Annotated in this window: 127 protein-coding genes; 78 read left to right on the top strand and 49 right to left on the bottom strand. The window is 72.9% G+C overall.

The window, feature by feature from the left end; translation table 11 throughout:
• Window positions 1–328 precede the first annotated feature (328 nt).
• Complete coding sequence (locus ACIOHG_RS31125) at window positions 329–685, bottom strand: hypothetical protein (protein WP_400955570.1); 357 nt, start codon at window positions 683–685, stop codon at window positions 329–331.
• 423 nt (window positions 686–1,108) lie between these two features.
• Here ACIOHG_RS31125 and ACIOHG_RS31120 point away from each other — a divergent pair, with 423 nt between their 5' ends.
• The gene (locus tag ACIOHG_RS31120) at window positions 1,109–2,074 is read left to right on the top strand and encodes a DUF6551 family protein (protein ID WP_400955569.1); all 966 of its coding nucleotides are present in this window, start codon (window positions 1,109–1,111) and stop codon (window positions 2,072–2,074) included.
• 268 nt (window positions 2,075–2,342) lie between these two features.
• Here the strand turns inward: ACIOHG_RS31120 and ACIOHG_RS31115 are convergent, their stop codons facing one another.
• A complete protein-coding gene (locus tag ACIOHG_RS31115; protein ID WP_400955577.1) occupies window positions 2,343–2,711 on the bottom strand; it encodes a hypothetical protein in 369 nt (122 codons plus the stop codon).
• 5 nt (window positions 2,712–2,716) lie between these two features.
• Window positions 2,717–2,974 carry a hypothetical protein gene (locus tag ACIOHG_RS31110; RefSeq protein ID WP_400955568.1) on the bottom strand — a complete coding sequence of 86 codons (258 nt, stop codon included), beginning with the start codon at window positions 2,972–2,974 and terminating at the stop codon, window positions 2,717–2,719.
• A 326-nt stretch (window positions 2,975–3,300) separates the two neighbouring features.
• Here ACIOHG_RS31110 and ACIOHG_RS31105 point away from each other — a divergent pair, with 326 nt between their 5' ends.
• Genes ACIOHG_RS31105 through ACIOHG_RS31070 form a run of 8 tightly spaced genes read left to right on the top strand, consistent with a single transcriptional unit; the run spans window position 3,301 to window position 7,146 of the window.
• Window positions 3,301–3,444, top strand: a complete 144-nt coding sequence (locus tag ACIOHG_RS31105; protein ID WP_400955566.1) for a hypothetical protein — start codon at window positions 3,301–3,303, stop codon at window positions 3,442–3,444.
• A gap of 25 nt (window positions 3,445–3,469) precedes the next feature.
• Complete coding sequence (locus ACIOHG_RS31100) at window positions 3,470–4,144, top strand: hypothetical protein (RefSeq protein ID WP_400955565.1); 675 nt, start codon at window positions 3,470–3,472, stop codon at window positions 4,142–4,144.
• A complete protein-coding gene (locus ACIOHG_RS31095; protein WP_400955564.1) occupies window positions 4,141–4,587 on the top strand; it encodes a hypothetical protein in 447 nt (148 codons plus the stop codon). Before ACIOHG_RS31100 ends, ACIOHG_RS31095 begins: the two co-directional genes overlap by 4 nt.
• Before the next feature lie 11 nt (window positions 4,588–4,598).
• Window positions 4,599–5,198 (top strand): hypothetical protein, encoded by a 600-nt coding sequence (locus ACIOHG_RS31090; RefSeq protein ID WP_400955563.1) that lies wholly within the window; start codon window positions 4,599–4,601, stop codon window positions 5,196–5,198.
• The gene (locus tag ACIOHG_RS31085; RefSeq protein ID WP_400955561.1) at window positions 5,195–5,845 is read left to right on the top strand and encodes a hypothetical protein; all 651 of its coding nucleotides are present in this window, start codon (window positions 5,195–5,197) and stop codon (window positions 5,843–5,845) included. Before ACIOHG_RS31090 ends, ACIOHG_RS31085 begins: the two co-directional genes overlap by 4 nt.
• Window positions 5,842–6,333, top strand: a complete 492-nt coding sequence (locus ACIOHG_RS31080; RefSeq protein WP_400955560.1) for an AAA family ATPase — start codon at window positions 5,842–5,844, stop codon at window positions 6,331–6,333. The genes ACIOHG_RS31085 and ACIOHG_RS31080 overlap by 4 nt, the downstream gene beginning before the upstream one ends.
• Window positions 6,334–6,355: 22 nt before the next feature.
• The gene (locus ACIOHG_RS31075; RefSeq protein WP_400955559.1) at window positions 6,356–6,979 is read left to right on the top strand and encodes a DUF4326 domain-containing protein; all 624 of its coding nucleotides are present in this window, start codon (window positions 6,356–6,358) and stop codon (window positions 6,977–6,979) included.
• On the top strand, window positions 6,976–7,146 hold the full coding sequence (locus tag ACIOHG_RS31070; RefSeq protein ID WP_400955558.1) for a hypothetical protein: 171 nt from the start codon (window positions 6,976–6,978) through the stop codon (window positions 7,144–7,146). The genes ACIOHG_RS31075 and ACIOHG_RS31070 overlap by 4 nt, the downstream gene beginning before the upstream one ends.
• A 17-nt stretch (window positions 7,147–7,163) precedes the next feature.
• On the opposite strand, the gene ACIOHG_RS31065 is transcribed toward ACIOHG_RS31070, so the two are convergent.
• Window positions 7,164–7,619, bottom strand: coding sequence for a hypothetical protein (locus ACIOHG_RS31065; protein ID WP_400955557.1), 456 nt, complete (start codon window positions 7,617–7,619; stop codon window positions 7,164–7,166).
• Window positions 7,620–7,994: 375 nt separating this feature from the next.
• Between ACIOHG_RS31065 and ACIOHG_RS31060 the strand changes: the two genes are divergently transcribed.
• The 3 genes from ACIOHG_RS31060 (at window position 7,995) to ACIOHG_RS31050 (ending at window position 10,402) form a co-directional block, all read left to right on the top strand.
• Window positions 7,995–8,366 (top strand): hypothetical protein, encoded by a 372-nt coding sequence (locus ACIOHG_RS31060; RefSeq protein ID WP_400955556.1) that lies wholly within the window; start codon window positions 7,995–7,997, stop codon window positions 8,364–8,366.
• 607 nt (window positions 8,367–8,973) lie between these two features.
• Window positions 8,974–9,627, top strand: a complete 654-nt coding sequence (locus ACIOHG_RS31055; RefSeq protein ID WP_400955555.1) for a hypothetical protein — start codon at window positions 8,974–8,976, stop codon at window positions 9,625–9,627.
• Window positions 9,628–9,907: 280 nt separating this feature from the next.
• Window positions 9,908–10,402: a hypothetical protein gene (locus tag ACIOHG_RS31050; protein WP_400955554.1), complete on the top strand. Its 495-nt coding sequence runs from the start codon at window positions 9,908–9,910 to the stop codon at window positions 10,400–10,402.
• A 298-nt stretch (window positions 10,403–10,700) separates the two neighbouring features.
• On the opposite strand, the gene ACIOHG_RS31045 is transcribed toward ACIOHG_RS31050, so the two are convergent.
• The 9 genes from ACIOHG_RS31045 to ACIOHG_RS31005 all read right to left on the bottom strand — a co-directional run bounded on the left by ACIOHG_RS31045 (window position 10,701) and on the right by ACIOHG_RS31005 (window position 14,715).
• Entirely contained in the window at window positions 10,701–11,369 is a 669-nt protein-coding gene (locus tag ACIOHG_RS31045) for a Crp/Fnr family transcriptional regulator (protein WP_400955552.1), read from the bottom strand.
• Window positions 11,370–11,529: 160 nt separating this feature from the next.
• Window positions 11,530–12,150 (bottom strand): hypothetical protein, encoded by a 621-nt coding sequence (locus tag ACIOHG_RS31040; protein ID WP_400955550.1) that lies wholly within the window; start codon window positions 12,148–12,150, stop codon window positions 11,530–11,532.
• Window positions 12,147–12,488 (bottom strand): hypothetical protein, encoded by a 342-nt coding sequence (locus ACIOHG_RS31035; RefSeq protein ID WP_400955549.1) that lies wholly within the window; start codon window positions 12,486–12,488, stop codon window positions 12,147–12,149. Before ACIOHG_RS31035 ends, ACIOHG_RS31040 begins: the two co-directional genes overlap by 4 nt.
• Window positions 12,485–12,733: a hypothetical protein gene (locus ACIOHG_RS31030; RefSeq protein ID WP_400955548.1), complete on the bottom strand. Its 249-nt coding sequence runs from the start codon at window positions 12,731–12,733 to the stop codon at window positions 12,485–12,487. Before ACIOHG_RS31030 ends, ACIOHG_RS31035 begins: the two co-directional genes overlap by 4 nt.
• Window positions 12,733–13,188, bottom strand: coding sequence for a hypothetical protein (locus ACIOHG_RS31025; RefSeq protein ID WP_400955546.1), 456 nt, complete (start codon window positions 13,186–13,188; stop codon window positions 12,733–12,735). The genes ACIOHG_RS31030 and ACIOHG_RS31025 overlap by 1 nt, the downstream gene beginning before the upstream one ends.
• A gap of 186 nt (window positions 13,189–13,374) precedes the next feature.
• Entirely contained in the window at window positions 13,375–13,569 is a 195-nt protein-coding gene (locus tag ACIOHG_RS31020) for a hypothetical protein (protein WP_400955545.1), read from the bottom strand.
• A gap of 66 nt (window positions 13,570–13,635) precedes the next feature.
• Complete coding sequence (locus ACIOHG_RS31015) at window positions 13,636–13,995, bottom strand: hypothetical protein (RefSeq protein ID WP_400955544.1); 360 nt, start codon at window positions 13,993–13,995, stop codon at window positions 13,636–13,638.
• 17 nt (window positions 13,996–14,012) lie between these two features.
• Window positions 14,013–14,339 carry a hypothetical protein gene (locus ACIOHG_RS31010; protein ID WP_400955543.1) on the bottom strand — a complete coding sequence of 109 codons (327 nt, stop codon included), beginning with the start codon at window positions 14,337–14,339 and terminating at the stop codon, window positions 14,013–14,015.
• A 163-nt stretch (window positions 14,340–14,502) separates the two neighbouring features.
• Entirely contained in the window at window positions 14,503–14,715 is a 213-nt protein-coding gene (locus ACIOHG_RS31005) for a hypothetical protein (protein ID WP_400955541.1), read from the bottom strand.
• A 126-nt stretch (window positions 14,716–14,841) separates the two neighbouring features.
• On the opposite strand from ACIOHG_RS31005, the gene ACIOHG_RS31000 reads away from it, so the two are divergent.
• Window positions 14,842–15,039 carry a ribbon-helix-helix protein, CopG family gene (locus tag ACIOHG_RS31000; protein ID WP_400955540.1) on the top strand — a complete coding sequence of 66 codons (198 nt, stop codon included), beginning with the start codon at window positions 14,842–14,844 and terminating at the stop codon, window positions 15,037–15,039.
• Window positions 15,040–15,143: 104 nt separating this feature from the next.
• Window positions 15,144–15,389 (top strand): hypothetical protein, encoded by a 246-nt coding sequence (locus ACIOHG_RS30995; protein WP_400955538.1) that lies wholly within the window; start codon window positions 15,144–15,146, stop codon window positions 15,387–15,389.
• A 289-nt stretch (window positions 15,390–15,678) separates the two neighbouring features.
• Here ACIOHG_RS30995 and ACIOHG_RS30990 read toward each other — a convergent pair whose 3' ends face one another.
• Complete coding sequence (locus tag ACIOHG_RS30990; RefSeq protein ID WP_400955536.1) at window positions 15,679–15,984, bottom strand: hypothetical protein; 306 nt, start codon at window positions 15,982–15,984, stop codon at window positions 15,679–15,681.
• On the bottom strand, window positions 15,981–16,298 hold the full coding sequence (locus tag ACIOHG_RS30985) for a hypothetical protein (protein ID WP_400955535.1): 318 nt from the start codon (window positions 16,296–16,298) through the stop codon (window positions 15,981–15,983). Before ACIOHG_RS30985 ends, ACIOHG_RS30990 begins: the two co-directional genes overlap by 4 nt.
• 161 nt (window positions 16,299–16,459) lie before the next feature.
• Here ACIOHG_RS30985 and ACIOHG_RS30980 point away from each other — a divergent pair, with 161 nt between their 5' ends.
• Entirely contained in the window at window positions 16,460–17,860 is a 1,401-nt protein-coding gene (locus ACIOHG_RS30980) for a competence protein CoiA (RefSeq protein ID WP_400955534.1), read from the top strand.
• Between the two features lie 112 nt (window positions 17,861–17,972).
• Here ACIOHG_RS30980 and ACIOHG_RS30975 read toward each other — a convergent pair whose 3' ends face one another.
• Window positions 17,973–18,440, bottom strand: a complete 468-nt coding sequence (locus ACIOHG_RS30975; protein WP_400955532.1) for a hypothetical protein — start codon at window positions 18,438–18,440, stop codon at window positions 17,973–17,975.
• A gap of 415 nt (window positions 18,441–18,855) precedes the next feature.
• Here ACIOHG_RS30975 and ACIOHG_RS30970 point away from each other — a divergent pair, with 415 nt between their 5' ends.
• Entirely contained in the window at window positions 18,856–20,235 is a 1,380-nt protein-coding gene (locus ACIOHG_RS30970) for a competence protein CoiA (RefSeq protein WP_400955531.1), read from the top strand.
• A 443-nt stretch (window positions 20,236–20,678) separates the two neighbouring features.
• On the opposite strand, the gene ACIOHG_RS30965 is transcribed toward ACIOHG_RS30970, so the two are convergent.
• The 6 genes from ACIOHG_RS30965 to ACIOHG_RS30940 all read right to left on the bottom strand — a co-directional run bounded on the left by ACIOHG_RS30965 (window position 20,679) and on the right by ACIOHG_RS30940 (window position 24,364).
• Window positions 20,679–21,032, bottom strand: a complete 354-nt coding sequence (locus tag ACIOHG_RS30965; RefSeq protein ID WP_400955529.1) for a hypothetical protein — start codon at window positions 21,030–21,032, stop codon at window positions 20,679–20,681.
• 13 nt (window positions 21,033–21,045) lie between these two features.
• Window positions 21,046–22,410, bottom strand: a complete 1,365-nt coding sequence (locus tag ACIOHG_RS30960) for a hypothetical protein (protein WP_400955527.1) — start codon at window positions 22,408–22,410, stop codon at window positions 21,046–21,048.
• A gap of 202 nt (window positions 22,411–22,612) precedes the next feature.
• Window positions 22,613–23,185, bottom strand: coding sequence for a hypothetical protein (locus ACIOHG_RS30955; RefSeq protein WP_400955525.1), 573 nt, complete (start codon window positions 23,183–23,185; stop codon window positions 22,613–22,615).
• A gap of 311 nt (window positions 23,186–23,496) precedes the next feature.
• Window positions 23,497–23,790, bottom strand: a complete 294-nt coding sequence (locus tag ACIOHG_RS30950) for a hypothetical protein (protein WP_400955524.1) — start codon at window positions 23,788–23,790, stop codon at window positions 23,497–23,499.
• Between the two features lie 29 nt (window positions 23,791–23,819).
• The gene (locus ACIOHG_RS30945) at window positions 23,820–24,152 is read right to left on the bottom strand and encodes a hypothetical protein (RefSeq protein WP_400955523.1); all 333 of its coding nucleotides are present in this window, start codon (window positions 24,150–24,152) and stop codon (window positions 23,820–23,822) included.
• Window positions 24,149–24,364 (bottom strand): hypothetical protein, encoded by a 216-nt coding sequence (locus ACIOHG_RS30940; RefSeq protein WP_400955522.1) that lies wholly within the window; start codon window positions 24,362–24,364, stop codon window positions 24,149–24,151. Before ACIOHG_RS30940 ends, ACIOHG_RS30945 begins: the two co-directional genes overlap by 4 nt.
• Window positions 24,365–24,565: 201 nt before the next feature.
• Here ACIOHG_RS30940 and ACIOHG_RS30935 point away from each other — a divergent pair, with 201 nt between their 5' ends.
• Window positions 24,566–25,534: a hypothetical protein gene (locus ACIOHG_RS30935; protein WP_400955520.1), complete on the top strand. Its 969-nt coding sequence runs from the start codon at window positions 24,566–24,568 to the stop codon at window positions 25,532–25,534.
• 159 nt (window positions 25,535–25,693) lie between these two features.
• Here the strand turns inward: ACIOHG_RS30935 and ACIOHG_RS30930 are convergent, their stop codons facing one another.
• From ACIOHG_RS30930 to ACIOHG_RS30905, 6 genes are all read right to left on the bottom strand, one after another.
• Entirely contained in the window at window positions 25,694–26,092 is a 399-nt protein-coding gene (locus ACIOHG_RS30930) for a type II toxin-antitoxin system VapC family toxin (protein ID WP_400955518.1), read from the bottom strand.
• Window positions 26,089–26,631, bottom strand: a complete 543-nt coding sequence (locus ACIOHG_RS30925) for a type II toxin-antitoxin system Phd/YefM family antitoxin (protein WP_400955517.1) — start codon at window positions 26,629–26,631, stop codon at window positions 26,089–26,091. The genes ACIOHG_RS30930 and ACIOHG_RS30925 overlap by 4 nt, the downstream gene beginning before the upstream one ends.
• Before the next feature lie 281 nt (window positions 26,632–26,912).
• Window positions 26,913–27,743 (bottom strand): DnaB-like helicase C-terminal domain-containing protein, encoded by an 831-nt coding sequence (locus tag ACIOHG_RS30920; protein ID WP_400955515.1) that lies wholly within the window; start codon window positions 27,741–27,743, stop codon window positions 26,913–26,915.
• 356 nt (window positions 27,744–28,099) lie between these two features.
• Window positions 28,100–28,684 carry a hypothetical protein gene (locus ACIOHG_RS30915; RefSeq protein WP_400955514.1) on the bottom strand — a complete coding sequence of 195 codons (585 nt, stop codon included), beginning with the start codon at window positions 28,682–28,684 and terminating at the stop codon, window positions 28,100–28,102.
• A 5-nt stretch (window positions 28,685–28,689) separates the two neighbouring features.
• Window positions 28,690–29,364 (bottom strand): hypothetical protein, encoded by a 675-nt coding sequence (locus tag ACIOHG_RS30910; RefSeq protein ID WP_400955512.1) that lies wholly within the window; start codon window positions 29,362–29,364, stop codon window positions 28,690–28,692.
• A complete protein-coding gene (locus tag ACIOHG_RS30905; protein WP_400955510.1) occupies window positions 29,361–30,452 on the bottom strand; it encodes a DUF6083 domain-containing protein in 1,092 nt (363 codons plus the stop codon). The genes ACIOHG_RS30910 and ACIOHG_RS30905 overlap by 4 nt, the downstream gene beginning before the upstream one ends.
• 295 nt (window positions 30,453–30,747) lie before the next feature.
• Between ACIOHG_RS30905 and ACIOHG_RS30900 the strand changes: the two genes are divergently transcribed.
• From ACIOHG_RS30900 to ACIOHG_RS30880, 5 genes are all read left to right on the top strand, one after another.
• Window positions 30,748–30,876, top strand: coding sequence for a hypothetical protein (locus ACIOHG_RS30900; protein ID WP_400955509.1), 129 nt, complete (start codon window positions 30,748–30,750; stop codon window positions 30,874–30,876).
• Window positions 30,877–31,213: 337 nt separating this feature from the next.
• Window positions 31,214–31,855: a hypothetical protein gene (locus ACIOHG_RS30895; RefSeq protein WP_400955507.1), complete on the top strand. Its 642-nt coding sequence runs from the start codon at window positions 31,214–31,216 to the stop codon at window positions 31,853–31,855.
• 173 nt (window positions 31,856–32,028) lie between these two features.
• On the top strand, window positions 32,029–32,439 hold the full coding sequence (locus ACIOHG_RS30890; RefSeq protein ID WP_400955505.1) for a hypothetical protein: 411 nt from the start codon (window positions 32,029–32,031) through the stop codon (window positions 32,437–32,439).
• Between the two features lie 819 nt (window positions 32,440–33,258).
• On the top strand, window positions 33,259–34,005 hold the full coding sequence (locus tag ACIOHG_RS30885; RefSeq protein ID WP_400955504.1) for a helix-turn-helix domain-containing protein: 747 nt from the start codon (window positions 33,259–33,261) through the stop codon (window positions 34,003–34,005).
• A gap of 20 nt (window positions 34,006–34,025) precedes the next feature.
• Complete coding sequence (locus ACIOHG_RS30880; RefSeq protein WP_400955502.1) at window positions 34,026–34,409, top strand: hypothetical protein; 384 nt, start codon at window positions 34,026–34,028, stop codon at window positions 34,407–34,409.
• 15 nt (window positions 34,410–34,424) lie between these two features.
• Here the strand turns inward: ACIOHG_RS30880 and ACIOHG_RS30875 are convergent, their stop codons facing one another.
• The 9 genes from ACIOHG_RS30875 to ACIOHG_RS30835 form a co-directional block, all read right to left on the bottom strand.
• Window positions 34,425–35,693, bottom strand: coding sequence for a tetratricopeptide repeat protein (locus ACIOHG_RS30875; protein ID WP_400955499.1), 1,269 nt, complete (start codon window positions 35,691–35,693; stop codon window positions 34,425–34,427).
• Between the two features lie 524 nt (window positions 35,694–36,217).
• Window positions 36,218–37,594: a replicative DNA helicase gene (locus ACIOHG_RS30870; protein WP_400955498.1), complete on the bottom strand. Its 1,377-nt coding sequence runs from the start codon at window positions 37,592–37,594 to the stop codon at window positions 36,218–36,220.
• Window positions 37,587–38,387: a DciA family protein gene (locus tag ACIOHG_RS30865; RefSeq protein ID WP_400955496.1), complete on the bottom strand. Its 801-nt coding sequence runs from the start codon at window positions 38,385–38,387 to the stop codon at window positions 37,587–37,589. The genes ACIOHG_RS30870 and ACIOHG_RS30865 overlap by 8 nt, the downstream gene beginning before the upstream one ends.
• A 137-nt stretch (window positions 38,388–38,524) precedes the next feature.
• Complete coding sequence (locus ACIOHG_RS30860) at window positions 38,525–40,888, bottom strand: hypothetical protein (protein ID WP_400955494.1); 2,364 nt, start codon at window positions 40,886–40,888, stop codon at window positions 38,525–38,527.
• A 143-nt stretch (window positions 40,889–41,031) separates the two neighbouring features.
• On the bottom strand, window positions 41,032–41,283 hold the full coding sequence (locus ACIOHG_RS30855; protein ID WP_400955492.1) for a hypothetical protein: 252 nt from the start codon (window positions 41,281–41,283) through the stop codon (window positions 41,032–41,034).
• Window positions 41,284–41,966: 683 nt separating this feature from the next.
• Complete coding sequence (locus tag ACIOHG_RS30850; protein ID WP_400955490.1) at window positions 41,967–42,863, bottom strand: FAD-dependent oxidoreductase; 897 nt, start codon at window positions 42,861–42,863, stop codon at window positions 41,967–41,969.
• Window positions 42,860–43,432 carry an isochorismatase family cysteine hydrolase gene (locus ACIOHG_RS30845; protein ID WP_400955576.1) on the bottom strand — a complete coding sequence of 191 codons (573 nt, stop codon included), beginning with the start codon at window positions 43,430–43,432 and terminating at the stop codon, window positions 42,860–42,862. The genes ACIOHG_RS30850 and ACIOHG_RS30845 overlap by 4 nt, the downstream gene beginning before the upstream one ends.
• 2 nt (window positions 43,433–43,434) lie before the next feature.
• Entirely contained in the window at window positions 43,435–44,583 is a 1,149-nt protein-coding gene (locus ACIOHG_RS30840) for an XRE family transcriptional regulator (RefSeq protein WP_400955489.1), read from the bottom strand.
• A 138-nt stretch (window positions 44,584–44,721) separates the two neighbouring features.
• Window positions 44,722–45,078 carry a GntR family transcriptional regulator gene (locus ACIOHG_RS30835; RefSeq protein ID WP_400955488.1) on the bottom strand — a complete coding sequence of 119 codons (357 nt, stop codon included), beginning with the start codon at window positions 45,076–45,078 and terminating at the stop codon, window positions 44,722–44,724.
• A gap of 274 nt (window positions 45,079–45,352) precedes the next feature.
• Here ACIOHG_RS30835 and ACIOHG_RS30830 point away from each other — a divergent pair, with 274 nt between their 5' ends.
• From ACIOHG_RS30830 to ACIOHG_RS30775, 12 genes are all read left to right on the top strand, one after another.
• Window positions 45,353–46,207 (top strand): hypothetical protein, encoded by an 855-nt coding sequence (locus tag ACIOHG_RS30830; RefSeq protein ID WP_400955486.1) that lies wholly within the window; start codon window positions 45,353–45,355, stop codon window positions 46,205–46,207.
• A gap of 179 nt (window positions 46,208–46,386) precedes the next feature.
• Entirely contained in the window at window positions 46,387–46,800 is a 414-nt protein-coding gene (locus tag ACIOHG_RS30825; RefSeq protein WP_400955485.1) for a hypothetical protein, read from the top strand.
• A gap of 5 nt (window positions 46,801–46,805) precedes the next feature.
• Window positions 46,806–46,949, top strand: a complete 144-nt coding sequence (locus tag ACIOHG_RS30820) for a hypothetical protein (protein ID WP_400955483.1) — start codon at window positions 46,806–46,808, stop codon at window positions 46,947–46,949.
• Between the two features lie 356 nt (window positions 46,950–47,305).
• A complete protein-coding gene (locus ACIOHG_RS30815; protein ID WP_400955481.1) occupies window positions 47,306–47,590 on the top strand; it encodes a hypothetical protein in 285 nt (94 codons plus the stop codon).
• Window positions 47,591–47,623: 33 nt separating this feature from the next.
• Window positions 47,624–47,872, top strand: a complete 249-nt coding sequence (locus tag ACIOHG_RS30810; protein ID WP_400955480.1) for a WhiB family transcriptional regulator — start codon at window positions 47,624–47,626, stop codon at window positions 47,870–47,872.
• Between the two features lie 112 nt (window positions 47,873–47,984).
• Window positions 47,985–48,236 carry a hypothetical protein gene (locus ACIOHG_RS30805; protein ID WP_400955479.1) on the top strand — a complete coding sequence of 84 codons (252 nt, stop codon included), beginning with the start codon at window positions 47,985–47,987 and terminating at the stop codon, window positions 48,234–48,236.
• On the top strand, window positions 48,236–48,481 hold the full coding sequence (locus tag ACIOHG_RS30800; protein WP_400955478.1) for a hypothetical protein: 246 nt from the start codon (window positions 48,236–48,238) through the stop codon (window positions 48,479–48,481). Before ACIOHG_RS30805 ends, ACIOHG_RS30800 begins: the two co-directional genes overlap by 1 nt.
• A 25-nt stretch (window positions 48,482–48,506) precedes the next feature.
• Window positions 48,507–49,121, top strand: coding sequence for a hypothetical protein (locus ACIOHG_RS30795; protein WP_400955477.1), 615 nt, complete (start codon window positions 48,507–48,509; stop codon window positions 49,119–49,121).
• 130 nt (window positions 49,122–49,251) lie between these two features.
• Window positions 49,252–50,865, top strand: a complete 1,614-nt coding sequence (locus ACIOHG_RS30790) for a hypothetical protein (protein WP_400955475.1) — start codon at window positions 49,252–49,254, stop codon at window positions 50,863–50,865.
• Between the two features lie 193 nt (window positions 50,866–51,058).
• On the top strand, window positions 51,059–51,214 hold the full coding sequence (locus ACIOHG_RS30785; RefSeq protein ID WP_400955474.1) for a hypothetical protein: 156 nt from the start codon (window positions 51,059–51,061) through the stop codon (window positions 51,212–51,214).
• 471 nt (window positions 51,215–51,685) lie between these two features.
• Window positions 51,686–52,159, top strand: coding sequence for a hypothetical protein (locus ACIOHG_RS30780; protein WP_400955472.1), 474 nt, complete (start codon window positions 51,686–51,688; stop codon window positions 52,157–52,159).
• Entirely contained in the window at window positions 52,156–52,464 is a 309-nt protein-coding gene (locus ACIOHG_RS30775) for a hypothetical protein (protein ID WP_400955470.1), read from the top strand. Before ACIOHG_RS30780 ends, ACIOHG_RS30775 begins: the two co-directional genes overlap by 4 nt.
• A 98-nt stretch (window positions 52,465–52,562) precedes the next feature.
• Here the strand turns inward: ACIOHG_RS30775 and ACIOHG_RS30770 are convergent, their stop codons facing one another.
• Window positions 52,563–52,973 carry a hypothetical protein gene (locus ACIOHG_RS30770; RefSeq protein ID WP_400955468.1) on the bottom strand — a complete coding sequence of 137 codons (411 nt, stop codon included), beginning with the start codon at window positions 52,971–52,973 and terminating at the stop codon, window positions 52,563–52,565.
• A gap of 51 nt (window positions 52,974–53,024) precedes the next feature.
• On the opposite strand from ACIOHG_RS30770, the gene ACIOHG_RS30765 reads away from it, so the two are divergent.
• From ACIOHG_RS30765 to ACIOHG_RS30755, 3 genes are all read left to right on the top strand, one after another.
• Window positions 53,025–54,545, top strand: coding sequence for a hypothetical protein (locus tag ACIOHG_RS30765; RefSeq protein WP_400955466.1), 1,521 nt, complete (start codon window positions 53,025–53,027; stop codon window positions 54,543–54,545).
• A 23-nt stretch (window positions 54,546–54,568) separates the two neighbouring features.
• Window positions 54,569–55,069, top strand: coding sequence for a conjugal transfer protein TraB (locus tag ACIOHG_RS30760; protein WP_400955465.1), 501 nt, complete (start codon window positions 54,569–54,571; stop codon window positions 55,067–55,069).
• Window positions 55,070–55,165: 96 nt separating this feature from the next.
• A complete protein-coding gene (locus tag ACIOHG_RS30755; RefSeq protein WP_400955464.1) occupies window positions 55,166–57,286 on the top strand; it encodes a chromosome segregation protein ParM in 2,121 nt (706 codons plus the stop codon).
• Window positions 57,287–57,348: 62 nt separating this feature from the next.
• Here the strand turns inward: ACIOHG_RS30755 and ACIOHG_RS30750 are convergent, their stop codons facing one another.
• Window positions 57,349–57,495: a hypothetical protein gene (locus ACIOHG_RS30750; RefSeq protein ID WP_400955463.1), complete on the bottom strand. Its 147-nt coding sequence runs from the start codon at window positions 57,493–57,495 to the stop codon at window positions 57,349–57,351.
• A gap of 190 nt (window positions 57,496–57,685) precedes the next feature.
• Here ACIOHG_RS30750 and ACIOHG_RS30745 point away from each other — a divergent pair, with 190 nt between their 5' ends.
• The 15 genes from ACIOHG_RS30745 to ACIOHG_RS30675 all read left to right on the top strand — a co-directional run bounded on the left by ACIOHG_RS30745 (window position 57,686) and on the right by ACIOHG_RS30675 (window position 66,602).
• Window positions 57,686–58,012 carry a hypothetical protein gene (locus ACIOHG_RS30745; protein WP_400955461.1) on the top strand — a complete coding sequence of 109 codons (327 nt, stop codon included), beginning with the start codon at window positions 57,686–57,688 and terminating at the stop codon, window positions 58,010–58,012.
• A gap of 129 nt (window positions 58,013–58,141) precedes the next feature.
• Window positions 58,142–58,444 carry a hypothetical protein gene (locus ACIOHG_RS30740; RefSeq protein ID WP_400955460.1) on the top strand — a complete coding sequence of 101 codons (303 nt, stop codon included), beginning with the start codon at window positions 58,142–58,144 and terminating at the stop codon, window positions 58,442–58,444.
• 98 nt (window positions 58,445–58,542) lie between these two features.
• Window positions 58,543–59,196 (top strand): hypothetical protein, encoded by a 654-nt coding sequence (locus ACIOHG_RS30735; protein ID WP_400955459.1) that lies wholly within the window; start codon window positions 58,543–58,545, stop codon window positions 59,194–59,196.
• A 29-nt stretch (window positions 59,197–59,225) separates the two neighbouring features.
• Window positions 59,226–59,420 carry a hypothetical protein gene (locus ACIOHG_RS30730; RefSeq protein ID WP_400955457.1) on the top strand — a complete coding sequence of 65 codons (195 nt, stop codon included), beginning with the start codon at window positions 59,226–59,228 and terminating at the stop codon, window positions 59,418–59,420.
• An 81-nt stretch (window positions 59,421–59,501) separates the two neighbouring features.
• Complete coding sequence (locus ACIOHG_RS30725; protein WP_400955456.1) at window positions 59,502–59,963, top strand: NUDIX domain-containing protein; 462 nt, start codon at window positions 59,502–59,504, stop codon at window positions 59,961–59,963.
• A 112-nt stretch (window positions 59,964–60,075) separates the two neighbouring features.
• The gene (locus ACIOHG_RS30720; RefSeq protein ID WP_400955455.1) at window positions 60,076–60,354 is read left to right on the top strand and encodes a hypothetical protein; all 279 of its coding nucleotides are present in this window, start codon (window positions 60,076–60,078) and stop codon (window positions 60,352–60,354) included.
• Window positions 60,355–60,358: 4 nt separating this feature from the next.
• Window positions 60,359–61,117 carry a DUF6919 domain-containing protein gene (locus tag ACIOHG_RS30715; protein ID WP_400955453.1) on the top strand — a complete coding sequence of 253 codons (759 nt, stop codon included), beginning with the start codon at window positions 60,359–60,361 and terminating at the stop codon, window positions 61,115–61,117.
• A gap of 109 nt (window positions 61,118–61,226) precedes the next feature.
• Window positions 61,227–62,009, top strand: a complete 783-nt coding sequence (locus ACIOHG_RS30710; RefSeq protein WP_400955451.1) for a hypothetical protein — start codon at window positions 61,227–61,229, stop codon at window positions 62,007–62,009.
• A 76-nt stretch (window positions 62,010–62,085) separates the two neighbouring features.
• Entirely contained in the window at window positions 62,086–62,760 is a 675-nt protein-coding gene (locus ACIOHG_RS30705) for a hypothetical protein (RefSeq protein WP_400955450.1), read from the top strand.
• 292 nt (window positions 62,761–63,052) lie between these two features.
• Window positions 63,053–63,430: an ATPase gene (locus ACIOHG_RS30700; protein ID WP_400955449.1), complete on the top strand. Its 378-nt coding sequence runs from the start codon at window positions 63,053–63,055 to the stop codon at window positions 63,428–63,430.
• A 17-nt stretch (window positions 63,431–63,447) separates the two neighbouring features.
• Window positions 63,448–63,891, top strand: a complete 444-nt coding sequence (locus ACIOHG_RS30695) for a hypothetical protein (RefSeq protein ID WP_400955448.1) — start codon at window positions 63,448–63,450, stop codon at window positions 63,889–63,891.
• A gap of 32 nt (window positions 63,892–63,923) precedes the next feature.
• Window positions 63,924–64,505 carry a Pycsar system effector family protein gene (locus tag ACIOHG_RS30690; RefSeq protein WP_400955447.1) on the top strand — a complete coding sequence of 194 codons (582 nt, stop codon included), beginning with the start codon at window positions 63,924–63,926 and terminating at the stop codon, window positions 64,503–64,505.
• Window positions 64,506–64,520: 15 nt separating this feature from the next.
• Window positions 64,521–65,012 carry an AAA family ATPase gene (locus ACIOHG_RS30685; RefSeq protein ID WP_400955445.1) on the top strand — a complete coding sequence of 164 codons (492 nt, stop codon included), beginning with the start codon at window positions 64,521–64,523 and terminating at the stop codon, window positions 65,010–65,012.
• A 159-nt stretch (window positions 65,013–65,171) separates the two neighbouring features.
• Entirely contained in the window at window positions 65,172–65,582 is a 411-nt protein-coding gene (locus ACIOHG_RS30680) for a hypothetical protein (protein WP_400955444.1), read from the top strand.
• Between the two features lie 486 nt (window positions 65,583–66,068).
• Complete coding sequence (locus ACIOHG_RS30675; RefSeq protein ID WP_400955443.1) at window positions 66,069–66,602, top strand: hypothetical protein; 534 nt, start codon at window positions 66,069–66,071, stop codon at window positions 66,600–66,602.
• Window positions 66,603–67,049: 447 nt separating this feature from the next.
• Here ACIOHG_RS30675 and ACIOHG_RS30670 read toward each other — a convergent pair whose 3' ends face one another.
• From ACIOHG_RS30670 to ACIOHG_RS30655, 4 genes are read right to left on the bottom strand one after another with little or no spacing between them, the layout of a single operon-like run.
• Window positions 67,050–67,469, bottom strand: a complete 420-nt coding sequence (locus tag ACIOHG_RS30670) for a hypothetical protein (RefSeq protein WP_400955442.1) — start codon at window positions 67,467–67,469, stop codon at window positions 67,050–67,052.
• Complete coding sequence (locus ACIOHG_RS30665; RefSeq protein ID WP_400955440.1) at window positions 67,466–69,685, bottom strand: integrase; 2,220 nt, start codon at window positions 69,683–69,685, stop codon at window positions 67,466–67,468. The genes ACIOHG_RS30670 and ACIOHG_RS30665 overlap by 4 nt, the downstream gene beginning before the upstream one ends.
• Window positions 69,682–71,415, bottom strand: a complete 1,734-nt coding sequence (locus tag ACIOHG_RS30660; RefSeq protein WP_400955439.1) for a hypothetical protein — start codon at window positions 71,413–71,415, stop codon at window positions 69,682–69,684. Before ACIOHG_RS30660 ends, ACIOHG_RS30665 begins: the two co-directional genes overlap by 4 nt.
• Window positions 71,412–73,004, bottom strand: a complete 1,593-nt coding sequence (locus tag ACIOHG_RS30655) for a site-specific integrase (RefSeq protein ID WP_400955437.1) — start codon at window positions 73,002–73,004, stop codon at window positions 71,412–71,414. Before ACIOHG_RS30655 ends, ACIOHG_RS30660 begins: the two co-directional genes overlap by 4 nt.
• A gap of 162 nt (window positions 73,005–73,166) precedes the next feature.
• Between ACIOHG_RS30655 and ACIOHG_RS30650 the strand changes: the two genes are divergently transcribed.
• The 5 genes from ACIOHG_RS30650 to ACIOHG_RS30630 all read left to right on the top strand — a co-directional run bounded on the left by ACIOHG_RS30650 (window position 73,167) and on the right by ACIOHG_RS30630 (window position 76,611).
• Window positions 73,167–73,379, top strand: coding sequence for a hypothetical protein (locus ACIOHG_RS30650; RefSeq protein ID WP_400955436.1), 213 nt, complete (start codon window positions 73,167–73,169; stop codon window positions 73,377–73,379).
• Window positions 73,380–73,904: 525 nt separating this feature from the next.
• Window positions 73,905–74,189, top strand: coding sequence for a hypothetical protein (locus ACIOHG_RS30645; RefSeq protein ID WP_400955435.1), 285 nt, complete (start codon window positions 73,905–73,907; stop codon window positions 74,187–74,189).
• A 188-nt stretch (window positions 74,190–74,377) separates the two neighbouring features.
• Complete coding sequence (locus ACIOHG_RS30640; RefSeq protein ID WP_400955434.1) at window positions 74,378–74,752, top strand: hypothetical protein; 375 nt, start codon at window positions 74,378–74,380, stop codon at window positions 74,750–74,752.
• An 86-nt stretch (window positions 74,753–74,838) separates the two neighbouring features.
• The gene (locus tag ACIOHG_RS30635) at window positions 74,839–75,390 is read left to right on the top strand and encodes a hypothetical protein (RefSeq protein ID WP_400955432.1); all 552 of its coding nucleotides are present in this window, start codon (window positions 74,839–74,841) and stop codon (window positions 75,388–75,390) included.
• A 210-nt stretch (window positions 75,391–75,600) separates the two neighbouring features.
• Window positions 75,601–76,611 carry a hypothetical protein gene (locus tag ACIOHG_RS30630; RefSeq protein ID WP_400955431.1) on the top strand — a complete coding sequence of 337 codons (1,011 nt, stop codon included), beginning with the start codon at window positions 75,601–75,603 and terminating at the stop codon, window positions 76,609–76,611.
• A 20-nt stretch (window positions 76,612–76,631) separates the two neighbouring features.
• Here the strand turns inward: ACIOHG_RS30630 and ACIOHG_RS30625 are convergent, their stop codons facing one another.
• Together ACIOHG_RS30625 and ACIOHG_RS30620 are read right to left on the bottom strand one after the other, a co-directional pair.
• The gene (locus tag ACIOHG_RS30625) at window positions 76,632–76,862 is read right to left on the bottom strand and encodes a hypothetical protein (protein ID WP_400955429.1); all 231 of its coding nucleotides are present in this window, start codon (window positions 76,860–76,862) and stop codon (window positions 76,632–76,634) included.
• Window positions 76,863–76,990: 128 nt separating this feature from the next.
• Window positions 76,991–77,932 (bottom strand): hypothetical protein, encoded by a 942-nt coding sequence (locus ACIOHG_RS30620; RefSeq protein WP_400955427.1) that lies wholly within the window; start codon window positions 77,930–77,932, stop codon window positions 76,991–76,993.
• Between the two features lie 187 nt (window positions 77,933–78,119).
• Here ACIOHG_RS30620 and ACIOHG_RS30615 point away from each other — a divergent pair, with 187 nt between their 5' ends.
• The 4 genes from ACIOHG_RS30615 (at window position 78,120) to ACIOHG_RS30600 (ending at window position 82,303) form a co-directional block, all read left to right on the top strand.
• Entirely contained in the window at window positions 78,120–79,892 is a 1,773-nt protein-coding gene (locus ACIOHG_RS30615) for a helix-turn-helix domain-containing protein (RefSeq protein ID WP_400955426.1), read from the top strand.
• A gap of 66 nt (window positions 79,893–79,958) precedes the next feature.
• Complete coding sequence (locus ACIOHG_RS30610; protein WP_400955424.1) at window positions 79,959–80,474, top strand: transcriptional regulator; 516 nt, start codon at window positions 79,959–79,961, stop codon at window positions 80,472–80,474.
• A gap of 192 nt (window positions 80,475–80,666) precedes the next feature.
• Entirely contained in the window at window positions 80,667–81,338 is a 672-nt protein-coding gene (locus ACIOHG_RS30605; protein WP_400955422.1) for a hypothetical protein, read from the top strand.
• A gap of 275 nt (window positions 81,339–81,613) precedes the next feature.
• Window positions 81,614–82,303: a hypothetical protein gene (locus tag ACIOHG_RS30600; RefSeq protein WP_400955421.1), complete on the top strand. Its 690-nt coding sequence runs from the start codon at window positions 81,614–81,616 to the stop codon at window positions 82,301–82,303.
• A 187-nt stretch (window positions 82,304–82,490) separates the two neighbouring features.
• On the opposite strand, the gene ACIOHG_RS30595 is transcribed toward ACIOHG_RS30600, so the two are convergent.
• The gene (locus tag ACIOHG_RS30595) at window positions 82,491–83,528 is read right to left on the bottom strand and encodes a hypothetical protein (protein ID WP_400955420.1); all 1,038 of its coding nucleotides are present in this window, start codon (window positions 83,526–83,528) and stop codon (window positions 82,491–82,493) included.
• A 1,039-nt stretch (window positions 83,529–84,567) separates the two neighbouring features.
• On the opposite strand from ACIOHG_RS30595, the gene ACIOHG_RS30590 reads away from it, so the two are divergent.
• A complete protein-coding gene (locus ACIOHG_RS30590; RefSeq protein ID WP_400955418.1) occupies window positions 84,568–86,358 on the top strand; it encodes a hypothetical protein in 1,791 nt (596 codons plus the stop codon).
• A 181-nt stretch (window positions 86,359–86,539) separates the two neighbouring features.
• Here ACIOHG_RS30590 and ACIOHG_RS30585 read toward each other — a convergent pair whose 3' ends face one another.
• Entirely contained in the window at window positions 86,540–86,968 is a 429-nt protein-coding gene (locus ACIOHG_RS30585; RefSeq protein WP_400955416.1) for a hypothetical protein, read from the bottom strand.
• A 145-nt stretch (window positions 86,969–87,113) separates the two neighbouring features.
• On the opposite strand from ACIOHG_RS30585, the gene ACIOHG_RS30580 reads away from it, so the two are divergent.
• The 5 genes from ACIOHG_RS30580 (at window position 87,114) to ACIOHG_RS30560 (ending at window position 98,225) form a co-directional block, all read left to right on the top strand.
• The gene (locus tag ACIOHG_RS30580; protein ID WP_400955415.1) at window positions 87,114–87,977 is read left to right on the top strand and encodes a hypothetical protein; all 864 of its coding nucleotides are present in this window, start codon (window positions 87,114–87,116) and stop codon (window positions 87,975–87,977) included.
• 348 nt (window positions 87,978–88,325) lie between these two features.
• A complete protein-coding gene (locus ACIOHG_RS30575) occupies window positions 88,326–89,924 on the top strand; it encodes a hypothetical protein (protein WP_400955413.1) in 1,599 nt (532 codons plus the stop codon).
• A gap of 498 nt (window positions 89,925–90,422) precedes the next feature.
• Window positions 90,423–96,095, top strand: coding sequence for an AAA family ATPase (locus ACIOHG_RS30570; RefSeq protein ID WP_400955411.1), 5,673 nt, complete (start codon window positions 90,423–90,425; stop codon window positions 96,093–96,095).
• Entirely contained in the window at window positions 96,092–97,561 is a 1,470-nt protein-coding gene (locus ACIOHG_RS30565) for a hypothetical protein (protein WP_400955410.1), read from the top strand. The genes ACIOHG_RS30570 and ACIOHG_RS30565 overlap by 4 nt, the downstream gene beginning before the upstream one ends.
• A gap of 367 nt (window positions 97,562–97,928) precedes the next feature.
• Complete coding sequence (locus ACIOHG_RS30560) at window positions 97,929–98,225, top strand: hypothetical protein (protein ID WP_400955408.1); 297 nt, start codon at window positions 97,929–97,931, stop codon at window positions 98,223–98,225.
• Between the two features lie 367 nt (window positions 98,226–98,592).
• On the opposite strand, the gene ACIOHG_RS30555 is transcribed toward ACIOHG_RS30560, so the two are convergent.
• On the bottom strand, window positions 98,593–99,216 hold the full coding sequence (locus tag ACIOHG_RS30555; protein ID WP_400955407.1) for a hypothetical protein: 624 nt from the start codon (window positions 99,214–99,216) through the stop codon (window positions 98,593–98,595).
• A 562-nt stretch (window positions 99,217–99,778) separates the two neighbouring features.
• Here ACIOHG_RS30555 and ACIOHG_RS30550 point away from each other — a divergent pair.
• The 5 genes from ACIOHG_RS30550 (at window position 99,779) to ACIOHG_RS30530 (ending at window position 103,648) form a co-directional block, all read left to right on the top strand.
• Window positions 99,779–100,126: a hypothetical protein gene (locus tag ACIOHG_RS30550; protein WP_400955405.1), complete on the top strand. Its 348-nt coding sequence runs from the start codon at window positions 99,779–99,781 to the stop codon at window positions 100,124–100,126.
• Window positions 100,123–100,665, top strand: coding sequence for a sigma-70 family RNA polymerase sigma factor (locus ACIOHG_RS30545; protein ID WP_400955403.1), 543 nt, complete (start codon window positions 100,123–100,125; stop codon window positions 100,663–100,665). The genes ACIOHG_RS30550 and ACIOHG_RS30545 overlap by 4 nt, the downstream gene beginning before the upstream one ends.
• Window positions 100,662–101,288 carry a hypothetical protein gene (locus ACIOHG_RS30540; RefSeq protein WP_400955401.1) on the top strand — a complete coding sequence of 209 codons (627 nt, stop codon included), beginning with the start codon at window positions 100,662–100,664 and terminating at the stop codon, window positions 101,286–101,288. Before ACIOHG_RS30545 ends, ACIOHG_RS30540 begins: the two co-directional genes overlap by 4 nt.
• A gap of 306 nt (window positions 101,289–101,594) precedes the next feature.
• The gene (locus tag ACIOHG_RS30535; protein ID WP_400955400.1) at window positions 101,595–102,269 is read left to right on the top strand and encodes a ribonuclease H; all 675 of its coding nucleotides are present in this window, start codon (window positions 101,595–101,597) and stop codon (window positions 102,267–102,269) included.
• Between the two features lie 170 nt (window positions 102,270–102,439).
• A complete protein-coding gene (locus tag ACIOHG_RS30530; RefSeq protein ID WP_400955399.1) occupies window positions 102,440–103,648 on the top strand; it encodes a helix-turn-helix domain-containing protein in 1,209 nt (402 codons plus the stop codon).
• A 293-nt stretch (window positions 103,649–103,941) separates the two neighbouring features.
• Here ACIOHG_RS30530 and ACIOHG_RS30525 read toward each other — a convergent pair whose 3' ends face one another.
• Window positions 103,942–104,454 carry a hypothetical protein gene (locus ACIOHG_RS30525; protein WP_400955397.1) on the bottom strand — a complete coding sequence of 171 codons (513 nt, stop codon included), beginning with the start codon at window positions 104,452–104,454 and terminating at the stop codon, window positions 103,942–103,944.
• Window positions 104,455–104,667: 213 nt separating this feature from the next.
• Here ACIOHG_RS30525 and ACIOHG_RS30520 point away from each other — a divergent pair, with 213 nt between their 5' ends.
• The 6 genes from ACIOHG_RS30520 to ACIOHG_RS30495 all read left to right on the top strand — a co-directional run bounded on the left by ACIOHG_RS30520 (window position 104,668) and on the right by ACIOHG_RS30495 (window position 109,914).
• Complete coding sequence (locus ACIOHG_RS30520; protein WP_400955396.1) at window positions 104,668–105,435, top strand: hypothetical protein; 768 nt, start codon at window positions 104,668–104,670, stop codon at window positions 105,433–105,435.
• A gap of 260 nt (window positions 105,436–105,695) precedes the next feature.
• Window positions 105,696–106,304 (top strand): 2'-5' RNA ligase family protein, encoded by a 609-nt coding sequence (locus ACIOHG_RS30515; protein ID WP_400955394.1) that lies wholly within the window; start codon window positions 105,696–105,698, stop codon window positions 106,302–106,304.
• A gap of 245 nt (window positions 106,305–106,549) precedes the next feature.
• Window positions 106,550–107,056 (top strand): hypothetical protein, encoded by a 507-nt coding sequence (locus tag ACIOHG_RS30510; protein ID WP_400955392.1) that lies wholly within the window; start codon window positions 106,550–106,552, stop codon window positions 107,054–107,056.
• 439 nt (window positions 107,057–107,495) lie between these two features.
• On the top strand, window positions 107,496–108,170 hold the full coding sequence (locus ACIOHG_RS30505; RefSeq protein ID WP_400955390.1) for a 2'-5' RNA ligase family protein: 675 nt from the start codon (window positions 107,496–107,498) through the stop codon (window positions 108,168–108,170).
• Window positions 108,161–109,018, top strand: a complete 858-nt coding sequence (locus ACIOHG_RS30500; RefSeq protein ID WP_400955388.1) for an endonuclease/exonuclease/phosphatase family protein — start codon at window positions 108,161–108,163, stop codon at window positions 109,016–109,018. Before ACIOHG_RS30505 ends, ACIOHG_RS30500 begins: the two co-directional genes overlap by 10 nt.
• Entirely contained in the window at window positions 109,003–109,914 is a 912-nt protein-coding gene (locus ACIOHG_RS30495) for a hypothetical protein (RefSeq protein WP_400955386.1), read from the top strand. The genes ACIOHG_RS30500 and ACIOHG_RS30495 overlap by 16 nt, the downstream gene beginning before the upstream one ends.
• The last annotated feature ends 307 nt before the right edge of the window (window positions 109,915–110,221 follow it).

The raw sequence follows: 110,221 nt of genomic DNA, 5'->3' as shown, positions 1-110,221 counted from the left end.
TCATCTCCGCACCGCCCTCTCCCTGTCGGCGTGTCCCGGTGTGGCCGGGCCTGTGCTGACGACGGTAGCCACTCGCGGGCGGAGTGCGGGGGCGTACCCGAGATCCCGGCTGCGGAGCTGCCGGCCCGGCGCGGAGCTGGGCTCGGGCGCCGGATTGTCGGTCGTAGCGGGCGGTCCGCCAGTGAAGACGGCCGGTCCTCGGGCCGGGTGGCGGTGTTGGTCGGTCGACCGGCGCGGCCCGGCCCGGTGGCCGGTACACCGAGGCTTCCGCGTCAGGGCGGGCGCGGAAGCCGTCGGCACCTCGGCCAGCACTCGAACTGCTGAGGGATCAGGAGGGTTCGTCGCGGGCCAGGGCCCGGTCGAAGGACTCCTTGCGGGTGGCATCGTCGATCTTGCTGTCCAGGACCAGCGACCTGCGGAGGGCTTCGGCACTCAGGGTGGCCGAGATGCCGAGCCGTTCGGCGGCTTCGTACTGGATGCTGCCGAGGGTCAAGTGGGCCCTGCTGGGGTCGAAGCGGATGAACCAGTCGAGCATCTTGGCGATGGGTCGGTTGACGGCGAGTTCGAGCGGGGTGATCGCCCTGGTGTTCTTGCCCTGCCGGTGGCGCTGCACGGTGGTCGTGAACTCGTCGAGGACGGCGTGGCGCAGGGTGGCGCTAGCGTGCCAGCCTCCGTCGCGAAGCATGTCGTAGCGGCCCCACATGCCGCTGCCCTCGTGCCGGCAGGCGGTGATCCGCCCCCGCCCCGAAGGCCGGTACGGAATGCCGGAGGCCAGGTACCTACCGGCGGCGGCCGAGGACAGCCGGAAGCAGCCCTCTTGAGCGACCCCGCACGCCGGTCGGGTAGACCAGCCCGTGCGGGGCCGGTCTCTCGTTCGGCCCGCTGCGGGCTCCGGGTGGCGGCCGGCCTGCTGCGGACTCCGGGACCGCCTCCGGGGGCCGTTCGCCGGTCGGCCCGCTCCGCACCTGCAGGCGTCCGCACCGGGTCGACCGGGGGCGGACCGACGTGGAACCGTGGCGCGGGAAATCTCCACGCGCGAGACATTTCCACACGCGAGAGATTTCTGTGGTTCGCTTTCCGTCGTAGCCCCAACGCGAAAGGTGCCCCCATGACATCCGCTGCCCCGTCCCGGGCCGGGACGCCCGAGGGCGTCGAGAAGTACTACGCGCAGATTCCGGTCGGGGAACTGCTGGTCGACCAGGCCATGGACTCCCAACGGCTCTTCGCGACCAACACCGGTGAGGACGCCGGGCCAGCCGCCCAGCGGAAGCGGGACGCCGCCTGGACGTCGCGGCTCCTCCGGATGTGGGATCCCTTCGCGCTGCTGCCCGCGATCGTCTCGCTGCGGCCCGACGGGAAGTACTACCTCCTGGACGGCCAGCACTCCACCGAGGTGGCCGTGAGGAAGGAGGGCGAGGACTTCCTGCGGGACTGCATGGTCTACAAGGGCTTGTCCGCCGAGCAGGAGGCGAAGCTCTTCCTGGCCGCGAACAGGGACCGGAAGGCGGTGAAGCCCTTCGACATCTTCCGGGTGTCGATCACCGCCGGCGACCCGCGCAACGTCCGAATCCTCAACGAGGTCGAGAGCCGCGACCTCGGCATCTCCGGCAGCACTTCGGCCAACAAGATCGGCGCGGTGCAGGCGCTCACCGCGCTCGCGACGATGGACGAGAAGCACGCCGCCCACGACGACCACAAGGGCCTGATCTACCCTCTCGTGCTCCCCGAGGGCCGCTCTCCCCTGATCCCGCAGGTGCTCCAGGTCGTCGAGGACGCCTGGGGCCGCACCCCGGCCACCTGGGAGGGCATGATGCTGCGGGCCGTCGGCATGGTTCTCGACCGCAACCCCGGGGCCCGGCTCGACCGGCTCAGCTCGAAGCTCGCCGGCCACGGCAAGAAGAAGCCGCTCACGGTCGCACAGTGGAAGGAGACCTCCATCGCCGGAACCGTCGGGGGCGGCGGCTCGTCCTCCCGTTCCATGCCGCTCGCGAAGATCATCGTCGCCGCGTACAACGACGGCCTGACCGACCCGGCGGACTTCCTGGCCACCCCCGGCCGTCCCGACCTGACCTGACCGCCACCACCTCCCGTCAGCGACGGCAGCAGCACGGTGAACGGCCGGGCACCACCATCCAGGTGGTGCCCGGCCGTCAACGATTCGGCCCAAGTCGGACAACGGCGACCGGTTGGTGGCGTGGTCCCCGAAGACCACCAGGCCGCCGGGAGCACTGGGCAGCGTCTCATCCGGCAGAGCAGCCGGGTGTCAGCCCGGATGCGTCGGCGTCGCCCAAGACAACGGCATGGTCACCACCAAGTTCTCCAAAGGCTGCAGAGCCGGGCCCCTACGGCGTGAGGGTGATGACGCGGACGGGTTCGCCCTTCCAGCGGTACGGGTCTGCGGTGGCGACTAGGGCGCCGTCGGGGCGCTGCGGGGTGGGTGCGGCGGCGTCGCGGGTGTGGGCGTGGGCCCAGGTGGTGTCGGCGGCGAGGGCGAGGGCGGCGGGGAGGTCGAGGGCGAGGAGGGTGATGCCGGGGAGGGCGGCGAGGTGTTCGGCGGTGCCGGGGTGTTGGCGGTCGGCTTCGATGAGGGCGCAGGTGGTGGCGTAGAGGTGCCAGCCGGGTTCGGTGTGGGCGCGGTGGATGAGGTGGGTGGCGAGGGGGTTGCCGCGGCTGACGGCGACCATGGCGGTGGCGTCGAGGACGATGTGCAGGTCGGTCACCGGTCGCCTGCCCGGTCGAGGCGGCGGTCGAGTTCGGCGTCGAGTTGAGTGGTGCGGGCGGCGTCGGGGTCGTAGCCGTTCCAGGCATTGAGCTGTCGGCGTGCCTGTTCGGCTCGTTCGGCGCGTTCGGTGGGTGTGAGCAGGGTGTCGGCGAGTCGTGCGAGGTAGGCGCGCAGGGAGAGGTGTTCGGCGGCGGCGATCTCGGCGAGGCGGTCGCGGGTTTCAGCGGGGATGCGGATGTTGGCGTCGGCCATGGCGGTACTCCTTCGGCGGGGTGGGTCGGTGCGGCGACGGGGTTGTGGAGCGGGTGGGCCGCCGGCTGGGGGATGGCCTTGCCTGGCTGCTTCCGTTCCGGTCAGGGTACGGGTGCGTACCCATTCTCTCAATGCGGGTACGTACCCGTACCCGTACCCGTACCCGCTAGAGTGTTCCTGCCGAGCGGTGACCGTCCGCCGGTCCGGAGCGGCAGCAAGGGAGCGCTGGGATGGAAGAACCGAAGCGGGTCCGACCCGGGACGACGGGAAGGGCAACCGCCCCGACACGGCCCACGCCCGGCGGAACCGGCACGATGGGCACCCCGGTGCAGCCCACCTGCGCCCGCTGCGGCACGACCGAGCTGACCTTCGTCCAAGCGGCCGCCACCCGGTGGCGCGTCGTGCTGGGGCGCCTACTGTGCGCCAGCTGCGCGAGCGGCTTCGCCGCCTGGATGCGCTGCACTTTCTGACCAACTCTCTTGGAGAGGAGGGGACATGACGTTGCTTCCCCCGCTGCGGCCACCGGCCGCAGCCGGCGAAGGGGCAGACCGGCCGACGCGGCTGAGCCCCGAGGAGATCTCCGCGCTCCGCGACCGGGCCCGCCGCGAGGCGGGGACGTTCGTGGACCCGAAGGTCGTCCACGCTCCCCGGCACTTCCACAACCGCGACTGGGCCGCCGCCGTCGTCGGGCGCCCCGACTTCGACGTCTACGGGCACTGGCCGACCATGTACCTGCTGTACATCGCGATGCAGGCCGAGCCCGAGCCGCCGGTGACCCGCGCCCAGCTCGCCGAGCGCGCCGAGGCCGAGGCCCGGGTGCGGTCGGCGGAGGAGATGCGCGTGCTGAACCAGCAGCGCGCCGCCGGGCGGCGCCGTGCCGAGGTGCAGGCCTGGGCCGACGCGGTCCGGGGCTGCCTGGTGAAGGTGGTCGTCCGGGAGAACCGCTACGGCCGGGTGCGCGGTGGTGCTCGTGAGCGCCTCCGGCACGCCGTGCCGGTCAGCGAGGCCGTTTCGGGGCGGCGCCGGCGGCACCTCGCGGGCCGCACGCTGTGCGAGACGCCCGGCCGGGCGAAGCCGCTCCGGCTGGCGAACGGCCTGGCCGACGGGCCGGTGACGTGCCAGCGCTGCCTGGCCTACGCCGCCCAGATCCGACCGGGGGGCGCATCGTGAGCGCGCCCCTCGACGCGGCGCGGGCGGCCGCTGCCAGCGCCCCTGGCCCGGCACCCGGCAGCTGGGCCGCGCACCTTCGCGTCGCGCTCACGGAGGTCGACCGGCTCTCGGAACTGCTGGCGGCCCGTCGGGCTCCGCTGTCCGACCCGTCCGGGGTGCGGCTCAAGGACGACGAGGCGTGGGCGAAGAAGGAAGCCCTGCGCGCCGCGGCGGAGACGGGCTGCACCGACTACGCGCCGTTCGTCGGCAGGGTGCTCTGCCCGGCCAGGGAGAAGTGCCCCGCCGGCCTGGTCTCGGTCTTCTCCCCGCTGGCCGACGGCAGGTTGCCCATGCACCGCGACTCGTTCAACGCCCCGTGCCCCGGGGCCCACAAGAAGCCGGTCACGCCGCCGCTGAAGCTGCGGCCGCCGACCTCCGACACCGAGAACCACAACCAGCCCTGAAAGGAGGAGAGATGACGTCTCCGACCACGCCGAACCGGTCGGTCTGGAAGTGCGCCGACTGCGACACCAACAACCTCTCCACGGACTCCCGGTGCATCGTCTGCGACAACAGCCGACCCGTCTCCCGGGTCCGCAGCAGCTTCCCCGCCCCGGCCGCCGCCGGGAGCGGCACGCCGTCGGCCGTCGACCCGATGGCCGCGGCGAGCGCGCTGTGGCGCCAGCTCACCGAGCACCAGCCCGCCGTCGCCGCGGCGCTCGCCATGCAGCTGCGCGGCCTGCCGGAGAGCTGGGCACAGCGCGAACTCGGCCTCGCCCGGCCGCACGCCGCGCTGGAGCTGGCGCCCGCAGGCGGCCTGCCGGTGGAGGTCGCGCCGTACTCCGCCGACTGGGAGAACTGCCCGGCCTGCGCCGAGTCCGGCGAGCTGTGCCGCTACCACGACGGCTGGGCCGCCGGCCACGAAGCGCTGCACCAACCGCTGCTGGAGGCCGTCCGCCTCGACCCGACCGTCACCGTCAAGGACGCCCTGGCCCGCCTGGCGGACGCCGAAGAGGCGGCCGAGAGCGGCGAACTGGCCTCCGCGGTGGAGCGGCTGACCGGTGGCGAAGGATGACGCCCGCCCTGCCCGATCTGGACGACGCGGTCGCCGGTGCGGCCCGGGACCTGCTCCTGACCCGCTACCCGGCCGCGCAGTTCGATGCGACCGGCAGGGTGTCCGTGACCGGCTTCGTGTACGCCCCGGGCGCGCCCGGCGACGGGAAGGCCCGGATCGGCCACCGCACCCCCTTCCCGAGCCCGCTCAACGGCATCAGCTTCGCCGACGCGGCCGCGGAAGAATACGTCCTGGTGTCCGCCTACGCCGACCTTCTGCGGGCGCGCGGCTGGTCGGTCCGCGAGCTGAAGACCACCCGGCCCGCGCTGCTGGCCTCCCCGCCCGCCTGCCCGGACTGCTCGGGCCCGACCCTCCCGATCACCGTGGAGGGCGAGGACATCTGGCGGTGCTCGTGCGGGCGCCGTACGTACGGCGGCGACCCGGACGACGACGTCGACCTGCCCTCGTACCGCGAGACGGACGAGCACGGCGTCGTGACGCTGTACCACGGGACCGGTGAGGTGGACATCGAGGCGACCGCCGAGTGGGCCGCGCAGGAGGACCCGGACGACGAGGACGAGTACGACGACGAGGACCCGCACGCCGGGTGCTTCGAGCCGCACCGTACGGCGGACGGCTACGCGGACTGCGACGGGAGGGCGCTGTGACGGGCCTGCCGCCGCTCGACCTCGCGTCCGGCCCGCTCCTGGTCGCCATCGGCCCCGGCGGGTCGGGCAAGTCGACCGCCGCCGGCCGGATCGGGGTGCCGGTCATCTCGCTCGACACCCTGCGGCAGGAGATCGGCGGGGACGCGGGCGACCAGTCCGTCACCCCCGCCGCCGTCGCACGGCAGGACGCCCTGCTGGAGGAGTACCTGAGCGCCGGAACCGCGGTGCTGCTGGACTCCACCAACGTGGAGGTCCACGTCCGGGCCGCCCTGGTGGAGCGGGCCCGCCGCTACGGCCGCCCGATCGTCGCCCTGCGGCTCCTGCCCGACCTGGACACCTGCCTGTCCCGGAACCGGCTGCGGCCGCCCAACCCGCGCGTGCCGGACGACGTGCTGCGCTGGCAGTACGACCTCGCGGCCGCCGCCACCCCGGACGCTCTGATCGCGGAGGGCTTCTCCGCGGTGCACGAGATCACCACCACTCTCTGACCCTTCAGGAAGGACAAGTCCCTTGGAATCGAAGCGAATTCAGCGCAAGCGCACCGCGGGATGGGGCAAGCCCGACGGGTGCGTGATCGTGGACCGCACCAGCAACCTGGGCAATCCGTTCACCGTCGCGCAGCTGACCGACATCGGCTACGACGAGCCCGCCGCCCGGGAGATGGTCGTCGCCGAGTTCGGGCGCTGGCTGCGCGGCAGCCGCGCGAACTGGGAGTCCGACCGCGGTGACCAGCAGCGGGAGAAGATCCTCGCCCGGCTGCCGGAGCTGCGCGGCATGGACCTGGCCTGCTTCTGCGCGCCCGGCGAGCTGTGCCACGGCGACACGCTGCTGGAGTGGGCCGCGCTCTCCCCGCTGGCCCTGGAGGTCCGGATCGCGTCGGCCCGGGCCCGGGTCGACCACGCCCGCGAGGCCCGGGGCGAGGACCCGATGTACGACGCGGACGAGCTGGCCGCCGTCCTCACCCGCGACGTGACGATCCACTGCCTGGTCGACGTCATCCCGGGCGACCTGCCCGGCGCCCGCTGGGCGGGGCTGCCGCAGCGCTGGACCAACACGGACTGGAACTACCACCTGCGCGTGCAGCGGCTGCACGCGCAGGTGGTGACGGCCCGCCTGGTGGAGATCCTGGCGTGAGCGGGCCGGGCGCCGAGCCGCCCCGGCTGGACCGGGCGGAGAAGCACGTCGCGGTCGCCCGTCGGGTCTACACCGCCCGGCGGCCCTCCTCGTTGGCGAAGGAGTTGCTGCTCGCGGTCGCCCACGGCGTATTCGTCGTGCCCGGCACGGCGGAGGGCGCGCGCTGAACGTGGCTGCCCGTCGTTCAGTTCCGGGCCTGTTCGGGGTCGTTGTTGACGGCTTCCTGGAAGACCTGGAGCAGGTCGGGGTGGTCGTGGTGGAAGGCGATCTGGAACTGATGGACGGCTCCGCCGCGCTTGACGGACTCCACGGGGACGGGAAGGCCGGTGGGCCAGCGGCCGGTGAGCTCGCCCTTGGTCAGGACGCGCCGGAAGAAGGCGGTGGAGCCGCGCAGGTTGTCGGTGCCGAGTTCGGCGCGCAGGTCGGCGGCGCTGTACACGCCGTCGAGGTCGGGGTCGGCGAGCAGCCCCAGGATTTTCCGGGCCCGGGGTGGGAGTTGGCGGTAGTAGTCGCGGGCGAGCGGGACGGTCCAGTGGGGCGGGGAGGCTTCCTCGACGGTGATGGCGTCGCGGTGACGGGCGAGGAACGGGGCGAGCAGTTCCAGATCCTCCGGTGTCGGGTCGATGATGCGGATTTCCATGGTGGGAGGCTAGCCCGCTTCTTGCAATAAACGCCAGTAAAGACGTTCTGTAAGCATGGCGGTGGGTGCGGCGCTACGCTGGCTCCACCGCCGCGGGTCTCCCTGCCGGCGGGTGGCGGCCCTCTCGGGGCCGAGGATCTCGGTGCTCCGGGCACGGCCTCACGGCGGCAGTGCCCCCGGTGCTCCGCCGTGCATCCATCCATCCCGCCGAAGGGGAAGGGACAGACATGACACCGCCGAACGGGAACGACCCCGCGTAGATCTCCCGGCATCAGGAGCAGTTCGCTGCGGCCGAGTTGATGCGCGAGCGGCTGCGGCAGGCCGGCCGCCGACAGCGAGCGGGTCCGCGACGCCGCCGTCCGGCAGGCGGGCCAGGTGCTGGCCGATAACCGCAAGCGGCGCGACGAGATCCTGCCCGCCGATGAGGCCGAGATCTGGAAGCTGGACGGCGAGGGCCTGGCGAACTACGCCGGCCTGTCGGCCGCAGAGCTGCGCCGGGCGCTGGAGGCCGCCGACACCGAGCACTCCACTGCGGGCCCCGTCGCGGGCTGGAGGGGCCAGGCGCTGGCCGACCTCCTGGACCCGTACGACTCGCACGTACCGGAGTCCGAGGAACTGCACCGCCGCTACCCTCACCTGCTCGGCATCCTGGCCGCGCTCGGGGCCTGCAGGCCAACGAGGAGGAGGACTTGGAGGGCGAGCTCTTCGGGCCGATCGGCGACCTCCCTGCCCCCGACCCGCAGGTGACCCTGCTGTATGACCTGTATCGGCGGCACGTCACCGCGATCGCACAGGGCCGGCCCCTGCCGCGGTAGAACGCCTTCGAGGGCTCTGCCAGTCCGGCCCGCCCTGCCTCGGGGACTCCCGTCGTCCGGCCGCCGGAGCACGACGGCCGGGACGGGCCCGGCCGAAAACCGATCTTCCCGTTCGGGCCCCGGGAGAGCCGCCGCTCTGGCAGTCTCACTCCGGGTTTCGACCGGCCGCGGCACCGAACCGTGCTCCTGGGTCGGTGAGGGCGCCAGTGGTCCGGCGGCTCTCCCTGTCCTGCGGGGTGCGCCGCACCGGCAGGCCGGTACGGCGCCAAGGGCCGGCCGAGGGCGGTTCGCAGGGGGAGACGGCCGGTCTCGGCACGAAAGCCGCGCATCCGAATTCCCCGGCGTTGTGCGGCATATGACGCACACGCGGATGCCGTCGGCCGGGCAGGCTCGGACAGTTTCTTCGCGCCGGACAGTCCTTCGCGCGCGATACCACATCCGCGCTGTCCTGGACCTACCAACGGTAGCTACACATGGCCCCGATCAGGGCCATGCTGAGCTGACCGCCAGTCACCGCAGTTGTGCGAACGGAGAGTTCAATGGCCAGCAGCACCGCAGCCACCCGCATCCCCCTGCTCGGATCCCGGTCTCGCCCGTCCCGTCCCGCTCCGGCCGGTGGCCGGGCGGTCGAACGGATCGCGCTCCTGGGCGTGCTGATCGGCCTCTTCGGCGAACTTCATCCGGCACTCGACCAGTGGGGCCAACGCTCGGTCGACGCCCGACTCAAGGACCTGCACGGCCGACACCTCGTCCACCTCGACGGCACGCCTGCCGACGGCCAGGACCCCGACCGCGCCGACGAGGCCACCACGACCGCCGACGCGCTGGGCCGACGCCATGCGGCGCTCCACGTCGCCGCCTACACCGCCGGGCAGTTCGCGGCCGCCGTCGTGGCGACCCGGGCGCTCGGCTACCGCGTCCCGGTCCGGGCGCTGCTGGCCGGGGCGGCTGTCAACGGGGCGACCCACCTGGTGATCGACCGCAGGGAGCCGCTGCTGCACCTTGCCCGGTGGACCGGCCACCTGGGGTACGTCGAGCACTGCACCGCCGCACGGGTGGGCGCGGACGGGGTGGTGCGGGCCGAGCCGTCGGGACCGGGCTCGGCGCTGTTCGAGCTCGACCAGTCGCTCCACAGGGCGATCGGGGTGGCCGCGGCGGTTGCGACCACGTGGTTGGCGACCCGCAGTTCCTGACACGGGGCCTGAGCCGGCCGCGGCAGCACGAGGGGCCGATTCCGTGAACTCCTCCACGGGTCGCGGGCGTTGCGTGCAGGCCGTCCGGACGGCCGCGCTGCTGCGGCTGTGCCGGTGACGGTGTTCCCGGGGCTACCGTCGGCACGGCAGCAGGAGCGTCCGTCCTGCCGCCGGTGGGGGACGTGCGTGGCCGCAGCGACCGGGTGCCCTGGTCGGCGTTGCCCGCCCCGGCGTCCGTGGCCACCTGCGGGCGCTGTGCCGGGGCCGGTAGCGTGGCGGCATGACCTCGACCCCGGCCCGTCCCACGACCAGCGGCGTTCCGGCCCCGTCCGGGCTGTCGGTGGAGGAGGTGGAGTCCCTGGTCGAGGCCGCGGTGGAGGCGCTGGTCACCGATCCCGCGGCGGAGACCGTCGTCGGCCTGATCGACGCGTTGGAAGCAGCGGGGGCTCTGTGGGAGGGCGTGCTGATGCTGCTCGGTCCGGCTGCGGGACGTCCGTCCGGGATCGGCGAGGCGCAGACGGTGGCCCGGCTGCGAAAGGCGGCGGAGACCCCGGACAAAGTCACGGCCCTCACCTACGCCCTGTGGGCCGAGTTCCGCGAGAGCGGGTCGGCGGCCGCGCGCGGGCTCTGGGAGGGCGCCGCGATCGAGATCCGCCGGGGGGCGGCCGCGCAGATGCTGGTCGTGCACTGCGACCGTGTCGGCGGTGAGGGCGGCACCCTGCCCCCGGCGGCGACGGTGCAGCTGCTGCGTGAGGTCGTCCCGATCACCTGGTGAGCCCCGTTCAACGGCTGCTCCGCTTCCGCGCCGGGGTGCTGCGCGGGGAGGCCGCCCGCTGCAGTGGCTTGCCGCCACGAGGCGGCGGGTCTTCCTCACGGCCCGCCGGCCGTGAAGGACGGTGGAAGCGGCCGGGATCGGACCGGCCCGAGCGGCCGAACGCCGGGGGGTGCTCCGCGGAGGCCCGCACGGGGCGTTCGGAGTCGAGCCGAGCGGGCGCCCCGGGAAGCGGCTCCGGGGGAGTCCCGAGCGCGGCGTCGGCGTATCGCCGACGCCGCGCTCGCTGCCGCGGTCAGCCTCAGCCGGCCAGGAGCCGCAGGGCGTCCAGGTCGTGGATCAGCACCGTACGGTGTTCGGTGCTCGCAGTGCCGGCAGCGCGCAGTTGGCGCAGGGCGCGCACCACCGACTCCCGGGTGGTGCCCGCCCAGGCGGCAAGGTCGCTCTGGGTGAACCGGAGCCGGACGGCGCCGCTGCCGGGGTCAGCCTGGCCGAGGACGGGCGCCAGTTCGAGCAGGCGGCGGGCGAGACGCTGGGTGGCAGTGGTGATGGTCGCCTCGACACGGGAGCGGTCGATCCGGCGCAGTCGGGTCCACGTCACACCGAGGAGGGCGAGCCCCGCAGCGGGATCGGCGGCGGCCAGGGCCTGCACGTCTCGAACGGGGACCGCGCGGGTGACGACGCCGCTCAGCGCAACCGCCGTCGACCAGTGCGGTTCACCGGTGACGGCGGCCAGGCCGAGAGGTTCGGGCGGCAGGCGCAGGCCCAGGACGACCTGGCCGTCCTCGCCCATGTACTCGGCGACAGCCCCGTCGAGCAGGAGGTGCAGGACGTCGTCGGTCTCGCCGGCGCTGGTGATCGCCTCCCCCTCGGTGAAGGTCCGCCGGCCACCGAGGCGAGCGGCCGTGACGAAGTGGAGCAGTTGCCGGGCGGCATCGGAGGTGGCGCCGGCCGAGGACTTGTTCTGCACGCAGGCTCCAGGAGTCGGGCGAGGTGGGAAGTGACGGGGGTTCAGGGCCATTCTGCTGTCGGGCGCTTGGCCGGGCGAGTGGCTGCGACCGCTGCGCGGACAGTCGCAGGCGGCGGGCCCGGGCCCCTGCGGATGCCCGGCGATCGATGATCGGCGGACCCTACGCCCGAAGGTACCTGTCGGCCGATTCCATGAGCAGTTCACGCAGCGCGGCCTCCTCCTGGTGCTGGAAGACCACGCTGCCGTCGAACCCGGCGTCCACGCGCAGGCGCTGGATCGCCACGCGGCGGCGGGCCAGGGCGATCCGCTCGACCAGCGGGGCGGGCTCGCCGCGGTCGGCGGCCTCCTGGTGCTCCCCGGTCAGAACGCCCAAGGCGAGCATCTCCTGCAGCAGGTCCTCCTGCCGGGCGTCGAACTGACGCCGCTGCTGCTCGCGCCAGATCGGGTATTCCTGGCGGACGTAGAGACGGGGATTGTCGGTCCAGGCCTCGGCGGCGGGGCCGATCGGGCCGAGGTGGCCGCCGTCGACGCGGTCGTGCTCCAGCAGATCGGCGGCGCTCTGCTCGGCGCTGAGCGTCGTCCACTCGGACAGGTGGGGGAGGGATGGGCCGTACTGGGCCTCGTGCAGAGCGCCGCGGTCGGACAGGGCGGCCTGGCGCAGGAGGAACTCGCGGCGGGTCCGCAGCCGGCCGTCGCGCTCGATGTTGAGCAAGGCCGTCGATTCGGTGTTGCTGTCGGGGGCGTGGCGATAGGCACCAGCCGGGGCGGGGATGGTGGTCATCGAGGTGTCTCCTGGTCGTCTCGGGCGGAGGCGGGCTGCCCGCACCACCGGCAGTCGCCGGTGCGGGCGGCGGTGCGGCCGCCGCAGCGGGGACAGGTGCCGGTGGCGGTGACCGGGCCGCGGCCGACGCGGCAGGCCGGGCAGCGGTCCTCCTCCGGCGGGGCGAACGGGTCGTCCAACGGGTCGAAGAGCTCGAACTTCCGGACCTGCCAGCCGAGGCGCTCGGCCTGGTCGTAGGCGGTGCCGTCGGGGGCGCCGGGCGGGATCGTGACGGCGAACGAGGCCAGGCAGCCGCTGATGTCGCATCGGATGCGGTGGACGTGGGTGTCCAGGCTCACGAGCGCCTCCACGCGGCGTGCACGGCGCGGATGCAGGCGGCGGGGCCGCCCGGAGTCTGCCGGTGCGGGGAGGCGGGGCCGTGCCCGCCGCACCGGGAGCCGGGCTCGGCGTCGTTCTCACCGCTGCCCGGGGCGTTGTCGTGCGCGCGGTCGTGGACGTTGCGCTCGGGGGCGCCGGGCCGGCGCGAGCGGGGTCCTCGTTCGATGCCGGGCCCGAGGCGGTCAGCGAGAAACGAGTCGGCCATCAGCTCCGGCCCATCGGGCGGGAGATGTGGTGGTGCTGGACATCGGCGCCGATCCCGTCACCGCGCAGGTACGCGGCGGCGGCCTCGGCCACGGCGACCGAATGGTGCCGGCCTTCCTTGCAGGCCACGGTGACGTGGACGATCCAGCGGCGGTGGTCGGCCCAGGCGGTGAGGACGCCGCGGGCGGAGGCGGCGATCTGCTCGACCTTCGGCATGATGCCGGGGGTGCTCAGCACGTGCTCGCGCACGGCGGGGTCGAGGCCGGTGAGTTCGCGCATCGCCGGGTCGTGGAGCCGGTCGCGGGCCTCGTCGGTGGCGATGTTGAAGACCAGGCCGCCGCTGCCAGCGGTCAGCAGCGCCAGCGCGTCCTCGTGCAGGATGCCGACGGAGTGGACGACCACCTGGACCAGGCCGTCGGACTGCGGGTTCGGGTGGGGCTCGGCGTGGGTGCTCATGTGTCCATCCTGGGGCGCGAGTTGGAGTGGCGGTAGGGGTGTCCTGTCGCCAGAAGTGCAGCTCACCCCCGCTGCCGCAGCCGGACAGGAGCGGCAGCCGCAGCGGGGCGGGCTCAACGGGGCCAGCGGCTGCGGCCGGTCGAGAGGACCGGCCGCCCCGCTCGGCGGACAGGTCGGTGCGGGCGGTCAGCCCGCGCGGTGGCCGCCAAAGTTCATGACGTTGCCGTTGAACTCGCCGCCGGTCACGTACTGGACGGACATGTTGCTGCCGTTGAACTGGGGGCCGTTGACGGTCTGCTCGCCGACCACGACCTGGCCGACCTCTCCGGCCTGGACGGCGGTGTCGACATGGGCGCCGCTGATGGCGTTAGTGGTGTCCACGGGGTTCCCCTACGGTGTCGGTGGTGCGGGCGGGGCGGGCGGGTGCCCGCCCCGGGGCGGGGGCGGTCAGCGCTCGGCGCGGTCGGCGGTGAACTCGGCGCGAGCGGCCTCCAGCGCGCGGGCGGCCCGGTCGTACTGCTCCCGGTAGTGCTGGGCCAGCTCCTCCACGGCGTCGGCGGCGGCCGGGTCGCCGTGTTCGTCCCAGGCGTGGACCAGGGCGTGGGCGGCGTCGGCCATATCGCCCAGGATCACCTTGCGCACGCTCAGCCAGCCGAAACGGCCCATCGGGTCGCCGACGGGGCAGCCGCCGACCTCGATGTCGGCCAGGCGCTGCTCGTGGGCGTGCAGATCGCTCTTGGCCTGGGCGGGGGTCGGGTAGTGGGCCGCGAACTCGTCGCCGTCGTCGCTCTGGTGGGTCTCGGGCACGGAGAACTCCTTCTCGGTCAGCGGGTGGCGGCCGGGCGGGCGGTCGCGAGGATCGCGGGCAGCACGGTGTGCAGCGTGCGGCCGGCGTCCGCCAGGAGGTGGCGGGCAAGGTCGGTGCCGGGCTGCTCCTGGGCGGAGGTGAGGAGAGCGAGGACGTCCTCCAGGCTCTCGGCCTCCTCCCGGCTGCCCTCGGACTCCAGGGCATCGATCACCTCGAAGAGGGTGGCGGTGAGCAGCTCGGCGGTGACGGTGTCGGGGTCGGTGCCCGCGAAGCGGGCCAGGGCAGGGCCGTGAGCGGCGGCCAGGGAGGCGAGGGTGACGTCCTCGACGGGATGCGGGGTCATGGGCGGTACCTCCGTTCGGGTTGCTGGGCGGTGGTCGGCGGGGCGGCCGACGGGTTCGGCGGTGAGGCGGCCGCCCCGTGCCCGGTCGGGTGTCACTGGTCCCGGTCGACATCGGGGGCGCCGGCCCCGGCGTGGTGTCGGGCCGCCCCGTTCCCGGGCCCTGTCAGCGGTCGCCGGGGCGTTCGGGGTGGACGGTGCACGGTCCGGTGATGCCGGGCCGTCCCGGGGTCTCGGGGTGGACGTGCGGGGTGCCGGAGAGGCTGCACGCCGTCTTCGGGTCCTCGTCGCAGTACTCGATGCAGGTGCAGTCGTCGATCCCGTCCAGGTTCTCGCGGGGCACCGTCCCCTCCCCGGACTCGGCCCTATCGGTCCCCATCAGCATGTCCACTCCCTGGTCAGCACCAATTTATGTATGACAAGAATGCGGCGGCCCATCTCTCTTGTCAACCCGGTCGAGCAGATGGATGCTAATTTCTGTAGGACAAAAATCCAGGGAGGGACCATGGCAGGCAGACCGGCCACCGGGCAGACGCCGCCGATCTCGTTCCGGCCGCCGGTTGCGCTCGTCAAGGAGCTGGACGAGCTGGCGAAGGCCGAGGGGCGCGACCGTACCGACGTGCTGATCGAGGCTGCGCACGACTGGATCCGGAAGAAGAGACGCGAGCAGGCCACAGCCAGGGAGCAGCCGGAGGCGACGTAGCGGGCTCCCGACGGGCTGTCCATGCCGGAGACGGCCCTGCAGCGCCTCGCGTTCGAGGGCCTCGGGCGACCCGCGCCATGGGACACCACAGCTAGGGTCGGCCCATGACTGTTGAGGAGCAGGTGGTCGAGGACTGGGACGACGGGGGCGAGGACTGGGACGACGACGGTGGGGGCGGGAGCCCGATCGGCGAGGAGGAGGAACTCGCGGACCTGGTGCTCCACGAGTTCGCCGAGTATCTGGGGCAGTCCGGTCTTGTCGGCCCGGAGGAGCTGGAGGCGATCCGGCCTGAGCTGAACCGGGTGGCACGGTCGGTCGCGCGGCAGGTCGAGAGCCATTTCGGCATGTGAGCGGCCCTGCCTCCGGTCGGACCCGGCCCACGGGTCCGGCCGGATTTCGCACTCACTCCAGCCGGTGCCCTTTGTTGTGCCGCACCGCGTCCGGCACCGGACGGCCGTCGGGGCCGGTCCGTGCGTGGGCCTTCGCCTGCCATGCCCGCGAGGTCCGGCGGTGGTCGGAGCACGTCCCGGTCCGGCCCGGGAGTGCGCGCGTCGGTCTGTCCGCGTTCGAGCGGACCGCCTCGCGCCGGACCGCGGGTGGGGCGGTCGGCGGCTTCTTCGGTCAGATGGTGACGGCGGGTCAGGGTCCGGCGATGACCCAGGTGATGAACACCGATCGCATCGAACCGTGCACCCGATAGACGATGCTGAGGCGGTCCCCGGTGTCGGCGGCCGGGTCGGTGCGGGCGGTGTAGTCGTCGACCTCGGGGTCGGCGCCGCCGGGTACCGGGATGCCCAGGCGCGGGTGGACGGCGAGGCGCTCGACCAGCTTCTCCACCGCGTCCAGCTCGCCGGGGCGCAGGGCCGCGAGGGCGTGTTCGGCGGCGTCGGAAAGGAAAACGTGCAGCGGCGCCGGGGCGGGCTGCTGTTCGGGTTGGTCGGTCACCGGTCGCCGCCGGCGGCGCGCAGGCGGGCGAACACGCCGTCGGCCGGGCTCCAGCGCTGGCCGCCGATCGGCGCGGCCAGGGAGTCCATGGCGGCCGGGCTGGTGCGCAGGAGCAGGCGGTGGCGGTAGGTGGCGGCGACCTCGGTGACGGCGGCGAGGTCGCCGATCGGGGAGGCGTCCAGGGCGGTGGCCAGGTCCCGCTCGAAGTTCTCGCGGTCGCCGGGCAGGCCGTACCTGCTGAGGGCGGCGCGCAGTTCGTGCAGGGTCGCCGGTCGGGACGCGGCCTGGTCCCGGTGGTCGGGCTCGGTGCTCACCGTTTTCCTCCTCGGTGGTGGTGGCGGTCGCCGCCAGGGCGGGCGCCTGCAGGGTCGACGGTAGCGGTCTCGGGAGGCTCGCGGAGGGTTCTGTCAGTGGGAGGCGGTATGCCGTCAGTGCATTGCGTGCACCATTGGCAACTTTCCGTGATCGAGGTGCTGTGTTCACCGCTCTCCACCCGACCTCCGGCCGTCTGGACGCCACGCTCCCCGACCTGGGGTGCGGCCTGGCGTGGGAGTCCGTCCACAAGGTACGGCCCCGGATCGCGCTCACGTGCCCGGACTGCGGGCACGGCGTCCACGCCCGCCGCTCCTCCCGCAAGCTCCCGCACTTCGCGCACGACAGCCGCCGGCCCGAGCACTGCGAGCTGGCCGAGGAGTCGATGGAGCACCACCTGCTCAAACTGGAGCTCGCCGGGGCGATCCGGGCGGCCGGCTGGCACGCCGAACTCGAAGTCGCCGCCCCGGACGGGTCCTGGCGCGCCGACGTGATGGCCCATTCCCCGGACGGCAGCCGCCGCATCGCCTGGGAGGCGCAGCTGTCGCCGATCACGGTCGACGACATCCGGGCCCGCACCGAGCGCTACGCCGCGGACGGGATCGGGGTGTGCTGGGTGACCAGTAGAAGGGCCGCAGCCTGGATGGGGCAGGTGCCCTCGGTCCGGGTCGACGCCGAGGACGGCCGGTGGCGGGTCGACGACGGGGTCGCGGGCTTCAACGCCGCCACCGGCCGGTGGCGGATGGTGCCGTCGCCGCTGGCCGACGTCGTGCGGTGGGTCAACACCGGCGGCCTGGCCGTCCACGGCGTCCTGCCCCGCTACCGCCGGGTCTACCGGCCGGTCGAGGAGGACTTCGCCCGCCGCCCGCTGGTGTGGGCCAGCAGCGCCTCCCGGGAGGCCGAGGCCGGGCACGAGGTGATGCGCCGGCGCCAGGACGCGCAGAAGCAGGCCCGGCTGGAGCGCGAAGCCGCCCTCGAACAGCAGCGCAAGGAGGAGGAGGCCGAGGCGAAGCGGCTGCGGGAGGAGGCCGAGGCCCGCCGCCGGGAGCGGCAGCGGCGGCGCCAGCGGCTGCTGAACGATCACAACCGGCTCCAGTGGGACCTCGACGACCTGCTGCGCCGGGGCCGGTGGGCGCTGGAGCGGCGGCGGGAGGAGCACGAGGCCGAGCAGTTGCGCCTGCGCAAGGAGGAGCAGCGGGCGGCGGACCTCGCCGCCGGCCGGGCCTGGTGGGCGGAGCTGTCGCAGGAGCAGCGGGCCGAGCTGGTGGCCGCGGTGGAGGCCGAGGCGTGGAAGGCGCTGGTGACCCGGGCGGAGATCGACGCCACCGTGATCGCCCCGCAGTACGCCTACGGCATGACCGCCCGGGTCGGCGGGCGCCGCCCCGGGGTGTTCGGGGTGCTGCGCCCCTGTCCGGCGCTGGTCGGCCGCTCGCCCGGACTGCTGGACGTCCGGGTCTTCGTCCGCAACGCCCGCGAGGTGCGGCTGCTGGTCGAGGCCGGTCTCGATCCGGCCTCGATCACGCACTTCGGACTACCGGAGTTCGAGCAGACCGCGCTGTGCTGAACCGCGGACGCGGGGTGAGGGCCGCGGTTGCGGGTCGCTGTTCCCGCCCGGAGGGCTCGTCCTGTTCGGCGTCCGGACGGCGGGGCCGCCCGCGAGGCGGGCGGCCGTGCCGTCACCGGGCTGCCGCCGCCGGGGCCGCCGTGCGGTCGTCCAGGACGATCGCGGGGGCGGCGGAGCGGTCGCCCTCGGCGGGCACCACGTGCCGCAGCGCCTGCATGATCGCCGCCGCCACCCTGCGGCCGATCGCCTTGTCCAGGTCGGATGCCATGGCGCCGAACTGCAGGTCCCGGCACTTGGACAGGAGGGCGGCCAACGTGCTGCCGGACAGCGGCACGGTGATCATCCCCTCGCCCTCGTCGGTGATGTCCTCGTCGGCGGGCGGGCGGAAAGCGGCGGCGTCGCGGTCCATCGGCTTGTTCGCGAACTTGTCCACGAAGTAGGCCCAGGTGTCGCGGTGGCAGCGCAGGGTCGCCACGCCGATGCCCGCGGCCTTCACCATGCCCATGCGGTGGTGATCCCAGCCCAAGGGATCGAAGTCCTCGTCGAGGCCCTTGCGGCGGAACAGGTCCATGATGCCCATGGTGTGCGTCCTCACGGTGGGGTCGGCCGTCCCGTTGCGGGAGCGGCAGTCGGCGACAGCGGGTAGTGCGTCGAGAGCTGATTGTGGCGGCCCGGACGGCGGCCCGTAGGTGTTCTGCGGGAACGGCCGGACCCGATCCGGCGGCTCTCGGACGGGCGGGACGGCGCCCGAGGGCGGGGCTGGGCCGGGCGGCGGCACGAACCACCCCGTGGGGAACCTCTCCGACGTCGCCGGGGCTCTGCGTGACGCCGTCTCCCCGCACGTCTGACGTTGAGTTTCAGCCGATCCGGCGCATCCTCGGCCCGGACGCCGTCTGCCTGCGGGATTCTGTGACGCCACGGTCACGACGAGCACCCGTACCGGTCATCGGCCGTCCGGCGCCGACAACGGACAGCGAACTTGAGGAAGGGGAGCAGTGGCGTTTCGTGCTGTGCACGCCGAGTGGGGCACCGTCTTCGCGCACCTGCCGGACCTCGGCTGCGGGCGGGCCTGGGAGGCGGTGTGGAAGGCCCGTCCGGCCGCGCCCCTGGCGTGCCCGGAGTGCCTCCACCCGGTGCATGCGAAGGTCTCCAGGGGAGGGCTGAGGTTCTTCGCCCATGCTCCCCGCCCGCCGCACTGCGAGATTGCCCTGCAGGGCGAGTCCGAGGCCCATCACCTTCTCAAGCTGGAACTCGCCGGCGCTGCCCGGGACGCCGGCGCCCACGCCGAGCTGGAGGTCCGCTCCGCCGACGGGTCCTGGCGCGCCGACGTGCTGGCCACCGACCCCGCGGGGACCTGGCGCATGGCGCTGGAGGCCCAGCTGTCCCCGATCACCGCCGACCACATCACCGCCCGCACCGAGCGGATGCTCGCCGACGGCGTGACCAGCTGCTGGTTCAGCGACCGCCCGCGGCCGCCGTGGCTCGGCGCCGTCCCCTCGCTGCGCCTGGCCGCCACGGATGCCGGCCTGATGGTCGCCGAGGGGCTGGTGAAGTTCGCCGGCGGCAGCTGGTTCGCCGCGCCGCCGGTGCCGGTCGCCGAGTTCCTGCGCTGGGCCTTCACTGGCAAGGTGGAGCAGCACACCCCCCTCTGCCCGCTCGGCTACCCACAGCGGCAGTTGGACCGGGTCTGGACCGCCCCGACGTACGTCGCCGCCGAGGACGCCCACCTGGTGGAGGTCCGCCGGCGCGAGCTGGAGCGCGAGCGGCTGCTGGCCGAGCAGCGGGCCAAGGAGGTGAGGCGGCGGGCCGAGATCGACGCGAGCAACGCCGTCTCCCGCGCCGAAGCGCTGGAGTTGGCGGCCGATGCCGAGGAGCAGGCTCGGCTAGCGCCCAGCGGCGCGGCCGAGGTCAGCCACCACGTGCTGGGGATGAACCGCGGCGTGCGCCGGGCGATCGCCTACCTGGCCGAGGAGTTCGGCATCGCGGCCGAGATCGGCTGGAGCAGCTTCGACCCGCGATGGGCGGGCGGAACCCCGCTCATTGCCGAGGACGGCACCCCGGTCGCGGTCGTCGACCCGGTGGCGTTCCTCGTCAAGGGCGAGGCGTTCCGGCTGCTGGCCGGGATGCTGCTGCTGTTCGCCACACCTGACGACATGAAGCGTTTCGACCGCACCACCCGAGGTGCCCGAAAGCCCCGCGTGCCCATCGACGGCTGGAAGATGAAGTACACCGAGCCGGAGCCTCGCGCCGTGCCGGTGGCGGATGGGGTGGCGGACACGAAGACCCGGACGCGCCGTCCCGCCGACCGGCCGTGCCCGCGCCCTGCCGACGCCGGCCAGGCCGCTTCTTTCAGATCATCGGATCGTTTGATCTGATGTGTCGTTGACTGATGCCCAGTGGGCGCGGACGGCAGGACCGCCTCCGTTATTGACTGGACTCGAACATATCTGTGCGTCGGAGGCAGGGGCAGGGCGGACGGCGGCACACGGGGAGTGCGCGGGGCGAGACGGGGAGGACTCTCTCTCCGACCGCGCGCCGATCAATGCACTTCTGCTTCCCGATTCCGCCGCGGTCGATCCTTGCCCTGCACAAACACGGGTCTGAGGGGCGGAGGAGTTCCTGCCGTGCAGCAGCGGCCCGGAAGGCATCGGAGCCTTCGCCCGTCCGGTGGCGCAGTTCCCGGCGGGCGGCCCGGTGATGAGGGGTGCGCTGCAGGCCGGTCGGCACCGGCGGAGAGGTCCGGGCGCGGGGCGGCATCGGCTCTACGGGATCGCGGCGCCGAGGGTGCGGGGCCGGTGCGTCGGCTGTGCGTCGCGGGTCAGCGGCGTGCGGTCGAGCGGGACGCGGGACGGTCCGGAGCGGCCGTCCGGGCGGCGGGCAGTGTCCAGCGGCGCGGGTCGGGCAGCGGGGCACTGCCGAAGAAGTGGTCGTGGACCTTGTCGAGGTAGGTGTAGAGCGCCGTTGTCGAGCGCATCGGCACACCGGTGAGCCGCTCCCACTGCACGAGGGTGAGCTCTTTGGTGTCGATGAGGGTGCGCAGGCCTTCGCGTACGGCGACGGTGTACGCCGAGTCGGGGTCGCTCAGGCCGCTCTTGAGCTCCGCGACCTGCCCGATCCACTGGCGGGAGAAGGCGTTGGTGACGAACTGGCGGACGAAGGGGTCCAGGGGCACGGGGCGGGTCCTGTCATGGGGCGGTTACGGGGACGGGGGACGTCGGCAGGACGTCCGGGGCCTGTGCGTAGCGCTCCAGCGCCAGCAGGACGGTGCGGCGCACGGAGGCGTGGTGCTCGTTCCAGGTCTCGGGGAGCCGGCCGGTGGAGTCCTGGTAGGGGTACAGGTGGGCGCGGGCGATGGCGTAGAGCTGCGGGTGCAGTCGCCGCAGGTGCGCGTCGGCGGCCTCGACGGCGGCGCCGACGGTTTCGCGGACGGGGTCGGCCTGCTCCAGCGCCATCACGGTGTCGCTCAGGGCCAGGCGCAGCCGCTCGCATTCGTGGGCGCGTTCGATCAGGCGGGCGTGGGCCTGGCGGCGGCCGGCCAGTTCGTCGGCCGCGCCGAGGGAGAGTCGGCCGGAGGCCATCGGCGGGAGTTCGGACAGGCGGCCGGTGGTCTGGCTGTGGGCTGTCGGGGCGGCCACGCTGCTGAGGAAGTCGAGTTGGGCCGCCCACTTCTCCAGCATCAGGGGGTGGGCGAGGGCGTCGGTGCGGCCCGCGGGCTGCAGGGCGTCGCGCAGGACGATCTCGCGCAGTTCCTCGACCGGGCAGTCCAGGAGGCGCTCCACCTGCGGGCCGACCGGGGCCTTCAGCCGGCCGGTGGCGACCATGCGGCGGACCCGCTCGTAGAACGTCCCGTTGGTGAGCAGCACGGGGTCGACGCCGGCGTCCGTGGCGTACTGGGTGACGAGGGCGCGGCGCTCGTCCTTGAGGAACCGGCCGAGCCAGGCACTGGCGATGCGCTGCGGATCGGCGCTGATGGAGATCGGCGCCGACACGGCGGGCAGGGCCGACTTCCTGGTCCGGTCGACGTGGTCGCGGGCTTCCTTGAGGCGGCGGCGTACGGCGTTGCGGCAGTGGATCATGTCGCGATCGGGGGTGCCGGTGAGGAGCTGGCCGGTCTCCGCGCGGATCTGCAGGTCGTGCGCCGTACGCAGCAGCACATCCAGGGTGGTGTCGATCCAGTCGGACCCGTAGAGGACCTCGGAGACGGCTTCGGCGGCAAGGCCGCGGGCCTCCATGATCACCACGTTCTCGTACGCGGCGGGCTGGACGGCGATCAGGTCGACGAGCGTATCGGGGTCCTCCCACTGCCAGTCGTCCAGGTCGCGGAACTTCCCGCGCAGGGCCGTGCCGCGGCGGCGGGCTTCGGTGGCCGAGAGCAGGGCCTGCCAGGTGGTGGCGGGCTGGGGGATCACCGCGAAGTGCACTTCGAGGTAGCGGTGGGTGCGGGCCTGGTGGACGACGGGAGAGGGCTTGTCCCGCAGGGTGACGCACTGCTCGCGGTGGCGGGCGCCGCAGGTCGGGCAGGGCACGGTCCGCACGGCTGCGGAGGTCACGCGCCACGTCGCGGCGGGAACGGGTTGGCGCACGCCTGGTCCTTCGGTGGGGCGCGGGGCTGCCGCGCCGCTGGCAGGGGTCGGCGGCATCATCGCCGCCCCGGAACCCGCAGGCCGGCCCGCCCCACCGCGGCACATCCGGATTCACCCGGACGGCCGCACGGTAGGAGTTCGCCGGAGCCGGCCGCCGGTCTCCGGCCGGTCAGACCAGGTGCAGGCGGGTGGGCGAGCAGGACCGGCAAGCGGGGTCGGGAACGCGCCGGGTGTCGAACAGCTGCTGCTTGGAGGTGTACAGCTCCTCCCAGAGGGCGGCGGAGTACTCCAGGAACCGGACGGGTTCGGGCGCCGACAGGCCGCCTTGGCCGAGGACGGGGTAGGGAAAGCGGTATCGGGCGGCGAGCGGCCGCGGGTCGGTTCCGCCGTCGCACGCGACCGCGGGGTTGAGCCAGAGCCTCATGACGCCGTCGGCGAATCCCTCCTGGTGCAGGAAACGGTCGCTGTCGGCGAGCCACCCCAGCTCCGCGACCAGGTGCTCCGGCTTCCGGCCGAGGTCGTCGGCGACTGCCGCGACATCGACCCGCACGGGGGCGTCCCCGTCCAGCAGCCCGCCCAGGTAGCCCAGCGTGATCCCCGGTTCGAAGTCGCTGTGCCGGGCCCGAAACCGCCGGTCCCCGCTGGTGCGCTCCGCGCGGATGCTGCTCCAGTAGAGGTACTGCGCGGCCAGGATGCCGGGGCCGTAGGACGTGCTCTCGCGGCACGTGCAGGTGGAGTTCACCGCCCCAGTGTGCCCGTCGGCCGTCGCCGGACCTGACATCCGCGGGTGCGACACCGCCGCGCCCGGGCACGGCGCGACGGGCCGCGGGCGCATGCCGCCGCGCTGTGCCCCCGGAGAAGGCCGGGGTGCTGAACGGAGTGATCCCGTCGGGCCAGGGTGTCCGTTCGGGGAGGCGGAGGGTGGAGCTCCGCGCATTGATCGTCCCCGCGCCCCCTGCCGTCAGGGGTCGACCGCGAACGGCTGGGCCGCCCGCGACAGCGCGGCGGGTACTCCGCCCCGGCGGTCCGGGGCGGAGCAGGAGGGCTGTCGGTTCAGCGTGCGGCGGCCGGCCGGACGTCGGGCAGTTCGGCCAGGGGGGAGCGCCGTCCGGGCGGGGTAGCGCAGACCTGCTCCCAGTCGATCCGCCGGCTGTTCAGCAGCCGCTGGAGGTCGGCCCACCGGTACAGCGGCACGACGGTGCGGCGGTGGTGGCTGGAGCGGGTGGTCTCGGCCGGGGTCAGGAGGCCGGCGCGGATCAGGTGGTCGATGTCGGAGGTGCGCAGGGCCATCAGGACGGGCAGGGCCTCGCGCTGGTGGAGGTGGCCGGCGGCCGAGGCGGCGAGCACGGTGCGGCGGGGCAGGCCGCGCTCCAGGGTCAGCCCGCAGTACAGGGGGCCGTGGTAGTCGCCCCGGACGGGCAGGCGGCCTCGGCGACGGTGCCGGGCGCGACCTGCTCGCCCGGGCGCAGGCGGTCGGCCAGGTACTGCTCGGCCCGGCGGGCGCCGACGTCCGGGATCGTTCCGACGGCGGCGAGGACCGCGTTGGCGCGGGCGGCCAGGTCGTCGGCCTGCTGCGCCGTCCAGCGTGCCGTGGACGGGTCCGGGCCGGGGATCAGGCCCTCGCGGAGTGCCCTGTCCCGCTGCCACTCCTCCATCCCCAGGTGGCGGGCGAGCTGGCGCGGCCCGTAGGTCTTGGTCTTCCTGGTCACTTCCTCTTCTCCTCCCAGCCGTCGAACGGCGGTTCGTTGGAAAGGCTCAGCTTCCAGAGGCGGCCCAGCGCCTCGGCGACGGTCTCGCCCTCGCCCTCGGCGAGGAGGGCGCCGTCACCGCCGCGGGCCTGCGCGACGTACGCGTCCGGCACCGATTCCTCGGTGTCCTCCCAGCCCTCCCGCCCCGCTCCACCGATGATCTTTTCGGCCAACCTAGGCGCGGCCGCTGACAGGACCCCGCCCCGGCGGACGGGCCAGCCGGCGACCCCGTCCGGCTCCGGGCGCTCCGGCAGCCGGAGCGGGGCTCGACCGGCCGGAGGGCCACCCGCCGCTCGGCAGGGCGCGGGACATGAAGAGGAGGAGAGGTCGGCGAACTTCTCGCACTCGCGGGGCGGGCCGGGCAGGATCGGGGGATGGCTGAAGACGACTTCCCTGCATCCGGGCCGGATGCCTGCGGCCCGGTGCCGGTTCTCCCGTTCGGGGCCCGGCGCGAGCGCACCGTGGACGAGCACATGTACCGCCCGTTGCCGGACCGGCCCGAGTGCTCGTTGCGGCTGCAGCTGTTCACGGCCGCGGGTGAGCGGACGGTGGCGGTGGTGACGCAGGTCTTCGCGGAGGGGATGGGCCTGACGACCGGCGTGGAGCAGTACGCCGCGGCGGTGTGGGAGCAGTGGTGTCCGCAAGAGGTGGTGCCGCCGCTGTGGGTGCAGCGCCAGCTGCTCGGGGACGGACCTGCCGGGGAGCAATCGGTGTTCGAGGACGAGCCGGTGTGGGAGCTGCCGGGCTTCGAGCTGGTGGAGTTCGGGGAGGTCGAGCCGTACCGGCTGGGTGCGCCGCGGTGGTGGCCGATCACCGCGGAGGAGGTGGAGCGTCTGGTCGGCGGGCCGGTGGACGCGGGACGCGGTGGGGGTTACGTCGCGCCCGTGCCGGAGCCCGAGCCGGAGCAGCGCTTCGAGGTGATGGAGGTCGCCCGGCTCGGTGTGCCGAGCCCGTTCCGCACTGCGGGGTGCATGCCGGCCGGGGCGGCGCGGCCGCCCGGGCGAGGGCGCCGTCTGGCGCGGGCGATCGGCGGCCGGGGTTGCTGCTGGTATCACGAGGGGGACTGGCGACCGGTCGCCGAGTTCGCGGTCGGGGTACTCGCCGAGGGGGTGGCAGCCGGTATCGGTGCCGAAGGTATGGCGGCCTTCGCGCTGCGGCGGGCCCGCGAGGACGGTCTGGACTCCTGGCAGCGCCAGGCGCTCGATTCCCTGTTCGGGCTGGACTCGGCGATCACCCCGGACGGCGCCGGGGGCTTCGTCAACGGCCAGCACCGCTCGCGGGCGATGCTCGACCAGGAGGTGCAGCGCACGGTCGTGCTGATGACCGTGGCGTCGGAGGGGTAGCGGCCGGGGCGGACGGGGGATGGGCATGCCATCGGGCCGGGCGGCCGCAAGCGGGGAAGGCTGGCGGCATCTGCGCGGGCGGAGCCGTTCACCGTTGCAGCTGGTAGGGCCTGCGGTCCCCGGCCGGTGGTCCGGCGTGGTGTCACGTCGGCCGCGTGGTCATGCCTGGGGGATGTGGTCGACCGGGCAGGAGATGCCGGGCACGCCGGCCATCTTGCTGTCGGTCGTCACCAGCGGGCAGTTCAGCGTCTCCGCGAGGGAGATGTAGATCGCGTCCCCGACGTAGGTGTTGTGCCGCAGCTCCCAGGCACGGAGCAGCAGCCCGGGGATCGGGATCCGCTGCACCTCAAGGGCGTCCAGGTCCTCGATCGCGGCCTGGGCGTCCTGCTCGGTCAGCAGCTTCTTCTGGAGCAGCCGGCCGATCACCCGGGAGACTTCGTGGTCCAGGTGGGCCGGGGCGTAGACGTCCTCCCCGATCAGGCGCCGGCGGACCCGGTCGGCCGTCGGTCCGGCCCCGATCAGGGCTTCGACCACCGCGCTCGCGTCCACGACGATCACTGGCTGCCGCCCTGCTGCTTCTCGGCCCAGGCTGCCAGCACGTCCGCCATCGTCAGGTCCGCCGGCAGCGCTTCCAGGCCTTCGGCCGCGAGGGAGGTGTGCGCCAGGAGGTCGCGCACCGGCATGTTCATCGCGATCGGGGACCAGTCGCCCCTGGCCGGGACGATGTGCTGGGGACGGAGGTCCCGGTGCGGGAGAGGGCCGGTGTTCGGTTCGGTGTCTTCGGCCCGGACGTCCTCGACAGCGGCGGTGATGTCGTCACTGGTCGGGCGCCGGTCGGCGGACCGGGCCCGATCGGCCAGCCGTTCCATCTCGGATGGCTCGATCGGCCGCGGGCCGATGTGCGCCCCGGACAGCAGGTGCAGCAGCGCGGCCGGGACGACCGCGGCGACGGGCTTGCCGTACCGGGTGATGGCCGTGATCCGGCCGGTGTGCTCGGCCAGCGTCACGATCTTGGAGAGTTCGGCGCGGGCGTCGGCCAGCGCCACGGTGGGAACGTTCGCCGGGAGATCGGGACGGCCCTGCGACTCTGTAGTCATGTAAAGACTTTACAACTTTGGTCGCCTGCGGCAAGCCGGACCGTCAGCTCCGATCCTGCGGATGGTCGACCCCGGCCGGGCCCCGGCCGCAGCAGGGCAGCGACCCGGCAGGCGCGGTCCCGGTGCAACAGCTGTTGGGCATCCTTGCCGTCGATGTACGCCGCCGTGCGCCCCACTGCACGTTCTCCTTGCCCGTCACCACGGCCCGGTGGGCGCAGGCCGACCCGCCGAGCCGGCCTGCGCGACGGCGGCCGGGAGGGGATCGCACGCGCCTCCGGGGCTCAGGAGTTGGGCAGGTCGACGAACCGGTGGTACTCGGGTTCGAAGCGCACGGTGGCCGTCTCGGCCGCGCTCCAGCCGTGCGCGGCGATCACGTCGACCAGCCCGGCGCGCCCGGGGGCCTTCCCGTACCGGTTCGGGTTGTGGAGCAGGAGCACCGCGTCGGCCGCCCGCCGGACGTGCGGGTCTGCGAAGTCGGCGGCGGTGGGCAGGTCGCTCTCGGCCATCTCCGTGCCGAAGCGCAGGTGCGCGGCGAGCAGGACCGGGATGTCGAGGTCGCGGGCAAGGCGCGCGAGGTCCCGGACGGCCTGCCCGCCGGTCGGCTCCCGGTGGGCCAGGAGGGAGAGGTCGTCGACGAGGACCAGGCCGAGTGGGCTGCGCCGGTGGAGTTCGCGAAGCCGGTCGCAGACCTCCCCAGAGGTCTCCGCGGTGGGCTGGCCGCTGTCGCCCTGGATCGGGTTCCAGGTGCAGATCTCGGCTTTCTCCAGGGCGCTCCCGGCCCGGCGGGTCCGGGCCCACCGTCCGGCGTTCACCGTGCGGGGGCGGTCGAGGTTGACGCCGGCGAGGGCGGCCAGCAGGTTGCGCCTGGATTGCTCCTCGCTGACCTGCGTGGTCACGAAAGCGGTGGCGGTGCCGGCGAGGGCGTTGTGCAGGGCGGTGGTGACCATGAAGGCGGTCGAGCCGGCCGAGGTGCGGCCGCCGAGGACGCTCAGGCGGCCGGACGGGAGGGGCCCGATGAGCTCGTCCAGGTCGCTCAGCCCGGTCAGGACGCCCAGGTGCGCTTCGTCGGGGGCGGGCGGGGTGGCGGCGGGCTCGGTGGCGGTGTGCAGCATGTGCTGCTCCTCGTGGGGTGCGGGCGGGCCGGGCGGGTGTCGTCGCGGAAACCTTGTCGCACTGGCGGGCGGCTGTCCGGGCTTTTCCCGAACGGGTGACAGCGGCAGGCGCACGCACCGGCGCGGTGGCCGGGGCGGAGGCGTACCGGGGCGGTGGCTGCCCGGACCCGACGCCCACCGGGAGCGCAGCCCCTGCCCTGCCGGTGGGCCTCCTTGCCGTCGTTGTACGGCCTCCTGCGTCCTGCTCCACGCTCCCCCTTCCCGTCACCGCCCGCGACGGCGGCCGGTGCGGTACGCCTTCTCGGCCGTGCAGTCCTCACGAGACGGCTGCCGGGCCCGGCCGCGCTGATGCGGTGTCAGGAGTCGGCGGCTGCGCCGCTGTCCTCCTCCTGGATGTCGGCGAGGTAGTTCATGAAGACGGTGCGGGCCCTGGGAACTCGCGTCAGGGTGCCGTTCAGGTCGGGGTGGCAGTCCGGGCAGGGCATGTACCCGGGGCTCCGGTCCGGTCCCCAGGTGGTCCAGCGGGCTGCGGGGTGCAGGCAGTGCCCGCACCACTTGGGCTGGTCGGCGGCCTCGGGCTCCCTCTTCCAGCAGTCCGGGCAGTGGGCTTGGCGGCCGTTGTCCGCGGTGATCCACCGCTGCCCCATGTCGCCGGTGGGGCGGCCGTCGTTGCAGTAGCCGCACCACTGGACCAGTGCCTCCGCGACGTGCAGGTCGGCTTGGCGGGTGCGGACGGCGAGGACGGAGGTGAGCGGCCCGGTGACGGTGCTGCCGTCGGCGCTGCCGAAGGCGAAGGCGGCCGCCTGCGGGGGCTGCTGCCCTCGGCGGCGCCCCCGGGGCCGCGGAACGGGCTCGGTGACCTTGTAGGTGCCGGCGCGGACGTCGTGCCAGCCGTCGGCCAGCAGGACCTGGGTGACGCCGGCGGTGGAGCGGAGGTTCATCGGGTTCAGGACTCCGGGTGCGGGGAGGAGGGCCGGCCGGTGGGGCGGAGGGTCTCGGACTCGCGCAGGGTGTAGCGCGGCGGGGCCTGGGTGACCTGGTCGTCGTCGGGCGGGAGTTCGGGCTCGCGCAGGGTGTACGGCGCCGGCACGTAGGTGCTCCTGGCCTTCGTGGGCAGCGGGGCGCCGGGGCGGGGGCGGCGATCGCGGGGGAAGCCGTTGCGCTGGCGCAGCTGCGCCCGGATGGCGCTGGCGGCGCCGTTGACGGCGGCCGGGGTGGAGCGGCGCCCGTCGGGAACGTCCTCGGCCCGCATGTTGATCTCGCTGCGGGCCGGCAGGCACAGGCGGCAGGTGCGGCTGCCGGTGAGCAGCAGGCCGTCCTCGCAGTCGGGGTCGGTGCAGTCGGAGGGCGCGACCAGGGCGATGGCGATCTCGTCGGCGCGGCGCCGGAGTTCGTCGCGGGTGAGGCGGGAGTAGCGCAGGAACCAGCGCTGCTCGACGCGGTCGGCGAGGCGCTCAGGGGTGCGCACGCCCTGCCGGAGCTGGTCGGTGATGATCTGTCGGACGTCGGCGGGCAGGCCTCCGTGGTAGTCGGTGAGGACGTTGACCAGGGGGCCGGGGTAGTGGCCCATGACCCACTGGACGGGGTCGCGGCCGGGGGAGGGGCTGTAGGGGGTGGTCACGGCTGCTGTCCTTCCTGCTTCTGCCAGGGCCGGAGTCGGGGCGGGGCGTCGTCGGGCTGGTGCTGCCAGCGCCGGTGGGTCTCGCTGCGGCGTTGCCGGGTGCGGGCGCAGGCGTAGCAGAGCCAGTCGGGCGGCACGTCGGGGACGACGGTGGTGTTGGTGCAGTTGTCGCCGGAGCAGACGGTGCGAACGGGTTCGCCGGGTTCGGCGCCGGGCTCGGGGGCGGGGGCGGGGCGCTGGTAGCCGGGCGGGCGGTGGCGCAGGACGAAGTTGCCGTGCCGGTCGGCGTTGAACTCGACGAACTCGCAGGGCACGGCGTCGGGGGCGTCGCTGTCGTGGTGCAGGGTGCAGCGCTGCTGCATCCAGCGCAGGGCGTCGCGGTAATGGAGGGGGGCGAGTTCCCACACCCACATCGCCCCGCGGGGCCGGGTGTTCTTGCGGCCGGGCGGGACGGGGACGGGGATCTGCTCCCAGCTTCCTTCGGCGAGGTCGAAGAGGGTGTCCTCGCAGCGGTCGCCGCTCTCGTCGTCCAGGGCGATGCAGCGGACCTCGTCGATGGGGCAGGGGGCGATCCGCAGGCGGCCGCCCCAGGCCAGGACGTGGCGGCCGGCGGGGGCGGGGGCGTCGGGGGCCGGGGCGGGTTCGGGTTCCTCGGCGGCATCCTCCGCGGTGTCGTCGGCCAGGGGCGCGGTGAAGGTCCCGGCGTCGATCATCCTGCGGGTGCGCAGGGCGAGGGCCTGCTGCAGCGGCACCAGCACCGGGTCGAGGCCGGTGTGCTGGACGCCGGGGCACACCGCGGGGTGCGCGATGCGGCAGAACTTGTCGATGCGGCCGTGGCTGCCGTGGCGGGCCGAGCCGCCTTCGACGGTCCAGCGGTAGCGGCCGGGGATGCGGCGGGCGGGGAACTCGCCGGGCAGCATGGGGATGCGGCCGCCGTCGGCGCGGTCGTACCACTCGACCGGGTTGCCGCAGTACTGGCAGGCCCCGGTGGCGTGCGAGCGCAGGGTCTTGGAGGGGCTCCACGGATCGAGGCGGGCGGCGGGGGTGAGCCGCGCGCCGATCGGGATGGTGTAGGGCGTCTGGGTCATCGTCAGCTTTCCCCTGGGGCTGTTGATGTGGGGGTCCATCATGCCGTATCCGACAGTGCGGCCGGGGCTCGTGCCTGCCGGGCTCGCGGGCGGACGGTGGCTGTGGCGGGGGCCGCCGCCGGGCGGCGGCCGAACCGGTACAAGGGGATTGTAGGGTCGGCCCCGACCTGATACAAGGGACTTGTACAAGGATCTAGTGGCGCCTGCTGCCTCCGACTTCCCGCAACGGCGCAGGGACCGGCCCAGCCGGTATCCGTCGAGCGGCCTCCCACCCGAACCGACCAGGAGACCCAGCATGGACAACGAACTGCCCGTGTACATCTGCGACGTCTGCGAGGACGACTTCTGCGGGCACTGCACCGGCTGCATGTGCCCGGACTGCACCGAGGACCGCGCCACCTCCCGCCCCGGCCGGGAGGGATGACGCGGCGGTCCGCACCGCTGAAGCGCGTGCTCGGCGTCTGCACCGGATCGCCACCGGGACGGTGCACGTCCTGCGCGAGCCCGGAAACGTCGGCGCCGGCCCGTCGCGCCGCACCCCCGACGCGCCGCTCGCCGCCCCGGCCAGGTCGCGATGGAGCCGTACGGGCCGACGGAGGGCCTCCGCCTCTCCCCGACCGACTACGGCCGCCTCCTGCTCGCCCCCCCGTTACCGCACCGAGCAGGAACGACCTGGCGGGTGCCCGGCCGCGGCAGCCGGGCACCCGCCCCCGACCCGCCCCGGCATCCGTCCGCGACGCCCAGCACCCGAAGGAGCCCCTGTGCCCGACAGCACTTCGCCCCGACCCGGCGCCGACAGCACCCCTGCGCAAGCCCCGCCCCGCAGCGCCCGGCCTTTCGCCGTCGCGGACCTGGACATGGACGTGGTCCGCGAGGAGTTCACCGCCCTCGCCCGGCGGATCGCCGACGGCAAGCTGGCCGAGCAGGAGCGGTCGGAGCTGATGAGGATCCTGCACGCCGAGGGCAAGGGCCTGACGCAGAGCCAGATCGCCGACCTGGCCGCCATCACCCAGCAGGCCGTCTCCCTCGCCGTCCGCAAGGTGCCCGCCGTCGACCTGGACGGCAGCGACGCGCCCTGGCTCGTCGGCCGCCTCCTGGGCATCGCCGACCGCCTGGTGGCCGCCGGCAGCACGCGGCCGGCCGCCTCCGAACTGCTTGCCTTCCGGCTCTCGTCCGGCCGGACGCCCTTCACCCCGCCCTCGATCGCCCAACTGTGCGCGCTGCTCGAACGCGACCTTCGCCGCCCCGGCGCCCCGAGCGCCGCCCGCACCGCGTACGCCGACGTCAAGGGCCTGCTCGCCGCGGTGGAACTGCCCGACTCCCTCGGCCGCGCCCCTGACGCGTGGAACAGGCTCTTTCGGGCCCGGGCCCGCCAGAGCCTCGCCCTGGCCGAGTCCGCCTGAACCCTGCTGCCCCGTCTCGACGAAGTTCGACCGGTGGCGATCTGTCTCATCGAAGTTCGCCTGCGGTGCAAGGCGTGGGCTGGAGCGTTCGCCGGCGGGCTCTCGGAGACCGCCCGCGCCAGCCATTAATGTCACATTGACGATAAATGGGCTCGGCGGCTACCGTGCCGGACATGACGACGAAGGTGGTCCTGACGCGCGACAGCGTGTGCACGGGGGATGACGTCCATGCACCGCACCAGCAGAACGTCACCTTCCACGGCGCCACGCTGGGCGAGTTCGTGGCCTGGGTGGCCGACTATCCCGTGCGCATGCGCGGCGCCCGTTGGGTGATGTTCCGCGGCTGGAACCGCGCCGAGGGTGCCCCGATCGCGGAGATCTCGCCGGAGTGGGAGAAGCCGCGCTTCATGGCCGGGACGGATCCCCTGGTTCCCCTGGAATCCCTTGCCTCCGCCGACGGCGATCTGAGCTTCTTCTTCCAGTACCACGCGGGCAGCGTTCCCCCGGCGGGGCCGCCAGCTCCACCGCGCGGCCTCGATCCGCTCGCAGGCAGGCTCGCCCCATGGCTCGCCGAGCGCCGTTGAGACGCTTCCTCCCGCCTGGTGGCGGAGGTCGGCCCCAAGGGCTGCTGCGCCCGGCCCGGATGCTGCAAGCTGTTCAAGCAGGCGCTCGTCGCCGCGACGGAGTGAGCTCCCGTCGGACGTGCACGAGGGCGGCCCCGGTGAATCCGGGGCCGCCCTCGTGTTGTGGTGGTGTGCCGCCGCCAGAAGACCTGGGCGCGGCCGAGGCGGTCGTGCGTGCAGTTGGACAGGATGTCGACATAGGCACGCAGACGCTGCGGTTCGGCGCAGCACATGGTGGCCGGCGAGAGCGTGCCCCCGGTGGTCGTGGGGTAGCGGCCCTGGTCGCCCTTCGGGTCGTGGCCGTACAGGTCCCGGACGAACGCGACGACCAGATTCTGGCGCTCGCCGCCGGAGAACAGGTCGTCGCCCTGGTCCTCCAGTTCCTGCAGCATCGCCGCGAGGTCGTGACCGCGGCGGCCGGGTCCGAGGAGGGCCTTGGGGGAGAGCTCGGCCAACTGCCGGGAGCGGAAGAACGCCGGCTGCGGGATGCCGTCGTTGATCGCTGCGGCGGCCGCCGCGTTGAACTCCCTGAGGGCCTGCTCGGGGGCGTCCGTGCAGTGGGTGCGGGACAGGCACAGCGCGTCGGGCCATTCGTGTTCGGCGTCCATGCTGCCGAACGGGCCCACATAGGGCATAGGAGATATTTTGTACCGTCAGCTTCTCGGCGGGGAGCGGGTTTCGCCGCCGGGGCCGCCTTCCGCCGCGGCGGCGGGTGGCGAGCCCCGACACCCGTTTCGTAAATACCTTTACGCATAGGCGTAAAAGTGTTTACATAGTGGGGTGATTACCGTAGACACCTCCCACGATGCCGCCCCCGTCCAGCCCCTGAACCGCGCCCTGCACGAACTCGCACTCGCCGACGGCCTGCCCCTCGCGGGCCGCGGCGACCAGGGGATGGCCCAGGCGGCGGAGCACATCCTCGCCACCCGCCCCGCGAGCCCGGTCCTGCGCGTGCGCCCGCACCCCGACGGCGACGGCTGCATCCGCCCGGCCCAGACCCACGCCGCCTACAGCCTGAGCTGGGCGATGCCCGCCGTGTGCCCCGGCCCCGCCGGCGGCGCGCCCGACTGCCCGACCTGCACCCGGGAAGTCCTCCAGCCCGACGAGCGCCTCCCGCCCCACCTGCGCTGGGAGGACGTCGCGCAGATCGGCAGCGTCCGCCCCGAGGCCGTCCGCGGCGCACTGTCGACGGGGCCGGCCACCGACCGGCTGGGCCTCGACTGGGCCCAGCTGGACTGGGCCGGCCTGGCCGCCCGGATCGCCGAGGTGCACGCGCTGCGCCCGCCCCGCCTGGACAAGGTGCAGCGGGTCGCGGTCGCCGGCGCCCGCGTCCACGCGCTCGAACAGGCCCTCGGCAGCGCCCGGGCCAGCCTCGGCCAGTTCGCCCGCAACGCCTGGGAGGGGCGCAGCGCGAAGCTGACCCGGGCCGAGCTGGCGGAGCGGGCGGGCGTCTCCCGCCCCACCCTCAACGCCTATCTCAAGGGCGCGGGCGGCGGCGAGGAACCCGATGGGGCGGACGAGCTGTAACCGCACAGAGCAAGCGTTCGATGCAGAGCACTCTGGGCACCGAGGACCAGGCCGGGACTGCGATCCCCGGCACCTACGCCGACCTCCGCCACGGCGCCCGCTTCAGTATCGCCGTCGACGACAGCGTCCCGTACGGCGAGCGGCTCGGACTGTCGGTCATCGGCCTGGAGGACGGCCGCTCCGCGATCGACGGCGACGGCGTCCTGCAACTGGGCAACCTGCCCGTCCTCGACGGCGAGTTCCTCGGCGGCTCCGACGGCCCGCCGGCTGCGACCGCGCCGATCACCATCCACGAACACGACACCGTCCACGACCACCACGTCCACCACCGCGGCCGCGGGGAGGACCCGGGCCGGTGCGCCGCCCGCGACGAACTGCCGCTGACCCGTCTCGGCGAAGTCTGACTATGGCCTCCGGCTTCAGAACGGTGGTTCGTTGGAGTAGGTGCCGACCCGGGGATCGGGATCCGGGGCGGTGGTCGGCCGGGCTTGGAGGAGGTGGACGGCCTCCTTGATGCGGCCGAGGCCGATGAGATGGTGGGCCAGGACAGCGTCGTTGTAACCGGGGTGCTGTTCGAGGACCGTGACGGCTTCCTCGGTGCGGCCTGCCTCGGCGAGCAGGTGCGAGAGGGACCAGGCCGCGTACCAGGTGCCGCCTTCAGGGTGTGCCAGGGCCTGCTCGATCACTTCGTCGAGCAGGCCGCAGTCGGCCATGAGCGGCAGCCGTATCCGGAAGAAGTCCCACTCCTCCTCACCGCCACGCCGCTCCTTGAGGGCGTCGAGGTGGGCCAGCGCCTCCTGAGCGCGGCCGTGCTCGGCATACAGGGCGCACAGCGCGTCGACGGCGCAGTCGTCCGCGCCGCCGGGGGCATCGGTCAGAGCGCGCAGCACCGCGATCGCCTCGTCGACGCGGCCGTGCCGGACCAGGAGCCGGGACAGCAGATGGGCAACACGCCAGATGCCGTGGGGCTTCTCGGCGAAGGTCCGGTAGACGGCGATCGCTCCCTCCGCGTCGCCGTGTTCCTCCAGCACCTCGGCCAGACTCTGCACGGCGTGCCCGTGGTACTCGGAGTCGGCGTACGCGCGCAGTTCCCCGATCCGTCCGTGCCTGGCCAGCAGGTCGGCCAGCGCGTCCCGGCCGTTGACCGACGTGGCCTCCCTGCGGCGCAGCAGGGCGATCGCCTCGTCGACGTGTCCCTGCCGTTCCCGGACGGTGGCGAGCAGGTCGAAGGCGTTGGACGGCTCCAGGCGGAGCCGGTGGCAGTCGGGGTCGTCGCAGGCCGGGACCGCGGCCTCGATCCGGGCTTCCAGCAGCGCCGCCACATCCTCGTCCCGGCCTGCGGCATCGCCGACGTCGACCAGGGCCTGGGCGATGAACCAGTCCCCTACGCCGGGCCTCAGCAGCGCGACCGCCTCGGCGGCCCGGCCGTGGCGGGCGAGCAGACGTGCGAAGAAGTTCAGGGCCAGCCGGTCGCCGGCCTGCGTGTGGGGGCGGGACGTCTCGATCGCCTCCTGCGCCCTGCCCCAGCCTTCCAGCAGTTCGGCCCGGGCCCGGGCGGCCGGCCACCAGCCCGTCGCGATGTACGGGGCAAGCACCTGAAGCGCCTGCTCGTACTGCCGTCGGCCGCCGAGCAGCCGCGCCCACTCCAGCGCGCAGTACCACTCCCCGCGCCCGGCCTGGAACTCCACTTCCCGCTCGTGGCCAAGCTCCAGAAGCCGGATCACCAGCGACGCGGGAATGCAGTGCGACAAGGTCCGGGCCCGGTGATCAAGATCAGCAGCGTCCATGGCCCCGCACCCTAGCCGCCACTCCCGACACACCGCAGATCCGCCCGCAGGCACTGTCCGACGAGGCGAATCCGGCCCGTCGAACTTCGCTGAGACTGATCAGACTTCGGCGAGACGGGTCAGCCGTCCCCCGGGACCGGATCCGCTTCCCGGCCGGCACCGGCCGCGGTGCCCCGGCCCGGGGCGAAGGCCGACCGGCTGTAGGGTCTCGCAGCTCGTGGCACAGGCCGTGCCCGCTGACCAGGGGCTCTGTCGCCGTCTCAGACCGATGGCACAGCTCCCAGTCTCACGAACGTGGCACTTCCTCACGGTCTCGACTGGCCCGCCGGGAGCGGCGGGGCTCTGAACTGCGGCTTCTCTGTTCGATGCCGCGTTCGATGCCAAGATCGTGAGACTGTGCCCCGAAACCTGAGACCCTACACCGGCTACTCGCGGGAAGGCAGAAGGTCCATGAACCGCGAGTAGTGGGGTTGGAAGGCCACCTCCAGCAGGCCGGTCGGCCCGTGCACCTGCTTGGCCACCGCGATCTCCCCGATGCCCGCGTTCGGGGACTCCTTCTCGTAGGCATCCTCACGGTGCAGCAGGAGCAGCAGGTCGGCGTCGTCCTCCAGCGTCCCGGAGTCGCGCAGGTCGACCGGTTGCGGGCGCCGGTCCGGGCGCTGGGCGGGGCCGCGGTTGAGCTTGGAGACCGCGAGCACCGGCACGCCCAGCTCCTTCGCCATCAGCTTCAGGTGCCGGCTGATCTCGTTGACCTCCTCGTAGCGGCTGGCGAACGGCCGCAGGCCGTAGTTGAGGAGCTGGACGGGGTCCACGACGATGAGCTTGACGCCGCGTCGGGCGACCAGGCGGCGCGCCCTGGAGCGGATGTCGACCAGGGTGGTGGCGGTGTCGTCGACGTACAGCGGCGCCTTGACGATCTTGGGCATCCGGCGGGCCAGCCGGGTCCAGTCGTCGTCGCTCATCATGCCGCTGCGCAGGTGGTGCAGCGGCACGGCGGCCGTGGCGGACAGCACGCGCCGCGACACCTCCTGCTTGGTCATCTGCCCGGCGAAGAGCACGGCGGGCACGTCCTGCTCGACGGTGCACGAGCGCAGGATGTCCAGGGCGAGGGTGCTGCTGCCGATCCCGGGCCGGGAGCCGATGACGATCAGGTTCCCGGCCTGCAGGCCGCCGGTGATCAGGTCCAGGTCGGCGAAGCCGGTGGGGATGCCGGTGAGGTGCTGGTAGCGGGCCGTGCCGTGGCCGACGGCCTCGATGTCGTCGAGGGTCTGCTCCATGAAGTCCGCCAGCTGCGGCACTTCTTCGTCCTGGCGGGGGCCGACCGCAGTGAACACGGCCCGCTCCGCGACGCCGGCGATCTCCTCGGCGGGCGCTTCGCTGGCCACGGCCTCCTCGATGGCCGCCGCGGCGGCGGCCAGGCGCCGGCGTACGGCCGCGCCCCGGATGCGCCGGGCCCGGGCCAGCGCCCCGGAGCGGTCGGGGGAACCGGTGGCCATCGCGTCCAGGGCGTCCTGCCCGCCGACGCGCTCCAGGTCGCCGAGGTCGGCGAGCTTCCGACCGACCTCCACCGCGCCCACCTCGCCGTCCTCGCCGGCGACTTCCAGCACCGCGAGGAAGACCAGGCCCAGCAGCGCGTCGGCGAAGTCGGCCGGGTCGATGATCCGGGCGACGTCCGCCACCAGGTCCCCGTCCAGGAGCACATCGCGCAGCAGGTCGCGCTCGTCACGCCCCGCGGGCCTCTCCGGCGCCAGGTCCGGCTCCGGCTCCGGAACTGATTCCGCGCCAGGTTCCGTCTCAGCCACAGGTGTCCGCCCCTCGTCCACGCGCCCGACCCTCACGCCGGCGGGCCAGGAACACCTCTATGGGCTCCGTCTCCGGCAGCTGCCAGTCAGCGTATCCGAGCGCCCCGTCCTCCCCGGACGCCTCCTCGGCCGCGGGGCAGCGCTCGCGCAGCGCGGGCGGGTCGAGCAGCTCCTCGCCCTCCAGCCAGGCCGCGGGCACCTTCCACTGCTGTGCGCGCCGCTCGCGCTCGCGGGCGGCGGCCCCGGTCTGCTCCCCGATGGCGTCGTACAGGTCGAGGCGAACCTCCCACCCGTTGGGCGCCCGCTGCTCCTCGGCCCGCCGGCGGCGTGCGGCCTCGCGCATGGCCCGGTCCACCGCCAGGACGTCGCCCGGCCGGGGCTCGGCGTTCACGACAGCGATGGACACGCAGCCCAGCAGCGGGTACTCGTGGTCCACGCGCCGCGCCAACTGCCCCTTGAGGAGGTCGAGCTGCTGGGCCCAGGCCCGATTCGGCGCGGCCACGGTGAGCGTGCCGGTCGCGGCGTCCAGGTGGACGGGCTGGGCGTTGCCGGCGATGTCCGGGCCGACGACGGCCTCCCACCGCGGGGAGCGCACGCCCTCCACCTGCAGCAGGTCGATCAGGAGCTCCGGCCCCGGGCGGCGCGGCTCGGACACCGGCTCGGACCGCCGGCGGGCCCGTCGGGGCTCGGGAACCGGTCGCCGGCCGGTCCGGTAGAAGCGCAGCAGCTCCCGGGCGGGATCGCGGCCCTGTTGGTACGGGGGGACCGGTCCGTCCGCCGGCGTGCTGTCCATGCCGGTCATCATCGCGCACCGACACCCCACCGCAGGCCGGCCCCGGCCGCCGCCGGGCGCGCACGCCCCGACCCCGGCAGGGAACCCCGCCGCCGCACCGGGCGCGCTGCCACTCGGGGCCGCACTCCCGTGCCGCGTCACGGCCGGGCCGCCACACGCACCGGCCCACCCGCCCGCAGGGCCCGGACCGCCTCCAGCCGCTCCGCCAGCACGTACCGGGCCACCCGCTCCCGGGCCCGCTGCACCGCGCGCTCGCACGCCGCCCTCTCGGCCCGGCTGCCCTGCACCGAGGCCCACCGGCGCTCCTCCGTCTCCCGGACCCGCTGCGCCTCGAACCGGGCGGCCCCGCACTGCGACAGCGCCTTCCGGGCCGCGGCCCGGATCGAGTCGAGCATGCCCAGGACCGTCACCCGGTTGCTCAACCGCCTGCCCTGCAGGTCGACGCCGACGGGGCACGCCGCCTCCACCGCCTGCTCCAGTTCCCGGGCGGCCCGGGCGCGGACCGCCGCGACGTCGCCCTCCGACGCCAGGTCCGCCTCGAACGCCACCGCGATGTCGCAGTAGTCCTCCCTCGCGGACACGACCTCGCTGTCGGCCTCGCACCGCTCGCACACCCCGGCCACCCCCGGCTCCGCGCACACCGCGCAGCCCGCGGCCCGCTCGGCCGCGGCCCGCTCCTCGGCCAGGCGCAGCCGACGGGCCTCCCACCGGTCGTGCTCCGCCAGCGCTTCGGCACGCCGGGCGGCAGCCGCCTCGGTGCGCGCCGCCAACTGACGGTCGATCACCGGCCGCCGGGCATCGAAGTCCAGCTCGGGCGTCATCCGCACGACCTCGCGCACCACGATGCGCCGCAGGACCCGCCGGGTGGCAAGGGACGCGGCACACCCCGCACACGGCCCGTCCGTCAGCAGGCACTGCCCGTCGTCGCAGCTGTCCAGCCCGCACCCGGGGCGCTGCGGCAGACCGACGCCCAGCAGCCAGCCGACCGCGTCCCGCACCGGCGACGCCCCGCCCTGAACCCGCAGACGCCGCACCAGGCGCTGCTGAAGCACCTCCACCGCCCGGGCCGGGTCCTGCGACCAGCCCTCCGCCACCCGCAGGTGCTCGCGCAGCGCCGACAGCACCACCGGCCGCGCGCCCGGCCGCACCCGCGACCACAGCAGGGCAGCGGGCTCCAGCGCCTGCGGCACCCGGCCGCAACCAACCTCCGCCCGCCCGGCCGCACGGCCCGTCTGCTGCTCGCCGAAGCCGTTCCGCTCGTGCCCGGTCTTTGGCTTCTCCCTGCGCAGCGGGCCCGGCCCAGGCCAGGCAGCCCCGGCCTGCGACGAGCTGGAGCACGCCGTGATCCCGTGCTCCTCGCGCGCGCCCGCGCGCCCCGGCCGACGGCGGGTCACCCCCGCGGCGCTCGCGCCGGAAAAACCACCAATTTCACGGTCACCATCACCACCTACAGCAACAACAGGAGCGTGGGGAGCGTGGAAGTCGGCACTCGGCGAACCCGCCGCATCCGACGCCTCGGTCGGCATTTCCGCAGGTCCGGAGCCTTCCGGAGCCTCCGACAGCCGATCCGTGCTTCCAAGATCTCCTTCGGTACTCACCGGAGGCAACGAAGAAGCCGCCGCAGCCTCCCGGACCGCCTCCGCGTCCGGGCATACCGGACCGGCCGCCGGCGCGGCGACCGGCGGCACCTCCACCACACGCAGCCGCGGCCGGGCCGCCGGACGCACGGCCGGGACCTTCTTGCCCGGGCGCACCGCCGCGTAGCTCTCGGCCACCGGCAGCAGCCTCACCCGGCCCGTCGGCACGCCGTTCTCGTCCCGCTCCACCTCGGCCGCGCCGTACCCCTCCAGCCGCGACAGCATCCGGTCGGCCGCCGCCGGGGTGACCGCCTTCGCCCCGCCGCGCATCAGCAGCCCGAGAGTGGCCGCACCTCGGCCCAACTCCGGGGCCTTCAACGTGCCGGAGCACAGCTTCAACCAGCCGTTTTCCCGGCACGACAGCACCAACAGCAGCAACGCCAGCCGATCGCTGGCCGCACCGTGCCGCTGCTCCCGCTCGCGCTGGGCGAGGAGGCCGGGCGGGGTCGGCGCCGCATTCTTCGGCGTCCGGCCCGGACCGAACAGCGCCTGGCACAGCCGCATCAGGGTCGTCAGCTCGGGCCGGGTCAGCGCGAGCGGGTGCCGGACGTCGCGGGCACGCCGCAGCCGCGCCACCGGCTCCAGGCTCAGGTCGAGCGCCACCGGCTCGCCGGCGTCGTTGGTGACCACCAGGGTCCGCAGCGCGCCCTTCGCGCGCAGCGGCGGCAGCACCCGGTGGCTGACCATGGAGACGCTCACGCCGAGCCACTTGGCGAGCTCGCCCGACCAGAGCACGGTCCGGCCGGTCTCCACCGCGCCCTTGGCGAAGACCACCACCGCCGCCAGGCGCGCGGCGTCCGGCAGGCCGGCCACCGACTCGTCCGCCAGCAGGGCGTGCACCGCAGCCTGCAGACGCAGCCGCATCGGCTCACCCAGCAGCAATGCCTCCGGAGCCACCGCCTGGTTCGGGACAGCACGAAGCCACCCGCGGCCGCGCGCCGGCCCGGGGCGGAGCCCTGGGGCGGGCCGGGGGGCGGGCCGGGGGGCCGCCGCGATGGCGGTCGCGTTCACCGGCCATCCCCCAGGGCGCGCAGCGACACGACGAAGGCCGGCCGGCCGGCCAGGACGGCCGAAAACGGGCGGGTTTCCCGGCACGCGGGCATGCCGGAGTGGAAAACGGCAGCGGCGTGCTGCATGATGACCGTGCTTCCTGTGCAGTGAAAACGCGACAGCGCCTCACTGGACCGGTGGCGGTTCTGGGAGAACCGAATGGAGTAGCGAGTCGACAGGCCGGGCCCCGGGAAGGGCACGGCGGTCACTCACTGAGGGACCCTTGGGGCTACACCGGCGGGAACCGGTGGAACTCCCGGGGCGGCGTCACCGCAAGGCCTCCCTGGGAGGAGGACGAGCGGATCATGGGCGCCGCCCAGAGCGGCCTAGGTCATGACCACCCCCGCGCGCAGCCGGCCGCGCGAGAGGGCCGACACCGACACCGAGCTCCTGACAACGCGGAGCACGGCGGAACCCGAACGGATCAAGCCCTTGATGCGGGCGATACACGAACGGGTGACCCCCACACGGCGGAACTCGCCGACGAGCAGGGAAAACTGAGACTCGTACGGGCCCGAAGCAGCCGGGCGCGGCAGCATGCCGCGCGACATCGGCCGGGCGCTGTTGCGCCTACGGGCCTCCCAACGGGTACGCTGAATCACAGCGCACACCTCCTCTCGTTAAAGACAGGTGTCGCAACTGAGCCAGTCGAGCCGCTCTCACACAGCTCCTGGCTCACCGGCCCCGGGCAACCGAGTCCGGCGGGACTTTCCACCCCGCCGCGGATGCCACGGGGCCGCTAACTTTTTTGCCGTCACCCCTCGACAGCGGCAGGGCTTCCACCCCCTGCCAAACAGCCTTTGGTCACGGTCTGCACCCGATCCTAAACCCACGGCACCCCCCACGCGCCACACACATGCACAGCGGGCGCCCGAGTGTCGTGCTTGACCGTTCATCGCACTACCTGCTGCCCGAACCGGGAGTACAGCTCCAGCGCGGCCCGTGCGCCGGCCCCGCTGGCGACCGAGACGCGCTGTGCGAGCCGCCCGCTCATGTCGCCCGCCGTCATGATCCGCGGGTGCTGGCGATCGGGCGGACAGAATCCGTCCGGCCCTGTCGTCAGGCCCGGGAGCGGAACAGGCAGGTTGCCGGCGTTCGTCACCACCGAATCGGCAGCCAGGGCTTCCCGGCCGCCGTCGGAACGGGCGACGGTGACCGCGAACGGGCCGCGGCCGGCGACGCCGACGGACTCCACGCTCACGAGCCGGACCCGAGGGTCGCCCTGGACTTCCTCAACCTTGTACGCCTCTGCGGCGGTGTGACAAACCGTCAGTTTTTGGACAGCTTCAGGATGGGTGCGCAGCCACGTACCCAGCGGGCGATCGCCGCCGACCACGACCACGTGCTGGCCGAGCTCGTCCGGAGCGGAGCTGGCCAGCTGGGGGAAGTCGGCGTCGCTGGTCACCCAGGGGACCTCGGCGGTCCGGGCGGCCCGTACGCCGGTGGCTGCGACCAGCACGGCGCCGGTGAGTGTGGTGCCGTCCCCGAGCGTGACGCGTACGCAGTGGTCGTCGGCCGCGATCTGCTCCGCTTCGGCCTGAACGTACGAGCAGAAGCCGTCGAGCCCCGCCAAGTGGCTACGCAGCGCCTGCGCGTAGGCCTCGCCCGTGCCGAACCCCGGGAGGTTGTCGAGGTGGGTGATGCGGGGCAGGTTGCCTCCGGCCAGCGCGGCCGGGTCGATCAGCAGCGAGTCGCGCTTGACTCCGGCTGCTGCTGCGGCGGCGTTGCAGCCGGCCGGTCCGGCGCCCACGATCAGCAGCCAGGCGTCGAGTGCGGTCCGGTCGGTCACTGGAGCTCTCCCTCGGTGAGCGTGCGGTGGACGTCCCCGGTGGTGATGAGCAGTCGCGGGGCGAGGTTGCGCTTGGCCAGGAGCAGCGCGGCGGCGTGGAATTTCTCGCCGCCCGAGGAGGCACAGGCGTCGGTCAGCAGCCATGGGGTGATGGAGTACTGGAACAGGTCGATCGCGCTGTCGTAGACGCAGCTGTCGGTGTCGATTCCGCAGACCAGCGCGTGCTGCCATCCCCGCGCGCGGAAGGTGTCGAGTACGCCGGACACCTTCAGGATGCTGGAGGTGGACTTCGACACCCGCAGGTCTGCCCGGGCGGCGAGCGGGACCAGTTCGGGGGCGAGGGCCTGTTCCTCGGCGCTGCGGAGCCTGAGCCAGCCGGTGATCGTCTCGTACTGGGAGCCCGGTGGGTTCTCGAAGGTGGCGATCACCGAGGCTCCGCCCGCGCGCTGCCAGGCGTCGAGCAACTCGGCGATAGGGGCGACCACGTGTTGGCTGGACTCTCGCAGGAATCCGGCCTGAACGTCGACGACCACCAGCACGGTCGACTGCAGCGGGGGAACAGGCAGCATGTTCACGACGCCTCCTTGAGAGCCGACCACGCGTCCCGCAGACGCTCGGGGAGGTCGCTGGTTCCGAGGACAGCTGCCCGCATCGCCCGGTGTGCCGCGGACTCCGTGGGTCGGGCAGAGGTCAGACGCGACGCCGCTCCGCGAAGCCACCTCCATCCGAACTGCTCGGGCATCTGGGGGTCGGCGCCCTCCTCGACCCGGTGGAGCAGCTCCGAAGAGAGCGACCACAGTGCCTGGGTGTCGAGCTCCATGGCCACGATGTCGTCGATGGACAGCGCCGTCTCTCCCGGATCCTGCCAGTAGGAGACCCCTGACCAGCCCGCGACCCCGCGCGAGGTGGCGCCGGTGAACTCGATCGCGTCCGAGTGTGTCCAACGCTCCCCGAACCGAAGGGGCTCCGTCCCGAGCGAAACAGGAGCCGTCTCGACCGTCCGATCCACCAAGACGCCGGGCGTTGCCAGCAGGTGAAGGGCGGTCACGAGGTTCTCCGCGCCCCATCCGTGCCGTATCAGCTCGTAGACAGACAGGGTGTACTGGGGCACCGCCGCGATGCTGCGCCCGACGACGTCCGAGACCAGATCCGACACAGCCGTCCGGGCCCAGGCCCGGTTGTGCTCGTAGGACGGGTAGCGCCATACCGCCAGGTCCGTGATCGAGTCGAACTCCATCCGCTGCTGGATGTGGAGTACCGCGACACCGAACTCGTAGACGTGCAGCCGGCAGTGGTGGTGCCCGTCTCCGCCGGGAACCACGAGTGTGCGCTGGGCGAGATTTCCCGGGCCGGAGCCGTAGGGCTCACCGGCGCGATAGAGCTCGGTGTGCTCCAGCTCGAGTCGGACCGGGACGAACTGGTGCGAATTCACCGCGAATCCAGAACCTGCGGAAGCAGGCTGCTGCGAGGCCGACGGTATGGAGGCGGCGGAGCACCGCTCCAGGAAGGTGAGCCGGACGGCTTCCGGCAGCAGCTGCACCTGGGCATCGAGGACCTGCTGCAGCTCGTAGCTGACCATGAGGCCCGCTCCCCCCTTCTTCCAGTTCTGCACGGTGGCCGGGTTCACCCCGAGCTGCTGGGCGAACTGACGGATCGACAGCCGCAGCACCTCCTGGAGCAGCCCTGCCTCCTGGCCGGTCCACCGTTCGATGCTGACCACAGTCGCACCCCCTCCCCTACCGGTCACCGTGAACTCATACAGCGCTCGTACGCCGATCGCACAGCAGGTCATCTTCAGGCCCGCAGGTACTTGACATGCTCGATTGGGGCGCCGTCCGGTGCCGCCAAGAGGAGCTGGCTATGCAGAATCACCGCGCAGTTCGCGCAGTTCGTCCTCGAGGGCGAGGACCCGATGTTCGAGTGCCGAGAGGCGGGACAGGGTGTCGGCCGCAGTCGTCTCGCCAGCCCGGTCTTCGGGGACGCCGCGCACGTAGGAGCCGAGTCCCTGGTGCGAGTAGATCCAGCCCTTCGCCTTGAGCTCGCCGAGGGCGCGCTGAACGGTGCCGGTCGCGACACCGAACTCCTCCGAGAGCTCGCGGGTGCTGGGCAGTTTCTCGTCGACCGCCAACCGGGTTGAGGTGATCCGCTCCTGGATGGCGAGGACGACGCGCATGTAGGGCTGCGTGGGCCCGGTCGGCTGTGTCGGTCGAGTCATGAGCCTCATCGTAGGTCCACCTCCTTAGCTATCTCGCTTTAGTAGCTTACTTGACACAGGCTAGCTTGCATATGTAAGTTGGTAAAGCCCGACGGGGAGACCCAAGGGCACAGCAGGTCAGGGCCGGTAGCACCACCAAACCGCCCGACGTACCTGCGCACGCATCGCCGATGCGTTGTCCTTCCTCCAGGACGTGCCGCCTCGAACGGCTCCCTGGCAGAAGGAGAGAGCACCGCGACGCCACCCCCGACTTCCCCAGCCAGAGGAGCCCGAGATGACCCCTCCGACCACGACTCCCGTCGCCCAGAAGCGCAAGCGCCGAACCCGCACGACGAACGTCTCCCACCGCCCGGCGCTCACCCTCTCCACCCTGCTCCCCAACAACTACGAGCTGCTCCCCGGCGGCGAACACCTGCGCTGCCCGGACTGCGAGACCTGGTGCCCGCTGACCACCGACAAGGGCAGCCAGGAGTGGAAGCAAGCCCCGCACCACACCGAGCGCGCCGGCACCCCGGGCGCCCGCCGCTGCCCCGGCTCCAACCGCCGGGTCCTGCTGGACCTGACCATCGCCCAGTGGCAGGAGCGCCTCGCCGATGCCGCGAAGGAAACCGCCTCCCGCCGACCGACCACCGTGCTCAAGAAGGTGAAGGCCCCGCTCCCGCCGGCACTCCACCAGCTCGCCCCGGCCGTGCCGACCGCCGACTCCGCCCGCAGCACCTTCGAGACGCACCGCCGCCGCTGCGCGGCCTGCATCGACCCGGCCAAGCGCTGCACCGACGGCCTGCGGCTGGAGGGCGAACTGCGTGTCGCGCTGTACCGGGAGCCGAAGCGCCGCGCGGCCGCGGCCCGCGCCGAGCAGGAGCAGCGGGCCGCCGAACGCGACCAGGCCAAGCGGCAGTTGCGGCGCCGGACCGCCGAGTGGGCCGAGCGCTACCCCGTGGCCGAGACCACCGACATGGTCCGCCGGAGCCTGTCCTACGCCCTGCCCGCCGACAGCCGGACCCGCCTGTACGGCCCGGACCTCCGGGTCGAGGAGCGCGACACCCGGGAGCAGGCCCGGGCGCGGGCCGAGGCCCGCACCGAGGCCGCGATCCGCCGCTCCAGCCCGCTGCGCAGGCAGAGCGCCTGATCCCGCGTCACCTCCGCACGATCGACCACGGCCCCGGCCGGCCCCGCACACTGCGGTGGTCGGCCGGGGCCGTGGCTGCTCGTACGACCAGCCAGCACAGCGAGAGGCCCCGGGGATTGCGCCCCCGGGGCCTCACCGGTCGCACCACCCACCCCGTAGAAGACGAGAGGACATCGACCGTGGGCACCATCATGCACCGTGACCGTCGGTCCGCCCAGGACCTCGACGCCCTGTACGACCGGCACGCCGGCGAACTCCGTACCTACGCCGACGAGCAGCTCACCGAGCTCGACCCCGCCGCCGACGGCGACCTGGCCGAGCAGCTGGTCGAGCGGGTCTGGCAGGACGTCGCCCGGGGCCTCTACCCCGAGGGCCGCCGCGGCCTGGACGGCCTGCTCGCCCTGCTGCTCGGCCAGGTCCGCGCCGTCCGCGCCCGTGCCGTCGCGGCCAGCCACGCGCTGCGCGAAGTCGTCATCGACCTGGACGACACCTCCGACACCGTCCCGCTCACCGCGATCCGCACCCGCCGGCCGCTGCCGACCACGGTCGCCGCCGCCGTCGCCTCGCTGCGCACGCTCCCGCTGGCCGGGTGATCGCGATGACCCACCAGCACCTGGGCGAGCAGGAGTTCGCCCGCCGCATGGAGGAGATCCGGCAGGCCGCGGCCGCCGCCGAGGCCGCCCGCCAGCAGGCCGAGCAGTTCCGCCAGCAGCAGGCCGCGCAGCAGGGAGGCACCCGATGAACCGCCCCGCCGACTTCGCCGTCTGCCGCTCCTTCATCGGCGGCGGCACCCCCGTCCCGCCGGCCCCGCCGGCTCCGCCCGCGCCCGCCCCGGGCGGTGGCCGGTGACTCCCGAAGAGGCCCAGCGCCGGCAGCAGGAGGAGTTCCTGCGCCGGGCGCGGGAGGCGACGGCCCGGGCCGAGGCCGCCCGCGCCGGACAGCAGCAGAGCTGAGAAGGAGAAGCCGATCGTGCCCGACCACCAGTTCAACGGCGGCTACGACGTGCCGTCGCAGCCGCAGCCCCTGCCCACCCCTCCCCCGCCGGCCCCCGCCCCGCAGCCCTCCAAGTAGCCCGCCACCAGCCCGAAGGAGCCCGCTGTGCCGTTCGACGTCAAGAAGTACCGCGCCGACGAGGCCGAGATTCAGCAGATGAACCGCGACTACGAGGACGCCGACCAGGCGGGGTACCTCCGGTGGCTCGACGAGCAGGACGCCCAGGCGCTGCGCCCGTGGGCCGAGTCCCTGCTCCAGAAGCCGGACAGGCAGCTGTCGGGCGCCGAACTCGAACAGCGCCACACCCTCGACGAGGCCGCCAACCCCGAGTTCGTCGACACGCTGTTCCAACTCGCCCTCACCGCCCGCTCCCCCCAGCACATCGCCTGATCACCCAGCCACAGAGAGAAGAAGGAGGCCGTCATGGACTGGCGCCACCGCGCGGTATGCCGCGAAGAGGACCCGGAGCTGTTCTTCCCGATCGGGAACACCGGCCCCGCCCTGCTGCAGATCGAGGGAGCCAAGGCCGTGTGCCGTCGCTGCCCCGTCATGGAGCAGTGCCTGCAGTGGGCCCTCGAGACCGCCCAGGACACCGGCGTCTGGGGCGGCATGAGCGAGGACGAGCGCCGCGCGATGAAGCGCCGCGCCCGCGACCGCGCCCGCACCGCCTGACCGCCGGTTGCTGTCGTTCGCCGCCGCACCCGCCCCGGACCGCCGGGGCGGGTGCGGCGGTGTTCGTCGGTGCCCGACGCACCGCCCGCCACCCCCGATCGAGGAGGACCCGATGTCCCAGACCACCACCGAACAGAACCCCGCCGCCCAGGCCCAGGGCACCCACCACTACATCCTGACGCTGCAGCGGCCGATCCCCGGCGGCGGCTCCGGGGTCGCCACCAGCAGCGGCACCTGCAATGTGCCGCCGGGCCTGACCCGCCACGACGTGTACACCCAGCTGCTCGCCAACGCGGTCGCCGCGGACCCGCAGCTGGCCGGCGCCGCCGTCCTCTTCTTCGACCTCCAGCCCAACCGGCTCTGATGCGCCGATTCCTGCGCGAGACCTTCACCGAGTTCAGCGGCCACTGCCGCTTCACCCGCGCCGTCGCCGACCGGATCGCCATCGGCGACCGGGAGGCCGCCGCCGTGTTCCGCACCGGCACCCTGGCCGCCGCACTGACCCGGCGCGGCCTCGACGCCAGAGGCCGCGAGATCGCCGCCTACGTCCGCCTGGTCCTCGCCGCCGACGGCGCCCCGGACCGCCTCGCCTGGCTCCACCACCCCTGACCCCGCCCCTGAGGAGACCATCGGCATGTTCACCATCATCAGCACCGCCTGCCTCGACGCCCTGCGCGAGCGCGCCGAGAAGGCCGAGGCCGACCTCGCCGCCCTGCGCCAGCAGGACAGCGCCCGGGTGCAGGACCTGGCCCGCATGGACGCCGAGCTGGCCCGGGCCTGCGCCGAGATCGGCGACCTGGCGCTGCGGCTGCGCACCGCCGAGGCCCAGCTGCAGGCCTCCATGGCCGCCCGGGCCGAGGACTGGCGGATCTACTGGGCCTCCGTCCAGGACCGCGAGCGCACCATCGCCATCCTGCGCGAGCGCCCCGCAGTCGAGGAGCCGACCGTGCCCGCGCTGCCGGAGAACACCGTGATGCTCTACCGCACCGCCGGCGGCTCGGTGGTCGCGGTGGTGCGCACCTCGCGCGACGACATCGACGAGCAGTACGCGGAGTACGCCTGGCGCTGCCTGGGCTGCACCGAGGCGCAGCCGGACTACCTCAAGCGGGAGCGGCAGCTGAGCAGCGCGCGCACCAACGCCGACCGGCACGCCGCCGACTGCCGGGCCGTCCCCGTCGCCCCCGCCGTTTCGCCCGCACCCGGCGCCTCCGCCGTCTTGGACCCGTCGGCTGTTCCCGCACCCCTCTGACCGCGTCCTGCTCCGGGCACGGCCGCCCACCTTTCCTCGCCCGACGACGGGCGGCCGCCCCGCGCCCACCACCGCGCCGCGGCCGCCCTGCCCGTCCGGGCCCCCTACGAGCCCCTTCAGGGAGGCCTTCGTGACGATCACCGACATGCCGTCGCCGGCGGCGCCGCCCGTGCCGGCCACCACCGTCCCCGCCCCGGCCCGCGCGAACACCACCGGCGCCCGCACCGCACCCCGCACCACCGCCGTGCACACCATCACGCGCCAGGAGTACGACGCGGCCCGCACCGCCGTGGACCGCCTCACCCGCCTGGGGAAGATGATCACCAACTCGCTGATGTCGATCGGCGGCGGCGCCCTCGTCTTCACCTGCGCCAACGTGACCCTGTTCGCGATGAGCCACGACATCCCCGGCTGGATCGCCTGGATGCTCGACCCGATGGCCTCCCTCGCCCTGATCACCGTCCTGTACGTCGACGGCGTCCTGGCCGAACAGGGCGGCGAGCGCGCCGGCACCTGGCCGTTCCTGCTCAGGTGGTTCGCCGGCATCAGCACCTGGCTCATGAACTCCTGGACCAGCCTCTACCCCGGCGGCCGCTTCACCCTGATCCCCGAGTACCCCGACGCCGGCGGCCTGCTGCTCCACTCCGTCGCCCCGTTCCTCCTGATCACGATGGCCGAGGCCTCCTCCGGCTACCGCACGTACCTCGCCAAGCGCCTCGCCGAGCTGCGCCGGATCATCCAGGCATTCGAGGACCAGCAGCACGCCGAGAAGAGCGAACGCGAGCGCCGCAGCCGCGAGGCAGCCGAGCGGGCCGAGGCCGAACGGCGCGAAACCGAGAAGGCCGAACGCGAGGACCGCCGCCTCCGCGAGGAACGCGAGCACGAGCAGCAGTTGGAGAACGAGCGGATGCGCCAGGCCGCCGAGGTCGCCCGCATCGCCTCGCAGACGGAAACCGAGCGGCTCCGCGAGCAGCGCGAGCTGGAAAACGCGAGAGCCGCACGCGAGGACCGCCGCCTCCGCGAGGAACGCGAGGCAGAAATCGAGCGCCTCCGCGAGCAACGCGAACTGGAGAACGCGAAGGCGAAGCGCGAGGCCGAGCGGCTGCGGATCGAGCGCGAAAACGAGGACGCCCGGCTGCGCCGCGAGCAGGAAATCGAGGCGGAGAAGCTTCGGATCGCGAGGGAGAACGAGGAGGCCCGCCAGCGCTCGGAAGCCGAGAGCGAGGCGCTGCGGATCAAGGCCGAGGCCGATGCGCAGGCGCGGATTCTGATGGCGAATGAGCAGGTCAGGCAGCAACAGGAGGCCGAGCGGGAGCGCCGGGCGAAGGAGGCCGCAGAAGCCGCGGACAAGCACCGCAAGGCGCAGGAGCGGGCCGCCGCGCGCCAGCAGCGACTGGCCTCGCAGACCGCTCGCACTTCCCGGACGGCCACCTCGCGTTCCGTCTCGGAAATCGCCTCGAACAGCGGCGGCACGGTTCCTCGCGAAGTCCGCTCGCAGCTTCGCGAGCAGGCCGAGCGGGAAGTTGCGCGGCTGATTCTGGAGGGCTCGGAGATCGACCAGCAAGCGATCGGCGAGCGCTACGGCAAGGGCGAGACGTGGGTCGGGGACCGCATCAGGTCCGCGAGGAAGCGCCTCGCGAACGACACCGAGTTCGAGAACGCGGTCATCGTCTCCGCCTTCGAGGACGAGATGCCGGTTTCCGAGGAGACCAAGGACGACGACCGGGCCACCGAGGCGGTCTGACGGGAGCGCGGCCTCCCCGGTGGCCACCAGAGCGGGGACCCGCCCCCTGGTGACTGGTGACCGCCGAAGGCGCCGAAGCGCCGAGCACCACAGCAGCGGGCCCCGGCATCGCCCGGGGCCCGGTTCAACCCATCCGAACCCGCCCATCACCGCAGGTCAGCGTCTTGGCCTGCCCGAATGCAAGGAGAACCCGGTGAACCCGATCGCGTACGCGACCGGCCTCGTGCTGATCGCGCTGCTGGTCGTCGCGGCCGCCGTGACGCCCCTGTTCCTCGCCCACGCCCGCACCACCAGAGACCACGGCCCCGAGTGCTGGTGGTGCCACCCCCGTGTCATCCGCCGCCGCTGACCCCTCAGCCCGGCGTTTTCCCAACTCAGAGCAAGAAAGTCCTGGGCGTCAACCAGTACCGGGCCGAGCGGATCATGGCCCTGGCCTTGGTCGGGGAGCAGTGCCACCGGCCCGGGGCAGGGAGTTGATCGATGCCCCGGCCCCACTGCGCCGACCTCCGTTCGGCCTGCCCCGCACGGCCTCCGGATGCCTCCCAGAACGCCCGCACAGGGCCCGTGGGCGGGCTTGCCGCTCCCGGCCCAAGGCCGAAGAGGGCGGGGCTCGTTCAGTGCCTTCCAAGGCCCTTGCAGGGCCGGAACCCGGCTTCTTCGCCGGCCACCGGGGCGTCCCCGTCCCGGTGGCGGACAAAGGCGTCGCGGCGCCGAGCACCACCTTGCGACCCGGACATTCGGCCGAAGCCCGGGTCCCACTGAAAAGTCCAGGTCACGGCCCCGCCGGACCGCCCCCCCGTGGACCCCTGGAGGAACCACCATGACCAACACCGCCGAGAGCCGTGAAGCGCTCAGGCGCGTCGCGCAGAGCCCGCAGGCCTTCGCCGGCTACCTCGCCAACATCCAGAGCACGCTGCTGGAGCTGGGCAACACCATCGAGGTCCTCGCCCAGGAGCAGCAGATCGTCCTACGCGGCACCCACGTGAAGGGCGACCGGTTCTACGACGCCCGCCTGCGGGCCCGGGCGACGGAGCGGCAGATCCACCAGCTGCTCGTCGCGCTGCGCAGCGCCGGCCGGGCCGCGGAGGTGAGCGCCTACCGCCGCCAGGCGTTCGAGGACAAGGTCGCCGCGCTTCCCGGAATCCGCGAGCAGAAGGCGCTGGGCAAGGCCAACAAGCGCAATCGGAAGCAGATTCCGGTGAATCAGATGCCGGGCCAGGCATCCACTTCCGAGGAAAAGCGCTACGATGAGCCCGCGTCGCTCTTCGACCTCCGCGACAGGAGGGCCTCTTGAATCGGCCCCTGACCGGAGAGGAGCGCACCGCCCACAATCGGCGGGCGCATTTCCGGAAGATCGAGGAGAGTGCGATCAGGAGCCGCGGCGAGGACAAGGGTTCCGCCGATTCCTGGCTCCAAATCCTCAAGGCCCGGCTCGTGAAGGATGCGCGGGCGGGGAATCCGGATATCTGGAGCGGCTGGGTGGCGATCTGCCGAATGGTTCTCTCCGCACTCCAGCGGCGGGCCGCTGGCGACCGCCGCATCTGGGACCAGGTGGTCGCCTACGCCGAGCAGGTCTGCGAGATGTATCCCCCCGAGTGACTCAACGTCACCACAAGCACCGCAGAACCGCGGGGTGGGGTCTCGCGCGCGTATCGCGGGCCCGCGGGCCCGCTCGCTCGCGGGCGCGAGGCCCCACCCTACGTCACCTCTTGGAAGGGAGCAAGTTGGCCGGCGACGACGACATGGAGGGGAGGGTGTTCACCTTTCCTCCGCCAGGGGCGCAGTCCGGGCCCCCGCAGCGGCGGATTCCCCGCTACTCGGACATTCCCGAGCCCCGCAGCAATGACATCCCGGAAATTCCGGAAGTTCCTCGGCCGCTGCCTGCCGAAGCGTTCCTCCGGGCCGAATCCATTTCTCCTCAAGCCCCTCCCGTCGCGCTTTCGGAAAACGCCATGGAAGGGGAAGTAGAATATGAAGAATATGGCGAGGATTATGGCCAGGAATATGAGCGGCGGTCCCTTGCCGAGGTAATTTCTGACTGGCTCCAGTATGTGGTCGACAGGGCCCGCGAGGAGAGGGACGAGCAGGCTCCGTTCCGGGAGGCGCATGTTGCCGACAAGGTGGCGCGCCTGAATGCGGCGACCGCCCGGGAAATGGGAATGCTGGAGCAGGTCAACGCGCTGCGGAAGGCCGAGGTCGATGCCCGTGCGGCCCGGGTCGCGGCGCACGGCCGGGGCGCGGGCGGCGGTGGCGGGGAGGCCGGCAAGGGGCTCCACAAGAGCTCCGACCGCAGCCCCGGCGCGTCTAACAACCGCAACTCCGGCGCGTTGAACAACCGCAGCCCCGGAGGGCCGGGCGGCCGCCACGACCCGGCGCGTCCGAACACCGGGCACCAGCGCCGCGGCCAGGACCGCGAGCAGCGTCCGGGCGGTCACCGCCAGCCCCCCGGCGGGACGCCGGGCGGCTCGCAGCGGCCCGGCGGGCCCGGGCCGACGGGCCGTCACAGCGGCGGCAGCACCAGCGGCTCCGGGAGCGGGTCCGCGGGCGGCCGGGGCCTGTTGAGCAAGGGGGACGGCGTCGGCTCCAAGGGCGCCGACAGCGCCAAGGCGGAGCGCACCCGGCTCCGCGAACAGCGCTTGGCGGACAGGCAGGCCGCCGACCTGGCGGACCGCACCAAGGACCGGGACCGCGACCGGAACAACAAGCAGACCCTCTGGGACGACAAGCGCCACGAGCGCAACGCCGAGCGGGAGCGGCGCCGCAGGGACGCCGAGGCGCGCGCCGGGGAGCCGGGCCTGGCAGGACGCCTCTTCACGACCGTGAAGTCGAAGCTCAAGCGCGGCGGGTCCGGAGACGGGGACGCCGCGGCCGGCGCGGCGGAGGAGGCGACGGCGAAGCCGGCCGATTCGGCGGACACCTCCGGGGCCCCGGAGGAGAAGCCCGGCACGGAGAAGCCGGACACGGAGAAGCCCGACGCCGGCTTCGGGGCCTTCAAACCCGGTGACAGGTTCGCGGAGTTCCTCGCGGGCCTGTACGACCCCGACGCGTCCGCCCACAGCGGCAAGGACGCGGATCCGGAGCCGGAGCTGCTGTTCACCGAGCCCGTCGACATGGCGCCGGCAGGGGCCTCGGCCGTGCGCGAGGAGGACATCCCGGACGCGGAGATTGTGGTCGACGCGCTGCCGGCCAAGGGCCCCGACGCGCTGCCGCCGGCGCCCGAACCGCACACCGAGCGCCCGGGCACCTACCAGCCCGCCGCCCGGGTGCGGGGCGGTTCGGCCGGCAGGCGCGGCTTCGCCCGCCAGCACGCCACCGACATCACCCTGGACGAGATCCTGGTGGCCCTGGCCAACGTCACCGTCGACGCGCTGAAGGACCACGAGCTCTCCCAGGCGTCCGCCGCGCAGCTCAACGCACTGGCGCAGTCACTGGCGGCGATGTGCGACGAGCTGCTCAACGACCACAACCTCACCAAGAAGCTGGTCAACCTGATCGGCGCCCTGAGAGACCTGGTGGTCGTGACCGCCCGCGAGGCGAACCGGCTGACCGAAGCGTGCGAGAAGGCCGCGAAGACGGCGCACATCGCCGCCGCCGTGATCGCCAAGGAGTACGAGAAGGACAAGGCCGCGATGGCCGACGGAGGCCTCGACCAGGCGTCCGCAGCGGTCCACCACGCCTAGAACACCGAAAGGAGTACCGGTCCATGACCGAGCAGCCCGACAACCTCCCCGCCCCCGTGCCCGAAGCACCGAACCCGGCCCCCGCTCCGGCCCCGAGGAGAGGCGTGGAGATCGACCGGGTCTCGGGCCCCGGGGTGGTGTGGTGCCGCACCAGGGGCGACCACCACTACGAGGCCGTCCAGTACAAGCTGAAGCTCCTGGTGGGGGCGATGCACCAGGCCACCGGCAACCTGGAGGGACTGGACAAGCGGTCCAGGCGCAACGCCGTCGCCGCGTCCAAACTGGCCGAGGTCAGCGCGGACGCGCACGTCGACGACGCCTACGTCGCGCTGCTCCTGCAGGTCGCCGACGCCCTGAACGAGTCGGCGAAGGCCGTCCGCAAGATGCTCCGCGCCGCAGAGCTCGTCGAGAGCGACGCGGAGGCCCTCAAGAACCGGCACCGCCGGCTGTACGGCCCGCTGCACTTCGTCCGCAAGGGCCGCCGCGCCAAGACGCCGAAGCCCGGCTTCTTCGGCGGGGGCTGACCGCACCGCCAGGGGGTGTCCCGCCCCGTCCGGGCGGGCCCGGCGCACCGGCGCCGGGCCCGCCCGCCGTCTGTTCCCACGAAAGGAAGACCCGCCATGGCGCCCGTCGCCACCACGCTGGAACGCACCGTGTACGTGGCGGCCGCGCCCATCCTCGGCGCGGCCGCCAGCCTCCCCCCGGACCACCCCGTCGCCCTGGGCGCCACCGTCGCCGCCGGCGTCGGCGTGGCAGCCGGGCTCGGCGTCGTCCTGGGCAGGCCCGACAACGAGGGCCGCTGGCTGGTGCGGCTCTCGCCGCTCCTGGAGTTCGCCGCCGTCGACTTCGCGAACTACCACCTGGCCGGCTGGCACTGGGACGCGGCACTGGCCGGGGCCTGGCTGCTCCTGAACTTCGCGCTCAAGCCCCTGTCGGGCACCTCGCGCCGCCACCGCATCCAGCTGGCGGCCGCAGCCGCGCCCCGGCAACTGCCCGCCGCCCCGGCCGCAGCGCCCGCGGCGCAGCCCGCCGAGACGGCCGACCCGTTCACGGCCGGGATGCGGCAGCTGTGGGCCCGGGCCAAGAACCCGGGCGACACCCACGTCGCCAAGGCGATTCCGCACGAGGGCAAGGACCACGACCTGACCCTGCTGCTGCGCAGCAACGAGCCCGGCCGCCCCATCAGCCGGCTCTCCGAGGAAGACGTCGCCGCGGCCCTCGGCATCGACGTCGTGCACGCCGCGAGCGGCAAGAACAACATCGTCTTCATGCCGGTGGCCAGCACGGCCGGACGGCAGAGCGGGCCCGGGTGGCTGGAAGTGCAGGTCGTCCCAGACGAGCGCGAGCGGCGCCACAAGCGGCCGACCACCGCGGAGTGGTGGGACGACAAGATCGGCGACAGCGCCATCCCCGGCTCCCGCTTCATCGACCGCATCCGCAACCAGGAGAAGGGCGTCACCTACTGGACCGCGCAGCTGCCCGACGGCATCGGCGAGCCCCGCATGGACCTGCCGGCACTGTGCCGCGCGATGCGCACCACCTACGAGGAAGGGCGGGTCTTCGTCACCCTGGACGTCGACCGCGTCCTGGTCGCCGTGTGGGACGTCTCCCCGCTCGCCAAGATCTACCCCGCCACCCGGGAACTGCTCACCCCGGACAGCGACGGCTGGTGGACGGCCGGGTTCCTGGCCAACGGCCAGCCCGCGCGCAACCGGGTGTGCACCGACCGGGGCGCGGCCCACGGCCTGTACACGGCGCCGTCGGGCGCCGGCAAGACCCAGCTGATGGCCGAGGCCATCGTCGCCCACGCCAACGTCGGTGCCGCGCTGTTCCTGTGCACCGAGGCGCCGGACGAGAAGACCGCAGCCCTGGGAAGGCACTGCTACCGCTACGGTGTCGGCGCCCTGTACATGGTGCGGCTGCTGCGCGTGCTGGAGGCGCTGATCGATATCCGCGGCACCATGCTGTGGGCCGACGGCAAGGTCCACGACTGGGCCTTCGGCAAGCCCGGCTGCCCCTACAGCCAGGTCGCGGCGTTCCTGGACGAGTTCCTGTCCGCCGCCCTGAACGGCGACTACGGCCCCGACATCCAGGAACTCGCGGAGATCGTGTCGGTCAAGGCCCGCAAGCAGGCCATCGGCCTGCACGTGGCCGGACAGAGCATCTACGTCCAGGACGGCTTCTCGCAGTTGTTGTTGGAGAACATCCGCGAGAACGGCGTGCCGATCGTGCTCAAGGTCGCGCCGAAGAAGATCGGCGAGATGTTCAAGACGCTCAACATCGCGCCGGACGACATCCCCGAGCCGCTGCCGCGCTCCTTCTCCCCGGAGAAGGGCGGCCGCATCGAGCGGATCATGAACGGGGAGGCCGAACCGCCCTCCGACTCCAACACCGGCGGTGTCGGCTGGATCGTCCCCAACCGCAAGCCGGAGGCGATGCGCGCCCTGTTCATCGACTTCAACGAGCCCATTGACCACCTGTTCCCGAACACCGTCGTCGGCCTGACCGACCACGAGATCCGCGAACTGGAGGCACGGGACCTGTGGTTCGACTGGACCCTGCCGCCCCGCCCCGGGGAGTTCGGCCCGGAACCCGTTGACGAGGACGACGAGGATCGGAACATCCCCGCCCCCCGGCGCAAGGCCGACCGGAAGGCCACGGCACCCGAGATGCCCAGCGCCAGCAGCATCGACAACCCCCAGGACGCCCTGGCGGCGATCGCCGCACTCCGCAAGAAGTGACCTCCACCGGCCGGGCACGGGCGCACCGACATGCCCGTGCCCGGCCGCCCGCCCCGGAGGACTCAGTCCTCCGGGGTGATGTTCACCGCCCCGCAGTTCCAGCACTCCCACTCGACCGGCACATCGACGCTCTCGCAGCAGTCGTGGCCCTCGCCCTCCACCGCGCAATCCGCTCCGCAGTCCCAGCACTCGAAGTGCAGGTGCGCCACGCCAACCCCTTCCGGCGACGACGGGTCCGCCCCGGCGCGCCCCGTACCACCGGCATCATGCCGCGCACGGCGGCCGGCGGCCTTTCCGACGATCCGGTGCCGCCGACCCGCCGAGCACAGCAGACCCAGCCTTCACCCGCCCACCCACCCGCACCCATCCGGTCCTGCGGGGCCGAGAACGGAGCACGCCGTGGCGACCGCCACCGACAAGAGCACCACCGACACCGCTTCGGACGCGGACCTCACCGAAGTCACCCTCACGATCGTCACCGAGGACGGCTCCGACCACCGCGACGTGCGGAACCTGACGCCGCAGCAGCTCGGCGAGCTGCTCCTCGTGTTCGACGACGGCCAGGTCCACGAGGACTTCCTGGACGAGGGGGAGGGCTGCGAGATGATGCTGGAGTACGCGCCCTCCGAGTACGGCGGCCGGCTCTGGGCCGAGACCCGGTCCTTCGAGGAAGGCACGGCGGCACGGCTGCTGCGGGCCTTCGAGACGGGCACGTCCCTGGAGTGATCCGGGCGGCCACGCTTCCCGCCAGAGTGCTGCGCCGCAGCCGGGCCAGGCCGGTCCGGCGGCGCAGCACTCTGGCGGGCTGCGCGGCCGCCCGGCCCGCACCCCGCACCGGATGGGAGACCACCGCCCGTGCCCGCACACCCGACCGCCGGCCACTACGGTCCCGGCCCCCACGGCCTGCTGGCCTTCCTCGCCGCGCACGACCGGGGCGACGGTATCCGCTTCGACCAGCTGCCCGACGGCCGCTGGCACGCGGGCGACGGCGAAGAAGGCTTCACCGCGGACAGCACCGACTTCCGCCGCCTCGCCGCCGCCCACCTGGCCGACGTCGGCGACTTCAACGACTCGCCCGTGCGCATCACCCCCGCGGGCCGCAACCACGTCCAGGCCGGGCTCACGCCCCGGAGTGCGGCGCCCAACGGATCGCCCTGACCGGGGCCCGGCCGCCCCGCCCGCCGCCCCTGGCCCGTGCGGCCGGGGCCGGAGCACGCCCTCCTTCGTCCCGCTCCCTTCACGAGAGGAATCCCGCCATGAACACCCCGCAGCCCACCCGGTCCGCCGCCTCCGCCACCCCGGACCACCAGCAGGTCACCCTGGTCGAGGACGGCTTCACCCCGATGTTCGTCGACGGCCGGCTCGTCGCCGTCCCCCTGCACCCCGGAAGCGCCGACAGCACCCGGTTCGTGCCCGCGATCGTGGACGGCGACGTCCGGCCGGTACCCGTCTACGACCCGATCGCGGCCGCGCTGGCGGCCGTCGCCGCCTCCGCCCGGACGCCCCCGGCCGCCGAGCCCGACACGCCGGCCGACGACCCGGGCCTGCCCCGCGCGGTGCGCCAGTGCGTGCAGTACGGCTGCGGCGCGCTGCTGACCGCCGGCGCGGCGACGTGGATGATCGGCGAGGGCGTCGGCAGCGTCGCGCCGTACGCCGACCAGATCGGCAAGATCCTCATGCTCACCGCCGTCACCGGCGGCGTCATCGTCGGCGGCCTGGTCCTCCTCCTCGGCCGCCTGCGCGCCGTCACCGCCGCACCGGACGGCGGCACGGCGACCGCGAGCGGCGACAACTCCACCGCCACCGGAGCGGTCTTCGCGCTCACCTACCGGCCCCAGCACAACGTTCGCACCACCAACATCGGCAAGCAGTCCGCCGGGTGGCGCGGTTCCATCACCAACAACGGCTGACCCGCCGTCACCCCACCGAAGGAGACGAGATGTTCTTCCAGCCCGGAGACAGCGTCGAGGTCCTGGACGGCCCGTACGAGGGAGCGACCGGCACCGTCGGCATCACCCGCACCGACAACGGCATGGTCGAAGTGAAGGGCCTCATCGGCTGGTTCGCGGAGGCGTTCAGCAGCCTCCCCCAGATCCACCCCGACGACCTGGCGCTCATCGAACCCGCCTGCTGACCGGCCGACCTGCCTCGACCCCGAAACCGCTCCCGCCCCGCAGCCCGTACCCGCCCACCGACCGCCTTCCGGAGGAACACCTTGACCGACACCACCACCAGCACGACCGGCACCGTCCGGGACAGCGCCGCGACGATCCGCTACACCGCGGACACGGTGATCCTGGACAGCGACGGCCGCGTCCTGCTGATCGAGCGCGGCCACCCCGCCTACCAGGGGCTGCTCGCCCTGCCCGGCGGCCACGTCAACGTCGGCGAGACCTCGCGCCGGGCCGCCGCCCGCGAGGCCCTGGAGGAGACCGGCATCCTCGTCAACCCCGATGACCTCGTCTTCGTCGGCCTCTACGACGAGCCCGACCGCGACCCGCGCGGCCGCTACATCGGCACCGCCTACCTCGCCCGCGTCCCCGCCGGCACCTTCGCCCGTGCCGGGGACGACGCCGCCGCCGTCCACTGGACCCCGATCGACGCCCTCCCCGAACGCCTCGCCTTCGACCACGCGCAGATCCTCGCCGACGCCCGCCGGATCGCCTCCGGACGCTGACGCTGCCCACCACGGCGCCCCGCTCGCCTCGCCCACCAGGTGCAGTGGGCGGGGCGCCGTGGTGCGTGGCGCGGCCGTCCGGCCGACACCCGCCACCAAGAGGAAGAACACCATGGCCACCTTGACCGTCCCCGGCCCCGCCTTCGACGCTGCCTGCCCCGACGCCGGCACCGTGACCTGCGAGGAGGACCACTGCGGCGAGGAGATCGACCGCAGCCCCGCCTACCAGTGCGGCACCGTCACCGAGATCCCCCGTGACGACGCGCACGGCTGCGGCCGCTACTTCTGCAGCCCGCACCTGCAGGCGCCGGACCCGGCCGACTGCGGCACCCCGCAGCCGCAGCACTGCGGCGGCTGCCTCGCCCCGCACCGCGCACCGACCGCGGCCTGAACCCGTGTTCAAGCAGCACCTGTTCATGAGCCGGGCCGACCGGGCCCGCTGGCGCGCCGCCACCGATCTGGGCGGCCTGGGCGAGCTCACCGCCCAGTGGCTGGAGGGCACGATCCCCTCCCACCCCGCCGTGGTGCCCAACTGGGGCCCCGACGAGGAGACCACCCGGACTCCCGGCCTGGTGAGGGTCCTGGCCCGGGCCAACCGGGCCGGGTTCCTCACCGCCGCCAGCCAACCCGGCCAGCACGCCGCCTCCCGCCGGGGCGAGAGCGCCGCCCAGCGCGCCGCGGTCGAGGGCTTCGCCCGCACCCCGGACGTCCGCGAAGCCCTCCGGCAGGCGGCCCACCGGCACGGCCTGCTCCACGTCGAGCACGCCCCCGCCGCGCCCGCGCAGCAGCACGGCGGCGTCGTCGTCACCACCGTCCGCGGCCGGCCGTTCACCGTCTTCGGCCGCCCGATGGCGCCCGAGGACATCCGCTTCGCCTGGAAGGGCACCCGGCCGACAGCCGTCGCCGAGGTGGAGCAAGCCTGGCAGATCACCCTCTCCCACCCAGAGTTCGGCCCCACCCGCCCGCTGCTGGCAGCCCTCGCCGAGGCCTTCGCCGCCCCGGACACCGTCCGCTGCGCCCGCTGCTACTGCACCGAGGACGACCCCTGCCCCGGCGGGTGCAGTCGGGCGAGCAACCCGCTGACGGAGGACCTCTGCAGCGCCTGCGCGCCGTACCGGTCCCTCGGGGCGGCCACGCTGCCCGACCGCTCCTGAACCTTGCCGCCGGGCGCCCGCCCGGTCGGCCGGCCTTCTCCGCCGCCGCGGGGGGCGGTGCACCCGAGCGCCCCCGCGGCGGCGGCCTTCCCCCATCGAGGAGAAAACGATGGAACAGCCCGCAACCACCCCCTGCGCCGCCGGCGCGCAGGAGGGCATCTTGACCTTCGGCGGCGGCGAGGTGCTTGTCCTGACGTCCTGGGGCGTCACCGAGTACGCCCCGGACGCCGACGGCCGCGTGTACGCGAAACTCTTCGGCCGCGTCGCCAACCCCGGTGGCCGCGCCACCGCTGCGGACCCGACCGTCCTGCCTATCCGCAGCGGCCCCGCCCAGCTGACGAGCGCCCACCTGCGCGGCCGCCCGCCGCTGCGCCACCGCGCCGTCCACGTCCGCCACCGCGGCACCGGCGAGGGCACCGGCCCGGACTTCCGGTGCGAGGTGCCGTGGCTGGAGAGGCGGGTCGACGAGGGGGGAGCGCCTGTCCCGGAGACCGAGGTCGGCCGCACCTCCTGGACCGACCCCGCCACCGGCCAGGACTTCGACCTGCGCATCGCCTACCTCGAAGAGGAAGCGGCCTATAACCCCCTGGGCTTCACCTGGCAGCACTTCGGCCGCTGGAGCGGGGGAGTGCCCCTGCTGCACGCGGTGTGGGGCGAGGACCGCACCCCCGCCGACGGCCTGGTCGGCGGCGTCCCGCTGAATTCCCGCCGCTGGACGCGGGCGCAGTGCAGCAGTGCCACCGAGGACTGCACCTGCGTCGAGCACTGCGACGAGGACCCGGCCACGGTGTGCAACCTCTCCGGGCGACCGCACGTCCACCCGGCCGACCCGCCCAGGCCCGGCGTCTGGGGGCCGTGCCCCGAGCACCCGGGCCGTCCCGGGGACCGCTGACCGGCCGTCAGGCCTCCCAGGCTCGGGCCGCCTCCGGCCCGAGCCGCTACGTCGACCCTCCAGCAAGGAGAAGAATATGCCCACCTCCACCGGTCCCACCCACCCGCCCGGCCGCACGCTGGCAGCCGCCGCCGGGCGGCGCTGGCGCCGACTCACCGCCCCCGGCGGCTTCCTCACCCGGCGCCACGACGACCTGGTCCACGTGCTCGAACACGGCCTGCGGGCCGGAGCCGGATGGGTCCGCGTGCTGGGAGCGTTACTGGCCGCCGCCGCGGCCGCCGGTGCCGGCACCGTGCTGTACGACCTCGCACAGCGGCTGCTGGCGGCCGCCGGGACCAACCCCCACCTGGCCGCGCTGATCGCCACCGTCACCCGCCCGATGCACCACTACCTGGACCAGCACACCCAGGGCCTGCCGATCACCGCCGCCGACGCCTACCTGCTGTGGCAGGCCACCGGGGCCGCAGCCGCGCTGCTGGCCTTCGCCTCGACCACCGCCGCCGCGCGCCTGGCCTGGACCGCCTGGGCCGCCGCCACCTTGACGGTCGTGTGGCAGGCCAGCCCCGAGGGCGGCCGGACGGTCGCCACCGCCGTTGCCGCCGCCGGCCTGGCGCTCGCCTCCCTGCCCGCCCTGCGCGGCCTGCGTCTGCCGCTCGGCCCCCGGATCATGCTGCACCTCGCCGTCACGCCCGCCCCCTGCGCGGCCCGGCCCCCGATCGCGCACACCCACCGATGGCCCGGCCAGGGCTGAGCACTGCCCGCCACGATGCCGAGCGTGGTGGTACCCGCCGCCGCCCCCTTTCCCCTCCGCCGTCCAGAGCGCCCGTCTACGAACCCCACGTGGAAGCCGTGGTGGTGAAGGCGCAGCACCTGGTGATCGACCCCGGCGGACGCCGCATCAACCCCGAGAACCGTCAACCGTCCTGATCCCGCATCCGTGCCCGGCCGGGTCCGGCTGCTGCCCGCGCTGTGCCCTCCCCACCCACCTGGGCCGGGAGGGCGCAGCGCTTCCCACCCCTTCCGACCGAGAGGACGTCCCGATCGTGCGCGTCGACATCACCTCCTTCGGCCACCTCCACGGCCCTGCTCCGACCGCCCACCTCACCTTCGACCTCCGCCCGTTCCGTGACCCCCACCACGACCCGGCCGTTCGCCACCTGACCGCCCGCCACCGCACCGTCCGCGACCAGGTCGCCGCCACCCCCGGCATCCCGCAGCTCCTGGACGCCGCCGTCGCCGCCGCCCAGGCCTACGCCGCCGGCCCCGGCACCGAGCACCGGCTGGCCGTCGCGGTCGGCTGTGCCGGCGGCAGGCACCGCGCCGGGTACGTCGCCGACGAGCTCGCCCGCCGCCTCGACGCGCTCGGCCACCACGCTCACATCCACCACCGCGACATCGACAAACCCGTCGTCGACCGCTGACCCGTATCCCGGCGCCCGTGCTGCCCACCGCCCCGCCCCGCCCGGTCAGTGCGCGGTGGCGGGCAGCACGGCGGCCGGCCGACGGGCACGGCGAGATCGTCGTGCGCCGCGACAAGCCCGGCGGCCGCTGGGCGGTGACCGACGGCGCGCAGGTCGGCCTGCGGGCCTGGACCGAGACCGAGGGCTGGCGGCCCGTCTGGGACATCGGCCGCGCCGTCGCCTTCCGCTACACCCGTGAAGTCGCCCTCGCGCTCGCCCACCAGGTCGCCGAGCAGGAGGCCGCCAACCACCAGGCACTGCTCGCGGTGGCCGCCGACCCCTTCAGCCGCGCTGCGCCGACCGGCCACCGCGCGACCGCCTTACCGCGCCGCCGCGTGCCGGCCACCGAGGGGAACGGCGAACCGACCAGCAGCCCCGACTCCAACCACCGGGGCCTCGACAAGCCCGTCGCCGACCGCTGAACATCCGTCACCGCACCGCGAAGGACTCGCTGATGGACACCGCCACCGCTCCGGCCGAAACACCGGACGCTGCAGGAATCACCGAACCCGCCCGCCCTACCACGCCCCTGCTCCTCGCCCCGGAAGCCGACCGGGACCTGGAACGCGCCCACGCCACGACCCTGGTCGAGGTCGGGCGCACCGACACCAAGGCCGGCCTGCTGCTGGCGCTGGACGCCGGGATCGCCGCAACCGGCGTCGCGGCCGCCGCGCTCGGCGCGATCCCCCGCACCGCCCTGGTCCCCGTCGCCGCCGGGGTGCTCACCCTCGCCGCCGCGGCGGTCCTGGCCCTGCTCGCCGTGATGCCGCGCCTGCGCCCCGCGCCGGAACCGCCCTGCTCCACCTGGGCGACCGACGGCGACCGCCCCGGCGGCGGATTCCTGCGCTGGGCCCGTTGCACTGGCCCCGACGACCTCCTGCGCGCCCTCGCCGAGGAGGACCGGCTCCACACCGTCAACCGTCTCTCCCGCCTCGCCGAACGCAAGTACCAACTGCTGGCCTGGTCGGTCGGCCTCGACATCGCCACCGTCGCCGCGATCACCGCTGCCGCCCTGCTCGCCCTCGCCACCCACTGACCCCGGAGGACCCCGTTGCCCACCGCGCACCCGACCCTCACCCCCGTGGACGAAGGCTCGCTCGTTGTGATGATCGGCCCCCCGGCCGCCGGCAAGACCACGCTGCTGCGGGAGGTCCCCGCGCACCAGGTCGTCTCGCTCGACCTGCTGCGCGCCGCCGCCAGCCGCCCCGGCGACCAGACGGCGACCGCCGACGCCCTCCTGCTGCAGCAGCAGATCCTCACCATGCGGCTGCGCCGCGGCGAGACGACGTACGTCGACAACTGCTCCCTGACTCCCGGGCACCGCGAGCAACTGCTTTGGCTGGCCCGCCAGTTCGCGCGCCCGACCGTCGCCGTCACCGTCGACGCCCCCTACGATCAGCTGGCGCTGCGCAACTGCGTCCGCCCGGCCGAGCAGCGCGTGCCCGAGGACTTCCTGCGCGCCGCCCACCGCCTCGCCCGCGACGCCCGGCCCCTGCTCGAAGCCGAAGGCTTCGACGAGATCCGCCACTACCGCACCGCCTGACACCGAGCAACCGGCCCGCCCGTCCCCGGGGCGGGCCGACACTTCCTTGCTCCCGCCACCGCTTCCGGGCAGGGGCCGTGCGCTTTGCCGGGGCCCTGCCCCGTCACCGACTGCTCCTCATCTCCTGCCCACCGCACCCCACCACGGAAGGAATCCCTGATGGACACCGCCACCTACACCCCCGACCCCGGAGACCTGCTCCCCCTGACCGTCACGATCTGCGGCAGCACCCGTTTCTGGCAGGAGATCGCCGAGGCCGCCCTCCAGGAAACCGTCGCCGGGCGGATGGTCCTCGCCCCCGCCGTCGACATGCGCCGCACCCACCCGCTGTGGAGCTCCCCCGACACCGCGCAGGACCTCAAGAAGCGCCTCGACACCCTGCACCTGGCGAAGATCAGCTTCTCCGACGAGGTCCTGGTCGTCACCGACACCGAGTTCTACCTCGGCGAATCGACCCGCAGGGAGATCCTCTTCGCCGAAGGCCTCGACATCCCGGTCGCCTATTCCTTGTCAAGTCAGTGTGTTCAGCTTGGGGTCCGGCCAAGGGCCTGCAAACCCACATTGAGATGATCTTGAAGCCTGGAGCTGTCAGTGATCCCACCGGACCACCGAACGCCTACCTCTGCCACGTGCCTGCGTGTCGAGGCAATCCGCCGCCCCGCTTACGGCGTGGACTGCGGGGTCGCCCTCCGGCAGCATTGCGGGCAGCCCTCATTTGCACCCCCCTGCCCGAATGAGATGCCATCTAACACGATTGTGTCGGCTATCCGCCGATTCGTGTCACACCGACGGTCGCCGTCCCAAATATGACACTGCCGCCCGCAAGTCTCATTAGGGAGTTCTGTCACCCCGATCAGCCGGGTCAAGCGTCAGCAAAATATTCCCCCCTTCTCCCGATCGGCAGTTCGCCCGTCGGCGCGCCTGGTAGGTTCGCACGAGACCGACGCGGGGCTCGCTCTCATATCCGACTTCGGGTCTGCCGCGTTCTAAATTTTGGGGGAATATCTTTTGAAGGCATTCAAGCGCATAGCGACCCTTGCCTCGACCGTGGGCCTCATGGTCGGCATCAGCATCTCCGGCGCCCCATCCGCATCCGCCACCAGTTTCGTGTGCAACTACTGGGGAGGTGCCAACGGAGCAAAGTGCCAGCACCAGTCCAGCTTCCACACCGGCCTCGAAACCGGCCCGACCACCTGGTGGACCGAGGACGAGAAGCTCTCTTACCAAGATGACGGCAATCTCGTCATCTACTGCCTCAACCGCGGAACCAATGCCTACGGAAAGTGGATCAACAACGGCCAAGCCGTCTGGGCATCAGGAGTGGTTTCGCCGAACACCTTCTTCAATCCAACCAGTCACAAGTTGAATTTTTGGAGTGACGGGAACCTCGCCACGTACTACGCCAACAGTGGCACTGCGTTCCAATACAGGCCGGAATGGGATGCCCACGCCTGGGCGGGCAGCGACAGCTGGGCCGTACTGCAAGCTGACGGCAACTTCGTGATCTGGCAGGGAGGCCGGGCCGTGTGGGCTACCAACACCTATCATGTGTGCCCCGGCACGGAGGACTACTGGAACGGCTACCAGTGATATATCCGCGGAACAGGGCGGCTCGCCTCGCCGCAGAGATAGTCCACTCCGCAGCACAGCATCTTGCCTGAACCCAGCCGCCCCATATCACTCCGTACCGGTGCAGGGCCCGGCCTGACCCAGCCCGGGCCCTGCGTGCCGACTTGTGTGGTCAGCCTCAGAACCGCGGGGATCAGCTGAAGGCGAGACCGCGGAATTGGTTGTGGATGTTCCTTCTGCCACGTAGTCGGGGTGGGCACGGACAGCCTCTCTGATGAGTTCGAATCGGCGGCCCCGACGGGTGACGCTGATGAGGTTGTCATTGAAGGCGACGCTGACGACTTCTTCTCTGAGGACGACTGAGTCGAATCCGCCTGGTAGGCCCCAGAAGGCGACTTCAAGGGCCTTTCCAAGAAGTAGTCCTGGCTCACGGCCGGGACTGGACGGCCGAATTGTTACGGTCTCAGCTCAGGTGCTGGGCCGCCTGAAGGGGATCACGTTCCCGTCCTTCCCGCCGCCGCTCTCGGGCCTGTCCGAGGCGGAGGTGAGGACGGCCGCGGCGAGGACGGTCTGCTCCAAGGCCCACCTGGCTTCCGCTTCGGCGGCGCGGGCGTCCTTGAGGGACTGCCTCAGGGTGGCGTTGTCCTTGCGGAGCCGCTTCTCGCTCTCCGGCATCTGCCGGGTCTCGGTGCGGACGCGTTCGTTGAAGAGCTCGCGCAGGTCGGAGTGGCGCTTGTAGAGCGCCATGCGGTGGACGTCCGCTTCGATGGCCAGGCCCTCGACGGTGAGGCTGCCGCTGGAGCGGGCGGGGGCGCCGGCTAGGAGGCGGTCGATGGCCTCCTTGATCCGTTCGCGTTCGGCGGCGTGGGCGGCCTGGTCGGGGTTCATCCGAGGATCTCCTGGGCGGTTCGGGCGGTGGCGTCGTGGGTGTCGGCGACGCCACGCCACTTCGCGGCGGCGGCGTGCAGGGCTTTGGCCATCGGCCCCGGAACGTACGCGGCGCGTTGTTCGAGTCGGTCGGCGTGGTGGCGGGCGGCTTGGGCGTGGGCGTCGGTGCGGACCGCGTTGCCGCAGCCGGTCTGGCAGGCGAACGGCAGCGGGGCGATGGCGCCCGCGTCCGGCCCGCACAGCGCGTTGTCCTCCTTGAACGCGCAGATCAGGAAGCTGTCGGGGTTGTCGTAGAGCAGGTGGCCGCGCATCTGGTTCAGCTGCCGGGTGGCGCGGGCGGTCAGAAGGGCGCCTTCGAAGCGCGGGGTGTCGGCGGCGTCGACCAGGGCCCGGCCGGCGGCCGGGCCGGAGATCCGCTCCCCGGCGGCCGCGGCGTCGCGCAGGTTCGCGGCCGCGTCGGCGGTGGCCAGCACCGTCTCCACGTCGAGGACGCCGTGCATGCCGCGCCGGCCTCGGGCGCCGTAGCCAGCGGAGGTGCGGGCGTCGAGGAAGGCCCGCATGTGCCCGTACTGGATCGCCAGGGCCACCAGCCCGCCGGGGCGGCGGGCGACGTGCCAGGCCAGCGTGCGCCGCCAGCGGCTGGTGCTGATCGCCCCGTGCGGGTCGGCGGGGACCGTCTGGCCCGGCAAGTCCTGAACGGTGGCCTCGCGGTTGATCCAGGCCACGAGGTCCTCGATTCGCCGGGCGAGCACCGACAGGGCCAGGCTGCCGGTCCTCGTGCGCTGCCGAGTGTCGTGGTGGGTGGAGCTGAGCAGGAGTTCGCCGGTGGGCACCATGCGTTCCAGGACGCGGATGGCGTTGACCACCGGTGTGATCGCCACCCAGGGAACGGTCCGGATCTCGCCCGCGCTGATGTGGTTTCCGTCGTCGTCCCTGACGGACTTGTAGTGCCGGCCGGTGATCAGATGAGGCTCCTCAGCGTCCTCGCCGGCCTCGCCGGTGACCGGGTTCTCGTTGTCCGTGGGGTTGGCGACCTCACTGTTGATGAGGTGGTGGTTGGTGCCGTCGGAGTCCGGGGCGGGGTCGGGGCAGCACCCGGAGCGCAACGCCTGCACCTCCTGGGGACGCATGCCCGTCAGATACATGATGATCACGGTGGCGGCTGTGCCCAGATGGCGCCACAGGGCTTCGGCCTCGCCGAAGTCGATGCGGGTCCGCCAGGGCCGCCCCTCGATGAGACCGGTGACCGGCGTGGTCAGCGGGCATGGGCCGGGCCGCTGGGCGGCGACGTTGGCCAGGTCGTAACTGGTGAAGGCCCGGTGCACCTGCTGGAGGCTGGCGCCGGTGAGGTCGGCGATGTAGAGGCGGGCCGCACCGGTCTGACCGCGGATCGTGGCGGTGGGTATCGGGGCGCCATCGGCCAGCAGCTTCCGCACGTAGGTGTGGAGGGCGGCGTGGCCTTCGGGGGTGGCGGGGTTCGAGTGTGCCCGGCTGGCGATGCGGGTGCGTTCGTCCCAGGCGGCGAGGATGTCGTCGGCGAGGTCCTCGACGAAGCGGATCGCCCACACCAGTAGCGGGCCCACCACACTCGGGGCCAGCGGTTCGGTGGTGTTCTCCCGGCCGCCTTCCTGCTTCTCTTCGGGCAGGTAGTCGTCGACGCCTTCGGTGTCCCACGGCGGCCGGAGGATTCCTGTGGGCAGTGCGGTGAGCTGGTCGAACTCCCACAGTTCCGACAGGAAGGAGAGGTAGTTCTCCATCGTGCGGCGGCGGACTCCCCTCGACCGGAGGGTGTCGGCGAAGGCCTGCCAGTGCACGCCGGTGACGTCGGCGAGTGTTTGCACCCCTTGCCGCTGCAGCCAGCGGGCCCAGCTCATCCACATCCAGATCCGCGCGGTCGCGTTGCTGTAGGTGGAGAGGGTGCCCCGTTTGCCCGCCTGCTGGACCGTGGTCGGGCGGCGCTCGCCGTTGAGCATGGTCCATGCCAGGGTCGTCAACTCCTTCCGCAGCGGTGCGGGGCAGTTCTTCCAGTGGATCCGGTTGAGGACCTGTCCGGGCCGGTCGATAAGCGGCCCGAGCGACCAGATGTCGTCGCGGACGCGGTTGTTGGCGCGGGTGTTGCCGGGTCTGATCCGGTGCGGCAGGACGACCAAGTCGTCGGGGAGCGGGGCGCGCAGGATGTACGGGTCTTCGGCGAAGGCGAGATCGGGGCTGGTCACCGGTCCAGTTCTCCCTTCAGGAGGAGGTTGACGATCATGTGGTCGCGTTCGGTCGCGCGCTGGCCGGCGTGGTCCAAGGTGTTCTCGCCGACCCGCTCTCGCAGGTTCTCCAAGCGGTGCATGAACTCCTCCCACCGGGTGGCCCAGTGGTGGCCGGGCAAGACGCCCCGCAGGGAAAGCAGTTGCTGGCGCAGGACGGCCAGGCGGGGGTGGTGGCCGGTGTGGACACGGGAGTTCTCGCAGCCCAGGCAGGCCAGGAAGCCGGCTCCGCAGCCGCCGTCGGACGCGGGCCAGGGGCTGGTCTTCTCGTCCGCGCAGTCGGCGGAGACGGTCTCCTGGTGAGCGACGTCCGGCCCGTCTGCGAGGCGCCCCTTGAAGGTGAGGTCGCGGGCCTGCTGAAGGGCCTCCCAGGCGCCGGCGGCGATGACCGTCCGGGACCGCTTCTGCACGCGCCGATCCGGCAGGACGTAGACACTCTCGTGCGTTCTCTGCTTGTGCTGAAGCGGCCAGCCGTCCTCGACGACCGTGGTGCGGCGAAGAGGTTGGAACGGCGACCTCGCCAGCCCGTGCCGCTTCCGCCACGCGGTGGCGTCATCACTGGTGATGCCGAAGCCGATGGGGCCCACCGGCTGAGAGCGGTCGTGGTTGCTGTGGTCCCTGCCCAGCTGGGTCATCCGGTAGGTCATAAGCAGGTCGGTGCCGGGAGCGAGGCGGGCGACGAGGGCACGGGCATGGGCGGTGGCCTCCAGCGCCTGTGTGATCAGGCGCCCGTCCGAGCCGGCCCCCGAGTCGGTGATGTTCTCCGTGTCCCACCAGCGTCCCTCCCGGGCGCGGTGCTTCTCGACCTGGACCTGGTAGGTGATCACGCCGCTCTCCCCGGCCGACGGCGACCGCACTGGTACCGGCACGCGGTGGTACATCGACAGGTTCCAACCCCACTGAGCGGTCATCAGCACCGCCAGCGCGATGATCTCGGACCGGGTCAGGAACAGCCGCCCCCACGTCTGCAGCGGATGTTTCCCGCCCAGCAACCGTGGGTTGGTCACCGAGCGCGCGCTGTTCGGCAGGACGGTGCGGGGGACATCGCCGGTGGCGGCGAGGTGGTCCAGGACCTGGCCGACCTTCCAGTCGCGGCTGCCCTCGGCCAGTTCTCCGCGGCGGTAGCGCTCGAGGTGGGCCGTGTTCTCGCGGATCCGCAGCAATCCGGCCCGGAATTCCACGCGCGCGGCGTTCTTGACCTGCTCGTACTCGTCATCCTCCAGTGAGGTGCGGGTCGACGGCGCCCTGCGGACCGGCCGGGCAAGCACTTCGGCCACCGGCCCACCGGCCAGCCTCGGATCGCGCCCCAGCAGACGCCGCAGGTTCGCGAGGTCAATGCGGGTGCCGGCCGCCTGGAGGAAGTTCTGCCGCAGGAGCTCGACCGTCGGTGCGGGCAGTTCGTCCAGATCCTGACCCGGATGCTCCTGAGCTTTGAGGAACGTGGCGAACATGGTCAGCGCATTCCAGTAGCTGTTGGCGCTGGCATGGGAGTTCCAGCCGGCGGACTGGCCGGCGTACGCGGTCGCCAGGGACAGCTGCATCGGAGCCGGGACCTTGAGATCCGCGAAGTCGAACACCTTCCCCAGGCCCCGATTGTTGACCACGGTGACCCGCAGGCCCGTCGTGTCGATACGGGGTGTGGCCTGGAAGTCCGCCGGCGGAGGCACCGCCTTGCGGCCGCGCGGGCTCATCCCTGCCCCTCCTCGTCGCCGACCAGCTCGGCGTCACGGTCGGCGGACATCGGGTGGGGGTCCATCAGCGCGTCCAAGTCCTGGATTCCCGACGTCTCCCGCGCCAGCCGCGCGAACAGGCCCGTCACCCGCGCATCCGAATCCCCGGCCCCGACGGCTGTCTCGTCGTCCTCGTCGAACGCGAGGATCGACTCCAGCCGCATGTGCCGCACCGGCGAGAGGTAGTGCTCCTTCGTCGTCTCCACGTCCGCGTGCCCCAACAGCTCCGCGACCAGCCACCACGGATCCCCGAACAGGTTGGCGAAGTCCCGCCGCTGATCCGGCGTCAGCCCGTACTTGCGCTCCACCAGGTCGTTCAGCACGATCAGCATGAATAAGGCGAAGGAGTGGCGGGTGCCATGCGGAATCGCCCAGGGCACCCGGCCACGAGCCTCGGCGGTCCGCAGGTGCCGGGGCGTCTCCCGCTCCCGCGCGGTCAGCAACTCCTCCTCGCACCGCAGGTTCGCCAACCGGAACACAGTGTTCCAACGGTCGGGCAGCATCGGCAGACCCTCCTCGGTCAGCCACAGCCACAACGGCTCCGGCCCGTCCGGGCCCTCGGTGAACAACCGCTGCCGGTCCCGCCAGTCCAGTTGGCCCAGGTCCGCCCGGCCCACCGTGCCATCCCCGTCCACCCACGTGACCCGCGGCTTCAGGCCACGCGTCACGTCGTTGACCAGCCACATCCCCGGCAAACGGTCATAGCGGCCCTTGCGCTGGGCCTGCTGCACCGCCCAGGCCCGCTCCGTCTCCTGATACGCGGTCACCTGCTGCAGCGCGTCCGCCCGCGCATAAAACACCCGGCTCTTCTTCGAGCGGGTCAACGCCCACGGGACCGTGCCATGCGAGTACAAGCCCCGCCGCAACCGCTGCGTCGGCAGTTCGAGCGTCAGCAGCCCACCGCCTTCCTGCTTGCGCAGCCCCGAACTCAGCCCGAGCTGTACGAACGCGGTGTTCCGCATCTCGGTCCGCCCGTCCCAGCCCGGATGCGGCGAACCGTCCGCCCGAAAACCCCGCAGACCCAGATCCATCCACAGGCGCCACGTCCGCGGCGTCAACCACCGCACGTTCCGATTCCGAGCGTTCGCCGCCCGGTCCTGGCTCCGGCCCGTGTCCACCGGCAGCGGATGGACCTTTCCCCACTTGAACAGCTTCGTCAGCGCGGCGGCTTCACGATTCCACTTCGCGCCGCCTATCCGCTCCGGATTCATCGGTGACTCGCACCGCCACTCCCGGTACGCGGTCAGGTCAGCTTCGCTGGCCTGCCACCACGCCGCACCCCGGTCCCACAGCCAGTCCAGCAGCAAGCGGATATCCGTCGCATAATCCTCACGAGTCGACCGTTCGAGACTCCGGAATGCCGGGGACAACACGAACTTCAGCAGATCCGGATCCACCTGGAAATCAGGACGAAGAAACACCGGATCACCTGGTCGCAAGCCGATCCGGTCCACCGCCAGCTTCAGATCCCGGACCCCCAGCACCCCCGACTCGTGCACCGGCCCCCACACGTGCCAGTCCCGCACGAGCACCACTTGCCACCCCGCCACGACACCCCTCCTTGAGCGCTTGAACACACCCAAGCATCAGGGAAGCGGTACTGGACGGCCGAGCACGGCCGGATCGGCCGACCCCGCCCCCAGCCCTCCGAAGCCCGCGACCGCGGCCGCGTCCGCCGCCAGTGGGACACCGCCTACACCGAACTCCTGCGAGTGGCACCGACCGGTCCCTCCCGCGAAGACCTCCTCGCCCTCGCCGCCGCCGACCTGGCCGTCGCCGAACACGGCAGCGCCGCCTCGATCGTCGACCTGCGCCAGGCCGCCCGCACCCGCTTCGGCCTGGAAATCCCCCACACCCGGGCCCAGGCGGCCCTCGCCACCCGCACCGAGGGGCAGCCCACCACCGATTTCCTCCTCAGCAACTGACCCCGCCACCGCCCCACCCACCGGCCCCCGGCACCGCCGGGGGCCCCCACCACGGCCGCCGAGACCCGACAGGAAGCAACGGCGGCCGAACGCGCGTACTGGACCCGCCGAAGCCGTGGTCACCGAAGCAGGCAGTCCGCCGTGACCGGCATCCTCGGCATGAACCGGAAGACCGTACGCAAAGACATCCTCGGCCGGGCCCCGACAGACACCGGTACCAGCAGCACCTCACCACCCCGTGCCGCACCGGCGGCCGCCACCGGGCACCACCGCGGCACTTCGCGGCCCGCCCAGCCGGCCCCGGTGGGCGGGCCGGGCGCAGCGAGAGCGCGGCGACACCCGGTCGGGCTCCGTACCTGCTCGCCGCCCGACCACTGCCACCGCTCAACAAGGCCGTGCCCCTGCCGACCTGTGTCAAGACAGTCGGCCGGCACGGCCACCGCATCACCCGGGCACCCGGGCCTTCGTCCTGCACATCGTCGGCGCCGTGCCAGCGGCGCCGTTCCAAGGGAATCGAGTTTCACGTTGACCAGCGTTCTACGAGCGGCCGCGCTGCTCGCCCTCGCCGTCCTCCTGCTCATCCTGGTACTGCCCGCCCCCCGGCGGTCCCGGCCTGTACACGCCCTCCGGTCCGCGGTACGCCACTGGCTCCGCCCGGTCGAAGGACCGCAGTCGCAACTGGTGCGCCGCGGTGTCGGAGGTGCTGTCGCCGTCGTCGGCATCGCCACCTTCGCCATGGCGGACAGCACCTCCTCGGCCGCTGCCGCCTACGTCCTGGCCACCGCCGGGATCCTGATCTACGGCACCTGACCGTCGCCCCGACGACCGGCGTCCCCGCTCTGCCGCACCGGCCTCCGGTGCGGCAGAGCGCAAAACACGGGACACCGGCCCCCTGGCGCAAACAAGATGTCCACGTACAACCCCGCCACCGCTGCAGCGCCGCCCGTCCGTACGCCACAACCGACTCACCGACCGACACCGCCAGGGGGAGTCCCGCCGTGTTCCGCCACCGACGCCGTTCGATCCTCAACACCATCGACCTGATGCAGCAGCTCAACGCCTCGCTGCGCCGGCACCGGGACAACTGGCGCCGCTCGCGGTTCGCCGGGTGCCCGCTCGACGGACCCTCGGACCTCCAGCAGCAGCTCACGGCCGCCTTCCACGACCACACCCGGTTCCTGTCCGACATGACCGGACTCGCCGTCACCGCCCGCGCTTCCCTGCCCGACACCCCCGAGACCCGCGCCGCCCAGGAGGAGCTGGACTGGGCGGTTTTCCTCACCGGGCAGGTCAACGAGGCGCTGCGGAGCGCCGCCCTCGCGACCTGCCCCGACTACGGGGGCATCTCCTCCCACAGCACGTTCAGGACCTGAACCGCCACCCGGGGGAGCCGGAGAACACCATGCGCGCCGTCCGGCGTGCAGAAGTGACCACAACCATGCCCGCACTTCCTCACGGTATGCCCGGCACCGATGCCGCTGGCCGGCCCGTCTCGGTCCACGACCTGGCCGAAGCGCTTGCCGCCGGCACCGTGGTGCTCGACCTGCCCTACCGCGGCCACCGGGTCCAGGCCGTCGTCACCGGGTTCGGCGCGTTCGCCCGGCGCGACGTCTTCGGCTGCTTCGCGCCGATCTCGCCGGACACCCTGGGCGGGTGGTGGGCATTCGCCGACGTCGAGAGCGCGACCGCGTGGTGCTGCAACTCCCTCGCCGGGAGCCTCTACCGCATCAGCCCGGCCGGCGTCGGCCGACAGTTCGCCGTCTGGCACGGCTCCGGCTGGAGCGTCGAGATCGACCTGGGCCGCCAGCGCTACACGATCGCGACGGGCGCCTCCCCGGCCGCTACCTTCGAGGTCCTGGAGGCCCGCGAGGGCGCCGACGAGCCGCTTGGGCTGGTTGAGGCCCGCGGCTGGGCCTGGCTGCTGGGGCGGATGCCGATCCCCGCTCCCGACTGGCCCCGCAGCATGATCGACGAGTACCTGAGCCGCGTGCTGCTGGTCGGCATCCAGTAGTACGTCGACCCGGGCGCGCCAGGGGTCCAGGGGGTGTCGGCTCCAGTGCCCGGGGAAACCCGGGGCTGATCGACGGTGGTCGGCGCTAGCATGCCCGCAGGTCGGTCGGGGGCGGAGCAGCAGCCTCCCGACCGGCCTGCGGGCGTACAGGCCTGCCCGGCCGGGTCACCCCGTCGCGCCGGAACTCCTCGACGTGAAAGGGGCTGTGACGTGACGGCCAACCTCGACAAATCTCCTTCCGAGGGGGCTGTGGCGCGACCGGTCTTCGACCCTGCCCTGCCCGATTCGCTCGCGCACGCGGTCGCCGACCTGGCCGACGCGGTGCCGCAACTGCTCATAGACGACGGCGAGCCCCTCACCGTCTCGGCCACCGGGGGCAGCTTGATCCCCCCTCAATCCCTGAAGGCCATGGTGTACGGCGCCTGCGGCGGTGGCGGCGCCTGGCTGACGGAGCACCTTCTGGGACCGCGTCAGGAATCCGCCGACACCGACCTCGGCCACCGTCTGGGGCAGATCGACTCCTTGGCGCGCTCCGTCCTCGACGTGTTCCAGACCATCGGGGCGGCCGTCGTCGTCATTGGGGCATGCATCGCCGTTGCGGAGGTCGGCTTCCAGGTGATGCGGAACCGCCTGATGAACAAGGTTCTCGGGCAGGCCCGCGGACACTACGTTCAACCGGGCTGGCTCAGCGCCGACGCCGCCCAGCTCCTCGTCCGGGCGCAGCAAGCCGCCGACGCCGTTCTGTGTTCCCGACTGCACGCGCAGGACATGGAGGGCCTGGGGGCCGCCAACCGCGTGCAGTTGCCGGAGCGGATCTGGTTGCTCGCCCAGTCCCTGCACCGATACAGCCGGGCGAAGGCCGCCGCCACCGTCCGATCGGACAGCGACGGGACGACGCTTCAGGAGTTGCTGGCGGGAGAGCAGGCTGCCCTGGCCACGGTGTACTCCTCCCTCGAGGACCAGGTGCTCGCGCTGGAGGCGTACGCCCGCCAGGCGCAGGAAGTCGACCGGATCGCTGCCGAGCACAGGGCGGTGGAGCAGGTGGAGGCGCGCAGCGGGGCGCTGATGGACCTGGTCGCCGGGACGGCGGCGTCCCAGCTCGCGGTCGCCGAGATCGACCCGTTGGCCGAGAGGGCTTCCGCGGTGGCCCTCTCGCTCGCCGAGGCGCTGACGGCGGCCAAGGAGGCCGCGGCCGCCGCGCTGCCGCCCGGCCGCCGGTAGGTGGTCAGAAGGACCGCTCTTCAGCGCGCGGTCCACACCGGGCAGCCGGCCGTGTGCCGGGTGAGTACCAGCACCGTGCCGCCGTCCAGCACGCTCCTGGTCAGCGTCGTCGAACAGCAGGTGGGCCGCTCCCCGGGCGGCATCGTGTCCGGGGCGGTCTTGCCGACGATGCCGTTCGGTGACAGCGGGGACACCGAGGTGCGGCGGGGGCGGGCCTGCCGCCGGTGGAAGGCTGTTCCTGGTCTGGCCATGCCGCCACCCTGCCTGCTGGTGCCGACGTCGGGGGGCGACACGCCGTTTTTGGCCGCCAGCTCCCGTTTCCGCTGGAGAACGGGGTGTTAGCAGGGCTCCTGCCACCGACACCCCGGCGGCCGGCTCACTACGGGCGCGGGGGAGCCGCCCGGTAGAGGGCGGGGACCTGCGCCGCGCCGCGCCGGTGGAGTCCTGCGGGGGCGGTCCAGTGCGCCGACGGCCACGGAAGGGCGAGTTCGGGTCCGCAGGCGGCGGGGTTCTTGACCGTGTCGAGCACGGCGAGGAACTTCAGCTCCCCGCCGGCCGGGGCGAGGGCGGGTACGGCGTAGATCCGGTTGTCGTTCTCGGACATCCACGGAGTGCCGCAGCCGACGCAGTACCAGCCCTGGCTCGTCCAGGACGTCTTGAGCGTCGCACCGTTCACCGGGCCCAGCGCGAACCGGTCGGCCCCGGTGCCGCACGGGCACCCGGCAACCGAGCGGTACAGGTCGATGTCCGGTACCGAGTCGCGCTGGACGTTGAACCAGCCGGCCGCGGCGCCCAGGGTGCGGGCGAGGGCGGTGCGCTGCCGGGCGTCGGGACGGGTGCGCCCCGCGGTCCACCGGGCGATGTGGTGGTACTCGACCCGGGCGGTGTCGGCCAGCCACTTCGCGCTCTGGCCGGAGGCGGCGTGCAGCAGGCGCAGCCGGCGCGCCAGCGCGTCGAGCCGGTGGACTTCCCAGCAGCGGTGGCTCTCGAGTTCGGCGCGGGCCTGGACCGGGTCGGCTCCGGCGGCCGTCGCCCGCAGCGCGGCACGCTGCAGGTGCGCGTCGGCCAGCCAGGCACGGGCCTTCGCCTCCTCCCACGGCTCGTCGTAGGAGAGGGTGTTGACGATGTCGCCGGCCACTTGGAGCTCCCGGGCCGCGTCCGCAGTGCCCGCGCCGGCCTCGAACACGACGGCCAGGAGCCGCTGGAGGACCGTCAGGCCCACCGGGCCAACCCCCTCCGACAGCAGCGCGGTGGCGGCATCGACCGCCCGCAGCAGCCGTCGTTCGCTGCTCTTGTCCCACCGCTCCAGCATGCTGCGCACCCACATCCTCGGGCCGGCGTCGCGCGGCCAGCGTGGGCAGCAGGCTATCGGCCGCCCTGTGGTGTCCCGGACGAGTTGACCCTTTCGAGTGAACTGCCCACCCACTGCCAGTCCGTGCATAAATCACACGGATACACATAAGATGCACGGAGTTGCATTTAATGCACGGCAATGCAATAATGGCACCATGACTTCACCCATGCGCACGATGGGCGCGCTTGCTACAGCTGCCGCGGGCCTACCGGGGATCGCCCCCCGCGAGCCGGACTCGGAGGAGCCGGTCGGCCTGGAGGAATCCGTACGACTGGCAATCAAGGCCCTGCTGGACGGGACCGGCGAGTCCATCACGAAGCTCGCCGATGGGATCGGCCTCGACCGCTCGAAGATCAGCCGCCGCCTCGACGGCAAGACCGGCTGGACCCTCGGTGACTGCGAGCAGGTCGCCGTTCACTACGAGATCCCCGCTGTCGCTCTGTTCGCGGGCCCCTTCGCTGCGTACCAACTGCTGCCCGAGGCGCGCCGCCGGGCCCCGACCGTCTCCGAGCGGTTCCTGATCCAGCACTTCGGAATCCCGCTCACCGACTTCGTCGCCACCTACCTGCCGCCCGACTTCGCTGCCGTCGCGGAGCCGGCTGCCGAAGCAGCGCCGGCGCAGCCCGAGCCCGCCGAAGCGCCGCCGGCACCGGTCGCAGCCGAACCGGCTCCGGCGAAGGACGCACCCACCCAGCCCGCCCCGGCCGCACCGGCCCCCGTGCCCGACCCGGTGCCCACCGGGGTCTCCTTCCCGGATGAGCGCTACCTGGACCTGGACCTCGGTCCGGACGGGAATCCGGTGCAGGCAGACGAGGCCCCGTGCCTGCGCTGCGGGGTACCCACCCGGCAGCGGATCGGCGGCGAGCCCCGCCACCTCGGCGGGATGTGCTCGCCGACGGCCGCCGGGGCCGCCTCCACCGGCCCGGAAAACCGGCCGGAGAAGCCCGCCACCGTCGAGCTGCCCGCCTCGCAGTCCGAACTGCTCGGCATGATCCACAAGCGGGTCGACGAGGAGGCGCGCCGCCACCAGGGCGAGGTGCGGCCCGCACTGACCGCCCTCACCAAGAAGTCGGTGGTCGACGTGACAGCGCTGTTCCTGCGCTCCCGGGTCGGCGCACGGTACCAGCACACCGCGCACCCCCCGAGCCTGGAGATCCTGCGCCAGCCCGCCCAGGGCAAGTCCGACCAAGTCTGGGAGGCCCGCCCGAACTGGCGGAACGAGGCGCTCATCGCCGAACTCCGCACGGGGGAGCGCCGACTCGTCGAACGACTCGACATCAACGGCGCCTACCTGTCGGCCCTTAAGGTGCACTTGCCGATCGGTCAGCTCCACCACAACCCCGACGGCACGTACGACCCCAAGCACGCCGGCCTCTACCTCATCACCCCTCCGACCTGGAATCACCCCCACCTGCCCAACCCCATCGGCAACCGCGACGAACCGGGCCCCATCTGGATCACCAGCTCCACGCTGCGCCTGCTGCTGCGCCTCGCGGGGCCCAGGATGGGCAGCCTCTGCGAGAAGCCGATCATCCACGAGTCGTACACCGCCTACGCCAGCGAGAACCTCCTGGAGGAATTCCGAGTCGTCCTGACTAAAGCCCGCCAGGAGGCGATCGACGCAGGCGACGATCTGACGTATGAATACGTCAAGGACATGTATTCGAAATTCGTCTCAACCATGGGCGAGAGCGGGGCGCAGCGCAAACTCCACCGCCCCGACTGGATGCACATCATCCGGTCGCAGGCGTTCGCCAACCTGTGGCTCAAGGGTCACAAGCTGCACCTTGCAGGTGTGCATCTTGTGGCCATGAAGGGTACCGACGAAATCCACGTCGTCGGCGACTGGCGATCGGTGTTCACCGAAGGAAGGAAGGTCACCGAAGTGAAGCTTAAGGAATCCGATTTTTCGGTAGGGGGTGAATAGTAAATGGCAGGCAGGTGGACGGACCTCGGCCGATACAAGGCCCGGGGAATTCCTGGCGGTATCGCCATGGCCATCACCCTGGAGCAGGCGGTCACCGGCATCAAATCACCGGTCACCACGGCCCGAGGACTCGCCGCCCGGCTGAAGTACCTCACCAAGAGCAAGGGCGGCCGGGAGGCGATGGCCCGCGCGGGAATCACGGTCAAGCCGGAGACGGTCGACAACTGGATCAACAAGAAAACGGTCCCGCAGCGCGGCAACCTGGAGAAGATCGACGCCGCCTACTGGGACTACCGGCGCCGCAACCTCGCCAAGGAGTTCAAGGACCGCCTGAACGACGACGGCAACGGCACCGAGATCGAGATCTACCCGGTGGACCAGCGCCAGGTCGAGCAGAAGTACAAGCGGGACATCCAGATCCGGCGGAAGAACATCCGCGGGAACCTGTGGAACGCCATCGTCGACGCCTGGGCCGAGGGCGACGAGAACGCACTCGACATCTGCTGGGACGAGATCCTCAACGAGCTGGACAGCGACTACGACAGCTACACCTTCGTCAGCGCGGTCGGGTTCGGCGTGTAGGCCAGCGGCCGTCCAGTCGGGTCGGGAGCAGCGGCATACGCGGCTGCTCCCGACCCGCTTGTGCAAGCGGACAGCGATAGAAGCCGGGCCGGAACCGCTCCTGCCCGATGTAGCCCCCTCGCCGACAGCAGGCCGCTCACCACCCCGGTGGACCTCACTGACTGTCCCCACCTTCGGATCGGAGCAACAGCGATGAACGGCTACGGCCGCATCCAGCTCGCGCAGCACCTCATGGACGCCGGTCACTCCCTCGACTACGCCGCCGGAGCCGCCGCCCGCAACGACTTCGACGTCCTCGACTGGGCCGCCAGCGCAGCGGAGTCGGCGATGTTCGACAGCCCCGACGGCCGCAGCGACGACTACGGCCAGGGGTGGATGGACGGTGCCGCCGCCGTCGAAGAGCGGCTGCTCGTCGAAGCCGAACGCGCCCGTCTCGAGGCAGCCGCTGCCGGCATCACCGTCCCGCCGCAGTCGCCGTCCCTGCGCCCCGAGCTGGCCGAACGGGCCGCCGCCCGCGTCGCCGAACGCGAGGGCTCGCTCGCCCGTGCCTTGACCCCTCGGACAGCCCAACTCCCCACCCGGCCGGAGGGACAGCCCCGCGTCGAGGACGAGTACCGGCAACCCCTGGACGAGGACGGGGAGCCGGTTCGCCTGGCCGTCCACCACGTCGACGGCCAGCTGCTGCTCCCGGCCGAGCAGGTGACCGCCATGGTGAGGGGCATCGCCCACCTCTGGAGGCACTGGCGGGGCGGAGGAGCACCGCTGGACCTGGACACCACCGCCCGACTGTGCCAGTCCCTGGAGGACTACGCCACCGACCTCGACGCCGAACTCGCTGCAGCCCGCTCCACCCGGACACCCTGACGGCGGGGAGCAGCCTCGCCTTCAGCCTGCCGGACGCAGCTCGGCCAACAGCCGCCTCTGCTACTACCGGGCCGTGCACGCCTGGCGGCCGGACCGCCGCCGCAGCGAACGCGGCCCAGATCACCATCAACGTCCACCGCGGGTACCGCATCGCGTCATAACGATCTCGGGTGATGATCAGCCCTCGCTACGAACGTGGACCCGAAGGGACGCACAGCGGACTCTCTGCGAGACTTCCGATGCTCCCGATTCAGCCGGTAAGGAATCCCAACGCCGTGGAACACATCTACATCTGGTCTGCCAAGCACTACCCGGACGTGCTCTACGCCCCCGATGTGCGGCCCGAGGAACGGGTGCCGCGCCTGGAGGAAACTCCGGGCTGGACGGAGCAAGGACGCTGGCGGCGCCGGCGCGCGGCGATTGACGCCCTGGGGGAGAGGGCCATAAGGACAATCGACGACATCCCCAAATACCACGGGCTCCGTGTCCACGGCCTCGACACCACCACAGACTTCCCGGAAGACGTCCCCGCTCTCCAGCATGTCTGGAGGAGGTGCCAGCAGGTGTGGCGGTCCGCCCAGGCCGTTTCGGGGGTCGTCGATCTCCAAGACGTCGACCACGTGCTCGCCGGCGAGCTCTGGGTCTGCACTTCGCTGATCAAGGACCTGTTCGAGCTCAGCTGCGCGCCGTACGAGACCGGCAAGGCCCAGCAGGAGCTGTACGGCAAGCTGGTGGAACGTCTGCAGGATCTGGAACGCCTGCAGAGGGAGAACGAGGACCTCTACCGGGCGGCGGGGAGCAATTCGACGACGCTTCCCGAGGTCGTCCGCAAGGCGCTGGCCCGGGCCGAGGTTGTCGGGGAGTACCGGCCCGCACACGAGTTGTCCGAGGTCACCGGCGAGATGCGGGAACTGGTGCAGAAGATGCGGGACGCACCGTCCGCCGCAGTCGAGGAGCCCGAGTGAGAGCACCGTTTCTTCCTGCGGCAGCCGGTTGATCGCGGGACGGTCCGCCTGACCGTCCACCACATCGACGGCCGGCTGCCGCTCCAGGGCTCGCCGGTGCCGTCCTTCTCGCGCTGACATCGCAGGTCCGGCCTCCTCCGATGAACGGCGGCCGGCACACCGCGGGACGCTCCCCGGCCCGGAGCCTCTAGGAGGCGTGATCCGCCACCCAGCCCGGGATCGGGTCCGTACCGAGGTAGGTGGTGATGACGTCGGCACGTCGGGGGAGCAGGCCCCGCAGGTTTCTCACGATCAGGGCCTGGTCCTTCGCCGGTGCCAGCGCGGGGTTCCAGAGGTTGACGGGAACGATGGCGATCGGGTGCACCGGGAGGCTGCTGGATATCAGGTCCCCGACCGTGAGGTCGGTGGGCGGGAGGCTGTAGCCCATGAGGACCAGTTCGTCGTGCTCGCCGAGTTCGGAGATCGCCTTCGCGGCCTTGCGCCACTGCGCGGTGAGCAAGTGGCTGGTGTAGTAGGGCGTCTTCGTCGCCACCGGGGGGATGATCACCGGAACCATGTCGGCCGTGAGGTCGCCGATGTCAGCCGCCAGCACGTCGTGCATCCCGGACTTGAACGCGCCGCTCCACCGGGTGAAGTAGATCGGCTCGCCGGGATGTCCGTCGAGGCCGGAGTACCACCATGACAGGGAGCCGTGCAGTTTGAGCAGGCCGAATGCGGCAGACGGCCACGCGCCCGGCGCGCTGCCGACGCGCGCGTCCGCCGGGGTGAGGGCGATCAGGTGGAGATCGCGGGCGTCCCCCCGGCCCCGCTCGTCGTCCTTGTAGACCGTGGCGTAGGCCAGTTCCACCAGCTGGTCGTAGTTGAAGGTGATCACCGTGGACTGGTGCTTGTTCCAGTAGCGGACGAGGGTGGCGAGCCAGGGCGGGCAGTCCTCTGCAGCGGCCTTCGCCTCCGCCTTCGAGACGACCTCGGCGATGCCTTCCGCAACTGCGGCGAAGTCGGATCGGTCGCGCAGCGCCTCGGCCCGGGACCTCCAGGGGCCCGGGTCGGCCAGGGCGGACAGCCAGCGTTCGACGTTGCCCCCGTACAGCTCCGGTCCGTTGGTGATCCCCACCGCTCTGACCGGGTCCGACTCCATCACCTGGTTGGCGAGTTCCTTGAGCATCGGCATTGCGTCGCTGATGGCCCGCGAGAAACCGGCGCCCAGGACGAAGACCCTCTTCATGGTTCGACGGTAGGCCGCCGAGCGGCCGTCGGCCCGTTGGAGCGGCGGGCCGCCTTCCGGCCCAGCCGCCACCACATCACCGGGCAAGTACGCCGGCCCCGCGGCGACGCGCTGCTCCTGCCCGGGTCGCTACGCCGTATGCCGGGCAGGAACAGCCGGGCGACGTTGGGGCGGCAGGTGCCGGTCGGGGAACGCCGGTGGTGGGCCCGGCCCCGGGTACGGGGAGTCGGAAGCCGGGGTGGAGACGAACGGATGCCCGTCGGTGCAGGTGGTGCGCAGCCCGGTGCCGACGGGGAGTGCCTGGAGGGTCAGGGTGGTTGCCGTACGGGCGTTGGGCGCGATGCCGGCGCGGCTGCCGGCAGACGTTGGCGGCCAGGGCGCCGCCGGGCAGCCGCTGCTGCTCCGTGGTCTGCCGGGCCGCCGCCGCGGCCTGGCCGCGGGGGTCGAGCAGCAGCACAGCATGTGGGCGGCCGTGACTGCGCTCCCCACGTTGGGCGGGCGGGTTCGTGCCAGGTGGTGCGGACGACCGTGCCGCCGGGGGAGAGGTGTTCGCTGGACCGGGGCCGGCAGTGCCCGCCGCAGCGTGCAGCGCAGTCGGCGTCCGGTCCCGGCGGCGGGATGCCCGCGGCGTCGGGTGGAAGTCCTCGCGTCGGGTGCTGTGCCCGCCGCGCGGCGAGGGTGGATCCGGTTGTCGTCCGGACGGAGGGGCGCGGGGGGCTGCCCGGGCGGAGGGACGTGGCGAACGCGTCGGCGCAGTGGTGGGCCGATGTCGTCCGCCTTGGTGGCCTGCCTCTTCAGGATCCTCGGTCCGGCGGCCTGCCGGTGGTTGCTCCGGCGAGGGCGTCATGATTTTTTGCTTGCCGCCATCTCCGCACACAAAGGGGGTTGCTTCAGTGCAAGAGCCTGGTAGATTCAGTCTTGCGATGACGGTTCGTCAATTCGTTCTACTCACTACGGAAGCAAGGAGAGATCGTTGGCATTGGAGGAGTTGTGGGGCTCAGCAGATGTTGCCGAGGCCCTCGGGATTTCGCGGCAGCGCGTGGACCAGCTGGTCGAGGACGGCCGGCTCCCCGGCCCGTTCGCCAAGCTCGGCAAGCGCGGCCAGAAGGTCTGGCGGGCGGACGACATCCGCCTGCACCGTACGAGTACCGCGGACGGGGAACGCCTGCCGATGCCGGTGTGGTCCTCCGTCGCCCCTCCGGACCGGCCCCTGGTACTGGCCGTGGACGAAGTGATGCAGTTCGGCACGCGCTACGCCCAGGAGCCGCCGCTGCAGGTCCACGTCCGGATCTGGCGCGGAACGGCAGGTGGCCAGGCGCGCACCGTGGTGATGTACGGCGCGATCGAGGAGTCCTTGATGACCATCGTCAACAGGGCCGAGGAGATCGCCACCACCATCACCGCCACCTACCTGGGGCCGGAGACCCGGCGCGCCTACTTTTTCCACTTCTTCCCGCCGGAGAGCGAGGACGATCTTCCCGGTTCGCGCTCCGCCCAGGGGGAGATCGACTACGTCTCCTTCCGCTTCCCGGCCGCCGAGGGCGCTGGCGAGGGCCTGCTGGGCCAGCTGCTCAACAGGGGAGGTGGCGGGGGGCTGTGGGACGGTCGGCTGGACCGGCCGCGGTGGCTGACCATCTCCCGCGCCGACCTGGTGCGCCTGCTGGGCCGCATGCCCGACCTGGACTACCCGCCCCGCACCTACACCGCCGCCACCGTCACCGCGCTCGCCTCCGGCAACCGCCCCGTCGAGGTCGAGCTCGACCCCGACGGCCTGCGCACGCAGATGCGGCACATCACCGCCCTGGTCGCCACCAGCGACGCCCTGCTCGAAGGCAAAGTGCCCGCCGCACTGCGGCCGCTGGCCGACTGGGCCGCCACCGATGCGGCAACGGCCGCCCGCGCCTTCGACACGGCGGCCGCGCTGCTCGCCGGGCCGGCCTCCCGCGTCCTGCGCGACTACCGGCGGGCCGCCGAACGGACCCACCCCGGCGACCACCTGGTCCGCCGCCGCTGGCACACCCCCACCGACGACGAACTCGCCATCCTGCAGGTGCTCATGGAGCTGACGGAGGCACAGGAGAACACCGCCGTTCTACGGCGCCACCGCGCCCTGGTGAAGAAGCTCGTCGCGGCCGGCCGCAACGCCCTGCAGACGGGCGCCCCCGACGTCGACGAGGTCCTCGTCGACGCGCTGGCCGCCGCCGCGGCCTCGTACACCTCGGCGCTGCGGCACCTGGACCCGCAGCTGTTCGACGACCCGGACCCGGCGGCGGTCAACGTCGGCGTGATCGGCCAGGCGGAGAGTGCGTACCTGGGGACGATCTCCTGGTGGGGTCCGGCCGGCACCGACCAGGCCCGTGCCGCCAAGCTGCGCGAGCACATCCTGCCCTCGGAGCACTTCCGCTTCGGCTACGACCCCTTCGGACGCCTGGTGCTGCAGGACACCAAGAAGGAGGAGTTCGTGGTGGAGAAGCCCCGTCGCCTTCCCGCAGACCCCTACCCCGACGACGCCGTGCTGATGGCGACTTCCTCCACCGTGTTCGTGGCCCTGCCGGACGGCCGGGTTGACCTCCTGGCGCTCGACCCGCGCGACAACTGGGCCACCGAAACGTCCTGGGGCTACGGCGGTACAGGTCCGCACACCCTCGCCAAGTCGCTCGCGTACGCGCTGCTGGAACACCCGGATGCCGAACGCCCCCTGGAACTGGAGGAGCGGCCGGCCGACGTCCGCAAGGCGCTGGAGGACCTGACCAGCGACACGCTGACGAACGGCACACCGCTGCGGATCACCGTCGGCGAAGTCCGCGCGATCGCTACGGCGGCCGCCTGACGTACCTCGGGCCGGGACACCCGAGCGGGTGCCCCGGGCCGAGGTACGTGGCCACAGCAGCAGGTCTGCGGACCGTCCGGATCACACGGAAAGGTCTCCGAAACCCGACGGTTTCCGGTGAGTGGAAACCGTCGGATCCAAGAACCCGCAGCTCCGCTCCCGCCCGCAGAGAGAGAGGGGGCTATGCAACCAGCGACAGCCAGCCCGTGGAGGGCGGCCAGCGCAGCGGCCGCATCCCGCCGCGGGCGCCGAGCACGTCGGCGCAGCGGCCCTCGATGGCGTCGAGGGCTCCGGCCGGGGTGTGGTCGGCGAGGTGCAGTACGCGGACGGCGACGAACGCGGCCCGCTTGGCGGGGACGGCGTCGTGGTCGTCCAAACGCCCGGTGAGGCCGTCCACGCGGCTGGCCTGGCCGAGCCAGCGCAGTCGGCCCGCGGCGTCGGTGATCAGATAGATCCCGGTGAGGACGTCCAGGGCGTCGAAGCGCGAGCGGTCGGCCCAGGGTGTGGGGTCCAGGTGGGAGTGCTGCAGGTGGCGGCCTGCGGCCATGGAGACCATCGCCAGCAGCGGAGTGGTCAGCGCGGGCCCGACGGGCAGGTGCGTGCGGCTCACCACGCGCCCTCGACCGTCTCGTTGAGGAACCGCTCGACCTCGGAGGGCCCGGCCAACGAGCCCGCCCCCCGCGCGTCACCGGGCCCGGGTCCGGCAGCACGGCCCCCGCTTGCCAAACTACAACGGAGCGTTGTAATTTGTGGTCATGACTCCGACGCTGCTCGACCCCGCCTTCGTCGAGACCCGGCACAACACCCTGCGCGACGACCCTGTCGTGATCGAGCCGAGCCGCACCGTCCTCAACAGCCGGGGTGAGCCCTACCGCCGCCGGGCCGTAGTGGAGCGCGACAACGATCCCGCCACCTGCGTCCTGATCCGGCGCGCCCGTCGGCGCATCGACGGCGAGTCCGTCCCCGGCATCGAGCTCACCCCGTACCTGCATGACGACCCGCTCCACCCCCACGACGCGTTCCTCCCGGACGCCGACTGGGACGACCCGGAGATCGAGACGCAGACCCAGCGGCTGCGGCTGGAGATCGTCGCCGCCGTCGGTATCGCCCCCGTGGACGCGCTCCGGGAGCGGATCAAGGCGCTGGGCGATCCCCAGGAACTCATCGGGAAGTTCCCCGAGCTGCGCGGCGCGCTGGCGGCCCGGATCAAGTCCGGCGACGCCTCCCCGGCCGACCTGGAACTGCAGGCCCGGGTGGACCGGGCCGAGGCCGAGTTGAAGGAGTTGCGCCGCCAGCTCGGGCGGGCGCGCTGGCGGCTGCTGGCCCACCTCTACCGCCACGGCATGCCCGCCGACCGGATCGCCGAGGTGCTCGACCTCCCGGCACAGACCGTGGACCGCTGTATCACCTGCGTGTCCAACTCCGGAGCCGCGGCGCTGCTCGACATCGAGGTGGGCACCTGGAAGAGCTACGTGTCCCGGGGCCAGGCCCCCGCCGCGGAGGACCACATCGGGGCCGAGCCCGTCTGGCACCTGGACACGATCATCGCCTACATGAAGACCCGCCCCTACAAGGAAGGTCTGCCCCGCAAGGCACGCCGCCCCGCCGTCACCGGCTGAACCCCTGCTCGGCACCGGGGACCCGAGTGAACCGACCCGCCGCCACCCGCGACCGCGGCCACACCCTCGGCCGCACCACCGCGAAACTCCTCACCCCCACCTGACCCCCGCCCCCGGCAGCGGCCTGCCACCCGCGACGACAGGCCGCTGCCGATACCTTGGTGCCGCCACGCCCTTGCCCGCGCTCGCGGGACTCCCCCGCCGGGCTCGTCCCGGCCGGACGGCCCGGCGCCCGCAGGACCCCGCAGCCCCGTCCGGGCCCCGGAGACACCTGCCCGGGCCCGACCTCTCCGCGCGCGCGGAGTTCCTGCGGCCCGGCCCCGTGCCGCACCCCGACGCAAGGACGACATGAACTACCACCCGCCCAAGGACCCGCTTTTCTTCCACCCGGCGGGGAATCCGCCGACCTCGGAGCAGCGGCGCCTCCACGCCCTGCACGTCGCGCAACGCGACGCCCAGCGGGCCGCGCAGCCCGAGAGGCTCCGCCGCCTCCACGACTGCGCGGCCCGCGCCGACCCGGCCGGGCTGCTGACCGCCGTCCTCCTGCGGCACCACTACTCGGCCGCAGGCCGGTGCACCCTCCTCGACCCCGCTCTGCTGGCCGCCTGGCGGCTCGACGGCACATGGATGGCCCTCGCCTACGCCCCGCCCGCCGTGCGCGGGGCCCTGCCCGAGCAGGCCGTGCACACCGCCCTCGCCTACGTCGCCGACCTCCTGACGGCCCGTCCGGAACCCGTCGACGCGCCGAAACGCCGACGCGGAGCCGCGCCGGGCCCGATCCCCGGCCTGCCGCCCGGCGAGGGCCGCCTGCTCGCCGACCTGGTGGTGGGCACCTACCTGGTCGCACCGCAGACCACCCCCGCCGCCGACACCGACGGCACGATCGACTGGCTCCTCGTACGCTGCCTCGGCGCGCACGAGAGCGCCCCCGTCGCGCCCCCGGCCGGCACCACCGCGCCCCCGTCGCCCGCACCGACCCCGCCCCCGCCGCCCGCCCCCGAACCGGTGCCCGAGCCCGAGCCCGCCCCGGTGGCCTACCCCCCGCACGTCCGACCGCCGCTCCCCCCGCCGCCCACCCCCTACCGCAGGCGCACCCGCCTCGACCCCGAGACGGTGATGGGCTGGCTGGACCCGGCCGACCTCGCCCAGGGCGTGTACGCCTGGCAGGACACCCGCGACGGCATCATCGTCTCGCTCCTCATCGAGCGCCGTCCGTACCCGACACCCGAGCAACGGGACGCGGCCCACCGCCGGATCTGGCGCAGCCTCCTCGACCCGCAGAACACCCCCGGCCACGTCGCGGAGGTCGAAGGCGTCGCCGACGACAGCCGCTACGGCGAACCCGAGCACCTGCTCACCGACCCCGACGACACCGCGCACCTGGCGAGATTCCTCCGCGTCCACGGCACCACCACGGTCGTCCCCCGCGGACCCCGGACCCCGGCCACCGCCACCGTCGAACGCCCGCGCGTGCTGCCCCCGCTGCCCCCGCTCGACCTCGCCCCACCCGACCCGCAGACGATCGGCCAGGCCGAGCAGCAGGCCCGGCGCCGGACCGCCGAAAACGGCTGGGAGCCGGTCGCGCCCTGGCCGGGCAGCAGCACCCTCCCATGGCAACGGCGCTGCCTGGCCTGCGGATTCACCGTCAACCTCCCCAGCTCCGGCATCCACCTCGGCCGCTGCCGACACCCCTACCTCGACGAGGAGGAGGCCGCCCTCGCCCTCGCCGCCTCCCGCGGCTGGACACCCGCCGCACCCTGGCCCGGCTCCCCCACCGTGCCCTGGGACCTGGTGTGCACACACTGCGGCGCCACCCGCTCCCCCAAAGTCTCCGTCGCCCGCCCCTCCACCCTCAAGCCCTGCACCGAAGACCACAACACACCGCCGGCAACAGCCCCCGCCGGCCCGGCCCCCCGGGCCCGGTGGATTCTGCCCCCGACACAGTGACGCCCCACCGCTCGGTGCTCGCCGTCGGCACCATCCGGTGACACGGGCGCCCTGCTGGTGGTGGCGGCCCGCTGGGGCGCCGCTCGCTGCTGGGGGAGCCGCCCCCGCAGCACGCGACAGTAGGCACGCTCCGCAGGTAGTGGTGGGTCCGGCGTCCCCGCACCGGGCGGATGCCAGTGAAGGAGGTCCGGACGAAAGCGGTACCGGCTGGCGTGGTGCTCCGCCCAGGCCCGGGCCGACGCCGGGCGGGCCGGCTCGAGCTGCACGAGGTCCTGGAGGGGGGTACTGGGGCGGCTCCACAGCCTGGTCGGCGAGCAGCCGCACGGCGAGGAACTCACCGACGCCATTTTGGATGTCCTGCGCCCGCTCGTCACCGCCCCGGGCTGCCAAGAACGCGAGGCCTGGGTGCACCAGTGCTGAACATCGCCGCCCGGCGGCTTCCCGCCGGGTACTGGCGGACGGTCGTCCACCCTGAACGGGGATGGCACAATTCCCTTTGTGTCCTCGGAGTTGAGTGGTCTGCGCGCCTGGCTGACGAGTCTGGACGACTCCCTCCTCAGTGAGGTGCTGAGCCTGCCCACCTCCCTCCCCTACGCCGCCGGCATCCGCGTCGAGGCGCGGGGCCGATGGAGGGCGCGTGAGCTGCGTTCGGCGAGGGCGTACCTGCACCGCGCCACGCTCGCCGAGCTGCGCGCCCTGTCCCGGCAGGGGACGAGCTTCGCCACCCACCTGCTGGTCCACCACCACGGCCTCGCCGCGGATGCGCTGGAGGACGTGACGGGGGAGTTGGCGCAGCGGATGCTCTCCGATCTTCCCCCGGTTCCGGCGCGGTTCCTGTACTACTACCTCGTGATCGAAGAGCCGGGGCTGCCCGACCAGTTGGGCATCACCGGCGAGGAACTGCTGGCGCTCGCGGACCGTCCGGGATCGCCAGAACCCCACTCGTGCGGGGACAACGACGGGACGGGCGGACACCTCCCTGGTCAAGTAGCAGGTGAAGAGCTCCACGAAAGGGTGATCGTGCCAGTGCTGCCCACCGGCGAAGGGGTACTCGGCGACGAGCTGGCTGCGCTGCGGCAGACGGCCATCGGCCTTGCCGGGAACTTGCGGGCAGCAGCGGACCTGGCCGACGCCGGAAGTCCGCTGCCCGCGGGCCTGGGCGAGGAGATCACCGACTTCAACGCTTTGCGGAGTGCCCTGGCGGAACGCTTGGCCGAAGCCGCCGGACAGGTGCCCTCCGCCACGGAGTCCTGGGCGTTCGACGATTTCGACCGGGTCCGGGAGCTGGTTCTCGAGAGCGAGCGGGAAGCCCAGCGCCGGCAGGCCCAGGCGGAGGAGCTGCGCGGGCGTGTCGCGAAGTACGAGGCCCTCATGCAGGAGGAGGACGACCAGGACGCCCTCGCGGTCCTCGCCATGGTCCGGGACAAGTACCTCGAACAACTGGCCTCCATCGAGACGGCCGGGGCGTCCCCCGTCGAGGAATCGGAGCCGGCGGCCGCCGCCGGCAAGGCGGCCGCCCGGCAGCCCGCCGTCGAATCGGCGGCCGCCGCGGCCGACGGCCCGCCGGAGGAGCCGGAGCAGGCTTCTCCGCAGAACATGCCGGTGCAGGACAGCGCGCCCCCCGTCCCCGAAGCGGCCGACGAACCGGACGTTGCCCCGGTTCCCGAGCCGCACCCTTCACCGGAATCGGTCCAGGGCCCGGCCGCCTCGACCCGCCCGGCCGACGAACCGGACCAGAGGGACACGGACACGGCCGTGGACGCGGAGCCCGGCGACGGCACGGACTCCACCACCGACAGCCTCCCCGAGGGCGAGGGCGAGGGCGAGAGGGCGGGGGAGTGCGAGCGGCCCGCCATCATGACGTGGTCGACCACCGAGGACGGGCCCGGCCCGGTGGCCGACCTGGTGCGACAGGGACGCCTGGCCGAGGCGTACTGGCTGACCAAGGGGTCCGGCGAGAGCGAACTGCGGGCCGAGACGCTCGCGTTCGTCGAAGCCGCGTTCTCCTGCACCACCGAGGCCGCCGGTACCCGCGTGTTGTCCGCGTTCAACCGCAACGCCAAGGAGGACTTCCGCGACGACCGCAGCGCCCAGATCGCCGCCATCGTGGCGTCCCTGCGGGCCGGGTTCGTCGCGGGCTGGCCCAACGACCTCCTCAACCAGTTCGACCCCGCCGCCGCGCTGCCCGAGCAGTGGGCCGCGTTCGTCGAGGCCGCCGTCCACACCGTGCGGCACTGCCAGCGCATCAACCCCGCCACCGGAGGTCTGGACCACCCCGCGCCCGGCGTGACGCGTGAACAGATCGGCGGCCAGGCCCGGGAGTTGCTCACCGACCTGCCCCGGCGGCGCACCAGCTACGAGCGCGCCACCCAGGTCCTGGCCCGGCTCGCCGCCCCGGGCCAGCCGCTGGGCTCCGCCCTGCAGACCGTCGTGGACTGGGCGGCCGGCACCGCCACCGCCGCCGACCTCGACACCGCAGCGTCCTTCCTGGCCGACCCCGACCAGCTGATCGACGGCGCCGACACCCTGGTCCGCAACCCCAAGCAGGCCAAGGAGACCATCGAGGCCAAGGCCCGCCGCTCCCTGCTGCGCGCGATCGGCAGCGTCAGCGACCTCCTCGACCAGGCCCGCAGTATCGCCGCGTCCCAGGCCGACACCCGCCCCGACGTCTCCGCGGTGCTGCGCGCCGCGCTGTCCGCCGCCGCCCAGGCCCCCGCGCTGCCCGGGGTCGACGGCGCGCTGCTGGACCTGCTGTGCCAGTGGCTGCGCGGCGACGCGGTCGCGGCGAACCGGGCCTCGGCGCGGGCCGAGGACTTCCCGGACGACCTCTGCGACTACCGGCCCGACGACCGGCCGCTGCTCGTGCTCCCCGGCCTGCCCCGCCACCCGGACGGCGCCCCCGCCCCGGAGGACGACGGCTTCGCCCCGACCGTCCTGGACCTGCTCGCCCCCACCGACGCCTCCGACGCCGTCCTGGCGCACTGCGACAGGGGAGACATCCACCTCGCCGAGGCCCTCACCGCCGCCGTGGAGCAGGGCGCCGTACCCTCCGCCCGGGACAACGGCACCGGCGCGGACCGCACCGAGGCGATCGACCGGGCCCGCGCCAAGTGGAGCACCCGCCTGCGGGCCGAGCACGCCGCCGCCTCCGGCCTCCTGGCGGAGGTCCGCATCCAGCGCACCCTCGACCCCGTCGTCGAACGCGAACTCGCCGGCGAGCTCGAACGACTCGAGGAGCCCCGCCCCGGCGGTGCCTACGGCCCCGCCGTCCGGCAGATCGACGCGCTCACCCAGCAGATGCGCACCGCCGTGCAGGTCTACGCCGTACGGCTGCGCTCCGAGTTCGCCGCCCTCGACCTCGACCCGCGCACCCGCGCCGCGGTCGACAAGCTGCTCGACATGCACGACACCGCCACCGCGGAGGAGTACCTGTCGCTGATCAAGCGCGGGGAGTCCCTGCCCGACTGGGGCAGCACCGACTGGGGCGCGGACCTCACCGCTTTCTCCGACGGGATCGACCTGGCCGCCGACGAGGGGCGCCTGCAGCAGGGCCACAGTGCCCGCCCGTGGGCCCGCCACTACGCCGGCGGCAACGACCTCACCGCCGAGGTCGAGCCCGCGCTGGAGGCGTGGGACGCCCTGTGCGACGCCTCCGTCCGCAACCAGGAGTGGCAGCGCCACCTGCCGCGCATGCTGCGGCTGCTCGGGCTGGAGGCCGACCAGGCGACCCTGAAGCTCGACAACCGCTCGGTCGGTCAGATCCGCGCCACGCTGCGCGCCACCGCCTCCGAGTCCCGCCCCGGGTACGTCGCCCCGCTCGGCTCCGACGCCCGCGGCCGCTACAACGTCCTCATCGTCGCGGACAAGCAGGTCGGCCGCAGCGTCCTGGACCTCCTCGACGAATCCGACAGCAGCGCCACCCTGGTCCTCTACCTCCACCCCATGGGCCTGACCGGCCGCCGCCAGCTGGCCGCCCGCGCCCGCAGCGGCATGCGCCAGGCCCTGGTCGTCGACCCCGCCGTCGTCGGTTGGATCGCCGCCCGCTACCCCCGCAGCTTCCGCGCCACCCAGCGCGTCACCCTGCCGTGGACCGCGTTCAACACCTACACCCCCTTCGTCGCCGGCCTCGTCCCCACCGAGGTCTTCTACGGCCGACGCGACGAGATGAGCCAGGTCATCGACCCGCGTGGGGGACTGTTCCTCTACGGCGGCCGCCAGCTGGGCAAGTCCGCCCTGCTGCGCCGCGTGGAGAACACCTACGCCACCGAGCACCGCAGCGTCGTCTTCCTCGACCTCAAGGCCCGCGGCATCGGCGAGGCCGAGCCCGCCGAACGGATCTGGGCCGACCTCGCCGCCGAACTCCACCGCCGCGGAGTCCTCGGCAAACCGAAGACCACCGACACCCCCGACACGGTGGTCGAACGCATCGAGGCCTGGCTCGCCGCCGACGAGGAGCGGTCCCTGCTGGTCCTGCTCGACGAGGCCGACGCCTTCCTCAACGCCGACTCCCGCTCCGTCCACAGCCGCGGGGGCGAGGCCACCTTCCCCAACGTCCTGCGCTTCAAGCGGCTCATGGACGACGAGCAGCGCCGGTTCAAAGTCGTCTTCGCCGGCCTCCACCAGGTCCAGCGCTTCGGCCACCTCTCCAACGTCCCCCTCAAGCACGGCGGCCCGGACATCCTCGTCGGCCCGCTCAACCCCTCCGAGGCCCAGCGCCTGGTCGTCGAACCAATGGCCGCCCTCGGCTTCGTGTTCGAACGCCCCGAACTCGCCTGGCGCGTCCTGGCCGCGACGAACTTCCAGGCCTCCCTGGTGCAGCTGTTCTGCTACCAGCTCGTCTCCGCGCTGCGCGCCGCACCCACCACCGACGCCACCTGGCCCATCGTGGTGACCGAGGCGGACATGCGCAGCGTCAGCGCCTCGCCCCTGGTGCGCACCCAGATCGCCGACCGGATGCGGATCACGATCAACCTGGAGGACCGCTACCGTCTCCTGACCCTGATCATCGCCCTGCGCAGCCAGAAGGACGGCTACCGCGGCAGCTACGGCGCCGACGAACTCCTCCAGGAGGCCCGCCGCCGCTGGCCCGAGGGCTTCCGCGAGCTCAACGCCGACCAGGTCCTGATCTACCTCGAGGAGATGGTCGGACTCGGCCTGCTCGTCATCGTGAGCCGCCCCGGCGACCAGCTCGCCTTCGCGGTCCGCAGCCCCAACGTCGTCAACATGCTCGGCACGCCGGAGGACCTCGAACGCGAACTCGCCCAGACCGAGTTCCGCCTGCCCTACGAGTACAACCCCCGCTACTCCCGCCGCATGGTCGGCCTGGGCGGGGGCGGCATCCAGCAGTACAGCCCGCTCACCGAGGAGCAGCTGTCCTCCGTCACCGGGCCCGGCACCGCGGCCGTCTGCGTCACCAGCGCCTTCCGGCCCAAGCTGCTGATGACCGCCGTCGAAACCTACGCGGCCGCCCGCGACCTCACCGTCGTGCGCACCAGCGGCCCCGACCTGCCCGGGCACATCGACCGGGGCGCCGACCACCTCCTGCTCGTCGACCTGCGCGGCGCCGCCGACAGCGACCTGGACAACGCCCTCGCCCTGCTCCACGCCACCGCTCCCGGCACCCAGGGCCCGGCCGGAGGCGAGCGCCGCGCCGTCCTGCTCGTCGACCCGGCCGGCGTCCGCGGGCGCAGCGGCGTCCTCGGCAACGCGATCCGCCTCGAACGCTGGAGTGCCGACAGCCTGCGCGCCTGGCCGGAATGCCCGTTCGACACCCCGCAGCAGCGCCAGGCCGTGATCGAGGCCACCGGCGGGTGGCCCGTGCTCGTCGAGATGGTCGTCCACCAGATCACCCGCACCGGCGCCGGCCTGGAGAGCGTCCTGGAGAAGATCCGGGCCATGACCGCCACCCCGGAGTACGGCCGCACCCACCTGGAGCACGTCGGCCTCGACACCGGCATGGCCCAGCTCCTCACCCAGTGGACCCAGCTCCTCGACGAACCCGAGCCCGACACCCCCGCCCGGATCGCCGACATCATCGGCGTGCCCGAGGACGAGATCCTCGACGTGGTCTCCCGGCTCGTCGACCTCGGCGTCATCGACCAGGGCGACCACGGCATCGCACTCGATCCGGTCACCTTCCGCGCCCTCGCCGCCGTGACGGCGGGTGCATGACCCGCCCCGCCCCCCAGGAACCGGCCGCCCACGACCTCACCGCCCTGCCGGGCGTACGCCGGTGGACGATGCGCGTCGCCGCCGACCTCGCCGCCGGCCACAGCTGCCTGCTGATACTGCCCACCACCGCGGCAGCACACGCCGAGGACCTTCTGAACGCCGTCCTCGGCAGCCGGAGCGACTGGCTGCGCGTCCCCCCGCCCGGCACCGAACCCGCCGACACCGAACCCGCCGGCCCCGAGGACGACCCGCCACCCCTGTGGTCCGGCCAGCCGCCGATCCTCCACGACCTCGACGACGGAGATTTCGTCGTCGGCCTGATGACCGCGGCCTTCGGCGCGCAAGCCGCCCTCACCCCCCTGCCGCCCCCGCCCCCGCCGCGCACCGGCCCCGCCCACACCAACAGCATCGAAGCCCGGCTCGAAAGCCTCCTGCCCGCCCGCACCTCCGGCAACGACCCGGCGGACGACGTGTACCGCCGCCTGACCGCCGACCACGCCGACGGCCGAACCTACGTCCTGAACGCCGCCGCCGAGGACGACCCCGACGCACTCGCCCGCCTGCTACTCCGCCTCCCCGCCACCGTCAAGGCCGCCGGCCTCCAGCCCCACCGGCGCCCCCGGCTCCTGGTCGTCGCCACCGCCGACCGCCTCCCCGCCACCGCCCCCGACGACCTGCCCCGCAACGATGTGGCCGTCCACTGGTGGTGGGGTACCCTCGGCCGCCTCGACACCGCCTCGGTCACCGCCGTCAGCCGCCCCCAGCGCGCCCGGGCCTCGACCGGCCTCGCCCCCGCCGGCGACACCCACATCGCCGAGGCGGTGATCCAGGCCACCATCGTCGAGGTCTGCGGCCCCCACCTCGCCCTCGCCGCCACCCTCGCCACCTGCTGGGACGGCCGCCCCGAAACCCTCCACGCCGCCCTCGCCACCACCTGCCGCGCCCACCCCGCCCCACCCGGCACCCAGCACCCTCCAGCCCACCGCATCGGCGCCCTCGCCCACCAGCCCCCCGACGCCCTCCGCGAGCAGTGGAACAACGGCACGATCGATGCGTGGGACGGCCACCTGCGCCCCCACCCCTCCCTGCTGTGCGCCGGCAGCGACCACACCGCCCTGCACAAGCTGCTCTGGGTCGCGCACAGCCGCACCCTGCTGCCCCTCATCGACGACGCCCGGGAAGCCCTCGCCGCCCAGGTCCTGCCCACCAGCACCCTCGGCGACGACGAACTGCTGCACCTGTACGGCCCCGAAACCGCCCCCGGCACCACCAGCAGCACCCACGACAGACTCCACGCGATCGAACTGGGCAAGATGCTCAGTGCGAAGACCCGCGGAGTCCTCCGCTTCGATCCGCCGCAGACCTCCGCCCTCCATACCCTGCGCAACGCCCGGAACCTGCTCTCCCACCGTCGGCACCTCCCCGGCACCACCCTCGACCTCCTGCTCCCCAAGCTCAGCCCCTGACCCCGCGGCCGCCACAGCAGCCGGTCGGCCCGCGCAGGCACCGAGAGCCGGTTCCGGCACCACCGCCGGGTTCAGCCGGGTGCGGCGCTGCTCAAGCTGAAGGGGCGTGACGGGCCGCGGCGATGTCCGGGACGCCATGACGGAGCGGGTGGCGCGTCCGAAGATTCGGGTCACGCTTCCGTGGCCGAGGCCCACAGGTGTTCCGAGCCGTACGGTGCTAGCCTGAAATCCTCATATCCCGATCCGGGAAAGCCCGTCACGGGCCGCGCAGTCCGCGCCAATCATCACCGTCCCTCGGAGGGGAAGCGCCGGCCGAATAGCGCCAGTGCCACTCACTGCGAGGAATCGTGCAATGAAATAAGAAGACTTGACCTCCATTCAGAGGAGAAAGGCGCAGGGAATGCGCGAGGGGCTGCAATCCGTGGACGTTTTCCAAACCGTTTCACAGATTGCAAGGCACTTCGACGAGGCATGCGACTGGGACGAGGGAGCCATCACCTTGGCCACGCTGCTGGATCGAACCGGATGGAGCCGAGCCGAGCCCGTGGAGACCGTCCACCGCGCCGAACTGCCGGCCGGAGTACTGCGGCACGTACGCGCGGTACTGGCCGCCGACGGATCGGCCGGCTCCAAAGAGGCGCTGGGCCTGCTTCCCGAAGCCTGATCGGTTGCCTGCCGAACAAGACGCCGGGGCCCGGACCGGGTCACGGTACTCGCCGACCTGCCGCCGGTCGAGTACTGCGGGCCGGACGGATACGGCCCGGCCAGGCGGGGCGACGGGGGAACAGACCGACTTCGACGCCGCCTTACTCAGGGGAGTGCTGCTGCGATCGGACCGAACACCACGCCCCCGGCCTCGGCGCAGGAACCGGTCGACCCGGCGATCCGGCAGGCGCGGCGGCGCTGACGGGCCGACCGCGCCGGACTGCCGCCGGCCCCTGGTCGGGCCACTGCTGGCCCGCCCGGACTGACGAAGCGGGGGGTCTCCTACAGCATGCTGTAGGAGACCCCCCGCTTCGCTCCGACACTGCTCAGGAGGTCGGTGCACCTTCCGGCCCAGGGAGATCACGGTTCCTCGCCTTGGAACCGTTTCGAGGAAGGAGGTCTGCCTCCCAGTGGGCAATCTGTCTGGAGACCTCGCTCCACGCCGCGTGCTCGGGAAGACCGGCGCTCTCGATCAGCTCCCGCACCTGCGCAGCGAACCGCAGGGCTTCTCGACCCCGGCCGTCCTTGAGCGCGAGCCGGGTCCTGCTCACCAGATCCGCCCCTGGGCCCTGGTCACCGATCGCGCGTCGCTGCGCGGTCACCAGGACCGGCAGCGCCTTGTCCAGGAGCGCCGTAAGTGTCCTGTCGGACCACATGTCCAGGCGGATTCGTTCCACGAGCCTGATGATCACGAGGAAGCCGCCGAGGACGAGGACTCCGTGGGCGGTCTTCAGCCACCAGGTCGGAGTCGCGGTGTCGACGTCGAGAGCGCGGTAGAGCGCGGGCGCCCCGATTCCGACGGCGGTCCCGGTCGCGAGCAGGATGACCCTTTGGGGCGTCCAAGTGGGGTCTGGAGGATTCCTGCCACCAGTGAGTCGGGCGAACGCCACCGCGGCACAGGCGAGTGCAATGAGCACTGCGCCGGTGGCCGCGAAGCCGGTCAAGAACATTTCCCACCCCTTTTGCTTCCCGCCCTGTTCCCAGCGCGGACCTGCCGCACAGGCGAACTTTCGTTCGGATTCAGACGCGCACCCTACCAACCGGCCCGCCGCCCCAGCCAGGCGGAGATGATTGCGCAGGGGGCAACTTCGGCGGCGAGGACGTCGGCGCCGGGCTGCGCGGGCCGCCGCAGATCGCTGACGTCGGTCTGGCACCACCAGGAGATGAAGTCCTGCCCGGACAGGGTGCCAGCGGCCGGGGTTCCCCGTCGGATGCAACGGGCGGAGCGCGGTGCGGACGGGGGGCGGTGAGGGTGGGAGGGGCCGAACCGCGACCGCCTTCCCCCTGCAACGCTCCGTCGAGCCCGTCGGCTTGCTGCGATGGCCCGGTCCTGCGAGGCCGCGTACGTCGTGGCCGATCCCGGAGGTTCCGTGCTCCTGCCGGGCAGCCGCCCGGCGGGTGAATTCCGGGCTGTCGTCCACTGCCACTGCATCGGGCCGAGGCGGGTGCCCGCCACGGCGCAGCGCTGCACTGCGGCCCAGTTCATGGGGCGGGCGGTGTCAGGAAGTCGGGATGAGCGCTGTCGACTTCTTCTCTGATCCGCGTCCGGCGTTCCGTGAGGCGGATCCTCCTGCGCTCACTCCCGAGGAGGAGCAGGCGGTGGAGCGCTTCTGGCTGGAGGCGCTGGAGCGCCAGCCGGCGTTCTTCGACGGTCCTGCGGTGGCGTGCCTGGGAATCGAACGGGAGTTGCCGGACAGGTTGACCGTGGTCTGGGTCCGGTCCAGCTACCGCTACCGGGTGCTGCGGAAGGTGGCTGGGGCGTCCTGGAGGCCGGCTTCGCTGTTCGCCACGGTTCTCCAGCCTGTCTGCGGGGGCGGATTGGTCGTTGGGCGGGGCCTGCCTGGATTGGACACGGTGTGAACGGGTCGGAATCGGACTCGACCGGAGTGGTGGCGCCGGACCGCCGCACGTTGGTGCTGGAGGCGTTCTGCGCGACCCACGGCCGGGCCTGGACGGCCTTCGCCCGGGCCCGCGGGCTGACGCCCCGGCAGGCGGAGGCGGTCACCGAGGCGCTGCGCGAGCGGTTGGCCGCGTGCCTGGAGGAGGTGATGGGCACCGCCGTGCCCGCCGCGGAGGCGTGGAGGTACCTCAAGGAGGAGATCGCCGCCGCCGCGTTCGCAGCGCCCCCGCCCGGGCCGCTGTGGAAGGAGGCCGTGCGGGCCGCCCTGGAGCGGATGCGGATCAACCTGGGCATCTGGGTCGACGAGTACGGCACCTACGAGGCGATCCTGGGCCTGCCGGAGCGCCAGCAGGAGGTCATCGTGCTGCGGTACATGCTCGACCTGCCGTCCGCCACGATCGCCGAGTACCTCGACACCACCGTGGAGAACGTCACCGCCCTCGCCTACCGCGGGCGCAACCGCCTGGAGCAGAAACTGCGGCGAAGGAGCGGCCGGTGAGCACACGCCCCGAGGTTCTGGGCCCCGTGCCGCGGGTGGTGCTGGAGCGCCGTGTGCGGCGCTCGGCGGCGCCGGACCCCTACCCGGCCGCGCACCGCCAGGCCCGGCACGAGCTGCGGCTGCTGTGCACGCTCGTCGTCTCCGACCCGGCGTCCGCGTCGGGCCTGGCCCGGCTGGTCGACTCCGATGTCGACCGCGCCGACGGCGCGCTCGTGCTGGGCGCCCTGCTGCACCTGGCCGGGTACGAGGAGGGTGCCCTGTTCTGGTGGGGTTTCGCTGCCGGCCTCGGCTCGGCAACCGCCGCGTCGTGCCGGTGGCTCCACCACCAGGCGCTCGGCGAGCTGGCCGACGGCGAGTTGTGGCGCCGCCGGGCCGAGGAACTGGCCCGCGAACCGTGCACCGGGCAGGAGGGCGTCCCGGAACGGTCGCCGGTGGTGCCCAGGACGGTGCGCACCGCCCTGCTGGCGGCGAGCATGGAGGGGCTGGACGTCACGCTGCCGCCCCGCCTGGCAGCGGTTCTCAAGAGCCTGCCCGTCGACACCGACGACGAGGAGTACCCCGAGGTCCCGCACTGGCACCCCGACCTCCCTCTCCGCTTCGAGACCGCCGCCATGAGTCTGTGAAGACCGGTGTGCCCGGACGGAGCCGCCGCCGGGCGCTGCCCGCCGAAGCAGCGCGCCACGGTGATCCGCTGCCTGCGTCCGCCGGGGCCGACCTGCAGGCCGAAGCCGGGCACACTGCTCCCCGGGCACTCCGCGAACACCGCCGGCAGCCGCGGCCGGCCTGCGGCAGCGCACCTTCCCGAGCGGCCCCGGCAGAGGAAACCCCGGTCCCGGCCTATGGGCGTCCACAGGCCGGTACCGGCACCCGGCGGGGCCCGGCGCTGCCGGCGGCGGTCGGGCACGGCAGCCTGCTGGCATGATCGTCGCATGGTGGAGCGAATCATCGGAGCATGCGACGGCGCGGCCAAGGGCAACCCCGGCCCGGCCGGATGGGCCTTCGTCGTGGCGGACGGGGCGGGCGAGCCGCAGCGCTGGCAGTCCGGCGCCCTGGGGCACAGCACCAACAACGTCGGGGAACTGACCGCGCTGGAGCGGCTGCTGGAGGCCACCGACCCGGCGGTGCCGCTGGAGGTACGCCTGGACAGCACCTACACCCGCGACGCGGCCACCAAATGGCTGGCCTCCTGGAAGCGCAACGGCTGGAAGACCGCCGGTGGCAAGCCCGTCGCCAACCGCGAACTCATCCAGCGCATCGACGAGTTGCTGACCGGCCGGGACGTCACCTTCGTCTACGTGCCCGCCCACCGCGTGGACGGCGACCCGCTGAACGCCATCGCCGACAAGGCCGCCGGCGACGCCGCCCGCACCCAGCAGGCTGCGGCTGGAACGTCCGCCGACCTGCCCGTGCCCGACCCTGCGACCGGTACCCCGCGCAAGGCCCGGTCCGCCGCCAAGGCGAAGCCGGGCACCGCGGGCGGACGCTCCTTCCCCGCCCGCTACCCCGGCACCTGCCCCTGTTCCCGCACCTACGGCAAGGGCGAGACGATCACCAAGGTGGGCGCCGGCTGGGGCCACCCTGCCTGCGCCCCGGCCCACGCCTGACCTCTTCGGCCGAGGCAGTAAGCGCCCCGCAGACAATCGGCCCTCTGCGGTACGCCTGGGCCGGGAAGCCGGCACCGGCCGTAGACGGGACAGGACGGCCGGAGTGTAGCGATGGCCTCCGTCCCGCCGCCCGTTTCGTCGGAACCTGCGGAGTGTCTACGCTCCTGGGCATGGACATGGGTATGGACGAGCGGGTCCGGTTCGGCGCGCGGGTCAGGGAGCTGAGGAAGTCCCGGGGGCTGAGCATCGCGCAGCTGGCGGGCAGCGGGATGTCCACGTCCTACCTGTCGAGGGTGGAGACCGGGGCCCGGCCGCCCACCGACCGGGTCGTGGACCATCTCTGCGAGGTCCTCCGGATCGAGCGCGACGAGCTGTTCGCCGACCGGTGGACGGTGGCCGAGCAGTTGGCCGTGGCGGTGTCGGCAGGGGATCCGGGGCTGCGGGCCCGGGCGCTGCGCGAGGTGCTGGCGGGCCCGGCGGAGCCTGCCGAGCGGTTCCACGCGCTGTGGCAGCTGGCCGAGCACGAGGACACCACTGATCTCCTCGCCGGCGCCGTCCGGGCCGCCGACGACAGCGGGGTGGAGCACCTGCGGGCCCGGGCCCACGCGGCGCTCGCGCGGCACCTGCGCGTCCTCGGGCAGATCCACCCGGCCCGGGAGCACGCCACCACCGCGCTCCGGGTGCTCGACGCCCACCCGGACCTGCCCGCCCCGGACGCGGCCACGGTCCTCATGGCCCACCTCAGCGTCGCCGCGGAAGCCGGCGAGGCGCCCCGCCCGGCCGTCCGGGAGCGGGCCCTTCACCTGGAGCGCCTCGCTGGCGAACTCCCGCCCGTGCTGCGGGCGCAGGCCCGGTGGACGCTGGCGGCCCTGCACGCCTACGCCGGCGACCACACCGGCGCCAGTACCTCGCTCGCCCTCGCGCTGGAGGCCGCCGACCTGCGCGAGGACCTGGTCCTGTGGGTGCGGCTGCGGTTGGCCGGCGCCCGCCTGCACCTGATGGCGACCCCGCCCGCCACCGCACAGGCCCGCCAACTCCTCGCCGAGGTCCGGCCGTTCCTTCCCGCCGTCCCCGCCCGCCACGAGCACGAGCACACGGCCCTCGACGCCCACCTCGCAGCCGCCGACGGCCACTGGGACCGGGCCGGGCACAGCGCAGCAGCAACCGGCGCCAGCCGGCTCGCACCACCGGACCGGCTGCGCCTGCGCGCCCTCGCCGCCGGCACCCGGCTCGCCGGCGGCGACCGGACGGCGGCCGCCGATCTGCGCCACCTGGCCGACACCGCATCGGACTCGGGCGCGCGGCACACCGCCGACGAGGTCCTCCACCTCGCCCTCACCGCGCTGGCGGGTCCTGCCGCTCAACACACGCGGCCCTGACCACCCGCCCGCCCGGCTGCTCCGCTCGGTGGGCTTGAGTGCCCGTTTCGGCAGCCTCGGTGCGGCAGGCGGCCCCGGACCGCGGCCCGAGCCAACAGCTGTGGGAGCCGGGAGCGGGGTTGCCGTCCCGGCCCGATGGTGGAGCCGGGGTCAGCGCCGCCGTGCGGCCGGGGAGCGGTGGGGCGTGTCGCGGCGGCACCGCAGGCCGCCGGTCGCGGAAGCTGTCCCGGAGGCATCCGCGCAGTGCAGGGTGGAGTACTCGGAGGGCGCTTCGGCGCGGCCGCTCACCATGGTCACGAGGTGGCGTCGATGCGGTCCAGGACGACGAACAGGGAGCGGAGCCGGTCGGGCCCCAGGCGCCAGTGCCCGACGGCCTGCGTGATGTCGTCGTACTCGTCCGGTGTGCCGAAGTCGGCCCGCAGGTACCGCCAGCAGGCGGCGACCGGATCGGTAGGGGCCTCCAGGAGATGTCCGGCGCGCCGGAGCAGGGTGTCGAACCGGCCGATGACGGGCCCCGGTTCGCTCCGGCTCTGCGGCAGCTGCCCGGCGAGCACGCGGACCGCTCCGGAGGGGACCTTCTCGACGGGGGTGCCGCCGGCCTCGGCCAGCAGGTAGTACGCCAGGGCCAGGCCGGCCGTCCCCTCGATCCACTGCGTGGACAGTCGGCCGCCGACGTCGTCGGGCTCCCGGTCCCGCACCGGGCGGACCTCGGCCAGGGCCCGCTCCCACGCTGCCGCCCAGCTGTGCGGGCCGCCGCTCCCGCGCAACTGGGCGGTGAGGTCGCGCAGGGCTCTGGTCGCCGTCATCAAGGACGCTCCGTTCGGGGCGGGGGCGGTGTGCGTCGCGGGACGCACCGACGGGTGAATCTACCCGGGCCCGACCGCGCAGGACAGCCGATCGGCAACGATCCGCTCCCGGCCGCCCCGCCGGAGGAACGCACTCGGCCCGCACGCACCGGCCGGCAGAGCGCCTGCCGGAAACCCCCGGTGCCGGCGGCTTCTTGACGCCATGATGTCCCGGTGGAGACCCAACGCGCCTACCAGTACGCCCGCTGCGCGGCCGTGCTCGCCGCAGACCTCGATGTTCCCGGCCAAGAGGCGACCTACGACCAGGCCCTCACCAACGGGCTCGTCGCCATCGTCGCCCGGCAGTGGCCCGGGCAGGAGCAGGACGGCAAGGGCTTCGTTTTCCCGGCCGCGGCGCTGCTTCGCACCATTGCGGACCGTGCGGTCGCGCAGCCGGACGGCACCCACCTTGTGGAGTGGACCGATGCTGCGGGGAGGCCGGGGGCGACCCGTGTCGACACGGCTGTTCTCCGCGAGGGCATCGGAGCAACCCAGGCGTCCCGCCACGGCCGGGCGGCGGGGGCCCTGGAGCGTCGGCATGTCGACGCGCTCCTTGCTCTCGACAGCCACCCGGCCCTCGGCCGTATCCGCGAGGTCGAGAGCGACAGCCAGTGGCTCGGCGCGGAGATCCGCGACCGCTACGACCAGCAGCGGGCCGCGGACTACCTTGCCTTCATCGGCGACGACGAAGCGGCCCGGCGCGCCGAACGTGCCCCCGACCTCGCCGAGCCCTACCACCCCAAGCACAACCCCGATCGGGAAGGCACCGAACTCGAACTCTGCCGGGTGTGCGGATACAGCGCCTTCAAGCTCCGCTTCCCCGCGGAGTTCCCCGACACCGGCTTCGGGGCGTGCCTGGTGTGCTCCTACGCCCGTTCCGCCGACGTCTCCTACTACCTCGCGCTGACCGCGCAGATCGCCGGCACCCTGCCGACCGACTAGGAACGGAAGATCGCGCCGGTCCGCAGCGGCGGTCACTGCCGGGGAAGGCGGCGCGGCGGTCCCCGCACCTGTCGGCGCCGCGCCAAGGCGCCGCCCGGGTCGGGCGGGCAGACATGGGGCGACTATTCGACGCAGGGGCGGTTCCGATCGTTGGGACCATCGCGCGGCCGGGCAGCAGCGGGCCGTTGTGCGGCAACCGGCTGCGCCCGGGCGGACGGAGCCGCTACCGTTGCCCCGATCGCGGCGACCACGGGGGCAGCATGGAGAACTTCTTCGACGCCAAGAAGCTCTGGCCCGATGCAGGCCCCTACCCGCACTTCCTCGTCCTGCTGGGCGAGCATCCTGCCTACCGGGCGTTCGCGGATGCCCACCGGGACCTGCTCGCCGAGTACGGGGAGCAGCTCGGCGCGGTGCCGCCGCGGTGGCTGCACTCCACCGTCCAGGGCATCCACCACCCCGTCGACGAGGGCCGGATGGATCTGCTGCGCGAAGCCGCCCGGGCACAGTTCCGGGGGGTGGGGCCGTTCACGGTGCAGCTCGGCCCGACCTGGCCCGGTATCACCGCGGTCACGGTGGCGATGTACCCGGAGGCGGGCATGGCCGAGCTGAACCGGAGGGCGCGGGCCGCCGCCGAGAGCGTGCCCGGCATCGTGCTGCGGCCCGCCGAGAGCCGGTTCTGGGCCCATTCGACGATCGCTTACGCCCGGGCCGATTTCGACAGCCGCAAGCTGAACCGGGCCCTGCGCTCACTGCGGCCCGAGCGGGTGGAGGTCACTGTCGACCGGGTCCACCTGGTCGACCAGCACCAGGATCCCCAGCGCGGCACCTACACCTGGGACATCGTCGAGGAGTTCACCCTCACCGACTGACGGGCCGTCAGCAATCCCCATTTGCCGCCTCAGCAGCGGTGCGGGCGGTCGGCCTGCCTCCGCACGGTCCCGCACAGCCGTCCCACGCCCCGCATCGGGACGCAGAAACCGCGCGGGCCGGAGCGGCAGGGGCCCCGCGGCAGCCCGGCCGTCAGCCGACCGCTCGCCGCCCCCTTCCCGGCGGTTACGGCACCACCGACCGGGTTTCCTCGCACCGCCTGCGCGCCTGCGGGTAGATTCCCGGCATGACTTACCGAGTGGTCCGCCTCCCCCCGTCCGTAGCACCGGCCACGGTCACCGCCACCGGGCCCAGCAGCACGCACCTGGACGAGGACGGCGTCACCACCGTCCGGTTCGAGGGCGTGCTGGAGGTCGACGGCACGCCGCTGTACTCGCCCTCCCAACTTCTGGAGTTGTGGCATGGCGGTGCATTGCTCGGCTACCACGACATGAATCGCCAACTGGCCGGGGGCGACGTCGTCCCGGCGGACGTGAAGACCCAGATGGTCGCCTACGAAACCGCCTTCGACACGGTGACCAAGTGCAGGAAGAAAGGGGCGACGGACGCGGATACCGCCGAAGTTCTGCGCCTGCTCCTGAAACACTCCCCGGACAGGGCCGCTGGCATGACCTCCCGGCACCGGAAGGAGTTGGGTCAGACGGCCCAGTTCCTGTCCCAGCTGATCGAGGAGTGGGAGAAGGCGCTGCCCTTCGACTGGATCGACGACCCGGAGGAAAGCGAGCGGCCGTAGCCGGGGGCGCGGGCAGGCAACGCCAGCCCGGCAGTTGATCCTCCTTCACCCACCGCTCGCCCCGTACCGTGCGGCCTACCACCCGGTACACGCCGTACCCGTCGGCGCCGGACCGCACCGGCTCCCGGCAGCGGCGACGGGGACGGGCGGACAGCAACGGGTACCGGCCGGGGGACGGACACCGGCTGCCCCGCAGCCGGAGCCGGCCGTTCACGAGTGCGGCGCGTCGATCATCGGGCGTGATTGGTCGAAAGTCCTCACGGGCGGTGTAGGAAAGTTCTAGCGTGGGGTGATCACCGGGCCGATCGGAGCCCGGAACGGGGATGGGCTGAGGCAGGCGGTGGGAAGGGGAGACCGGGTGCACGGTGCAGCGGAGGTGCGGGCAGCCGCCTGCCCGGCGGGGGGCGTCACTGCCCGGCAGCGGGCGAGGTAGGCGCCGGTGGAGCAGTTCCGCCCCGTCTTCCGCGGCAGGCCGTGGAGCGCCGACCGGCTCGGACCCGGCATGGGCGCGCGGGCCCTGCACGTGTACGCGGTACCGGACTTGAGCGTCGACCGGGACCTGGCCGCGCTGGTCGCCGGGTGCCGCGAGGCGATGGCCGGCCACCCCATCCTCCCCGCCCCGGACGAGTTCCTGCACCTGACCCTGGACATGGTCTCCGCCCGCTACAGCGACCTGATCGGCGCCGCGGACCGCGCCCGCCTGACTGCCGCGCTGCAGGCCCGGCTGGCGCACACCGACGCGTTCACCGTGACACTGGGCTCGCCGCTGGCGGGCCGCGCCGGCGCGCTGCTGGACATCCACCCGGACACCGACGTCGACGCACTCCACCACCGGATCCGCGAGACCGTGGATGCCGTCGTCCCCAGCGACCTGCACCACCTGGTGCCGCCCGTGCACATGAGCCTGGGCTACTCCTACGACAGCGGCGACTCCGACCGGCTGCAGTCCGCGCTGCGCCGGGTCCGCCCCGGCCACGCGACCATGACCGTCACCGGCGTGCAGCTCGTCGACGTCCTGTTCCGGCAGGTCCCGGCCCCGGGCGGCCGCCGGGCGTGGGAGCTGTCCTGGAACACCCTTGCCACGATCCCCCTCAGGAGTGCCTCGTGCAACTGACCGTGATGGTGCAGAACCTCGGCCGCGGCGCCGTCCTGGACGGCGCCGGCAACAGCGAGAACCGATGGCCGCTGCTGCTCGAACGCATCGCCGCCCACCGGCCGGACCTGGTCCTCGCCCAGGAACTGGAGCAGTGGGACCGCGACGGCATGAAGCTGCTGTGCCAGGCCGAGAAGGACCTGGACATGGAGGGCCTGCTGCCCCCGAGCGACAGCGGCCGCGGGCCGGGCCTGCTGTACCGGCGCGAGACGATGGGCCGCCGCACCGCGTGGAAGTGCGACGACAACGCCCGCGAGACCCACCACGGTTTCGGCGTGGCGGCGTTCGACATCGGCCTGCCCGCCCCGCTGGCGGTCGCCTCCGTCCACCTGACCCCGTGGGGCGCGGACAAGGCCGTCGTCGAGGCGCAGTACGTGGCCAGCCGCGTCTACCGCTACGGCCCCTACGCGATGGCCGGCGGGGATGTGAACTACAGCCCGGCGGAGTCGTGGCCGGAGCCGGAGTACGGCAACCAGAAGCCCTACAACCGCGGTGCCCGCACCCTCCTGGGCGACCCGGAAACGGCAGGGCCTCCGCAGGCGGACCGGCGCGTGGCGTGGAAGCTGCGCCAGAACGGACTGCACGACGCTGCCCGCCTCGTCCACGAGCGGACCGGGGACGCGTCGGTCCTGGCCAGGACCGGCACCGACGACCGCATCGACCAGCTGTGGGTCTCCTCCCCGCTGGCTCCGGCCGTGGTCTCCTACCAGCTCCTCGACACCCCCGCGGGTGCCTCCGACCACCACGGCCTGGTCGTCGTCCTGGACACCGCGCTCGTGGCCACCGACAACCCTTGGACGTACACGTGACCGTGCTGGGCCCGGAGCCCGTGATGAGCGCGATCGCCCTGGACGCCGCCCACCGGAGGCTGCACCCGGACCGCACCGTGACCTACGGCGTCAGCGAACCGTTCGGAACGGACCCGGGGCACGTGTGGTGCTGCTGCCGGGTTCCCGAGCCGGCCCGGAGCACGATGATCGCCGTGCACGAGGCCGGGCACGCAGTGATCGGCGTCGCACTCGGCCTGACCCTGGACAACCTGTCGATCGGTGGCCGCACCGAATTGGAGGGCGGCTGGGCCGACAGCGGCGGGGCGGGATTCAAGGCCGAGGGCGAGGCGCAGTCGATGGGGGCAGCCATGATCGCGGGCCACCTGGCGGAACAGCAGTGGGCGCACCGGCACGGCTACACCCATCCGGAACTGGACCGCTGTCGCACCTACTTCGGTGCCGCCGGCGACTGGGCCGTGATCGAGCACATCCGGGACCACGGCCTGCTCGTCGACAGCGACCGGGCCGGCGCGGACGTGCGGCGCCTGCTGGACCAGCCGCCGTTCCAAGGCGCAGTCACCGCGGTGGCCGCCATGCTGATCGAGCACGGCAGTGGCACCCACGACCAGGTCGCCCGGATCCTCGACGACCACCACGTCACCACGCCGCAGATCTGGCAGCCCTCCCAGGCCGAACTGATCGCCCACCAGCGCACCTGGCAGCCACCCGGCCCCCGCCGAACAGGCGGTGCGATGCCCGGCGGCACCGTACCCCAGGACCAGGCGCGCCCCGGTACCGGAAGCCCGGCCGCTCCAGGGCCGGCACAGGTCCATGCCACTGCCCGGTCGGCCGCCGTGGACGGCGACGGTCCCACCGGCCGGGCCGACGGGACCGGACCGGCACCGCCGGACACGAGGGGAACGCCAGCGGCGTGAGCGACGACTACAGCAGCCCGCAGGCCAGAGCAGCACCCGGTTCCCGGATCATGTGATCAAACGCATCGGACGGATGAGCGCGATGGCGACCTGCCTGGCCGTCGTCCATCTCGATCGGGAACCGGACACGGTCACCGCGTGAGAACGCGCAGCACCTGGGCCCGCCGGCCACGGTCGTCGGCCGGCCAGGCCCGGTCCCGGAGCTGTGGGACTAAGACCGTGTCCTATGTGGTGAGGCGGGTCAGGCGTTTGTAGCAGCAGAGGGTGGCGGCGAGGCCGAGGAAGGCAAGGTAGTTGCGGGGGTCGC

Origin of the sequence: Kitasatospora sp. NPDC088134, from assembly GCF_044741705.1 — a bacterium.
GTDB lineage: Bacteria > Actinomycetota > Actinomycetes > Streptomycetales > Streptomycetaceae > Kitasatospora.
This window is presented reverse-complemented; position numbering and strand designations above follow the sequence as displayed.

Bases quoted from the DNA above. Each gene is read 5' to 3' on its own strand.
- ACIOHG_RS31125 (WP_400955570.1), bottom strand. From the start codon at position 685: ATGCTTCGCGACGGAGGCTGGCACGCTAGCGCCACCCTGCGCCACGCC.
- ACIOHG_RS31120 (WP_400955569.1), top strand. From the start codon at position 1,109: ATGACATCCGCTGCCCCGTCCCGGGCCGGGACGCCCGAGGGCGTCGAG.
- ACIOHG_RS31110 (WP_400955568.1), bottom strand. From the start codon at position 2,974: ATGGCCGACGCCAACATCCGCATCCCCGCTGAAACCCGCGACCGCCTC.
- ACIOHG_RS31100 (WP_400955565.1), top strand. From the start codon at position 3,470: ATGACGTTGCTTCCCCCGCTGCGGCCACCGGCCGCAGCCGGCGAAGGG.
- ACIOHG_RS31090 (WP_400955563.1), top strand. From the start codon at position 4,599: ATGACGTCTCCGACCACGCCGAACCGGTCGGTCTGGAAGTGCGCCGAC.
- ACIOHG_RS31085 (WP_400955561.1), top strand. From the start codon at position 5,195: ATGACGCCCGCCCTGCCCGATCTGGACGACGCGGTCGCCGGTGCGGCC.
- ACIOHG_RS31065 (WP_400955557.1), bottom strand. From the start codon at position 7,619: ATGGAAATCCGCATCATCGACCCGACACCGGAGGATCTGGAACTGCTC.
- ACIOHG_RS31055 (WP_400955555.1), top strand. From the start codon at position 8,974: ATGGCCAGCAGCACCGCAGCCACCCGCATCCCCCTGCTCGGATCCCGG.
- ACIOHG_RS31050 (WP_400955554.1), top strand. From the start codon at position 9,908: ATGACCTCGACCCCGGCCCGTCCCACGACCAGCGGCGTTCCGGCCCCG.
- ACIOHG_RS31040 (WP_400955550.1), bottom strand. From the start codon at position 12,150: ATGACCACCATCCCCGCCCCGGCTGGTGCCTATCGCCACGCCCCCGAC.
- ACIOHG_RS31030 (WP_400955548.1), bottom strand. From the start codon at position 12,733: ATGGCCGACTCGTTTCTCGCTGACCGCCTCGGGCCCGGCATCGAACGA.
- ACIOHG_RS31025 (WP_400955546.1), bottom strand. From the start codon at position 13,188: ATGAGCACCCACGCCGAGCCCCACCCGAACCCGCAGTCCGACGGCCTG.
- ACIOHG_RS31010 (WP_400955543.1), bottom strand. From the start codon at position 14,339: ATGACCCCGCATCCCGTCGAGGACGTCACCCTCGCCTCCCTGGCCGCC.
- ACIOHG_RS31005 (WP_400955541.1), bottom strand. From the start codon at position 14,715: ATGGGGACCGATAGGGCCGAGTCCGGGGAGGGGACGGTGCCCCGCGAG.
- ACIOHG_RS31000 (WP_400955540.1), top strand. From the start codon at position 14,842: ATGGCAGGCAGACCGGCCACCGGGCAGACGCCGCCGATCTCGTTCCGG.
- ACIOHG_RS30995 (WP_400955538.1), top strand. From the start codon at position 15,144: ATGACTGTTGAGGAGCAGGTGGTCGAGGACTGGGACGACGGGGGCGAG.
- ACIOHG_RS30975 (WP_400955532.1), bottom strand. From the start codon at position 18,440: ATGGGCATCATGGACCTGTTCCGCCGCAAGGGCCTCGACGAGGACTTC.
- ACIOHG_RS30935 (WP_400955520.1), top strand. From the start codon at position 24,566: ATGGCTGAAGACGACTTCCCTGCATCCGGGCCGGATGCCTGCGGCCCG.
- ACIOHG_RS30925 (WP_400955517.1), bottom strand. From the start codon at position 26,631: ATGACTACAGAGTCGCAGGGCCGTCCCGATCTCCCGGCGAACGTTCCC.
- ACIOHG_RS30920 (WP_400955515.1), bottom strand. From the start codon at position 27,743: ATGCTGCACACCGCCACCGAGCCCGCCGCCACCCCGCCCGCCCCCGAC.
- ACIOHG_RS30915 (WP_400955514.1), bottom strand. From the start codon at position 28,684: ATGAACCTCCGCTCCACCGCCGGCGTCACCCAGGTCCTGCTGGCCGAC.
- ACIOHG_RS30905 (WP_400955510.1), bottom strand. From the start codon at position 30,452: ATGACCCAGACGCCCTACACCATCCCGATCGGCGCGCGGCTCACCCCC.
- ACIOHG_RS30900 (WP_400955509.1), top strand. From the start codon at position 30,748: ATGGACAACGAACTGCCCGTGTACATCTGCGACGTCTGCGAGGACGAC.
- ACIOHG_RS30890 (WP_400955505.1), top strand. From the start codon at position 32,029: ATGACGACGAAGGTGGTCCTGACGCGCGACAGCGTGTGCACGGGGGAT.
- ACIOHG_RS30880 (WP_400955502.1), top strand. From the start codon at position 34,026: ATGCAGAGCACTCTGGGCACCGAGGACCAGGCCGGGACTGCGATCCCC.
- ACIOHG_RS30865 (WP_400955496.1), bottom strand. From the start codon at position 38,387: ATGGACAGCACGCCGGCGGACGGACCGGTCCCCCCGTACCAACAGGGC.
- ACIOHG_RS30860 (WP_400955494.1), bottom strand. From the start codon at position 40,888: ATGCGGCTGCGTCTGCAGGCTGCGGTGCACGCCCTGCTGGCGGACGAG.
- ACIOHG_RS30845 (WP_400955576.1), bottom strand. From the start codon at position 43,432: ATGCTGCCTGTTCCCCCGCTGCAGTCGACCGTGCTGGTGGTCGTCGAC.
- ACIOHG_RS30835 (WP_400955488.1), bottom strand. From the start codon at position 45,078: ATGACTCGACCGACACAGCCGACCGGGCCCACGCAGCCCTACATGCGC.
- ACIOHG_RS30830 (WP_400955486.1), top strand. From the start codon at position 45,353: ATGACCCCTCCGACCACGACTCCCGTCGCCCAGAAGCGCAAGCGCCGA.
- ACIOHG_RS30820 (WP_400955483.1), top strand. From the start codon at position 46,806: ATGACCCACCAGCACCTGGGCGAGCAGGAGTTCGCCCGCCGCATGGAG.
- ACIOHG_RS30810 (WP_400955480.1), top strand. From the start codon at position 47,624: ATGGACTGGCGCCACCGCGCGGTATGCCGCGAAGAGGACCCGGAGCTG.
- ACIOHG_RS30805 (WP_400955479.1), top strand. From the start codon at position 47,985: ATGTCCCAGACCACCACCGAACAGAACCCCGCCGCCCAGGCCCAGGGC.
- ACIOHG_RS30800 (WP_400955478.1), top strand. From the start codon at position 48,236: ATGCGCCGATTCCTGCGCGAGACCTTCACCGAGTTCAGCGGCCACTGC.
- ACIOHG_RS30795 (WP_400955477.1), top strand. From the start codon at position 48,507: ATGTTCACCATCATCAGCACCGCCTGCCTCGACGCCCTGCGCGAGCGC.
- ACIOHG_RS30780 (WP_400955472.1), top strand. From the start codon at position 51,686: ATGACCAACACCGCCGAGAGCCGTGAAGCGCTCAGGCGCGTCGCGCAG.
- ACIOHG_RS30770 (WP_400955468.1), bottom strand. From the start codon at position 52,973: ATGCGCCTCCCGGAACGGAGCCTGCTCGTCCCTCTCCTCGCGGGCCCT.
- ACIOHG_RS30765 (WP_400955466.1), top strand. From the start codon at position 53,025: ATGCTGGAGCAGGTCAACGCGCTGCGGAAGGCCGAGGTCGATGCCCGT.
- ACIOHG_RS30760 (WP_400955465.1), top strand. From the start codon at position 54,569: ATGACCGAGCAGCCCGACAACCTCCCCGCCCCCGTGCCCGAAGCACCG.
- ACIOHG_RS30755 (WP_400955464.1), top strand. From the start codon at position 55,166: ATGGCGCCCGTCGCCACCACGCTGGAACGCACCGTGTACGTGGCGGCC.
- ACIOHG_RS30735 (WP_400955459.1), top strand. From the start codon at position 58,543: ATGAACACCCCGCAGCCCACCCGGTCCGCCGCCTCCGCCACCCCGGAC.
- ACIOHG_RS30730 (WP_400955457.1), top strand. From the start codon at position 59,226: ATGTTCTTCCAGCCCGGAGACAGCGTCGAGGTCCTGGACGGCCCGTAC.
- ACIOHG_RS30720 (WP_400955455.1), top strand. From the start codon at position 60,076: ATGGCCACCTTGACCGTCCCCGGCCCCGCCTTCGACGCTGCCTGCCCC.
- ACIOHG_RS30710 (WP_400955451.1), top strand. From the start codon at position 61,227: ATGGAACAGCCCGCAACCACCCCCTGCGCCGCCGGCGCGCAGGAGGGC.
- ACIOHG_RS30705 (WP_400955450.1), top strand. From the start codon at position 62,086: ATGCCCACCTCCACCGGTCCCACCCACCCGCCCGGCCGCACGCTGGCA.
- ACIOHG_RS30690 (WP_400955447.1), top strand. From the start codon at position 63,924: ATGGACACCGCCACCGCTCCGGCCGAAACACCGGACGCTGCAGGAATC.
- ACIOHG_RS30680 (WP_400955444.1), top strand. From the start codon at position 65,172: ATGGACACCGCCACCTACACCCCCGACCCCGGAGACCTGCTCCCCCTG.
- ACIOHG_RS30675 (WP_400955443.1), top strand. From the start codon at position 66,069: ATGGTCGGCATCAGCATCTCCGGCGCCCCATCCGCATCCGCCACCAGT.
- ACIOHG_RS30670 (WP_400955442.1), bottom strand. From the start codon at position 67,469: ATGAACCCCGACCAGGCCGCCCACGCCGCCGAACGCGAACGGATCAAG.
- ACIOHG_RS30660 (WP_400955439.1), bottom strand. From the start codon at position 71,415: ATGAGCCCGCGCGGCCGCAAGGCGGTGCCTCCGCCGGCGGACTTCCAG.
- ACIOHG_RS30635 (WP_400955432.1), top strand. From the start codon at position 74,839: ATGCCCGGCACCGATGCCGCTGGCCGGCCCGTCTCGGTCCACGACCTG.
- ACIOHG_RS30625 (WP_400955429.1), bottom strand. From the start codon at position 76,862: ATGGCCAGACCAGGAACAGCCTTCCACCGGCGGCAGGCCCGCCCCCGC.
- ACIOHG_RS30615 (WP_400955426.1), top strand. From the start codon at position 78,120: ATGACTTCACCCATGCGCACGATGGGCGCGCTTGCTACAGCTGCCGCG.
- ACIOHG_RS30610 (WP_400955424.1), top strand. From the start codon at position 79,959: ATGGCCATCACCCTGGAGCAGGCGGTCACCGGCATCAAATCACCGGTC.
- ACIOHG_RS30605 (WP_400955422.1), top strand. From the start codon at position 80,667: ATGAACGGCTACGGCCGCATCCAGCTCGCGCAGCACCTCATGGACGCC.
- ACIOHG_RS30595 (WP_400955420.1), bottom strand. From the start codon at position 83,528: ATGAAGAGGGTCTTCGTCCTGGGCGCCGGTTTCTCGCGGGCCATCAGC.
- ACIOHG_RS30580 (WP_400955415.1), top strand. From the start codon at position 87,114: ATGACTCCGACGCTGCTCGACCCCGCCTTCGTCGAGACCCGGCACAAC.
- ACIOHG_RS30575 (WP_400955413.1), top strand. From the start codon at position 88,326: ATGAACTACCACCCGCCCAAGGACCCGCTTTTCTTCCACCCGGCGGGG.
- ACIOHG_RS30565 (WP_400955410.1), top strand. From the start codon at position 96,092: ATGACCCGCCCCGCCCCCCAGGAACCGGCCGCCCACGACCTCACCGCC.
- ACIOHG_RS30555 (WP_400955407.1), bottom strand. From the start codon at position 99,216: ATGTTCTTGACCGGCTTCGCGGCCACCGGCGCAGTGCTCATTGCACTC.
- ACIOHG_RS30550 (WP_400955405.1), top strand. From the start codon at position 99,779: ATGAGCGCTGTCGACTTCTTCTCTGATCCGCGTCCGGCGTTCCGTGAG.
- ACIOHG_RS30535 (WP_400955400.1), top strand. From the start codon at position 101,595: ATGGTGGAGCGAATCATCGGAGCATGCGACGGCGCGGCCAAGGGCAAC.
- ACIOHG_RS30530 (WP_400955399.1), top strand. From the start codon at position 102,440: ATGGACATGGGTATGGACGAGCGGGTCCGGTTCGGCGCGCGGGTCAGG.
- ACIOHG_RS30525 (WP_400955397.1), bottom strand. From the start codon at position 104,454: ATGACGGCGACCAGAGCCCTGCGCGACCTCACCGCCCAGTTGCGCGGG.
- ACIOHG_RS30515 (WP_400955394.1), top strand. From the start codon at position 105,696: ATGGAGAACTTCTTCGACGCCAAGAAGCTCTGGCCCGATGCAGGCCCC.
- ACIOHG_RS30510 (WP_400955392.1), top strand. From the start codon at position 106,550: ATGACTTACCGAGTGGTCCGCCTCCCCCCGTCCGTAGCACCGGCCACG.